Here is a 115343-nt window from a genome sequence, read left to right on the forward strand (position 1 = left end):
TCACGGATCAGGGCTGCAATGCGGGCGGCTACTGCCAGTGAGGCTTCCTGTTGACTGCCATAAACGCTTACCGGTAGCTTCTCGTACCGGGTCTCTTCCAATAAATTTAATCGGGCCATGTATCAGTATTTATAAGTTTATATGCTTGTTTCAAAACAAATATATCAGATATTTAGGTAGTGAGGGCATTAATTTCTCTTACTTTAATTCGCAAACGTTTGTGTAAAGTCCCTGTCCTTTGGATAAGATCTCTTATTCATTTAACTTTTGCAAAGCCCGGCAACAAATTGTAATTTAATGCCATGTTACCGTTCAATCAAAACCTGCAACAGCTGTTTACTATCGCCCAAAAAGATAAAAAAACGGGTATCGGTTTAATGTCTGGAACGTCGCTTGACGGACTCGATATTGCCTTGTGCAGTTTTACCGGTAGCGGTCTGCAAACCCAATTTAAACTGTTGCAATTTATTACCATACCCTATTCGCAAAGTTTTAAGGACGAGGTACAGCAGGTATTTGCCCGAAAAACGGCCGATCTGGAACAGGTAACTTTACTGAATGCTTTCATTGGCAATTATCATGGCGAACTGGTTTTGGAAGCTTTAGCAGGTTGGGGTATAGATACTACCGCCGTTGATTTTATAGCCAGTCACGGACAAACCATCTACCATGCACCGCAGCGGCTGCATCACCGGGCCAATTACCCGAATGCCACCCTGCAAATTGGCGATGGCGACCATCTTGCGGTAAAAACCGGGATATTAACCATCAGCGATTTCAGGCAGAAGCATATCGCGGCCGGTGGTGAGGGGGCGCCATTAGCTTTATATGGAGATGTGCTGCTGGGTAGTAAACCGGGCGAGAGCCGCATATTGCTCAATATTGGCGGTATCGCTAACCTTACTTATCTGCCTGCCGATGGCGATACCAGTCAGATCTTGTGCACCGATATCGGTCCGGGAAATACGCTGATCGATGCTGCATGCCGTAAGTATTTTAATAAGGCCTATGACCAGGATTCGGCTATTGCCTATAGTGGTAAGGTAAATGAGGATCTGCTCAGGGCATTGCTTAACCATGCTTTTTTTGAAGAAGCTCTCCCAAAAACAACCGGTCCGGAATTGTTTGGATTGGCTTATGTGGAACAGGCGCAGTTGCGCACGGGTACGGAGCACATAAAAAATGAGGACCTGGTAAGTACCTTAAGCATGTTTACCGCGGTGGCCATTGAGCATTTTATCCGTACAAATATTGAAGCGAATGACCTGCATATATTTATAAGCGGTGGCGGTGCCAGAAACCCATTTGTAGTAAACTATCTGAAACAGGCGCTGGCCGATACCCTTATTGCCGATACGGGCAGCCTGGGGATTGACCCCGATGCTAAAGAAGCTATCCTATTTGCCCTGCTGGGTAACGAGGCTTTGTGTGGTGAGCCTATGACCATTGGTAATAATCCAGCGGTGCTGATGGGTAAGTTTAGCTTTGCGGGGTAGACTTGTAAATCAAATTATCACTAATGAATTCGTTATATTTGAATTATGGGAGTAAAGGAATTATCGTCAGATGCTTTAAATGAGCAACAAGTGTTGATGTTGAGACTGCTAAAAAAGCCTCTGCCAGAAGCTGACTTTGCGGAGATCAGGCGTTTGGCCGTGAAATTATTGTCAAGGCGATTGGACCAAACTGTGGACGACTGGGAAAATAAAGAGAATATTACAGAGCAAAGTTATGATGAGCTAAGTAAATCACATTTTCGTGGCCCCTCCAAAAAGCATTAATGAAAATTGTGCCGCGCCAAAAAATATTAATGAAAGTTGTACTTGATTCCAATATACTTCTGGTTGCGATTGGAAAAAGAAGTCGCCACAGACCAATTTGGGATACATTTATAGCTGAAAAATATAACCTGATAGTTGCCGAGGAATTAATATACGAATATGAGGAGATATTACAACGATATTCAGCTCCTGGTGTAGCTGAAATTGTAGTGGATATCTTTGTTGAAGCACCCCAGGTAATATATCAACAAGTTTATTATTCCTGGAATTTAATAGAGCAGGACCCTGATGATAACAAATTTTTTGACATTGCTGTAGCTGCTAATGCTGATTATCTCGTAACCAACGACGTACACTTTAATATCGTTAAAAACCTTGATTTTCCTTCTGTGAAAATTATTTCTGCCGATGAGTTTTTGAACATAGTAAAAGGTTTGTAACCCAATCGAATAAGCTATCTGCTTTTACAAAAACAAAACATATTATTCCTTACTTTAGAATAATATGCTACCATTACTAATTGCCGAACAAATACGCCAGGCTGATGCCTACACCATAGCTCATGAGCCTATCTCGTCCGTTGATCTGATGGAGCGAGCCTCCAAGGCCTTTGTGGGCTGGTTTATCAATCATTTTCCGGATAAAAAACAAACCATCAGCTTTTATTGCGGTACCGGTAATAACGGCGGCGATGGGTTGGCCATTGCGCGTATACTGCATCAGCATCAGTATAAAAAACTAACAGTAAGGATTATTCGTTACAGCGATAAAACCACTGCCGATTTTGATATTAACCTGGAGCGCTTAAAACAAATTGATATCCCGGTAAGCGAAATAAATAAGGGTGATGAGCTACCCGATGAAAACAGCTCGATCATTATCGACGCGCTTTTAGGCAGCGGCCTCAACAAACCCCTTACCGGTGACTATGAACGCCTGGTGAAACACCTCAATGCCCTCAAAAAAACTGTTGTAGCGGTTGATGTACCCACAGGACTTTTTTGCGACGGAGAGATACAGTTGGATTCCACAGCTATTGAAGCCGACCTGGTAATCACTTTTCAGCAACCAAGAATCAATTTTTTGTTGCCCGAATCGGCACCCTATATCCATTGCTGGGAGGCGGTAAATATTGGTATCAACGAAAAGTATGTGCAATCCATCAACTCGAGTTACCGGTTTGTGGAAGAAAAGGATGTAAAGATCTGGCTCAAGCCACGCCGGCATTTTAGCAACAAAGGTACTTATGGGCATACGCTCATCATTGCCGGGAAAGCCAAAACCATGGGAGCGGCTTTGCTCAGCGCTTCGGCGGCTGCTCATGCCGGAGCGGGACTTACAACAGCCTGCGTGCCCGAGAGTGGCCTTACCGCGCTGAATAGCTATCAGCCCGAAATCATGGCCATTGTGCGTAATGAGAGTGAGTTGCCCGGAATTGAATGGGATAAATTTAGTTCGATAGCTATCGGCCCAGGCTTGGGTAAGGATGATGATGCTTTTGTGTTATTATCGGCATTGATCAAAAATCATAAAAAGCCCATCGTTGTTGATGCCGATGCCCTTAATTTACTGGCTGAACATCCTGACTTATTAAAAAAATTACCAGCCGGGAGTATTTTAACACCCCACATGAAAGAGTTTGACCGCCTGTTTGGCGAACATAAAAACTGGTGGCAACGCTTGCAAACAGGTATGGAGCAGGCTAAAAAACTAAATATCCACATCATTTTAAAAAACGATTACACCATAACCTTATCTCCCGAGGGCCGGGCTTACTTTAATTCGTCGGGGAATGCAGCTATGGCGTCGGGCGGTATGGGCGATGTGTTGACGGGAATAATTGCCGCATTGCTGGCACAAAAATACACACCGCTGCAAGCTTGTCTTATTGGTATCTATATACACGGCAAAGCCGGTGATGAATTGGCTTTACCCAATAGGTTAAGTGTGGTTTTACCAGGCAAGCTCATAACCCAATTGCCGCTTACCATGGCCAAATTAATGGCATAAAAAAAACGGTTGCAAGTATTGATACAACCGTTTTTGATTAACTATTAACTGATCTTATAAAGAACTAAATACTCAAATTTATAGGGTTAGATTCATGATATTCATCAGGTTTTTTAATCTAACTACACATAAGACGCACTAAGTACCCCAATAGTTACAAAAAAACAAATATTTCGTTTAGAATTCGGTTAAATAATTGTTAAATAACATGATAAGGTACTGGTTTATTTGCAAAAATAACCTAAAATGACTTAAATAGGGTATAAATTATGTTAAAAATTGTTAAAACTAATTGGAATGGGGGATGACTCCCGGAGACTGTAATATGATATAAATAAGAAAATTGAAGAGGATAAGGTGGATCAGAATTTACCCAAAACCACCATCTGATCCATGGTTGGATTAACGCTGCCGCCTTTTGGTTCCAGAGTTATGGCAAAGGCATCTGCAAGTGCTATTGGCTTCATCTCCTTCATACCGGTCGAATCATTTTTGGCGTCAAAAACACCAAGGTCAACAGGTTTTCCGCCAACTAATGCCCAAAGTTGATATTGGTGATCTTTATCATTCTCGGGCAGTTTGATATTACCCATATCAATCATTACTTTTTTCCTGGCTGCGCTAAAGGCAACCGTTACAACCGAGGCCGGAGTTTTAGCAGTTCCCTGTAATTTTAATAATTTGAACGACGGGTCGCGGAATATCCCCAACTCCCTGTCCATTAAGTTTACACGATTACTAAAGTGTTGATTTTGCAATTGTATAGCTTCCAGTTGGTTGTTGGATTGCTGTAGGCGCGAGTAAACACGTACCAAAGCAACGGTGCTGGCTATTAACAAGGCTAAGCTGGCCGCGAAGGCATATTTATAAAAATTAGTTTCCTTACGGGCAGTTAACTCAACTACTTTGTGATTAACCGGGTGTGGCTTTTCGGGAAAATTGTTATCGTCGCCAAAATTGGTGAGAATGCTGCCCATTACACGGTCGCGTAAGTTTTCTGATGGTTCAACGGCGTTTTTCAGAGCATATGCTTCCAGGGAGCGCTCAATTTCATCCAGTTCCGCTTTCACGGCAGGATGCTTTTGTGCCATCTCTTCTACTTGTAACCTTTCGTCGGGGCTTACATCCCCCAGAACGTAAAGTTCAAGTATTCCTGATTCAATATATGCTCTTATATCTTCCACTACTTCAATTAAAATGTTTTCTGAGTTGCTGGATACCCATTCGCAACCGTGTTTTTATGGTACCCAGCGGAACGCCTAATTCATCGGCAGCTTCCACATGTGTGTAACCTTTAAAATACACCAGATCGATTATTGATTTTTGTTCAGGCCTTAATGTCTCAACCAAATCTTTAACACCCATCAACTCAGGCTTATAAACTGTATTGTTTTGTTCGTCAATAGAATTTACGGTATTTTCAAGTTCCTGGTTTTTGTTCTGATTCTTAAAATCTTTTGATCTGATCTTATCTATAGCCAAATTGCGCGCAATATTTACCATCCAGGTAAATAAGCGGCCTTTTTCTGTGCTATAACTGGAGAAGGAGTGCCAGATTTTTACAAAAGTTTCCTGTAAAACATCTTCGGCAATGGCGGTATCAATAACGATACGTGAAATTACACCGAACAGTGAAGCAGAATACATATCATACAAAGCCTCAATAGCAATTTTTTCATGATTTCTCAATGAAAAAACTAATTGCTCTTCGGTTAGTGATATTTTATGTTTCTTACTCAACAGCGTGAATATATAAAGGAATTATCATATATCAAACAGATGTTTTTCTGCATGATAAGATGAGCGTACCAATGGGCCACTCTCTACGTATTTAAAACCTTTATCTAATCCAAATTGTTTTAACCGGGCAAACTGATCCGGATGGATCCAGTCAATTACCGGGTGGTGGTTACGGGTAGGCTGCAAGTATTGGCCTAAAGTAAGTATATGTACACCTGCGGCCAGCAAATCGTCCATAGCTTCTAAAATATCATCCTCGGTTTCGCCTAAACCCAGCATAATGCCCGATTTGGTGCGTAAACCAGCTTCTGATACATGTTTTAAAGCTTCAAGGCTACGATCATACTTAGCCTGGATGCGTACCTCTTTGGTCAAACGGCGCACGGTTTCCAGATTATGAGATACTACCTCCGGACGAGTTTCCAGCACACGTGCCAGATTATCCCAGTTACCCCTGAAATCGGGCAATAAAGTTTCTAATGTAGTATCAGGGCTTTCGCGGCGTATGGCGTTAATGGTTTCGGCCCAGATAATGGATCCACCATCTTTCAGATCGTCACGGTCAACAGAAGTGATTACACAGTGTTTTACCTGCATCAGTTTTACCGAAGTAGCTACACGGTTAGGCTCATCTATATCAACAGCCAGCGGCCTGCCAGTGGCTACCGCGCAAAACGAGCAAGAGCGGGTGCAAATATTACCCAGTATCATGAAGGTGGCTGTACCAGCTCCCCAGCACTCGCCCATATTGGGGCAATTGCCACTTTCGCAAATGGTATGCAGCTTATGTTCATCAACCAAACTGCGTACATGCGTATACTCTTTTCCAATAGGAAGTTTAACCCTCAGCCAATCAGGCTTACGTTGAGGTTGTTGGTTAACAGCTGGAACTACCGGTAATTCAATCATGGTACAAATGTAGTTAAAAACCAAATAACCCATTGTGGGCTACAATGCAAGTTTTACGAATAAATTATAATAGATATGCAGAAGCAAGGGGCAAGAATAGGGAAACAAGATAAAATACGCCTCATTATTATCATCACGTCATTGCGAGCGTAGCGTGGCAATCCCCAACTATACAGAGTGGCTCTGCTTATCGGGGATTATTAATTTTTTGATTGTTTTTTTATCGGTATTAATGAGCTCCCTCTGGTCGGTTGTCCACGTCGTTCCTCCTCGCAATGACGCGTGGCTGTGTATACTAAGAAAATGCTAATTTAAAACCGATAGTGCTTCGTCAACCGAGATCTGACCGTGTGATTGATCAAGCACGCATTCGCCATCTTTGATCAGCAATAACTGAGGCGATTCGTGATGTACCTGAAAAATGTCGGCTACCTGTTTTGACAGGTCGCGGTAAGTAATCAGATCTAAGAAATAAAGGGGCATATCTTCGGGAAGATCTTCCCAATCCAATTCAAAACGTTTTTTTGCCATCATGCTGATCGAACAGCGGGTGCTATGTTTAAATATCAGGCTGTAACCCTGGTGTTGTTTAATGCTATTCAATTGATCTGCCGACTCCAACGAAATCCAATTCATAAAGATAATGATATAGTGTACAGTGCTATAAGTAAAACTAACTTACAAAATAACACAAAAAACTCCCTGTAGCTTTAAGCGAAAATAAAAAATGACAATTACCTGTTAACGACCGCTTTTTGGATACGAACCATAAGCCGGGCATAATTTGTTGGAGCATGATGAGATTGTGCAACCAACCACCAGGGCTATAAACGCTATGTAAATAATTTTTTTCATCGTATTAATTGATATCGGTTTTACGTTGATCAGCCTTTTAAGGTTTCAGCAAGGTGCGCCATTTTTATAGCGGTAATGGCAGCCTCGTCGCCTTTGTTACCATGTTTACCACCGGCACGGTCAATAGCCTGTTGCTGGTTATCGGTGGTTAGTACACCAAATATAACAGGTTTTGAATATTTTATGGCAACATTACTTACCCCATTTGCCACAGCATCGCAAATAAAATCAAAATGGCGGGTTTCGCCCTGTATCACACAACCCAGGCATATTACTGCTTCCAGGCCACCTTTTTTCAACAACAGATCTGCACCCGAAGTAAGCTCAAAACTGCCGGGTACCGGGTATACAACAATGTTTTCGGGCAGGGCGCCATTATTTACCAGGCTTTGATAAGCGCCCTGGTAAAGTGCATTGGTGATCTCGGCATTCCATTCAGCTACAACAATGCCAAAGCGGTATGGTTGTGCTGATGGTATTTCGGTATTTGAAAAATCTGATAGGTTTTTAAGCTGTGTAGCCATTTTGTTGTAAAGTTAAAATGTTGAAATGTTTTAAAGTTGAGGTGTTACCCTTTTAAACGATTAAAGGTTGTAAAATTACAGAGATTTAGTTCCCATAACCTTACAACCTTTAAGCCTTACAACTTTTAACAAATTAAAGTTTCGCTTCGGCGCGAGCTATATACTCGTCAATATTTTGTGCTTCCGCGCTTTCAGGATATTCTGATTTTATTCTTTTGTAAGCCTCAGTTGCTGATTTATTGTCTTTTTGTTCTTCATAAACCAAGCCCAGTTTCTTTAAGTAAAGTGGCGATAAGAACTTGTTTTTAGCTTTATCAACAGCTTTATTAAATGACGAAGCCGCTTTATCATAGTCTTTCAACTCTACATAAGCATCGCCTGTACTACCCAAAGCTTCGGCAGCTACCATGCTGTCGTCGCCGCGATAGTTGTTCAGGTTATCAATAGCTTTGCGGTATTCGCCTTTGTTCAAATAAGCGGTACCTAAGTAAAAATAAGCCAGGTTAGCAGCTTTGGTGTTGCTGTAATCGGTAATGATTTTTTCAAAACCCGGGTAGCTGGCATCGCCTTTAATAGCTTTGTCCCAATCTTTTTTAGCCCAAAAATCCTGCGCAACATGCATCTGATCGGCGGCCTGAATCTCGCGAGGGCCCAAATATAATTTCAGATATAAAAGATAAATAGCAATAAGGGCAATGATGGCCCCACCTATAAATAATAGGCTTTTTTGATTCTCGCGCACGAAATTTCCGCTTTGCCCTAAATTACTTTCTGGTGCTGCAGCTTTGGTGTTCGCCTGGGTTTTTGACATTGTTGTTCTAAAATTAAGTGTGCAAAGTTACAGTTTTCAAAATTTCTGGCAATAGCTTTTGTATTAAATCTTTATGGGAGTGGTTTATTAGTTCACTTGTTCATCAATTCATTGGTTTTGATGGTATAAAAAGACATGGATTTGTATTAACCGGCTATGAAAATAAAATCCAATTTAGGCAAACTAATGAACTCATGATACAAGTGAACTAATGAACTAATTCCCTAACTTTGCCTCCCCATTATGTATTTGCAGCAACTGTCAGTTATCAATTTTAAAAATTACCAGGAGGCCGAGCTTGTGTTTAGCGCGGGGGTGAATGCCTTTACCGGTAACAACGGTGCCGGCAAAACCAACCTGTTGGATGCTATTCATTACCTGTCGTTATGTAAAAGTTATTTTAACCCTATCGACAGTCAGCAAATAAAACAGGACGAGGACTTTTTTATCATTACGGGAATATTCAACAAAAACGAGCGAGCCGAAGCAGTGGCCTGTTCTGTTAAACGGAATCAAAAAAAGCAGTTTAAACGCAACAAAAAAGATTATCAGCGACTGGCCGATCATATCGGATTGCTGCCCTTGGTCATGATCTCGCCCTATGATACCAGCATTATTACCGAAGGCAGCGAGGAACGCCGTAAGTTTATTGATAACGTGATATCCCAAACCGATAATCATTACCTGGATGAGCTGATCACTTATAATAAGGTATTGGTTAACCGTAACGCGCTGCTGAAATTGATTGCCGATACCGGCCGGTATGACCCCAGCTTATTAGAGGTGCTTGATGAACAGCTGGCGAATTCAGGCAACCGTATATTTGAAAGGCGTAAAGCTTTTATGGAAAGCTTTACCGCTATTTTTAACAGTCATTACGGTTTTTTAAGTGACGGAGCCGAGCATGTTGACCTGGTTTATGAATCACAACTGTTGCAGGACGATTTTACGGCTTTGCTAAAAAAGAATGTGGAACGCGACCGGGCACTTGAACGTACCACTACAGGCATACATAAAGACGATCTGCAATTCGGCATACATGGTATGTCAATGAAAAAATTTGGATCGCAGGGACAGCAAAAATCATTTTTAATAGCGCTTAAACTGGCGCAGTATACATTTTTGTATCAGCAAAAAGGATTTAAACCCTTATTGTTGCTGGATGATATTTTTGATAAGCTGGATGATGAGCGCGTTACCAAGCTGATGAAAATGGTATCCAATAATGATTTTGGGCAAGTGTTTATTACTGACACCAGCGTAAACAGGGTGCAGGATATTTTCAATAAAATAAACGTCGAGGTAAAACTATTTAAAGTAACAGGAGGGGCAATTGATGCGTAAAGCTAATGATAAATCGTTAAAAGAGGCCATAGACCAAATGCTGAACGTTTATAAAATTAAACGACGCTTTGACGAAACTGCTGTTGTGGCCGCCTGGCCCGAATTGGTGGGTAAGCCTGTGGCTAATCGTACCAAAGAATTATTTATCCGCGATAAAAAATTGTTTTTGCGCATCGAATCGTCGGTGATCAAAAATGAGCTCATGATGATGCGTGCCCAGATCATGGATAAGATAAATGAAAAAGCGAACGGGATATTGGTTGAAGAAGTTATTTTTCTTTAGAAAAACGAAATTTGTGTTTTACACCAATATCATCATTGATCATGGAGTAAGCAAAAATGAATATACCCGGAATGATAAAAGCCAGCTGAACCTCGGGGTGGGCTTTATATAACAAAATAGAAGCTGCTGCCAGGCACACAACGAGCAACAGGTATATGATACATTTCAGAAATAGTTTCATACAGTATAGCTTTAAAAATTACCAGGGTTAATAATTAAGGGTAAAGAAAATAATAACCCTGTAAGGTAAATCTACAAAACATATACCAAAAGCAAACAAAAAAATAACATTTACCGGCGTAATTAACCGAATTACACCGGTAAGTTACCTAAAAGTTAAAATCTTTCGAAAGCCGAAAAGAAAAAGTTGCCTTCTATATCGGCATTCTCATCAGAGTCAGACCCGTGAACAGCATTCGCGTCGATTGATTTGGCGAACAGGTTGCGGATAGTTCCTTCTTCTGCTTTAGCCGGATCGGTGACACCAATCAATTTACGGAAATCTTCGATAGCGTTATCTTTTTCTAAAATAGCAGCTACGATAGGGCCAGATGACATGAAGTTAACCAGTGCGCTATAAAAAGGACGTTCTTTATGCACTTCATAAAACTGACCAGCTTTCTCCGGGCTCAGTGAGGTATATTTAAGAGCGATGATCTTAAAGCCGCTCTTCGTGATCTTGTCTATAATCGCACCAATGTGGCCGTTTGCTACCGCATCAGGCTTAATCATGGTAAAAGTTCTGTTGGTTTTCATTGAAATTATTTGTTTTAATTAATTAGTATCAAGTAGTTAGTATCAAGTATCAAGATTTTCTGCAAACTATTAATGCCGCTTTTAGAAACTGTCTTGATACTTGATACTAATTACTTGATACCATGAGTTGCATTTTTGCTTTTTAAAATTGGCGCAAAAATAGGTTTTTACATCTGTAACATAAAGTGTTTTGAATTAAATTAGATGGTTTGTATTTAATTTATTTATTTAGCTTTGCAACTCTTTTTTAAAATTGATGTTAGACTTAGCTTCGCTTAAAAAACTTTTAGCACAGCCTCAAAAAATAGTGATCACTACCCATCATAAACCTGATGGTGATGCGATGGGCTCGTCGTTAGGGCTATATAATTATCTGATACAACAAGGCCACCATGCCAAAGTGATCACGCCTACCGATTACCCTAATTTTTTGAGCTGGATGCCTGGTAACGAAGAGGTTATTATTTATACCGAACAGTTGGAGCAGTCTGCGACACTCATTGCAGATGCTGATATCATATTTTGCCTTGATTTTAATGCATTAAGCAGGATTAATCAAATGGGCGAACTGGTAGGTGCAAGCAGTGCTTACAAAATCATGATCGACCATCACCTGGAACCCGAGGATTTTGACGACTACCGCCACTGGAACATCAATGCCTGTGCTACTGCTCAGCTTATTTATGATTTTATTGTAAATGAACTGCAGCATCCCGGACTGGTTAATAAAGATGTAGCTACCTGTTTATATACAGGTATCATGACCGATTCGGCATCGTTCAGGTTACCAAATACCACCTCAACTGTACACCGTATAGTAGCCGACCTAATTGACGCGGGCGCGGTTAACTGGCGTATACATGAGTTGGTTTATAACAGCGCATCCGAAAACAGACTCCGGTTCCTGGGGCATTGCCTGGCCAATTGCCTGGAAGTACTGCCAGAGTACAATACTGCTATTATCGCGGTAAACAAAGCCGATCTGGAAAAATACGAAGTAGATACCGGCGATACCGAGGGTATAGTAAACTATGCCTTATCCATGGCCAGCATACGCCTGGCTGCGTTTATTGTAGAGCGGCGCGACAGGGTTAAACTTTCTTTACGCTCCAAGGGCGAATTTCCTGCAAATGAAATATGTAAAAAGTATTTTAGCGGCGGCGGACACCGCAACGCGGCAGGTGGGCATTCTGAACACAGCCTGGAGCAGGTTATACAAGAATTCAAACAAATATTACCAGAATATAAAAAACTATTAATACAGTAAAAAACTAAACATGAAAAGAAAATTGATGTTATTGTCTCTTGCGGCTATAGGTTTAGCGAGTTGCAACGGTGGATTTAAGCAGGGCGATGGTGGCTTGCTTTATAATATTCACACTTCTAAGGGTGGTGCCAAAATTAAAGATGGAGACTTTATAAGTCTTAACATGGTACAGAAAACCGACGGCGACTCTATACTGAACAGCACTTATGAAAACGGCCAAACAATAAAAACCCCTATGCCTACCAAAGAACAGGCAAAAGGCGACTTGCTTATTGCAGGCGTAAGGATGTTAGGTGAAGGAGATAGTGCAACATTTAAAATAGCAGCCGATTCCATATTTAAAAAAGGTCAGCCGCGCCCTCAGAATTTTAAAAGCAAATACCTGGTGTTTGTAGTGAAAATTGAAAAAGTAATAGCCAAAGGCAATCTTAATCAACAGGTTTTTGAAGGCCGTGTAAGAGATTATATTAAATCTTTGAGCGAGGCCGTGAAAAATCAGGAACCAGCCAAGATTAAAAAATATATTGCCGATCATCACCTTACCGTGAGCAAAACTGCATCAGGCTTGCAATACGTGATCACTACTCCGGGTACTGGTGATAAACCAGCAGTTGGTGATACCGCTGTAGTAAACTATACCGGCAAATTAACTACCGGTAAAGTATTTGATACCAGTATTAAAGAAGAGGCTACCAAAGCAAAAATACCTGTTGACCCTATGCGTCAGTTTGCACCTATCCGTATTCCGGTTGGCCAGGCCAAAGTAATACCAGGTTGGGACGAAGGCTTGCAATTGTTAAACAAAGGTGCTAAGGCGATATTCATCGTTCCATCTGATTTGGCTTATAAAGATCAGGGAGTCGGCCCAATTGGCCCGTACTCTCCGCTGGTGTTTGAAATAGAGATGGTTAACGTAGTTAAACCAAATCCAAATGCACCAAAACCAGTTGTACCGCAGTTAACTCCGCCACCAGCTAAATAATTTAAAGAAATTGAATATGGCCTTTTTGCCCGCGGGCAAAAAGGCTTTTTTTTGTTGCTTATGAAACGTACTATTTATATCCTGCTGCCTTTACTGGCCTTATTTACCATAAGCGCGAGTGCTCAGCAAACAACCGATCTGAAGAAAACAGCCAATGGCGCGCTGTATAAAATATTTACCAACAATGCCGGTCCAAAGGCAAAGCTAAATGATGTAATCACTTTTAACTTTGTTCAAACTACAGATAAGGATTCGGTATTATACAGCACTTATAAATCGGGCAAGCCGGTACAGGCCCAGATACAGGCTTCACAAAACGTAGGCGACCTGATGGATATTTTTCCGTTGCTGGCCGCTAAAGACAGCGCCCTGGTTAAAGTACCTACCGATTCTGTTTTTAAAGGACATGAAGAGGCCCGCCCGCCGTTTTTTCCGAAAGGCAGTTATTTAACCTTTGTGCTTAAGATTGAGAAAATACAATCATTGAATGAAGCTATTGTGGAGCGGAATGCCGAAGGACAGAAACGAAAAGATAAAGAACTAACCGATGCCAACAACTATTTAGCTGCTAATAAGATAAATGCCATTCCAACTGGCTCTGGCTTAAGATATGTGATTACCAAACCCTCTGTAAAGCGTAAACCCTTATCTGGCGATACAGTTATGGTAAATTACACCGGCCGTATATTGAATGGCAAAGTATTTGACTCCAGCATCGAGGCCGAGGCTAAAAGTGCCGGTTTGGATCAGCCGGGACGCAAATATGAGCCAATAAGTGTAGTGCTTGGCCAGCAGCAGGTAATACCTGGTTGGGACGAGGCTCTGCTTTTACTCAACGAGGGTTCAAAAGCAAAACTGATCATCCCATCGAGCCTGGCTTATGGTGATAGAGGTGCAGGTCAGGATATACCCCCATACACTACATTGATATTTGATGTGGAACTGGTACGGGTTAAACCAGGTAAACATGCCCCGGCTAAAACTGGTGTAGTTAGCCCTGCCAAAAAACGCGTTTACAAAAAACCGCTCACTAAAAAGACAAATTAGTGAGTTGTGAATGGTGAGTAGTGAGTTGGGAAAAATAGCAGGTAAGTTAGATAAATCCTGAAAATTCACCACTCACTTCTCACCATTCTCCTGTTTACTATATTTGCACTATGGTATTAACAGACACGCATACCCATTTATATTACGAAACCATTGCCGATAAGCGCGCGGCACTCATGGAGCGTTGTATCGATAACAACATCAGCCGCTTGTTTCTACCCAATGTCGATAGGGAATCCGTGGCGATGGTGTTTGACCTGGTAAAAGCGTATCCCGATCAATGTTTCCCCATGCTGGGCCTGCACCCCTGCTCGGTAAAAGAAAACTGGCAGCAGGAACTTCAGGATATCCGCGATGCCCATCAACAGCATAAAATTTTTGCCATCGGCGAAATCGGTATTGATCTGTATTGGGATAAAACTACGCTGAATGATCAGATAGAAGCCTTTCGCCAGCAGATCAATTGGGCAAAAAGCCTTAAACTGCCTATTGTTATTCACTGCCGTGATGCCTTTAATGAAGTATATGAAGTACTGCAGCAGGAGCAGGACGAGGATTTGCGCGGGGTGTTCCACTGCTTTACCGGTACGCTGGAGCAGGCTCAAAAAGTAACGGCCCTGGGCTTTTACCTGGGTATAGGCGGAGTGGTTACTTATAAAAATTCGGGTTTAGATAAAGTTGTGGCCGAAATTGACCTTCAACATGTAGTTTTAGAAACAGATTCTCCGTACCTTACGCCCGTTCCGTTCCGCGGCAAGCCTAATGAAAGTTCATACCTGATCTACATTGCACAAAAAGTGGCGGAGCTGCACCAAATAGCTATAGATACGGTGGCCGAAATAACCACCGAAAATTCGAAAAAGCTGTTTGGTATTTAACAACATTTATTTATTGAATTTTATACAGCATACACATATTTCATGAGCCAGATACTGATCATCTATACCGGAGGGACAATTGGAATGATGACCGATCCTGTGACCAAAGTACTTAAACCTATTAATTTTGAACAGATCATGGACAATGTTCCGGAGCTGGAAAAATTAAATTGCCGCATTAAAGTTCACTCTTTTGATGAGATCATTGATTCATCAAACATGAACCCAGCTATCTGGAGCGAGCTGGCCGGACTTATCCAGTCAAACTATCATGATAACGATGGCTTTGTGATATTACATGGCTCTGATACCATGGCTTATACCGCATCGGCCTTAAGCTTTATGCTCGAAAACCTGGGCAAACCCATCATATTTACCGGTTCGCAATTACCTATAAGTGCTATACGTACTGATGCTAAGGAAAATCTGATGACAGCGATTGAAATTGCCAAATCAAAAAAAGGCGACCGTGCGCGCGTACCCGAAGTTTGTATCTACTTTGATTATAAATTGTTCCGCGGTAACCGGGCATTTAAATATAATTCTTCCAAATTCGAGGCATTCCGTTCGCCTAATTACCCTATACTGGCCGAGTCTGGAGTTCACCTGCGTTTTAGCGCCAACGATATCAGGCACCCGCAGGAGGGTACCGAGCTCATTATCCACAACAACCTGGTAAGCGATGTTGCCGTGTTAAAATTATACCCGGGCATCGGCACTAAGGTGGTTGAAACCATTTTGAATTCTGAAGTACGCGGTATTGTGATGGAAACATTCGGCGCCGGGAATACGACTACGGATGAATGGTTCATCAGCCTGCTCAAAGGCGCTATTGATAGCGGCAAAGTGATTGTTGATATTTCTCAGTGTAAGGTGGGCACAGTTGAACTGGGGCGTTACGAAACCAGCCGTGCATTGAAAGATATTGGTGTGGCCAATGGCTATGACATGACCTTTGAATCGGCCGTAACCAAAATGATGTACCTGCTGGGCATGTTTGATGACCCGGCACAGGTGAAATATTATATGGAGCTTGATTTAAGAGGAGAGATCACGGTATCGTAAGGGGTGAGTAGTAAGTAGTGAGTTCTGAGTAAAGAAGAATTACCATCACGTTATTGCGAGCGCAGCGTGGCAATCCCTAACTATACAGAGTAAATCTGCGAAGCCGTCCTGTTAATCGGGGATTGCCACGCTCGCAATGACGTGCTGGAGAACAAATTCCTCATCTCAAAATATCCTTTGATTAATAACCGCCATAAAGCCATCTTTAAACTTTTCGCTTACGGGGATATGCTTATCGCCAATGTAGATATGGTTGTCCTGGATCTTGTTAAGTTGTTTGGTATTAACGATGTAGGAGTTATGTACCCGAACAAACGGAACGGTAAGCTGCTCTTCGATATCTTTTAACCGACGATAGATCAACAGTTGATCGGTATGGGTAACCACCCTAACGTATTCCTTTTCGCCTTCAAAATACAGGATATGCTCCAATAGGATTTTGCGCAGCACTTTGCCCGATTTTACAAAAAAATACTCCTGGTCGGTTTGTGCAGGCAGTGGCGCAGCCACGGGAGCTTTGCCGAAACTGGCTTCTATTTTTTGCTGGGCAGCCAAAAAACGTTTCAGTGTAATGGGTTTCAGCAGATAATCAATTGTTTTAAACGTGTAGCTTTCGGCGGCAAATTCGGAGTAGGCTGTAGTGAAAACAATTTTGGTGTCGGATGGTAATAAACCGGCAAGCTCCATCCCGCTCAAATGGGGCATGTTAATATCTAAAAATATAAAATCAACCTTGTGTTTGTTCTCCTTTAAAAAGGCAAGCGCCTCCAGGCCATTATAGCATTTGGTTAAAAGCTGCCACTGCGTAGTTTGCCCAATCAGCATTTCCAGCAGTTTTACCGCGTTGGGTTCATCATCAATAATAATACAACTTAAATTCACGCTAAAGGAATCTTTAAAAAAGCGGTAAATGATTGTTCGTTCTTATGCGTATCCAACTCAAAATTGTTTTGGTAAAGCAAGGTAAGTCTTTTACGCAAATTAGTTATACCAAAACCATTGCTGCCATTTTGCTTCGGTTTGTCATATATCCGGTTTACGGTTTCAAACATCAGGTAATTATCCTCCTGAACCAGCGAAATTTTGATGCAATTATCAAGGCTCGATTTATCAATACCATGTTTAAAAATGTTCTCTACAAAAGTCATCAGCAACATAGGCGGGATGCGGAGATCGGGATTAAACTGCTTCACAAAAGTAAGCTGCACCTCATGGCGGATGCGTATCTTTTCCAGCTCCAGATAATTCTCCAAAAATTTAACCTCGGTATTGATAGAAACCTCATCCAGTGGGCTTTCATCTAAAAAATACCGCATAATGTCCGATAGACGCTCTATCAGGGCCGCCGTGCGGGGGGCTTCCCGGTAAGCTTCGTAATAAATATTGTTCAACGTATTGAACAAAAAATGAGGTTGTACCTGCGATTTGAGCAGGTTAAGTTCGGCCTGGCTTTTTTGCACCAGAATCTCTTCGGTTTGCTGCTTTAATTTAAAGTACGCGATGGCAATACGGAATATAAAACTAAGCGCGAATATCAATCCTCCGCTCAAAACAAATTTTAATAAAGCTGGCAGTGTCAGCGGTTCGGCTTGTCCGGCCTTGGCAAAGTAAGTATTATAAACAAGGGTGCTTACATAGCCGCGCCCTACCCCGGTAAGCACCAATAATACCAGCGCCAGTAGGCCATACAAAACATACCTGCGGGTTTCATAGAAACGGGGGTATAAAAAACGGATGTTTCCGTATATAATGATCACATAATAAACAATATATATGTTGGTATAAAACGCCCCTTCTTTAAAACCATCCATAGACGAGAAAGACAGGAAGAGTATAATATAAACAGAGATCCAGACCAACCACTGGAGCTGGGTAATAGTAGCCTTACCCTTAAACACTTGCATCATGCCTAAAATTACAAAGGTTTTTTGGTGTTCTGCTTTTTTTTCAACGGTTATGCGGCTTTATTCAACTAACCTGGAGCGATGCTCAATAGATTGATCAGTAGCGGTTTGGTTGAAAGTATGCCATGCTTGGTTAAAAATAGGCCAAGGGCAGTTGAAATGATTTTTGTCGCTAGTTTATAAACAACAGCTTTGATCATTACATAGTAATAAACTTTTTCCTTAACAATTGAATCATGAGAACTGATTGCTCCGTCTTTAAATTTATAATTACCACTTTGGCGCTGTTATGGGCTTTAATGGGCAATTTAAAACCGGTATGGGCACAAGCAGATACCATACGGGTAGCCGACAAAAGACTCCTGACACAGGTACTGAAACCAGGTAACCGGCAATACCTGGTGTATTTTCAAATGCTGAACAACAAAAAGAGCCTGCGCTTCTGGTATTGGATGCGTAATACGGCTAGCGAAAACCGCAATGGCGAAAAGGTGTTCACCATAAACCAACATTGGTTTGGCAGCGATACGTTAGCTTACCGGTCCGTATATTCGGTTAACAGAACTGCCGATTTCGCACCGATTTACCACGCGGAAACCATTAACAATAAGACAAAAGCCTATAACTGGGCGCCTGATAAAATTACCGGAGCTGATAGTGTAAAAGATAATACGGCCAAAAACTTTTCACTGGCTTTTAAGCGCCCCAATTTTAACTGGAACCTGGATATCGAAACCTTTGAAATGCTCCCTTTGGCCGCGGGCAAAACTTTTGTTATCAATTTTTATGATGCAGGTTTAGCACCACCCGAATATGTAACTTACAAAGTAACAGGGAGTGAAATATTAAGTACCTTAAATAACGACAAGGTTGATTGCTGGAAGCTTTTTACCGAAAGCGAATACCAGGGTAAGCACTATACCGAAACCTATTGGATAAGCAAAAAAGGACACGAGTTTTTACGGGAGGAGGACACTTTTGACGGGGGATATCGTTACAAGATCAAACTCCCTTTAATGACACCCGACCTGATGAAAAGGTTTAGATGATAAACAACAAAGCCCTCTCTGTTGGAAAGGGCTTTTAAGTAAGGTTTAGGATAAATAATTCTAAAGGCCGTATGCCACACGGATCGTCGCGGTACCAAAATTAAAACCCTGCTGGATGAAATGCTCATACCCGATGCCTGTATCCCATGATTTGGATGCGAAACCGATGCTTGGTGACAGGATTAGTTTAACAGGGCCACCAGGAGTTTCAAAACCGGCACCGGCTTCAGCGGCCCAGTAAAAGCCTGAACTCATAAATGACTTAATGCCGACTTTAACCGGAATAATACCCATATCATCGGGTTGGGTAAAACCAAAGCCGGGGATCTCCTGTTTTTTGCAGAGAAGTTATAGTAACCTGATGTAAAGGTGAGTGCCAATGAATTGCTCAAACCATATTGAGCACGTAATGTGCCGCCCAGTTCAAAGTTGCTGTACTTTTTAATGGTACCGGTGGGTAAACCGGCCTCAGCGCCAAGGCTCCAGCGCCATTTACCTTTTTCTGTTGTTTGGGCGTAACTGTGTGAAGCAAAGAAAGCTCCTGCAATTAATAATGCGCTTAAAAAATAACCGAATTTGTGTTTCATAATGATGGTGTTTAGTTCAGCTTAAAATGGTATCCTAATTTAAGTGTAAGGGTATTGGGTATCCGGTCACTGCTGTAATGGTCATATCTGGTGCCAATATCCAATCCGTTTTTAAATCGCAAACCTAATGAGGGAGTGTATACAAAAGAGGTTACACGGGATGTAATACCCACACCAGCTTCACCACCAATGTAAAACTGATCGCCTAAAAATAAACGCAACCCCGCTTTAATCGGTACCACATTCTTTATTGCCGGGTCCAATGTGAAATTATAAGTGCCAGGTGCTGTAAAGCTGCTGTAGTAACCGTAGGGGTAGGTTTTAAAAAAATGCATGTAACCAACCGAGGCTGTAGCTTCGAGGTTATCTATCAGGTGCCTGTTTAAGCTAACCTCGGTACCCATAACAAATTCAGATGAACCGGCCACTAAACCCGGATTAAGGGCTAAGCCTAAGTCCCAACCCTCCAGGCTGTTTGTTTTTTTGTGTGGGGCAAGTTTGCGGGTGCCAAAGCCATAGCCCAATCTGAGCCCGATGCTTTTGGTGGATTTGTCTTTGGTATAATCTTCATATTTTACGCTTAGGTCTATACCATTTTTAAAAGCCAGGCCAACAGAGGGTGACCAGAGGAATGAAGTACCCCATTGTTCAAAAGCGAGGCCGGCCCCGGCTTCGCCGCCCAGATAAAAGTTATTTGTTACAAAATACTTAACACCTGCTTTAACCGGGATCACGTTGTAGGGGCTGCCGTACTGCGGGAAGCCATCAAAATGGTCCTTTTCAAAAAAATGGGTAAAGCCGGTGGTAAGCGTCGCGGCAAAATGTTTATCAATATCTTTCTCCAGTCTGATATCGCCGCCGAGCGTGTATTTAAATGCATCTGTAGGCGCTAAACCAGCATCGATGCCAAAGCTTAAACGCCAGCTGTTGTCTGTTTGCGCCCTTGCTATGGGGCCGCATAACATCAATAGCAAAAAAAGTGATGATAAGCAAAATTTAATCTTCATGTGATATAATTATAATTTGTGTGTGTGCAGAAAGGTTAGTCGGCCGGTAAAAAATCAAGGGCTTTTTTTATAGTCAGCAGGCTTGTACCAAAGGCCAGTTCGGCCGCCTGTTGCTGGCTTTTAAGCAGGTATGATATAAATATCACTATGCAAAAAACGCTCAGGAGGCTCAATAAAAAGAATTTAAGGGTTCGGGTATCGGTATAAGTTAGCTCTTGTGGTTTTTGATCGTGGCGCAGTCGGTTGATATTGCTTTTAAGCAATACCAGTGAAAAAAGCAAAACCAGGGTTAATACTTTTGGTAATTCCTGCCATATCAATAAACTGTAGATGATGATCAGTGTGCCTATCAGTAAAAAGATCATCAGTAAAGCAATAATTGTTTCGCGCACTCTTTCCATATTGTTGTTTGAGATTGTGACAACAACTATGGTATTTACCCCTACGCTGATGGCTGAATATTTTTATTTACTTAGTTTAAGGCGATACCCCAGGCGCAGGGCAAATTGTTTGTAATTAGATTGCAGGCCATAATCTTCAAATGTAAAGCTGGTCTCCAATCCCCTCCGGAAACTGAACCCTGCAGATACAGCATACATGAGCGACCGGTAGGGTTTAGTGGCCGCCTCATAAGGATAGATGCCACTATAAGCGGTTTGGTTAAACAGGCCGAATGCTTCGCCCACCTCGCCGCCTATAAAAAACGAACTGCCGGTTTTTAGCCTCACGCCAGCTTTAACAGGGATGAGCCTGATAGGTTGCGGGCCAAGGTAGCTTTCCTGGCCAAAAGAAGTATAACCCACCGTAAAAGTACCGGCAATATGCTCGCCAAGATCGCGCATGGTAAACAATTCGGTGCCATATACCGCTTTTTGCGGGTCCCAGCCTATGCCGGCGGTAGCGCCACCTCCCAGATACCAGGCATCGGAATTATCTACCTCCTTAAGGGAACGTTTAAAAACCGAATTAAACGCGATACCAACCTCCCAGCCAACCCAGTTTTTACTTGTGTGATCTGGAGGGATGCCAACAACATCTTCGGCTTTGGGAAGATGATTGATGTTTTTATATCCGGACACATGAAAAGCGATACTATTGATGTAACGGTTAAAAGTTGGTCCGGCAACCAGGCTGATGTTTTTTGAAAGCTGCACATTGAATAATAGTTTACCCTGTAGTAAATGGCTATCCCAGGTGCCATTGTCATTAACAAAATGAAAGGCGGCTTCTGTAGAAACGTATACTTTATTGTTCAGCATAAAATCATGACCTAAGCCAAAGCCACCCATATATAGTTTACTAGCAGGAGCCAAGTTAACACCTATCAACACGTCAGTATAAAAATTATGCGTACCTGTTTTAAGGGATATATTGGTGTTGGTTAAATCATTGGCTGATAAAGTAACTCTGTAGAAACCATTGCCGATAACGTTAACCAGTCCAATGCTGGCCCCGTAAGAAGTATCGACACGGTTAACCAGGCCTATCTGTATCCCTTTAAGTTTGTGGGCTTCATTATCAAGGGCTGCTATCTGCAGGCCCGATACCTGGCTTTCGGCTTTGTTGATAAAACCGGCAAACTGTACGCCTTTAACGGTATCGAGCGCACGGTTATGTACGCCTGCGGCTTGTAAACCGGTAACCGTACCGCCTACCAGGTTAAAAACACCGGCCAGCTGCAGATACCTGGAGTTCATTCGGTTGATGTTGAACAACCCTCCAAATTCCAGTCCGTTAACCCCGGCAGTATAACCGCCCACCAGGTTAAGGGAAAATTTGTTAACCACCTGTGGACTAAACAAACCATGTGAGCTCAAACCGGGTGTAAGTGATACCTGGAAGGGACGTTTGGCAAAAAAATCGGGTATGTTGAGGCTCTGGATCCGCTGTTTGGCCGAGATGAAAAAGCGGGCTGCTCCGGTTCTTTCTACGTTACGGCTGTTATTGGCGGCCCGATCATGGTCGGATGGTTGTTGCCTGCTGCTTACAGATACACTTTGTAGGAAATTGATGGAAGTATCTTTATAATCCAGTTTACTCGCTGTCAGGCTGATCTGCCCGGGGTTATCGGCCCTAAACCGGAGCTGAAAATAGCCATGTTCATCGGTAAGGGTTGAGGCTAGTTGTTGCTTGGCGTATACACTTACATTGGCCAGGCGGGCGCCGCTCCGTTCATCGACCACCAGGCCGCTGATGGAATAGCTATTGTTTTCGTTGGTAATATCGGTATTGTTGAACGAGAGATTTGGTCGGGGTGGAGCGATAACGATATGATATTTGAGTTCTGTGATTTCATACCTGTTGTGAAACAGCAAGATAAGGATGCCGGCCACCGTTTGGTTGGTTACAGTAAAGGTTACCAGGCTGTCTTTGGGGAGCAGTTTATCATTGTATGCAAAGTAAAAGCCACCTTTTTTGCCTACCTCCTGTAATACATCGGCTATACGAGCGTGATCAAAACTGGCTGATATCCTTTTTACCAACAAACTTTGCGCCTGCGCAAACATACTGCCGGTTATCAGTAAAATAACCGGCAGTATTAATTTGACGAATTTAGGTAGCGACGTATACGTTATTATCATTAGCCGAAGCCGGTTTATTTAAGGATAATCTGGTCCTGTTTTTTTTCAATAGTTACCTGTAGTGTTTTGGTAAGTAATTCTAAAACATAATCCAGGCTAATATCGGTATTAAAAGTGGCCGTTATTTGTTGGTTAGCCAATTGCTTTCTGCCGATGACGATATGACAATTGTAAGCTTCGTTCAGTACCTGTACCAAACGATAAAGCGGTACACCTTTAGCCACAAACTCATGCCTGCGGTAATAAGTGTATAATTTGTCGGGTGTTTTTAGCTTGCTGATCTTACCTGTTTGTGGATTTACCAATGCCATTTCGTGGGGTTTAAGCACTATCATAACATGACTAAAGTTATTTGTAACCTGCACTATGCCAGTCTCTACAATTACTTCTATCAAACCATTGCGGTTTTTTACGTTGAATGATGTACCCACCACTCTTATGGTAGCACCACCTGTTGAAATAATGAAAGGTTTGGCTTTGTTGGGAGCTATGCTAAAAAAGGCTTCGCCCTTAACCAGGGCAACGTTACGCTGCTCTCCCTGGAATTTTTTAGGATAACTTAGCAAAGCATACTTGTTCAGTGTGATCATGGAACCGTCAGACAGCGTATCTGTTTTAACGATATCTTGGGTTTCGAAATGTACCTGTGGGTTCATAAATGTGGTCATGAATAACCAGCTGCCGCCTGCTATAAATAATATAGCTGCGGCTATTTTGAGCCAAAAGTACCCGTGCACGGGTATAATTATTGCCTGTGTTTTTTGCTCCGCCGCCCTTTGTTTTACTTTTTGCAGGGAAGCATGGGCATCAATATCCGGGTCGGCTGTAAAGTTTTTGCTGCTGTCCCAGATAAGTTTAAACTGCTCAAAACGGCGCTCATTGGCCATAGCGAGGGCGCGCCATTCTTCCACCTGCTTTGCCTGCTCCTCTGAAACCTCTTTAAGCAGATAACTGATCAGGAGATCATCGTTTATATGTAAAGGTTTCTTCATCGTACCAAATTCATTAATATCCATAATAGCAGTGGCAGGTAATCTGCCAGTTGTAGCCTGAGTCGCTTAAGCGCCTTGCCCATCTGGTTATCTACCGTTTTGATAGAAATACCCAGCCGAGCGGCTATCTCCGAATATTTAAGCTCTTCAAACCGGCTCATCTGGAAAACCGTGCGGCATTGCTCGGGTAAGGAATTGATTGACCGGTACAGGCGCTTTTCAAACTCCCGGTATTGCAGTTTATCAAGCGGGTGCTCTGTTTCTTGTTCCATTTTGTAAAATGTGTGTGTTTGATATTTCTGTTTTACCTTATGATGTTTAAAATAATTCATACACTCGTTATGCACCGAGCGGTACAGGTAGGCCTTTAATGAAGTATGGATGGTGACAGGGTCGCGCTTTTCCAGAATCTTTAAGAATACATCCTGTACCATTTCGTCGGCTACGGTGCTATCATTAACCAGTGTGAGGGCATAATGGTGCAGGGCCGCATAATGATCAAGATAGATCCTGTCAAAATCCTGCTCAGCTGCATCCAGCTGCAGTAAATAAGGTGTTTTATGGGTGTTTTCTGTTTGCAAAGCCTGGGTTTAAAAGTACTGTTTTAAACTTTTATTACGCAGCAGACAACAGTGCGTACCAAAACCCCTATGCCCCGGTGAAATTTTTTTTATTTTAGGTTTATAGATTAAACCTGGCAGTGTTCCCAAGGTCATACATAAACCTGTTCACCAATTGTTGGCTTACCTAAACTTAAACGGATATGAAAAAGATAATCCTGCTCCTGCTGTTATTGATGGTAACCGGCTATGCCATAGCCCAAAAAAGAACCCAGCCCCATACTTATGTCAAATCCTATACGCTTAAAAAAACGCATAGGATTGACACTCATGCAAACAATGGAATAATTTTGCAGACAAAAACTGTAAGGCAAGGAAATTTATCGGCAGCTACTGGTACCAACTATGCGCCGGTAGCTCAGTTCGATAACGGCGGTACATCAACCATAGTTAATGCCGATGGTTCTCATAGTGTTTTAATCAATGGCGGCGGCAATGTATCAACACTGGTCAATTCAGATGGTTCACATTCCACTATTATCAACAACGGAGCCACCTCAACTATCGTTAATCCCGACGGCTCGCACTCGGTATTGATCAATAGTGGGGGTAATGTATCAACACTGGTCAACTCCGATGGTTCACATTCTACCATTATCAATAATGGGGCAACCTCGGTTATTGTTAATCCCGATGGTTCCCATTCGGTAGTTCTCAACCAGTAATATAGTCAGACGTTATCCGAAATAAATAACTCCCCATCATTAGGCACATGGCAGTGCCCGCTAATATTATGCGCTGCTAAAGCGCTCTTCACATCGGCACGGCTCTCGCCGCAATGATTGGCTGTTTCAAGGTGTACTACATAAACATGGGCTTTAGGCGCGTGATTACAAACGGTTATGATATCGTTAATATCCATTACAATAGGATCGCCGGTTAAAAACCTGCCCGCACCGCCATTCAATACTATATGGGCAGGCTGATATTTGTCTAAGGCCTCTTGTACTTCGGAGCACCATACGGTATCACCGGCAATATAAATGCTGTCGCCACTATAGTTAATTATATAGCCCGAAACCGTACCCATGCGTTCACCTATTTCACCTGTTCCGTGATGGCCGCCAGTGCGATTGATCCGGATACCCTCCCAAACCAGTTCCTCATTAACAGGGGTAACATTGGTAAAACCAGCTTCGCATATCGTTTCCGTGTCAGCAGGCTGGCAAAACAGGGTGATGTTTTTGGGCAGCAGTTCACGGGCAGCAGCGTCCCAGTGGTCAAGGTGTTGTACATGGGTAACCAGCACAGCATCTGTACAGGCAATTAATTGTTCCAGTTCATCGTTGCTAATAGGAAGATCCACCAGCGGATTTCTTAACGTATTTGCTGTATTGGGGATGGGATCATAGCTGCCTTTGGGGCCCAGCATAGGATCAATAAGGATAGTTTTGCCATTGGCAGATAATATCTGGGTTGCATGGCGCAGTAATTGCAAGTTCATGTTAAAGCATTTAAATTTGATGGGGTCAAAGATCGGGCTATCGTGAGGCAAGCCCAAGAAGGTTACATTTTAGTAACCAGTTCACCATTTGGTTACCATGAATTACAACCAGTTCAGACATTGCGGACTTAATGTTACCTTAAACATACTTTCGGGTAAATGGAAGCCTATTATCCTGTACCACCTGTTCCACAACGCCGAAATGCGTTTTACCGAGCTCTGGCGCATTATTCCTAAGGTGGCTAAAAAGGTACTGCTTGATCATCTGAAACAAATGGAGGCAGATGGCCTTATCATCCGCGAAGAGAAACACAGCTTCCCGCCAGAGGTATGCTACCGTATCTCAGAAAAAGGCAAAGCCTTGGGGCCCGCGCTATCCGCGCTGGAAACCTGGGCCAATGAACATGCCGTTGATGAGGTGGAAGAGTTTAAGAAAACTGCTCTGGGGAAGTTGAGAAATTCTAGCCCTTAATTTCTAAAAAATGTCCTCTCGAATGAGTCATTCGTATAATCGACTCACCCCGTCTGCGCTTCGCTGGACGACCCTCTCTTTGCCTGCAGCGGAAAGAGGGGATTTTCCGTCCACGCGTCATTGCGAGGAGGAACGACGTGGCAATCCCCGATATACAGAGCGGACCTGTAAGTCGGGGATTGCCACGCTACGCTCGCAATGACGTATGGATTAGAATAGGGTGTTGATTTATTAACCAAAAATCCCCTCAAATGTCCTATTAACAAAAGCCAACTCCTCCGCCGAAAGCGTAAAGTCAACGGCTTTGGCATTGTCAATGGCTTGGGTGGCGTTGCGGGCGCCTGCCAGTACCACGGTGATACCGGGCTGTAACGTTGTCCAGCGCAATACGAGTTGCGACAAGCTCGCGCCTTTTTCATTTGCCAGTGGACGAATGGCTTCTAAAAACAGGTTTACTTTACCAATCGAAAACTGGTTAAAATAGCCATTGCGGTGGTCGCTATCACTCAGTTTAAAATCGGGTTTATATTTACCGGTGAGCAGGCCACGTTCCAGCGGACTGTAAGCGATAATGCCGATATGATTTTGTATAGCGTAAGGTACCACATCCTGTTCAATAGCGCGGTTAAGCATGCTGTACGGTAACTGGTTTGATGCCAGCTGGATGCTTTGCTGCGCGGTTTGCATTTGCTGCAGGCTGTAATTGCTTACGCCAGCCGCCCTGATCTTACCTTGTTTGATCAGCAATTCCAGCGTTTCCATAGTTTCGGCAATTGGGGTAGTGTCATCGGGCCAGTGAATTTGCAACAGATCGATGTATTCGGTACCCAGGCGTTTCAGGCTGGCTTCTACCTCGCGGATAATGCTATCCTTTGCCGCGTATTTATATATAGGCAGTTTGTTGCCATGATCATCGGCGGCATCAAAAAAGAACTCGCCTTTTCCATGGCTGCTTTGGTCCCATACCAGGCCAAATTTGGTGAGCAATTGTATCTTGCTGCGATCGTACCCGGCCACTGCTTTACCTATCAGTTCTTCGCTTAAACCAAAGCCGTAAAACGGCGCGGTATCAATAGTGGTAACGCCATGGTCGATTGATGCCTGTACGGCTTTTATCGATTCTTGTTTCTCATTACCACCCCACATATTACCGCCAATGGCAAACGCGCCGTAAGTAATGGTCGATAACTGCAGTTCTGTATTTCCTAATTTTCTGTATTCCATTTTTTGTGTTGCCGGTTATTATTTTACCGGCTGTGTTTTGTAAATAATGATATCGCCATTGCGCAAATGGGCAGTGTTGTTAATAAATTGCTGGATGTGCGGCTGTGTATTGTGCAGATCCAGTCCGGCTGCATCGGCCCATTCTTCGTGGAAGATGAAAGTGTTCTCATCATCGGCCTGGTGCAGATCATACTGCAGGCAGGCGGCTTCCTGGGTAGAATGGCTTACCAGTTCCAGTAAATGCTTTTTTAGCGCTTCGGCCTGGCCGGGTTTGCTTTTAATTAGCGCAGTTAAGTAAATGCTCATGTTGTTCTGTTTTTGAATTGGTGATGAAATTTTCGGTCAGGTGATCGATATACATAGGCAGGTCGCGCTCAATATTGGCATTTTTTTCAACATCGTGAAAATGCAGGCTTTTTATAGGCGTCATCCCGGTGAAGGCATTCATGCGATGAAAACCGAAGAGTACACCGTCATCCACGCTGGTTTCGTTAAAAAATTCATTGGGCAGAGTAAAAGCCTCGCGCGGGGCGTTCCATGATGAAGTTAACATGTACTGCCTGCCGTGCAGCATACCGCCTGTGCCGTAATTGATGGCCGGATTGGCTGATGAACGGCCATCACTGTGGTAAATGCCTTTGGCATGACCTTCGGTAAACACCACATCGATATATTGTTTTAGTGCATGCGGCACCTGGAACCACCAGATAGGAATATGGTAGATCACCACATCGGCCCAAACGTATTTTTCAACTTCTTCGGCCGGATCGTAATTATCATTAACATCGGTATATTTTACCTCATAACCTAGCTGGTTGCTGAAAAATTCAACAGTGGCATCGCTTATGGTTTTGTTGAATTGACCGCCGGAATGACCAAATTTTTGTCCTCCGTTTATTACAAATATTTTTTTCATGTTCTTATCTTAAATTTTGATAAGACAAAATTAGGGCGGATTTATCTACTATTTAAATAATTTAAATCATACATTTGTATCATAATTATAATAGTATAGGTTATGGTAAATTTAGAGTGGTACCGAACTTTTAAAGCGATATATGAAACAGGCACGCTTACCGGCGCGGCCGAAGCACTGTATGTATCGCAGCCAGGTGTGAGTTTGCACCTTGGTTCGTTAGAGGCGTATGTGGGTTATAAACTGTTTGATCGCACGTCAAGAAAAATGGTTTCGACTGAGCGGGGGAAGATCCTGTATAACTATATCCAGGAAGCACTGGAGAAACTGGAGTCGGCAGAGAAACATTTCCACCGTAGTACCGAAAAGGATACGCCCACCATCAGCATAGGCATGTGTTTCGAAACGTTCCAGATCACGCTGGAGCCTTACCTGGCTACGTTGCCTTTTAACGTGATCATTAAGTTTGGCGAATACCCGCAGATGCTGGCCGATCTGGATAACGGCATTCTCGACCTGATCATCACCCCGGAAAAAGGCAGTAATAAAAGCATTGAATACACTCCTTTTTCAAAGGAAACCATTGTGCTGGTTGCCGGGAAAAATATTGACTGTGGTGAGTTTGACAGGTTGCTGGCGCTGGATGATATGACCGGTTTAGAGGAATGGCTTAGTGCGCAACGCTGGTATGGCACCACCGGCGATATGGAACACTGGCTGCGTTTTTGGTATAACAACTTTAACAAGCGTCCTAATTTTAAGCCCAATTTTATTGTGCCGAATTTAAATTCGATAGTGAGATGTCTGAGCAGTGGAACAGGCCTGGCAGTGATACCCGATTTTTTATGTAAACAGGAGTTAGAGACCGGTGATGTAAAATTGATATGGGAAGGCCGCAAAAAGGTAGAGAACACGCTGTATTTTTCTATGCGTAAGAAAACCATCTATGCCAAGGAGATAGAGCGTATCAAGGAGATTTTTATAAAGGAAATGGCGTAAGATAAGATAGGGGTGCGCATGCAATGCGTCTCTGGTAGCTTATAAAAAGCATGTCATTTCGAACGAGGAACCAGGAGAAATCTTTTACGCTGTATAGGCTAATCGTAAAAAATTTCTCCTCAGGCCTCTGTTTTATCCATCGCTGTTCGTTCGAAATGACATTTTGAGAAAATGGGCTAATCAAGCTCTGTCAGCAGTCGCCTGGCTCCAGTTTACAAGTATTGGGAAGATCAAAATATTATGAAATTGATTCATGTAAACCCAACTAATTATGGGTTAACATGAAAACGCCAATAATCGTGTAAAATTATAATTAATTTGTTGATTGTAAATTAGTTATATAAATGTTAACCATGAAAAGTGTAAACCATGTAAACCCACTTTTTTAACAAAATAGAGGAGTTTTATTTCTTCCACACATTATCCACCATACGCCAAATACCCAACGGATTGGCATTCTGCAAAGCTTGCGGCAGCTGGCTATCGGGCCAGTTTTGGTAACACACCGGGCGAACCCAGCGTTTTACCGCGTTAATACCCACGGCTGTAAAGCGGCTATCCGTGGTGGCAGGCGAAGGACCTCCATGTACCATACTGGCGCAAACTTCAACACCCGTAGGTACGCCATTAAACAATATCCGGCCTGCGATGGATGGCAGCAGATCGATCAGCTCGGGATGATCGGTCAGGTCCTTTTCGGTACCCATGATAGTGGTAGTAAGCTGGCCCGATACCGATTTTAAAACGGCTATCAGTTCCTGCTCGTCGCGGCAACTTACCAGGAGCGAATAGGGACCGAAAACTTCCTCGTGCAGTAAAGGATTCTGTAAAAACGTTTCGCCGCTTACTTTGGCAATAATGGGCAATGCTTCTATATCATGTGCTGTAGCTTCGGCCTGTTCAACCAGGCTTACTCCGTCTTGTTTAAGTGCCGCATTGCTTTTCTTTTGGTAGGCGGTATGGATACCGGCGTGCAGCATTTTGGCAGGCTGTACCGCTTTGATGCCAGCGCTTAAATGCTCCAGAAACTCATGCAGGGCCGGGCTCTCAACCGCCAGCATCAGGCCAGGATTAGTGCAGAATTGCCCCATACCTAAGGTTATAGAGCCTGCATATTGCACGGCCAGTTCGGCTGTATTTTTTTGCAGGGCATCCTGTAAAAATATCACCGGGTTAATGCTGCCCATTTCAGAGAATACAGGTATCGGATTTTCTCGTTGTGCCGAGTATTCAAACAAGGCCTTGCCGCCCGCGGTTGAGCCGGTAAAACCCACCGCCGCGGTATGAGGAGCCTGTACCAGCGCCTTGCCACTTTCAAAAGAAGTACCATGGACATGCTGAAAAACATCGGCAGGCATATGGCAAATGGCTATAGCTTTTTTTATGGCCTCATACACCATTTCAGATGTTTTGGCATGGGCCGGATGGGCTTTTACGACCACCGGGCAGCCTCCGGCGAGGGCACTAGCGGTATCGCCTCCGGCTGTAGAGTAGGCAAATGGGAAATTACTGGCTCCAAAAACAACCACCGGCCCCAAGGGGATCAGCATTTTACGGAGATCGGGTTTGGGCAGTGGAGCGCGATCGGGTTGTGCGGTATCAATGGTGGCCTCTATCCAACTGCCTTCGCGCAGCATAGTGGCAAACATGCGCAGTTGACCGGTGGTGCGGGCCCGCTCGCCGGTAAGGCGGCCTATGGGCAAGTTTGTTTCTTCGGATGCTTTTTGCAGCAGTGCATCACCCAGGGCTTCAATTTCCTGGGCTATCGCGTCCAGAAAGGTGCTCTTTTCTTCGATGCTCTTTTTCCTGTAGATTCCGAACGCGGCGTACGATCGCTGCATTACCTGGTTTATTTCTTCGACACTTGCTTCTTTGAATGAGTTAGCCATAACAGATGTTTATAATAATAGAGATATGGTCGGCATGTACGCCGCCGGTATTTTAACAAAGATATTTAAACAAGGTTCAATAAAGTTCATCGAAACTATCCTTTAATGTTATGATTTTGGCCTCTTGATAAAAGGAGGGATTGAAGCCCATAGGGGAACTGAATTTTACTTGCTGCTAAGCAGGCTCCACCGGAGCATTTGGAACACTTTTTTTACTTTATAATTAAAGGTAAGTGCATTTTTTTGAAACAGATAAAACAGCAGGTTTTGCCAGGCAAACAGGATGTCAGTTTTATTCATTGCTAAATATAAACAGCAATACACAGAGTCGTCAAGGCATTTTTGATAGGCTGGGGTTTGTTTTACCGCATTACTTTTTGATAAAAATTTGTAGTGATAGCTGTAAAATTTATAATCATAGTTTCGGGAACTAAAACCACTTTCGCCATAGTTGCAAATATTAATATCTACATACCTTGTTTGGTATAATTTACTGGTAAATACTTTTAATGTGAAATGATAATCGGCTGCTATTTTAAATGAGTTATCGTAGATGCCTAACTCGTTAAAAAGGCTTCTTTTGTAAAAAACACTCTGATGATGCAGGCCTCCTGTTAAAACCTTCTCCACCGTATTATAAGCATATTTTGTGTTTGACAATTGGCCGATAACATTGCCATATATCAGGTCGCAGAACTCGTTGTTTAACTGCTGATGTATAATCTGTAATACTCCTTTATCAAACAACATATCATCACCGCCCATAAAATATAGCCAATTGCCTTCAGCTAACCGTATACCCTTGTTCATGGCATCATAAATACCGTTATCTGGCCCAGATAAATATTGAATGGGTAATCTTTTGGCATAATCGCTGATGATAGACGAGGTATCATCTGTAGATAAACCATCAATAATAATTACTTCGTAACTGCCGAACGTTTGATTCAGAATGCTATCTAAAGCAGCCGATAGTGTGGCCGCACTATTGAAAACTGGTATTATAATGGAAAAGAAGGGCTTATCTGGCATAGATTTAATAGCGAACTAATGTATAAAATTATTTACTTTAGTTCGCTATCACCGGCTCAACTATGATTGATAAATTGCCTGTTTCTGCTATTGTTGTAGGGTATAATGAAGCCCGGTTGCTGGAGCAAGCATTAAAACCCTTGTCTTTTTGTGATGAGATCTTATATTTTGACCTGGGCTCTGAAGATGACTCGAAAGAAATAGCTTCAGGGTTCGGGGCCAAAGTGATCGACCATCCCCGGGTTGATAGCTGCGAGTGGATACATGCCAAATATTCCAGGTCAACAAAACATGAATGGGTATTGATTACCGACCCGGATGAGGTGTTGAGTGAGGAATTGGTGAATGAAATTCATTATATATTTAATGGTGGAGTGTCGTTGGATAATGTTGGGGCCATTAGTTCGCCCTGGATCTTTTACTTTAAAGGAAAAAGGCTTTATGGTACCAATTGGGGAGGTATAAACCGGCGGATATTGTTGGTGAATAATAATCGTTTTGAATTTCGGGAACTTATCCACCTCGGGCGAAAGGTGAAGGATGGCTATACTACCTATGATATTGCTTTTAAAGGCAAAAACTTTATTCACCATTACTGGATGATAGGTTTCAGGAAACTTTTTGAAAAACACTCACGTTATCTGCGTAACGAAGGTGAGGCCCGTTTTAAAAACGGGATCCGGAGTACACCCCGTGAAATAGTATTGCAACCATTCCGGTCGTTTCGCAACAGTTTTATTTCTGCAAGGGGATATAAAGATGGTTTTACCGGTTTCTTTCTTTCCTGTTTCTGGGCTTGGTATGAAACCAGTGCAAAAATCCGCAATTATACTTATCAGAAACAAACAGGTAACTAACTATCCTTCTTCAGTTATTAGTTTCCTTAATTTATAGTTACAGCAGATGGGCTTTACTATTGCTAATAGCACAGCTAAAGTAAATTTTTTCGGAAAATATACTGATTATGATGGAATACGTGTTAATTTTACACCTGTAAAAACCATTAAGCCGGTATCTGCGTAGTTATACTAAATTGGTTAAAGATTTTCCACTATAAGCGGTTATAGTTTTTGGAAAGCAAGTGTGTTCCGGGGTAAAACCCGGAGCGCATTTTGTTTTTAAGGGGAATAAATTAAACCCCGCGGATGCAATATAATATGCTTACCTTTAAACCATTCCTTTCTACTACTGAAAAAAATTCTTAGGCATTGCCATTTTCTGACACGGTGATAATTAAGTTTTAGCTAATAAAACAATACCAATACCATCATGAAAATGAGCAAGGCAATTATTTACCTTCTTATTGAGAATAGGGTTATTTTACCCTGCATTGCTGGTGTTGCTGTAACAAGCAAAGCAAATAAACAATGATAATAGACAAGCAAGCAATAGAAAAACAAACCCGTATGTATATGTTCGATTTGTTGAATACCGCCAAAGAACATGGTTTTAAAGGAGAAGATAATTGGGAATTAAGTATGGTTACCGATACTGAACGGATAAAAATTCAGAAGGATTATTATCCAACTATTGCGGCCAGGATATTCCCGGAGATATTATTGCAAGTTTTTCATACGATTAAGTCAAGGCTTAATCAGTCAGGTTACCCAGAAGATCATAAAGTAGTAACGCGTACTGTTTTGAATGAAGAATTAACATATCTGGTGGCATTTAACCCTAAGCGGCCTCGCACCTAGTAAAATGATAATGTAGCCGGTTTCACCAGATGCAGCAGGTTTAAAAGATAAAGGGATGGATGGTATGGAAATTTAACTTGATGAGTCGGGCATCAAATTAAATGGAATGATGGTCAGGTGGTTACCGTGTGCTTTCAATAGTATATACAAAGCTATCCGCTTTATAGTATCCCAAATTATATTCAATTGGCCGTTCTCCCTGATCAAAAACAAATCTTTTTCTAAATAACACAGGGCTGCCAACGGCTACCCGCAATTTTTCGGCAATAAAAGTATTAGCTGATTTTGCGCTGATCTCCTCTTTTGATAAAGTGGCTATAACGGAATGGTCCTGTTCCAACATTTCGTATAAGGGTCTCTTAAAATCTTCATCGCCAGTAAGACCAACGCGCGGGTGAAAATAGGAGGCAAAATAAACAAAGGGCTCATCAGTACGACCTCTAACCCGTTCCATTTTTAATATTTTGCGATCAGTTTTTATTTCAAAAAATTTTGCCAGCGCTTCATCTGGGAATACCCAGGTAACGTGCAATTCAAAATTCTTGATAGGGATTCCTCTTAATGCCATTTCCTGCGAAAAGCTCAACCAGTTGTTTGATTTTGAGCTCACCGCTGCCTGGGCTACTTTAGTGCCGAATCTTTTTTTGCGCACTAATAATCCTTCAAAAACCAGTTTGTTGATAGCTTGTCTTAAGGTTGTACGTGATATGGCCAGTTTTTTGGCAAGATCCACTTCATTTGGCAAAAGTTTACCTTCCTGGTACTCTTCCTCTGCTATCAAAGTTCTTAAAAGAGCTTCAGCCTGTACGTGTAAAGGAATAGGGCTTTTATGATCTATAGTGTATTTCATTTATTAGCGTAAATTACAATAATAACCATTTTATTCAACAAGTTTATTTGTTGCTACATAAAGACGGGCTGAAACTGTTTTTAGTATTTGGCGGCTATTATTTTCAAGTATAAAAATAAATTAATTAGAAATTACTTCTATAATCAATTTATTTATATGTTTGTACATAATAAATGGTAAGCCCACTGATTATTAATAATTTTTATGAAAAAGCTCTTTTAGGTTTTTTTGTTGGCATAAACTAATATGTATGTACATTATTACAAATAAATGAATAGCAATTCCAGCCATCCAAATACACTCGTTCCAAAGAAGACTATATACAAAGAGTTTCGAAAAACCTCACAATTTTTGATGCCTGTAAGGTTAGTTGCTAAGGACATTGCACAGGATGAGTATGATGTTTATCCGATATGTTCATTAGAAGCAGGTAAAGTTTTTAATGGATATCATTCATTAGCCAGATATATCATCAAAAAAAGAACAGTGATCATTGATGGTTACGTCGGCGTATTTTGGAATACAATAAAAACAGCCTTAAATGAATATTTTACAGAAAATGGTTTAACCGTTAATTGGGTTGAAACTTCAACGTATTTAAAGCCACAACAGGAAATTGCGACTTTAATTGAACCATTTTTAGGTACCCCCGAGGCTGTTTGGGGAACCAAATGTACTCTGTTGCTTCATGATCTGTATCAGTTGGATAACTTTACGGGACAATTACCCAATAAGGCCACGGATATTAATATTGTGATAGGTTCTGGAGCTGCGTTGAGTGGTTGGGATGCCCCCGTGATTTATGTTGACCTTCCAAAGAACGAATTACAATTCAGGATGCGGGCGGGTGCCATAACTAATTTAGGCGCATACGAAGTTAGCGAGCCTTTTTCAATGTATAAACGCTTTTACTTTGTTGATTGGGTTTTGCTAAACAACCATAAAAAACAAATACTTAGTAAAATAAGCGTTATAGCCGATGGCCAATGGCCCGAGGATATTAACTGGATATACAAAGCCGATCTTGCAGATGGTCTGAACCGTCTCAGCCAATCTGTTATCAGAGTTAGGCCGTGGTTTGAACCCGGCGCCTGGGGTGGGCATTGGATACGCGAACGTATTAAAAATATCAATAAGGATGTAGTAAACTATGCCTGGTCTTTTGAATTGATTGTGCCGGAGAATGGCCTGGTGTTTGAAAGTGACGGTTATTTGCTCGAAGTATCTTTTGATTTCCTGATGTTCAATAATCAGCAAGAGGTGTTAGGTATTCACGCGCAAAAATTCGGCGACGAGTTCCCTATCCGGTTTGATTTTCTGGATACATATGATGGCGGCAATTTATCTATCCAATGCCATCCTTCATTAAAGTATATACAGGATAATTTTGGTGAAACCATAACCCAGGACGAGACTTATTACATATTGGATTGTAAGGATAAAGCCCAGGTTTACCTTGGTTTTCAGGACAGCATTCAGCCTGTAGAATTCAGATCGGTGCTGGAAGCCAGTCAATGCGATAACAATGAAGTGGAGATCACCAATTATGTTCAGGCCCATACAGCAAAAAAACATGACCTGTTCCTGATCCCGAACGGTACCGTTCATAGCGCCGGAGCCAATAACCTGGTACTCGAGATCAGCGCTACACCGTATATATTCACATTCAAGATGTACGATTGGCTTAGGCTTGATCTTGATGGTAACCCGCGCCCGATTAATATTGAGCATGCCTTTAACAACCTCAATTTTGAGCGTAAAGGTGAAAAAGTACAGGCAGAACTTATTTCTAAACAAGAAATTATCGGGCAAGGCGCAGACTGGGAACTGGTACATGTACCAACCCATCAGGAGCATTTTTACGATGTACACCGAATAGAATTTGATAAAGATATTACCGTTGAAACCCATAATCAATGTCATGTAATGATGCTGGTTGAAGGATCTGCCATTACCATAAAAACAGCCAACGGGACAGAACAAACTTTTGCTTACGCCGAAACCTTTGTAGTTCCGGCAGCTGCGGAATCATATACATTAACTAACCTGGGTAAAAGCCGTGCAAAAGTTATTAAAGCCTTTTTAAAATGAGCAAAGTGATTGTTTCTGAAAATAATACGGTCGAAAGATCAAGCAAGATTTATCTTTATCTGGTATGCCTTGTGGCTGCTCTTGGCGGATTTTTATTTGGTTTCGATACGGCGGTAATTTCGGGGACGATAAGCCTTGTTAAGCATGATTTTAACTTGAACGCGGTTAGCGAAGGCTGGTTTGTAAGTTGCGCGCTATTAGGTTGTATCATGGGCGTTAGTCTTTCAGGTAAATTGAGCGATAAATATGGCCGCAAGATTGTACTGATCATTTCTGCAATGCTTTTCCTGGCATCGGCTTTGGGTTGCATGTTATCAAATTCATTTACTACCTTAATTGTGTTTAGGCTAATCGGTGGTTTAGGCATTGGTGTAGCCTCGATGGTATCACCACTATATATTTCTGAGTTTTCACCATCGCGGTTGCGGGGGATGATGGTTTCATTGTATCAGCTTGCCTTAACCATTGGTATTGTGCTCGCTTACTTTTCAAATGCTTATCTGGCCCGCCACACAACCGATGCATTTAATAGTGCGGATATCAACAAAATATTTTCGGCTGAGGTTTGGCGCGGTATGCTGGGCATCGGGGCATTGCCCGCTGGTATATTTCTGATCTGTTTGTTTTTTGTGCCCGAATCACCACGGTGGTTGTTGTTAAAAGGTCAGGAACAAAAAGCAAAAGAGGTGCTCATAAAAATTGATGGTATCGAGGCTGCTGAGAAGGAAATGGATGCTTTCAAAGCACTGGATAAGCATAATGAAGATGGTTCTATTAAAGAATTATTCACCCCGGTTTATCGCCGGGCCTTGTGGGTTGGTTTATTGCTGCCTTTCCTTTCACAGGTATGTGGTATAAATGCGGTTATTTATTATGGCCCCAGGATTCTGGAGCAGGCTGGTTTTACGTTAAACAGCGCGCTTGGTGGCCAGGTAACTATTGGCCTGGTGAATGTGATATTTACTTTTGTAGCCATTTTTACCATTGATAAATGGGGGCGGCGGCCTTTATTGTTCGCCGGTATTGGTGGGGCGGTTATTTCATTGCTTGTTATAGGCGCCTTGTTCGCCCTCGGGGAAACAACCGGGCCATGGATACTAATCTTTATACTAACATTTATATCTTGTTTCGCATTCTCTTTCGGCCCGGTTTGCTGGGTGGTTGTTGGCGAAATATTTCCTAATGCCATCAGGGGTAAGGCGATGGCTTTGGCCACACTATCATTGTGGGTAGGAAATTTTTTGGTAGGGCAGCTAACACCTCTTATGTTAGAAGCCCTGGGATCATCCTGGACATTTTGGCTATTCGCGCTCTGTTGCTCACCGGCCCTTTGGCTTACTTTTAAACTTATCCCGGAAACCAAGGGCCGTTCATTAGAGAGTATCGAAGCTTATTGGAAGCAAGTTTATAGCCAGGGCAAATCAGGTAATTAATACCATTCATTTTTTCATATTTAATAAATACGCTAACGCTTAAAAGTCTGGCTATTTCTATTATTTATTATTTCTTTATAACAACATAAATGCAATAAAGTTGCATTTATGTTTATTCTTCATTAACTTTCATCCCGGAATAATAAGATGAAAGTGATGAATAGTATTGAAACAGATTTTGAAGTGATAATTATCGGGGGTAGTTACGCGGGGTTGTCTGCGGCCACCTCTTTGGGCCGGGCTCTTCGCAAGGTCTTAGTGATCGACTCTGGTAAACCCTGCAACCAGCAAACCCCACATTCACATAACTTTTTAACCCGTGACGGGGAAACTCCTGCAGCTATCACCCAAATAGCCCTCGAACAACTTATGATGTATGATACAGTTAAACTAATTGCCGATACAGCAATAGAAGCTACCATAAAAGAAGTTGGTTTTCGCATACAAACGTCGTGGGGTAAAAGATATCTTGCCGAAAAACTGCTTTTTGCAACAGGCGTAAAAGATACTATGCCGGATATCCCCGGTTTTGCTGAATGCTGGGGGATTTCTGTAATACATTGTCCGTATTGTCATGGCTACGAAGTACGCCAGCAAGCAACAGGGATTTTAGGGAATGGGGACATCGCTTATGAATATGGTAAACTCATCAATAATTGGACAAAAGATATCACCTTGTTTACAAACGGTGTATCAACATTGGGTATGGAACAGGTTATACAATTGAGGGCCCGCAATATTAATATAGAAGAAACCAGGATCAGGGAGATTGTACATGAAAATGGCCGGCTCAAAGGCATAGCCCTGGAAAACGATGAGCTTTATCACTTAAATGCTTTGTATAATCGTCCGGCTTTTGTACAACATTGCGATCTGCCTATAAAACTGGGCTGCGACCTCACAGATGCGGGTTATATTAATGTTGATAGTTTTGGTCGAACCAATATATCTGGAGTTTATGCGGCAGGTGATAACACTACTCCAATGCGTGCTGTATCGATGTCGGTTGCTTTGGGGGCAGCGGTTGGTGCATTTATTAATAAGGATTTGATAGACAATAGCTATATTTAAAATTTTAGACCAATTGTATGAATAGACTTAAATTAATGATTGTTGTGATGGTGCTTCCGCTGATTTTAGTGGATGTGGTCAAAGCGGATGAGGGGATGTGGATACCTATGCTAATAGGTAAAAATTATGACCAGATGAAAAAACAGGGTTTTAAACTAACTCCTGAAGATCTGTACAATATTAACAAAGCCAGTATAAAAGATGCCATTGTTTCATTGGGTGGCGGTTTTTGCACCGGCGAAGTGGTATCCAACAAAGGTTTGGTTTTTACTAACCATCATTGTGGTTATGAGGCTATATCTGCCAATTCAACACCGCAAAACGATATCCTGGACAACGGCTTTTATGCTAGAAATTACACCGAAGAAAAGCCTATACCTGGGTTATTTGTACAGTTTTTGGTACGGATGGAAGATGTAACTCCGCAAATAACGGCCGCTTTACAAGGTGCTACAGAGGCTAATCGTGCAGCAAAACTCGAAGAGGTTAAAAACCAACTCATTGTTGACGCCACCCGAAATACTGGTTATGAAGGTGCTATAAACGATTTCTACGATGGAAACCAATATTTTTTGTACCTGTATGAAACCTATAACGATGTCCGTTTGGTAGGAGCCCCGCCTCAATCAATAGGTAAATTTGGTGGCGATACCGACAATTGGGAATGGCCAAGACATACCGGAGATTTTTCCATTTTCAGAATTTACAGCGGCAAAGATGGTAAGCCGGCTGCTTATTCGGCAGATAATGTGCCGTTGGTGCCCAAGAAATTCCTGCCGGTATCTATCAAAGGTGTTAAGAATGGCGATTTTGCCATGGTTTATGGATATCCCGGCCATACAGATAGGTTTTTAACTTCAAATGGTGTTCGGTTAGCTACCGAAGAGACCAATCCAGTAATTGTAAAATTACGTGATATCCGCCTCAAAGCCTGGAAAGAGGAGATGAATAAGAGTGTGGATACCCGCCTTAAGCTATCATCAAAATATGCCGAAATAGCCAATTATTGGAAGTACTTTATTGGTCAAACTGAACAGTTGAAACAACTGGATATTTATGACCAAAAGCTAAAAGAAGAGGCTGAGTTTACAAAATGGGCTGCTGATAAACCAGCCTATGCTGGTTTAATGGATAGCTATAAAAAAATGTATGCCGCCTATGAGCCATATGCCATACATCGTACCTTTGTAGAAGAGGGTTTGTTAGCTCCCGGCTTTGTTTATAATACGCTGGTTACCTATAATATCTTAAAAGGTCTTGATGCCCGTAAGGATGATGCCAAAGCTGTAGAAGACCTTAAAAAGGACCTGAAGGAAGTGAACGATGGCTATGTGAGCAACTATAATGAAATTGCTGATAAAAAGATCTTTGCGCAGATCATGACCACTTATTATGCCGGTGTTCCGAAAGAACAACATCCACAGTTTATTGAGGACATTGTTAAGAAATACAAGGGAGCTACCGTTGAAGAATCATTTACAAAATTCGCTAATGAGCTCTGGAGCAAGAGTGTTGTGATTAACCCGGATAAATTTAAGGCGTTTATGCAAAATCCATCTATCGAAGTGTTAGGTAACGATCTGGCTTATCAATACGCCAGTCAGGTAAGTCCCCGCACTTATGCCCGTAATACTTTTGGTTCAAAGGTTGGCGATTTTGAGGCGCAGAAAGAAAAGTTGGATAAGCTGTATCTCCAGGCTTTGCTTGAAAAAAATCAAGGTAGGCTTATGTATCCGGATGCCAATTCAACTATGCGTATCAGCTATGGTAATGTGCAGGATTATGCCTCAAAGGATGGCAAACAGTATAATATCACTACTAATTTAGATGAGGTGATGAAAAAGTATAAACCTGGCGATAGTGAATTTGATTTACCAGCCTCATTAATTGATGCTTATAAGAAAAAAGATTTTGGCCAGTATGCTATTGATGGTACGGTACCCGTATGTTTTATCACCAATGATGATATTACAGGCGGAAACTCTGGTTCGCCGGTTATAAATGGTAATGGTGAATTGATTGGTTTAGCGTTTGATGGTAACTGGGAAGCCATGAGTGGGGATATTGCTTTCGACAAAAAATATAAAAGAACTATTTGTGTAGATATTCGCTATGTGTTGTGGTGTATGGATAAATTAGGCCATGCCGATAACCTGATCAGTGAATTGGATATTCATAAAAATTAATATCAATTTAATTAAAAAAGGGTTACTTGTATATACAGGTAACCCTTTTTTGTTTATGCCGTTTTTATTTCATCAGGTATTTTGGTACGCTTTCCGCTTTTAACAATCATTAGGATAATGCCGGCCACAACAAAAGGAATGCTTAATAATTGGCCCATGTTTAATGACATATGAGCTTCAAAGGCTGCCTGGTCTTCCTTAAGCCCTTCTAACAAGAACCTCGCGGTAAATACCAATGTCAAAAATAAACCGAGCAGAAAGCCATTTTTTGATGGCCTATATTTGGCCAGTAAGTTCAAAATAATAAAAATACCAACGTATGCCAAGGCTTCATAAAGCTGCGCCGGATGCCTGGGAATGCCATCATCCCGCACAAAAATGAATGCCCAGTTGAGCTCTGTTGGCCGACCGATAATTTCCGAGTTCATGAGATTGCCCAGTCTGATAAAACACCCGGCCAGTGGAACAACTAAAGCCAGTTGATCCATAACCCACAATAAATTAATATGCTTGTGGTATTGATGATGATAAAGCCATAATGCTATAAATATACCAATGCCACCACCATGGCTGGCCAGTCCCTGATAGCCTGTGATTTTAAAATGAGGCGTGAACTGAAAAGGTAAGATTATCTCTATGAGATGTGAATGGTAGTAATCCCAATCATAAAATATGCAATGCCCCAGCCGGGCGCCAACAAGCGTACCTGTTACTATATAGATAGCAAGCTGCTCAAGCAGGCGCGGGTTAATACAGGCGATCTTAAAGCGATGTTTAATGATCAGATAACTCAGTATAAAGCCACCTAAAAATAAAAAAGAATACCAGCGTAAGGCATAAAAGCCTAAATCAAAAATGTTGGGATCTGGATTCCAGGTAATGTACCCGTATGTATTTAAATGTGTCGGTATAAGCATTGTCTCAACATTTTCTCGAACCCGTTAGGGTTCAGTTTTTTACCAATAAATACAATACGGCTGTTTCTCTCGGCTTCAGTAGTCCAGGTATCCCCGGTTGCAACTGCCAGATCATTCATGACCGATTGTATGATGACTTTTTGTGTTTGGTTGTGAATACTAAAAATACCTTTTACCCGGTAAACATCCTTGGCTTGAAAATTCAGAAAAACGGTTAACCGGTGCGATAGCAGTTGCAGATCAAAAGGTTCGACGAAGTTAAAACTTAATGAAACCAGGTCTTCATGTTGATGGCGTTGCAGTGTAAAGGTGCGGTTGGTGGGTTTGGACGATTTAGCCTCGGCCACAGTTCCGCGTGTTACCTCGTAAATTTGGGTAAAAGGGTAGCAATCACGATAGCCAGACAATACAACAGCCAACGGGTTAATGCCTTTTAAAAGTTTTTCGATATGGGCCAGTTGTTCGATATCTACCATGTCTGTTTTAGTGATGAGTAAAATATCACTAAAGCTGATCTGATTGCGTGCTTCGTCGGTTTCATGTAGTTGCTGCTCAATATTATGGGCGTCTACCAGGCATATCACCCGGTTAAGCTTGTAATAATAAGGTACATTAGCATTGGTAAGAAATGGTGCCGCTACCGATGCGGGATTGGCTATTCCCGTGGTTTCTATCACCAGTTCATCAAATTCTTCGCGTCCTTCCCATAAAACTTCCAGCAGCGAGTAAAAATCTTCATTCAACGTACAGCATAAACACCCATTGCTGAGTTCAAATAGCTTGTCATCCGCGCAGATAACCAATTGGCCATCTATTCCTTCCTGACCAAACTCGTTTTCGATCACGGCCAGTTTTTCGGTGTTTTTGTAGGCTATCAACCCATTCAGAAAAGTGGTTTTACCTGCCCCCAAAAATCCTGTAATTATGGTAACGGGTTTTGGTCGTATGGTGCTCATCTTTCAGTCTGTTTGGTGTGGCAAATGTAGTAATTAAAAGCAATTTTGTTGCTTTTAATTATTGTTAGCTATATAAATAATAATGTAGTTGCAAGTCCGTTTCTATACAGCAAAGTGTTTTAATGACACTTTGTAAACTTTTAATAGCTAAAATGTTACGAGGAGAAATGAAAATTAAACGAAACTATTACAATCCAGGCTTGGTTGGTTGTTATTTTTTTTTCAGTTTTGTTGATTGGTTAATGTTTTAATTACATCCTATTAACCTACTGTTACCTGGTTTATGATTGATTTCACAGAAGAGCTGTCCGAAGAGGAACTGATACGATTGCTGAAGCAAGACAGGCTTGGTGCGTTCCGCGAGATATACTCCCGGTACTGGAAAAAGTTGTTTGATGAGGCATATAAAAGATTAAGAAGCAGGGAGTTGGCCGAGGAAGTTGTGCAAGAACTATTTACTAACCTCTGGACGAAAAGGCAAGTACTCCAGATCAACACTACTATTGGTGCATACTTGCATTCGGCCATAGCTAACCATGTAATTGACATTTATCGGAAAGAATTAGTGCGTTCAAGGTATAAAGAAGCTTTTAAAGTTGTGCATACTGAAGTTGATAATTCAACCGAAGATTCGATCATGTTGAAAGATCTTGTATATACCATTGACGAAGAAATAAGTCACCTGCCAGATAAATGCCGCTCCGTATTTGAACTAAGCCGTAAAGAACATAAAAGCAATAAGGAAATAGCCAGCTATTTAGGCATATCTGAAAAAACGGTGGAACAGCATCTGACGAGGGCCCTCAAGCAGATACGCTTAACCCTAACGCATTACCTGATATTTGTGTTGGTTTTGCAAGCTACGGTTATGTATTCAATCGGTTTTCGTATGCCTCAGATAAACAACCCGTTCATCAATCTTTTTAAATCTATCAGTCCGGGTAGCGTAATCAGGCGTTAATTCCCTCCCTTTTGTATTTAATCTGTCAGAACAAGATCATATCTTAATTCCATAAGAGCTTTGTCAAACGAATGAGAAATTTTTTCTTCAACAAGACGAAATCCATATTTTGTATATAAAGCAATGGCTGGTTGTTGTTCGTTGGTAGTCCACAAGTAGGCTTCTTTATATCCCATCTCTCGCATATAGGCCATGAACTCATCCATTAATTTTTTACCAAGACCTATGCCACGATATTCGGGCAAAAAAATAAAGTACCGTAACTGAACGGTCTCTCCACGATGAAAACCGATAAGGAAACCAATGATTTTGTCATTATGTTCACATATCCAAACCCTGTCTTTTGCCGGATTATAGTGCCGGGCAAATTCTTGTAATCCTTCCAATACATAAACTTCGAAGTTTAAGCCATAGCCCAGCTCTTGTGCATATTGTTTGCCATGTATATAAGCAATATAGCCGAGGTCGCCCGGAAGTAAGCGGGTCCTTAGCTTAATGTCGTTTAATGTTAATGGGGTATCCATCTGGATTAAATTATAGCGGTTTTTGTTAAAATGTTCATAATGGCGTTCATGTGGTTAACTAATTGCTGCTGATCTGAGGCTTTCAAGCCCGTGGTCATTGCGCTGATCTGTTCATCCGAGGCTTTATTAAGGATGTTAAATTCCCTTAATCCCTTTGCGGTTAACGAAATGAACATGGCCCTTGCATCTTGCTCCGACGGTTTTTTAATGATGAGGCCTTCTTTTTCCAATTTTTTTAACAGTCGGCTTAAATAACTCTTGTCAATATGCATAGCCGTCATGATCTGTGATGCCTGCAAATTTTCGCCTACGGATATTTCATAAATGATCCGTGCTTCGGCCAGGGAGTACCTGCTATGTAGTAAATGCCTATCGAGCAGACCAATAATATCGGTATAAAATCGGTTAAAGGCCCGGATGTTAGCTATGGGATTTGTGAATGTAGCCATGAAACAAACATAGATAAATATAGTTGACTTTGTCAACTGTATTTTAAAATTTCTTTTATAAATAAGGTCACCAATGAATTTTTTTAATTTTTTTTTATCCAGACTAAGGGATGTGCCTTTCTCAAACGTCAATGATAGTATAAACCGAATTTTTTCTTTTCATGAAAGAACATCTATCTATTGAATTACTGGAAAGGTATATTAATGGCGAATGCACAGACGCTGAGGCTGCCTTGGTAAAACAATGGTACCAATCATTTGATCATGACGCGGGCTATACTTCGACTCTGAATGCCGCTCAGCAAAAAGTGTTGGAAGAAAAGATATATAACAGTATTCTGGATCATATAGATGCTGTAGATGACGAAGAAATACCAGTAGTAAATAAGAGAAATACCTGGTTATGGATCGGTTCGGTGGCTGCAGTGCTTTTGGTAGCCATAATATTAGGCTTATATCGCAGAGCAAGTAAAGACAACAAAGATACATTTACAGATAACCAGCAGGAAATAGTTGTAATTACCAATAATTCCCACCGTATTTATAAATCAAGACTTCCGGATAGCACAACGGTTTGGTTAAATCCAAATGCGCAGTTAAAATATCCAAAGGTATTTGCAGCATCGGCACGCATGGTATCCATGTCGGGCGAATGCTTTTTTGAGGTTACCAAAAATCCGGCGCGTCCATTTATTATCAGCAGTCATTCTATCATTACCAAAGTATGGGGAACAAGTTTCCGTGTGCGTGATAATGATAAAAGCAGTGAAGCTGATGTGGCAGTTGTAACTGGTAAAGTGTCGGTAAGTATTAAAACCAAACAAAGCATAAATAACACGCAGTTAAATATAGTAAGTGGAGATGTGATGCTTTATCCACATCAAAAGGCGGTGTACTCTGCGTATGATCATACCTTAAAGCCTATCATCAAATCTGATGAAAGGGCGCTTAAAATATGGAATCATGAGAACCTTTTATTTGATAATAAGCTGATGAAAGATATTGTACCGGCACTAAATGCCAGGTATAAAACACACATTATTGTGGTTAACGAAAAATTAAACCATTACATGCTTAACGCCGATTTTACCGGTTTTAACCTGCCCGATGTTTTGGAGGCGCTTAATAAGTCGTTAAGTATTGATTACGAAATAAAAAATAACACCATCGAACTTAAATAAACCAACTATTAACCAAACCCATGATTGAATGAAAGAGAGAACAAAATCCTAAAAATCAGTTATAAATCCAGCCGAACACTGGTAAAATAAAAAAACTTAGAAGTGTTGCGACCACTCCTAAGTTCTAGATGAGCCCAAATCAAGTGACACCATTTTAGATGGTGGAGGGGCGTTAATTGTCTCATTTTTAAAAAGAAACATAACAAATATATGAAATTTCGTTTACGAACTCCTATTCCCTGGTATCAAATCATGAGGATAACATTTATTCAAATTCTGATATCAACCATGTTAAGTGGTATGGCCTACTCAAATACTTTGAGTGCCCAGGGTATACTTGATAAAAAGATAAGTATATCATTAAACAATACCACCCTGGTTGATGTATTGAGTCATTTACAAAAAAATGATAAAATTAAATTTATATACAGCAGTACAGCGATCAATGGCAATCAAAGGGTTTCCGTTAATATGGAAAATGAATCGCTAAAAAACGTACTTGATGAAGTATTAAAAAGTAAGGGCATCAGTTACGAGGTACTTCAGGACAGAATTGTACTGGGTAAAGCTGGCGCGATTACTGAAACAGCTCCGGCTGCCGAAATTGCTCCGGTAAATGCAGTAGCAGATGTTGCTGCAACACCAGTAAGCGGTAAGGTTGTTGACAAAAGTGGAGAGCCCATCATCGGAGCCAGCATTTTAGAAAAGGGCACCACTAATGGGGTATCAACTGATTTGAATGGTAATTTTAAGCTAAACGTGGCCGGCCCTAACGCTATATTGGTAATAGCCTATATTGGTTACAATAACAAGGAGGTAACTGTTGGAAACCAAACCAGTATCACCATAACCCTTGAAGAAAACGTTAAAAACCTGAATGAGGTTGTAGTAGTTGGTTACGGTACCCAAAAGAAAGCTACCGTTACCGGTGCTATCAGCAGCGTTAAAGCAGCCGATATACAAGATCAACAGGTAACTCGCGTTGATGATGCTTTAAGAGGGCGTGTTACAGGTGTAAGCGTTGTACAAAGCTCAGGCCAGCCGGGAGCAGCTCCGCAAATACGTGTGAGGGGTGTTACTTCGAGGCAAAACAGCGATCCGTTATATGTTGTTGACGGTGTTGTTGTTGATGACATAACGTTATTGAATCCAAATGATATTGAATCGATGGAGGTATTAAAGGATGCGTCTGCAGCCATCTACGGTTCACGGTCATCAAATGGTGTTATCCTCATTACTACTAAAAAGGGTAAAAAAGGTGATGCTGTAATTAGCTATAATGGCTATATTGGTTTTCAGGGCCCGGTGAGCAAAGTAAAACTGCCTGATGCTTCACAATACGCTACATTAAGAAACCAGGCACAGATCAATGATGGTAAAGCTCCTATATTCAGCAATCCCGGATCATTAGGTGCAGGTACCAACTGGCAGAATGAGATCTTTAGCAACAATGCTTTGATTCAAAACCACAACTTGAACATCAGTGGTGCTACCGATAAAGCTACCTACTATACTTCTTTTGGCTACCTGGATCAAAAAGGTATTGTAATGCCTGATATTTCTGATTACAAGAAATTTAACTTTACAACCAATACCTCCTATAAAGTAAAAAAATGGTTTACGATAGGAGAAAACTTTACTTATTCTTACAATCGTAATAAAAGTGTAGGTAATACTAATAGTGTATTTGGCGGCCCGCTTAGTTCTGCTTTAAATCTTGACCCGCTTACCCCGGTAACCGTAAGTGACATTAATGCACAACCAAACGCGTCTGTCTATACCAACCAGGCCAACTATATTGTAAGAAATGCCCAAGGCTTACCTTATGGTATATCCAATTACGTATCACAGGAAATCACAAATCCTTTTGCATATGCACAAACCCGTTTAGGTAATTATTCCTATGCTACCAATCTTTTGGGTAATGCATTTGCCGAGATTGAGCCGATTGCAGGTTTAAAGATCCGTACACAGATAGGTGCTAAACAGGCTTATTATGGCCAGGATGGTTTTACACCTCTTTACTATTTAAATTCAAGCACAAGCAATCTTTCAAATACATCCCAGTATCAGGAAAACGACCGGAACCTGACATGGAACTGGGATAACACGGCCACCTATACCCGCTCATTCGGAAAGCATAACCTAAGTGCTTTAGTGGGTACCAGTGCTCAAAAATATTCAGCATCAGTTTTAGGTGGTACATTTATAGGCGAACCCGTAAATTCATTTGCTGACGCTTCTACTGGTTTTGCTTTACCGGCTACTAACAGAATAGCTACCGGTATTGATCCAACTAAAATTCAACCGCATACACTGGCATCTTATTTTGGAAGGGTAACTTATGATTACGATCAGAAATACTTGTTTACTGGTATTATCCGCCGTGACGGATCATCAAGATTTGGTACCAACAATATATACGGTACCTTCCCATCAGCAGAAGCGGGTTATGTAATCACCCGCGAAGATTGGTTCCCTAAAAATACCTTCGTTGACTTTATTAAAGTGCGTGGTTCATACGGTATAGTAGGTAACGAAATGGCCCTGGGCGATTTTGCCTATGCCGCAACTATTGGCAGCGGTCGTAACTATGTATTTGGTAACGATAACCTGATTATAGGTTACAGCCCAAATGCTCCGGCTAACCCGGCCCTGAAATGGGAAGAAACCCGTACTGCCGATCTTGGCTTCGATGCAACGTTATTTAATAACCTGAGCGTAACTTTTGATGTTTACAGAAAGTTAACCAAAGGCATGCTGCAGCAAATACAATTGCCAGCCTATGCCGGTTTTGTTGGCCAGCCTTATGCTAACGTTGGTGACATGGAAAATAAAGGTGTGGAGTTAAGTTTGGGATATACCGGTAATGTGGGTGATTTTAAATATAACTTAGGTGGTAACATCTCCTATAACCACAACGAGGTAACCAGCCTGGGTAACCAGATTAACTACTTTACGGTAGGTACCGTGCAAAGTTCAACCTATGAAATTGGCCGTACAGCCGTAGGCCAGCCGGTTGGCGCGTTCTATGGCTTCCAAGAGCTGGGCGTGTTCCACTCACAAGCAGAAATTAACGCCTATACCAAAAATGGGCAGTTAATTCAGCCTAATGCCAAACCTGGCGATTTTAAATGGGCAGATGTTGATGGTGATGGCAAGATAACGGCAAATGATCGTAAATTCCTGGGTAATCCGTTGCCAACCTTTACTTATGGGGTGAATTTTAACGCCAGCTACAAAAATTTTGACATCAGAATATTTGGCCAGGGTGTTTGGGGTAATAAAATTTACCAGGCTTACCGCAGGTTAGATATTGCTTCGGCTAATTACCCGATAGCGGCCTTAAACGCATGGACACCTGATAATACAGGCAGCAACTATCCACGTTTAACTGATGCCGACCCTAATAATAACTTTAAAAATCCGTCGAACTTTTACCTGCAAAATGGTGCTTACTTCCGCATCAAAACCTTGCAGTTAGGTTACAATTTGCCACAAAGCTGGTTAAAGTCGGCAGATGTTAAAAAGGTTAGGGTATTCCTGAGCAGCAACAACCTGGTAACCATTACTGGTTATAAAGGTTATGATCCTGAAATAAGCGGTGGTATCGATATGGGTATTTATCCTCAGGCACGCACATTTATGGCTGGTTTAGACATTACTTTATAATAACAAATAACAAGATTGATCATGAAATCAAAATATATTTTATATACAGGAGCAGTTTTGCTGGGTGTTGGTGCTTTAGCTTCTTGTAAAAAATCATTCCTGGAGTTACAGCCACAAGGACAGTTTCTTCAGTCAAACTATTATGCTAACCCTGCGGAGGCGCTTACCGCAGTAGTGGCAGCTTATGACCCTTTGGTTACTGAAACAGGCGGTATTGATAATACGTACTCATCACCCCTGGGAGCTTTGAATGCAGCCTCAGACGATTGTTATGCAGGTGGTGGTAGTTCGTCAGATGTACCGGCATGGCAGGCCATTAATAATTATACCCTATCACCAACTATTGGTCCGCAGAATCAATTCTGGGCTATCAACTTTCAGGGTGTAAACCGTACCGACGTATTGTTGGAACAATTACCTAAAGTGCCCGGGTTGAGTGCCGACCTGTTAAAAAGATATACCGCTGAAGGCCAATTCCTGCGTGCGCATTATTACTTTGACCTGGTTAGATTATTTAAAAATGTGCCTTTGATATTATCTACGTTAACACTTAATAATGTATATCAACAGCCACAAGTACCAGCCGAGACTACCTATGCGCAGATAGAAAAAGACCTGTTAGCCGCTATTGACGGCTTACCGGTAACTATTGCCCCTGCCGAAAATGGCCGTGTATCTCAAGGTGCTGCTAAGGCCCTTCTAGGTAAAGTTTACCTGTATGAGAAAAAATGGTCAGATGCCGCCCGTTTATTAAATGATGTAAACACTAATTACAATTATAAGCTACTGGCTAACTACGTTGATATATTCAGCATTAAAAATAAGTTCAATAGCGAATCGATCTTTGAGTTAGTACACTCTGGCACGCAAAGCTATACCTGGAGCAACTGGGATCAGTTTAAATCAAACGTGTACGTGCAAATGGTTGGTCCAAGAAGCTACACCGGTCCAATTTACTACAGCGGTGGTTATGGTTTTAGCCCTGTTACTACACAGTTAGCTACTGCGATGAAAGGTGATCCACGTTATGGTTACACTATTGTAAATATCGACAGTTTAACCAAGGCTACTAAAACAAGCTATTCGCCAAGCTATCAGAACACCGGTTACTTTATACAAAAATACGCGCCTATAAACGCCAATAAGGTAACAACTGGTATTACTGAACTTAACTGGCCTAACGACTACATCGAGATCCGTTTGGCTGATACTTACCTGATGGAAGCTGAGGCCGATCTGAACGGTGGTGGCAGCACCGCTCGTGCACAAACTTTGCTTGATGCCGTGCGCAGCCGTGTAGGTTTACCATCGGTACCGGCAACTCTGCAAAATGTTTATAACGAAAGACGTTTAGAGCTAGCTACCGAAGGCCACCGTTGGTTTGACCTGGTACGTTGGGGGCAAGCACCTACTGCTTTAGCATTTAAAGGCTTTAAAGCAGGTGTAAATGAAATTTTACCTATTCCATTGAACGAGACAACCAATGGCAGCCAGGTAAAACAAAACCCGGGCTATAATTAATATAACCGCTTATATAGAGGGGCTGCCGCGTAATGTGGCGGCCCTTTGTTTTTTTATTTGTTTTATATAATTATTGAGGTAAATTGTTGTTGATTTTACCGGTTAACCCCGGCCAATAAAATCAGAATTAAACCACCGTATCCAATTTGTGAATTAAGGACATGCTTAAAAAAAAGACCTTCTTTTTTGTTTTAATTTCCCTTATCCCATTAAGCTTTATTTTAACACAGTGTTATAATGCCGGCGCTCCCGAAAACGATCCCCGGGGGCAGTTATTTGCCGGTTCAGAGAGTTGTGTTAAATGCCATAGTGATGTTTATAATTCCTATATGCATACTGCCCATTTTCAAACTACGCGCCCTGCCTCGGCCGATAATATCAAAGGTAGTTTTGCCAAAGGTTTTAACATCCTGGATTATGGTAATGGCTTACATGTAGCTATGGAAAAGCGAGGAGATAGCCTTTACCAGGCTGGATACATGAACAACAAGCAAACAGAAGCCGAGAAGTTTGAAATAACAGTAGGGTTGGTTAACGCGCAAACCTATCTGTATTGGAAAGATAGTCAACTGTTTGAGTTGCCGGTATCTTACTTTACGGCTTTGCATGGCTGGGCCAATAGTCCGGGGTATGATCCGACACGGGTGAATTTTCAACGGCCTATATTGCGTAAATGCCTGGAGTGCCATACGTCTTATATCGGCGATCTGCCACAAGCGCATATGCAGGTTGGATTTGATAAAGCATCATTGATATATGGTATTGATTGCGAGCGATGCCATGGCCCTGCTGCTAATCATGTTAATTACCATACCGCTTATCCGGATGAAAAGAAGCCAAAATACATTACCACCTATGCCTCTTTAACAAGAGGCCAAAAGATGGATGCCTGCGCCGTTTGCCATTCCGGGACTAAAGGTGGTTTTCTGCGTACATCATACGGTTTTCATATGGGCGATACCTTGTCGAAATTTAAAGAGATGACTTTTTTGCCTGATGATCCTAATCACCCAAGTCCTGATGTGCATGGTAATCAGAGCTCGCTATTGCCTGCCAGCAAGTGCTTTATCATGAGTAAGATGGATTGTAATACCTGTCATGATCCGCATGTTAACCAGGAAAAAAATATAGGCATGTTTACCCAAAAATGTCTGAGCTGCCATAGCGAAGCCAAGCACAATTTTTGCAAAATGGCTCCGCAAATAGGTGCGATGATTAATAACTATTGTATCAACTGCCATATGCCGCAGCAATCATCGCATGTGATCATGGTAGGAGGAGGCTCCCAAGGTAAAACCAGTGCGCCTTACCTGTTACGTAATCACCACATCGCGGTTTATCCGGAAGAAACTCAAAAGGTATTGGATTTTATTAAGACAAAGAAAATATAAACAAGGGGTAAAAAAAAGACGTATGTAATACGTCTTTTTAATAGGTTAACGAGCCGTTCTGGATAAAGCGATGTGTTTGCCGAACTTAAGTATGACCATTCAACCTTATGCAAAAAGTGGGTTTACATGGTTTACACTTTTTTCATATAAATTTAATTTAACTAATTGATTATTAGATATATAAACAAATGTTAACACCAAAAAGTGTAAACCCACTTTTTGGGTAATCTAAGACCTTAGAATATCCAGGTAAATCAAATAAAAAGAGGCTGATCATGATTGATGATACAGCCTCTTTTTTAACTAGTTAATAGGTAAGCGTTAAACCTCCGCCCCAACCCATATCACTGTCATAATGGGTAGACAGCGCAAAGTTACGGGTGAATATATACCTGAATCCGGCCGCATATTCCTTATCCGTATTACCCATAATGGTAAAACGCAGGCGGCTGGTAACCGGTATGTCATCACGGCTTAACTGAAACCTGAGCTTGCCATTGCCATCAATGCGGGCATCGGCTACCACCAGCATCGGCAGTGTGTAGGCCAAACCGGCAACTACCGTTTTGCGGTTATTCTTATTACTTATCTGACCAAATAAGTTCTTTTCGGGCTCGCCAGTTTCTTTCTTGTAGTGATAATCAAAGCCACCATAAGCATACAACCATTGCATACGGCCAAAATAACGGCCCAGCATAGTTTCGCTTTCATAACCATCATGGTCATGTAAACCAAGATGCCATAAGGTCGAAAACTTCCAGCGGGTGTTAGCCAACGCGGCTGTACCATCGCTGCCATTGCTTTCCAGCCCTATTTTGGCCGATGCGTAAAAATGCTGATCATCCGCATAGATCTTTTTGATGGCTGCGGCTGGATCAGGAATCTCGGGATTCGGCGGCGAATTTTCATAGCTGAAGATGCGCCCCATACCGCTCATCATATGGTAAAGGATGTGGCAGTGGAAAAACCAGTCGCCGCTTTCGCTTGCCCTGAACTCAATGGTATCTCTTTCCATCGGCATAATATCCAATGTGTTTTTTAAGGGGGAATGATCGCCCTGCCCATTCAATACTCTGAAGTAATGCCCATGCAGGTGCATAGGATGGCGCATCATGGTGTTGTTATACAGAATGATGCGCACATTCTCACCCTTTTTGATCAGGATTTTGTCTGATTCCGACACGGTTTTATTGTTGATCGTCCACACGTAACGGTTCATGTTACCTGTAAGGTCAAACCGGAGCAATTTGGTTGGCCCCTCGGGCAGGGTGGTTACTTTGGTCGACCGTAACATGCCGTAATTCAGGGTGACAATGTCTGAGGAGCTGCTGCTCATGTCCATGTCACCCATATTCATGCTGCCTATCTCTTTATCACCGGCTTTTTTATCGCCCATGTCCATGCCACCCATTTTGTCGGTTTTCTTGTTCTTTTGGCCAGCAGGCTTTTCGGCTTCCCCGGTTATTTCGGGATACATCACCGTGTTCATATCCATTACCTGGTTGGTCATGGTCATGCCGTCCATCTCCTTCATGTTGCCTTGCATATCCATCATCCCATTCATCATTTTCATGCCTTCAAAATATTTAAGGCGAGATAGATGTTTGGCTTTATGCTGGGTACCTGAACCCAGCCAAAGTGAGGTGTATTTGGTTCTGTCCTCAGGAGTAGCTAAAAACTCGTAGCTGCCATCTTTAGGAATAGTGACCACCACATCGTAGGTTTCGGCGGTGGCGATGATCAGGCGGTCAACTTTAACGGGTTCTACATCCTCACCGTCATTGGCTACTACGGTTAGTTTACCGCCTGCATAATTGAGCCAGAAATAGGTTGAGGAACTGCCGTTAACCACATGCAGCCTTACCTGGTCGCCGGCTTTAAATTGTGGTGCGGTGTTCTCCGCTTTGCCATTGCTGAAGAAGCGATCATAGAAAACATCGCTCACATCCATAGCTGTCATCCGTTTCCATTCGTTGGTAAGCTTTGTTTTAAGCTGTCCATCTTTAATAGCTTCGGAATAGCTCTGCATGCTGCCTTTACGTATGGCATACCAATCGGTAGCATTATGCAGCAGACGCTGTACCTGCTCGGGGTTATCATCTGTCCAGTCGCTCAGCAATAAGGTATAATCTTTAATAGGTGATGCTTCCTTTTCATGGATGATGAAAGCGCCATACATGCCGCTTTGCTGCTGTGTCATGGTGTGCGAATGATACCAGTAGGTGCCATGCTGTACCAGTGGAAATTTATAATGATGTGTTTCGCCAGCCTTTACCGGTGATGTGGTGAGATAAGACACACCATCGTACCGGTTAGGCAGTATAAGCCCATGCCAGTGGATGGATGTTTCCATCATCATGTTGTTATGTACGTAAATCTCGGCGGTATCACCCTCGGTAAAGGTAAGGGTAGGTGCCGGTATCGATCCGTTAATGGCCATGGCGGGTCTGGCTTTACCGGTATAGTTTACTGTAGTATCGCCTATATATAAATGGTAAATCTCCCTGTTGCCTATTTTGGTATAAAAAGGCTCCCGCTTACCGCCGGCACTCTGATCCATTTTCATAGACATATGATGCTGACCGAAAGCAGTAGCCGCCAGGAACAGATTTACCCAAATTAAAAGGTAAGTCTTCATAAAAAAGCCTGTTTGTTATTTGGCAGCCGGTGCCAGTGTTTCGGTTGTTTTACCGCAGGTTAGCATTTGCTTGCCGTAGTATGGATTTTTAATAGCATTGGTTTCGCTCAGCCAGGTAGCCTTTTTCATGGGGCAATACTGCTCATAAATGGTGCTGGTGTTCAGTTTGAGACCTTTGGTTACCTCATACATGTTTTTGGATAAACTGGTGAAATGTTCACGCTGATGATCAATGGCATCGCTCTGGCTAATATGGCGGCTGTCAAATTCCAGTTTTTCGGCATAGGTCATCCATAATTTATGCTGATCGGCAGTTAACTTATCCATGGGTACGGCGGCAATGGCAGTTAAAAGATCTTTAGCCTTTGCTTTGGTTTGCGCGTTGTTATCGGCAGTAAGCGCATTCTTAACATCCAGGTAAGCACTCAGTACATTGTTTACAGCAGTATTGGCTGTTTTATCCTGAGCTTTAACGGTTGAATAAGTAATGAATGCGGTGAAAAGTATAATGAATGATTTTAACGTTCTCATGATTTTTTATTATTAAAAGTAATTAATTTTTAGTTGATAATCATTACCCGGCAATTACGAATAATAGCCTGATAAAATAAGTAGCAGACATAATAGGGCCACTTTAAAATAGGATTACTTTAATTGATCAGATCTGAAGAGAACGTTGTTGTATAGCTATCGCTTTGCCCGATAATCCCGGCGGGGCCTTACCGGAGCTTAGCCTAAATGTATTTAAAACGATGTAATGTGCAGCAGCGGGGATAGATTGAAATGGCCGGGTAATGATAGCTATCACCGGAGCCTGCGAATCAACACTGGCTGGTTTTATATTTTCTTTGATCACATAGTTGCCATGCTTTTTGCAGCAATCACAATCATCGCTTTTGGAACTGTGTTTATGATGATGGTGAGTTGTCGTATTATCCACGGCCTGCATAGCCATTTTGTTACCCATTAAGCTTTGGCCGGTACAATGTACCAGGCACACAAACATCCCTGTGGTGAGTAACAGGTAAAATGCTGCTATGCTTAAAACGGCGACTCTTTTCATCTAACAACAAAGTTAAAGCATTATAACGGATATGTTTTATAAAATTTCATACGCTATTTATAAAATTTTGGTCAATAAAAAACCCTTAGCTAAAAGCTAAGGGCTGTGATAAGGTTTGGGGGGTATTAATTAATAGCCAGGGTTTTGCTGCAGTTTCGAGTTCAGGATAATTTCGGCAGAAGGAATCGGGAACAGACGTTTGTTTACGTTATTGTCTGTTTTGTAACCCCATGACTCTTCGTATTTACCAAAACGGATCAGGTCATTCCTTCTCCAGGTTTCCCAGTTCAGTTCGCGTGCACGTTCCTGTAACAGGTTTGGCAGATCAACGCTTGTCCAGGTAGCGGCTTTACGTTTTGCCCTTAACTGGTTAATCAATGATAATGGACTATCGCCATTAGTTGCTGTTGCTCCGCGTAAAATGGCTTCAGCTTTCATTAGCAATATATCCGCGTAGCGAAATACCGGTACGTCATTACTTTGGTTGCGGTCTGTAGCGGTCACATCCGGATAGTATTTGTTATTACGGATACCCTTTGCTTTGCCCAACTCATCACCACCAACCTCAAAGGTAGGTACATCAACCAGAGTAAGGTCAGGTGTAAAAGTTAGCTGGAAATCAACCGGTGCAGTTGGATCCGGGCCGCTGTAGGAGGCATCCAACCCTTTTTTAGTGGTTTTGATGATGATAGGGTTGCCGGCAAAATCATACTGTTTACCAATAAGCCAGATGCTGGTACGGATATCGTTAGGATCATTAAATTGAGCGTAATAAGAAGGAATAGTGCTGCATGGATTACTCAGACGATATAGCAAACCATATTTGGCTTGTAAGGCCGGGTGCAGGTTGTACCAGGTAAATTGCTCACCCTGGGCTTGTGCGTGGTCATAAGGAATAGCAAAGATAAATTCCTTGTCTTTAGGACCGTTATCAGGATAGAACATTTTGATGTAATCATCTTCCAGGCTGTATTTGCCCGATGCAATGATGTTATCGCACATCTTAACGGCATCGTCATAGCGGCTGGTGCCGGTGTAAACCTGGGCATTCAGATACATTTTGGCCAGTATGGCATAGGCAGTGTATTGCGTTGGCCTGCCATAGGTAGTTTGGTCAACAACCTGGCTCAATTGAGGGATCACCGCGTTCAATTCTTTTTCTATAAATGCAAAAACATCTTTACGAGCAGTGGTCGCTGGTTTATCGGCCGAACCAAAAGTGGTTACTACGGGGATATTGCCATATAGGTCCATCATAAAGAAGAACACCAGGGCGCGGGTGGCTCTCAACTCAGCAATAGTAGTAGTTTTGGCTGGGCTATCAGGGGCAGTGGCAAAGCTCGCAATAACCCGGTTACAGGTACTAATGGTGCCAAAGCCCCATGTCCAGGCGTCCTGAACCTCCGGAAGATCGGCATTCCAGCTATGATGGTGCAATTGCTGATAACGGCCTCCATCGCGCCAGCCACCGGCTCTTGCAGGCATAATGGCCTCATCTGTACTTAACGATTGCATTTGCCAGTAAGCCTGTGCAAAAGAGCCTCTTAATTGAGCATAGGCAGCTCCTGATGCCAGGATAAACTGTTGCTGCGTTACAGGAAAATTATTAGGGGTTAACTCGGTTTCAACCGGTACATCAACCTTGGTGCATGATGATATGGTAAGCGCGGTTAAAAATATGGCGCAGTATTTATGAATGGAAGTTTTCATGTTGATCTGTTAATGAGATGATTTAAAATGAAGCACTTAAACCGAACAGGAAAGCCCTGGTACGCGGGTAGTAGTTCTTATTATCAATACCTGGCGTAAGGCCGCCCAACGAAACTTCAGGATCAATACCTTTATAACCGGTTATAACGGCCAGATTATTGCCAGATACATACAAACGCAGGTTACGAATTCCCGGGGTGAACTTAGGGAAGGTATAACCCAGGGTAGCATTATCAAGTCTTAAGTAAGAGCTGCTTTCGATATAGCGATCGGAATACAAATAGGCGTTAACATCCTTTGGTGATTCATTGGCTGATGACACCGGCAGGTTATAGCTCCGCACATCGCTGGTACGGTTCAGGTCGGCCAGGGTAGCGTTCAATACCTTGCCGCCCAATGAGCCGCGGATAAATACATTCAGATCAAAATTGCCATAGGTAAAGCTGTTGTTAAACCCAAACAGTAATTTAGGCTGCGCATTACCAGCATAGTAATAGTCTTTTGAAGTTGGGGTAGTGGTAACACCGCCACTACGGCTGTAAAACTGTGATACACCGGCGGCATTTTTACCGGCATATTTATATAACAGGAACTGGCCAACCGGGTAGCCTGTTTTCAAGATCTGTACTTTGTAGCCGGTTTCGCCCTGGCCACCTGGTTCTGCCTGTGGGATTGAATCCAGCTTAAAGCTGCTGTTTGATAAGGATACCAGTTTATTGTTGTTATGCGCTATGTTGATAGATGTATTCCAGCGGAATTTGCTCGATTGAACAGGTATCGCGTCAATAGTAACCTCATAACCTTTATTGGAGATCGAACCTACGTTGGCGGTTAAAGTACCCACAAAGTATTGAGTAGTTGATACCGGGTAGAAATAGATCAGATCGTTGGTTTTTTTATTATAAGCTTCAATGGTACCGCTTAACCTGCCTTTGAATAAAGAAAAGTCCAGACCCAGATTGTACATGGTGGTTTTTTCCCATTTCAAATCAGGATTGGCATTTTGTGATGGACCTATGGAATTGGTGAAGGTGCCATTGTAATAAAATGCACCCGATGTGCCGTATTTGATCTGAGATATCAGCGGATCAAAACCCAGGGAGTTACCGGTGATACCGTAGCTGGCGCGCAGTTTCAGATCGTTGAACAGATGCTGATTCTGCATAAATGATTCTTCGGTGATCCTCCAACCCAATGAAGCCGATGGGAAAGTGCCCCATTTGTTGTTGGCGCCAAAAGCTGATGAACCGTCACGTCTTAATGATAACTGTAACAGGTATTTATTATCATAGCTATACTTGGCCCTGCTGTAAAAAGATATTAAACGCAGTTTTTGATACAGGTTGGGTCCCCAGTCGGTCACAAACCCAGCTTGTGGCGAACCCAAACCAATGTTCAGGTAACCAATATCATCTGTCGGGAAATTTCGGTTATTGGCCTGGAAACCGTCGCCGTTAACATCTTGTTGTAAGCTGTAACCAGCCAATACATTGATGTCATGCTTGCCGGTAGCTTTAGCATAGGTCAAAAAAGTTTCAGCTACTTTACGGGTGTTTTCAAATGAGGAGCGGTAAGCTTCGCCATTTACGCCTTGGTCAAGCGTGTATTTACTGTTATAAAAAGCACCACCATTTACCTGTTCGCTTTGTGACGACAGGCTGATGTTGTAGGTAAAGTTAAAAGGTAATTTCAGCTCGGCAGTAGCATTGATCAAATTCAGCTTACTTTTGGTTTTTTGATAAGCATCGGCCAATAGGGCTGCCGGATTATAATATTGTACCCTTTGCAAATTTTCGGTATAAGCGCCGTTTTGCATCACCGGAACAGTTGGCAGGTAACGCAGCATATTGTATAGCACAATATTTTGGTTAGGGATAATGTCCGAATTACTGGTCGCATTATTTACCGATAAACCCAATTTTAAACGATCATTAAAAGCCTTTTGCTCCACGGCAATTTTGGTAGTTAAACGGTTTAAGGCGCTACCTTTCAATATACCTTTATCGTCAAAATAATTAACAGAGGCGCTATAGGCAGTTTGGTTAAAGCCACCGCTAAGGGCTACGTTATGATTTTGAGAGTAACCTGTACGACTTACTTCCTTTTGCCAATCGGTATTGGCACCTTTTTGGTCGGATGGGTCGAGCGAAAGGTTGTTTTTGGTCAGATAATCGTTCAATTGAGTAGCATTCATCATTTTGATGCTATTGGCTATTTTCTCAAAACCGGCGTAGGCATTGTAAGCTATTACTGCCTGACCACTTTTGCCCTTTTTAGTAGTGATGATAATTACACCATTGGCAGCACGGGTACCATATATAGCGGTTGCAGAGGCATCCTTCAATACGTCCAGCGTTTCAATGTCATCAGGAGCAACCAGGCGGAAATCGGCTCCTGGCACACCATCAATTACATAAAATGGTTCCTGTGCCTGGCCTGAGCGTAGGGTTGAAGGGCCACGTAAGCTAATAGAAGGTGTTTCGTTAGGGTCGCCGGAACGGGTAATGTTCAGGCCGGCTACTTTACCTTGCAGTAATTGTGCAGGGTTGCTGAACGCGCCTTTGTTAAAGTCTTTATTTTGAACAGAAACGATGGAACTGGTTAATAATTTACGCGATTGTTTACCGTAACCCACTACTACCACTTCTTTTAACGCAGCCTGATCTGGTTTCAATGATACGTTTACGGTACTGCCAGATACCGGAAGTTCCTGAGATACATAACCGATAAATGAAAATACCAGTGTATTTTTTTCGGCAGCCTCGATATGGTAACTGCCTGAAATATCAGTTACGGTACCATCTGTGCTGCCTTTGAGCTTTACCGATACGCCGGGCAAGGTTTCGCCGGTTTGGGCATCGATAACCTTGCCAGATACGCGCATCAGCCTGGCGGTGGTTTGTACGTATATGGTTTGATCAACCCTTTTAAATGATAAGCCCGATTGTTTGGCTATCTTTTTTAATACATCATCAATAGGCTGGTTATTTTCAGACAGACTGATCTTTTTGCTGAGCTGTGCCTCAGTGGCATTATGTATAAAGCGTAAACCGGTTTGTTTTTCTATCAGAGAAAACACCTCCTTGATAGATTTTTCGGAAACCTGGATAGTGCAATTTATGGAGTCTGATGTGCGGTTTACAGTGGCTGCGCCAGCTTGCATTACCGTGCACATCAAATAAATAGCACTTAAAAGCGAGAATATATATTTTTTCATATTTTTGAGATTGTTTTACTAAAATGAATTGGGTCCTTTGGCGAGAACCTGATTACGGGCAGGTGGTATGATCTGATCATACTGCCTGTTGTTGTTTTATGCTTTCCTTATTTCATTAAACTTTACCTTTCTTGTGTTTAGTTACATTTACCGGATATGATCATTTTATTGCCCTGCATCTGCCATGATACATCTGCTACCATTTTAATTTGCTCCATTACTTTGGCCAGCGGGATGTTATCAAAAGTACCTTTCAGCTTGCAACGCAGCAGGGTACTGTCTCTCAGTTGCACAGGTATGCCATACCATCTGCTTAATTTTTTGGCGGCGTCGGGCCAGCTGTCATAGTTAAATACCAGTTTGTTTTCTTTCCAGCCGGTGATGTCTTCGGCTATAAAATCGGTAACATGGGCCTGATGATTTGCTTTGGAATAGGTCATTTGTTTGCCCGGGTCAAGGATGATGCGTTTAGATGGATCATTATTCATATCCACCTGAACCTTACCTTGCACCAGCGATACGGTAATATTGCTGTCGTTTTGATACGCCCAAACGTTGAAGTGGGTGCCCAGTACCTGTGTGGCTATTTTGCCCGTATGAACAATAAATGGTTTTTGCGGATCGCGCTTTACATCAAAAAATGCCTCGCCATCCAGGTACACCTCTCGTTTATCATCGCCAAAAGTATTAGCGATATGCAGGCTGCTTGACGCGTTAAGGGTAACAACAGTACCATCTGGCAGATCGATCTTCTTCTTTTCGCCAGGAGCGGTATGCTTTTCGGTCATGGTCAGCGTACCCGCAGGTTTATTGCTAAGTTTGGCCTTATACAACCAAAAGGCGCCTGCAAGAACCAGTATGGATGCAGCTACGGTCAGTATAGGTCTTAATTTCCGGATGATGGTAATTGGGTGCCTGGTTTCTACCAATCCATTTTTGGAAGCGGATCCTGATGCCTCCAGGCTATCTATCTTTTTATTTAAACGGGCTAATGCATCATTGGCCTTGCTGCTATTATTGGGTATAGCCTTTCTGGCCGACCAGATCTCGGCGATATCCTCAAAAGCATCGGAGAACTCCTTGTCCGTTTGAACTTTCTGTAATAAATACTGGGTCTCCTCTTCGGTTATTTTTCCTTCCAGGTAACCTATAATCAGCAGGTAGTGATGTTCATCCATGTATGCCATTTTGAAGTAAGTATTCAAATCAGCATAATTCGATTACATGATTTTACGATTTAATATAATGTTAACATTGGGGCTGATTATTTAACAAAAAGCAAACGTTTCCTGAAATAATTTACAGATCGGTAAATATGTGTCTTTACTGTGTTTGGGGAAATATTTAAAATTTCGGCAATTTCCTGGTAGTCAAGCTGGTGTTGCCAGTTCATCATAAAAATTAGCCGGCCTTGCTCTGGTAATTCATCAACAAAGCGCTCGATCATGAGCCGGCGATCTTTCCGGAAAAGCATTTCATCGGGCCTGAGATGGTCGCTGATGGCTTTATCCGATGCAAACTCTTCGGGCAGCAATTGCATCTTTTGATTTTTACCTTTGAGCGTGTAAACCCTGTTTTTTACTGCACCATAGAGGTATGATTTTAGGGATGAATGGATAAGCACACGCTCCCGTTTTACCCACAGATCCAGAAAAACGTCAGCAATAACATCTTCACCGTCATCACTGTTTATACCCAAAAAACGGCAAAAATCTGATAGTAAGGGATGATATTTTAGAAATAAGGAGTTGAAGGCTTCCCTGTCATCTGCTTTTACTTGCGACAGTAATTCTATATCATCCATTATAAATAATCAATAGGGGCAATTATATAACTAAGGTATTACTATGCTTAATTTTACAAGTTAAGTTATTGTTAAGCTTTAAATGCTCAAACCAGTATACACAAAGAGTGTCAAGGCACTTTGAAGTACACTGAAAGGCTTTGCCAACAATACTTATCCTTTAAATTAATGCTCAAATTGGTTTGTTGCCGGTACACGCTGCATACCTGCTTAAGGGCCTCTGTTTTAATCAGGATAACTCATTGAACCCTTGTTCAAAAGAAGATAAAATTAATGAGATTCCAAATATCAACACTTAATTATTTGACAGCTATTACTGGGCGCCATACTTTGTTTTTACGTAGCTCATGGAAGAACTGATCATTTCCCGGAGCACTTTTTCATTGATATCCTGCAGTTTTTTGATATAGGTGCAGCCTTTTCCGGTTTTGTGCTTGCCGAACTTTGCAAGCAGTTTTTCTTTTTCTGCAGGGTCCAGCATCAGGTAAAGGGAAATTTCAGCTTTGCGTGGAGAAAAAGCAACCAATGGCATATCACCTTCACGACCGCTTTCATATTTATAATGACAGGTGCCAAAGCCCACAATGGCGGGGCCCCACAGTTTGGCTTTCAGACCGGTTTGTTCTTCCATAATCTGCACCAGTTTGAAACTATCTGTGCGTTTGGTTTCATCGGGTACCGAATTCAAAAATTCGGCTACACTGGCTGTGGTTTCTTTGGTTTTGTTTTCGGCCATGGTATGATAAGTTGATGGTGACAGGTTCCTGAAGTTGGGACTACCCAATTAAAGATAATTATAAAATTCAAACAGCTCCCCGCTGATCAAAAACTTTTTAAACCTCTATTTTAACACTTTTCTCATCAAAAACGGGGCGAAATAGATCGAAAACTGCTCAAAACTTATTCAAAATCATCCATTTTAACACTTTTTAACAAATTTTCGACACGATTTTTAGGATTTAAAAAGATTAATGTGATTGATAGTTAGTTAACTATATGCCGAACGGTCGGTTTTTGAGTGCTTTTTTCTCTTTAACCAAACAGCCCTGCTTACAATATTCAAGTAAGCAGGGCTGGGCTTTGGATGTACTTAAAGATACAAAAAATGTTTGGGATATGCAATAACGGATGGAGAAACGAAGTGTAGATCCAGTGAGTTGTTTACCGCAATGATGAATAATTATAAAACTGCAACCTGCCGGTACCATTTACTTTGATGGTTTTTACTTCATCGGCGCCGTGGCTGTTTTTTAGGGTTAGGCTGATCTGGTTTTCGCCTTTTTGCAGCGGGATACGCGCGTACGAAATGTACGAGGGCAGGGTTTGCCAGTTACGCGTATCAGCCTTTTCTGATAGCAGGCTGTACAGCTGTATGCCATAGCCTATGCCCTGCAATAAGGAATTGTTATTGCCATTGTTATCTTTAGCAGCTGCCCGCACAGAATATTCGGCAATCTTTTTTACAGCCAGCCTGGAGAGGGTTTTACCGATCTCCTTTAAGGTACGTTCCTGCAAGGTTTTAAAGGCCAGCTGATTGATGTCTTCGGCTTTTTCAAGTGGTATTTGCTGCTGATTATTGGTGATCACCGCGCCCGAATAATAGGGGGGTTGCGCAACGTATTTTGGCCAGGCTACCCGCAAGCTTTCTACCGATTTGGTATTTACTTTATATCTGTCGCCGCTATAATTAAAAGGAACCACTATGCCCCCAGCTGCGTCGGTAAAGAAAAGATCTCCGTTATTGTTCCTGATCAGGCTGAAAAACAAGTCGACCTGGGTTTTAACCGGGGCCAGACCATTTTCCCAAAAAAGGATCAGTTCGCCGCCATCACTGGGTTTGGGTAGGGTGTATTTGAAACCGAATGCTTGTTCAAATTCGTCGGCCTCGGTGGTGAAGCCATTCAGTTTGGCGGTGCGGATCACGTCCTGCTGCAAGCCTAATGGCATTGGGGTACCGTAATAAGTTTTGTCGGAGCTTTTGAGGTAGATCTCGGCCGCGTTACGATAGGAGATAAAAGCGTTGTTCACATCGTTGTTGCTTTCATATAACATGCCCTGCAGCATCAGCGAAAACGCGTCGTTTGAGTAACGGTTATCTTTATTATTGAATTTGTCGCCCTGTTGCTGTGCCTGCAGACTGATCCGGCGGGCCTCTACCACAGCTTCATCAATATTGTGCAGGTACATATAATTGAGCGCCTTGTAATAGTGGATCATGAATTTTTCAAAATCCTCGCCCTTATACCGTTGCTCCATGGGGTTCACCAATGCACCAACAGCCTCATCGGCAGCGCTTGTGAGCCCATGTTCCAGCATCGAATCGGCCTCATTAAAGTAACGGTTACTGCTTTCGTATTCGCCGTTCAGCTGGCTGATTCTCCCTTTTTCCATCAGGAAAAGGAGTTTGTTACGAGGTTTTTGGATCAGGCTGTTCTTATCAAGCTCAACCTCGGCCGCTTTGTAATTCCCGGCCGAAACATTTTTATAATACGGAAGAATACGGTCATTATAAGATGCGCAGCCTGACAAAAAAAGCATCAATCCTATAACAGACGATGCCTGGAGAATATACTTGCGGAGGTTTATCATTGTGAAGGTATCAGTATCAAGTAGTTAGTATCAAGTATCAAGACAGCTTCGTAAATCTGAATAAATAGTATTCAAAAATCTTGATACTTGATACTAACTACTTGATACCGATTTAATTTTTTACGTATTTGGCTATTTTCTTTTCGCCTATCCAAACTACTTCGTTGGTTTGGATGTTGGTCAGTTCCAGATTAACCTGGTAATAAACTACTTTCTGACGTTTGTGCGCGTCGACAATAGAGTTGATAGAGCCTTGCAATATATAGTCGGCACCATTTTCCAAACCGAATTTTTTCATGCTCGAAACGGTGGCATTGGTTTGCTGATCTTCTTTTTCGGCACGCAGTTCTTCACGTTTTTTACCGCCTTGTACCAAACGTACTTTTTGGGTTTGTATAAACGCGCTTTCCACATCTTTTACAAAGGTTTCGGCGTCAATATGTTCATGGCTTTTGTTTTGGATAAAGCCAACAATAACAACAGGGCGTTTACCCTGATGTTCTTCCTGGTGTGTATTGATCCAGGGAGCGTTCAATATTTTATCTGTAAGGTCGGCTGCAACTAATCTGGAGTCGCTGTTGTTCCAGTTACCGCTGATGTCGATAGTTTCGTCTGTACTAACACGTGTTACTTGTCTGGAGCATGATGAAGCTATAAGCATTCCTGAAACTGCAATGGCAGCAACTGCTATAATTTTGTTGAATTTCATGTGTATTGTTCGGGGTTTTATATAGTAAGATAGTATTTTGTGTAAATTGTTACCAGCGCCAGCCTACGCCAACACCAATATTAGTGCCCCAGCCTCCGCGGTTTCCGTAACGACCGCCCCAGCCGCCTCCCCAGCCACTGTTCCAACCCCAGTTACTGTAGGGATAAGAGTAGCCGCCATACAGGCTCCATGACGGGCTGTAATCATAATAACCATTCATCCGTTCCTCGTGGCGCCATTCGCGGTTTTGACGACGGCGTTCCAGTTTTGCCTCGTACCAGTCGTAAGCTTTGTACGTGTTTTGAATAGTAGTACCGTGCAGGCTGTTCAGGCTGTCGGCCCCACGCATATATTTATACTGACTTTCCAAATATCTTGGATTTTGATCAGGTTCTAAAGCGGTTGTTTGCTGGGCGTGTACAACGCCGCTGTAAAAACTACCTATCAGTAAGCTCGCAATGATAATTAATTTCCTTTGCATGACTTTAAATTTGATGTAGCAAAAATAAGTAAAAACAAATCGTATGTACCTACAGAAAGTTGACGTACAGTCATTTATTTAACGTTTTTTAACTATAACGATCATATATAAACAAATAAAAAAGCCGCTTTGCCATTTTATCGGTAAAGCGCTTTTTTATCAGACTGGATTTTTGGGGAAAGGATTAATACAGGAAATATTTATTTGTCGGTATTTAAGGAGGTATAGGTTTTAATAATATCAAAGGTGTAACATACTTTAAAGCCAATGGTTGGTATTATCCTGGATCTGAAGATATTACTATCATTTAGGTCAAATGATTGCTGAACATTGGTGGTGCCACCGGTACCAGGCACAGAAAAATTCTTATCATTTGATTTATATTTTTCAATAAACCAGTCGCGGGGTTGATTAACTGAAAAAAACTCAATAGTTCCCAGGATCATCAGGCTGCCAACAAACTTATACCCAATTCCAACACCAAAATCGGTGGCGCTGAAGAACGATTGCGCGTCAGAGGCTTTGGTTAAATTTACCGGATTTATAAATGTAGCCAATGACAGGCCCTTGGCAACAATTTCGCCCTGCGGATGATCGGCATCAATAAATTTGTATAAAAAAGGCGTGTATACAATGCCAAACGAAAGATTTGTTTTAATATGCTGCCCTTTTTCAATAATTACATTGTTATTGAGCGATTTATCAACTGCAGGATTTTGATATAACTGATAGGGAAACACACTGGAACCAACGCCAAGTACAAACGAGATCCTTTTGGCCTGAAAGCTGTTCAGCTCTGTTTTGGCTTTATCAGCGGATTTGCTTTTGTCGGCATCCAGGCTTAACTCAAATACGCTAAGTGTTGTGTCGGCTGCTTGTTTGTTATATTTTAAGTGTGATGCTTTGCCCGTGAACTTATCGGCTGTTTTTTGGGTTATTTGAATGGTATCCTTGCCGGCGGTATCAAGCCATACATAGTTTTTTTTATTTTTAACTATATACATAGCAGATAATTTAATTCCGGTGTTAACATGTATGAATTTTAATACGGTGTCGATATTGTTTCGGATCAGTGGTTTTTTTAGGCCATCTGCATCAAATTTGTATTGACCATCAACTGAACCTAATACCTTATATCCGGAGTTGATGTTTGTATTATCGGTACTTACAACTGAAAATTCGTAAGTAAAATCGTTGTTCAGTAATTCCCATAATGCCGATTCATGATCAAGGGGCATGCTACGCGTTTTATCGCCTATTTTTTTATTTATCCGGCTTGCAATCAGATCAGGTAATTTTTCCAATAGCTCCTGGTATCGTCTAATAATATCTGAGGAGTTATTGCATGATGAGATGTCTATCTTTTGTTTGAGTTTGTTAACAATGCGGGTTTTCAGATCAGGGTCCGAGGCCTTTTTTTCTGCAAAAATTGGAAGACCTCCATAAGTTATAATCAGTGAATCATTTGCAGGATAAAAAGAGGCTTTTATTTTTTGGGGCTGCTCACTGCAATCTTTAAAAGTTAGGTTTTCCGGAATTAACTGGCGTTGTGCCTGGGCGGTATAACTAATAGTGATAAGAGCCCATAGGGCAGTGATAGTCAGGAGAGGTTTCATGTCAATAGCGATAAAGTTTAAGGTATCACTAATATAACTAAATAGTTTTATCTGGCAAGAGCTAAATTTTTCTCAAAAGATGGGGATAACATCTTCGCTCCCCTCTTTTATTTCTTCCGCAGAATGGGGAATTCTAACATATTCAATTCGCTAGTATACCAAAGGATACTACTATCCTTTGGTATACTAGTATCTTTTGTATAGTTATACTGGATACCTTTGACTAAACAAAAAATAAAAAACAATGAAAAAGATATTGAATATCATTTCGAGTGTGAAAAGGGATGAATCCTACAGCAACAAATTATCCGGAGCTATATTGGAAAAACTATCCGCCGTTTATCCCGGTAGTACCGTGCAAACACGTGATTTGACCCAAAAACCGTTCCCGCACCTGGAAGAATCGCAGTTTACCGCATTTTATACCCCCGAGGAGGCACGGACGCCTGAGCACCGCGAGGCTGTTAAACACTCGGACGAGGCTATCCGCGAGCTTCAGGATGCCGACATTATTGTAATTGGTGTGCCGATGTATAATTTTAGTATCCCATCTACACTAAAATCATGGATAGATCATGTTGTTAGAGGTGGTGTTACTTTTAGTTATGCTGAAGGCGGTATGCCGGAAGGACTTGTAAAAAATAAAAAGGTTTATTTGAGTATCGCTTCGGGCGGGGTATTTTCTGAAGGGGCCTTGAAAAGTTATGATTTTACAGAACCATACCTCAGAACTGTTCTTGGTTTGATTGGGTTGACAGACATAACCGTTTTCCGTGTGGAGGGGCATTTCAGGGGCGAAACCAAAGAAACCGCGCTGCCCAAAGCTTTGAGTGCTGTTGAAGAGTACGCTTATTGAGGATATGAGATTCTAAAAAAGAAATAAAAGGATGTCATTTCGATAGAGCATGGGCGGGGTACGTGCATGGTGCGAAAGAGAAATCTTCTACGTGATGCTAAGTTTCAATAGCCAATCGTAAAAGATTTCTCCTCGTTCCTCGTTCGAAATGACAGTAGTTTTACCCTCCTGCGCACACCCTTCGACAGGGTGACAGCCTTTTTAGGCATAACAATCACTCCTTAGCGGGCGCTGTTAACGCTGCTGGTGCGTTCCCCCAGGTATCATGATAATATACGGAGTTGGATACCTGTATGTTTTGCGCTTTTTTTGTGCCTATTACTATGGCATTATCCTGTGCCTGTACCGCTTTGATATGGCTGATGCCGGCGCCAATCACATCGTCAAAAAACAGGACATACCTACTATCGCGTTTCTCGTAATTAAACGTGCAGTTATTAACCGAAATATTTTTCACATGCCTGGCCCAGAGCCCGTAGGAGGGTTGTATCTTAAGATCGGCGGCATTGTATTGCCCCACACCAAGCTCGGCCGGAACGGCAGTGGTATCGGTTATCGGGTTGCCTCCTTTAACCAGGAAGTTGATATCATCAAAAGCAACATTTTTTATATAGCCTGTATGCAGGCCATTGGGCAGTTTAAAATCCAATCCGCCCGTAACGTCGGCATTATTGGGCAGCTTGTAGCCCGCAATAATGGGCGAGGCTCTGCGCTGGGTGCCATCATAAGGCTTCCAGCGTTTACCATTGTATGAACTGCCGCCATAAACTTCATATACATCCAGTGCTTTAAGGTTAATATTTTCTACCTGGCCAATGTTTACGTTCTTAATCAGCAGCTCATCGTGTTTTTTGCCGTTTTCGGTAAATGTGTATCTGCCAGCCTCGGCACCGATAACGCGACCGCGGTTGGATATGGATATAAAAAAGGGTGTGGTGGCCCGGTACATTTTGGATCGCTCACGGATAGGGCCGGTACGACCACTGTTGAGGTAAATATCTTTTACGTGGCCGCCATCGTTGGTTGATATGGAGAAACCGGCCTTGTTGGCGCCCAGTACGTAAATATTATCTACATAAACCTGGGTAATATCGTCGGCGGTTTCGGAACCTAACTGGATAAGGTTGCAATTGGTATCGCCAATAATGTTGCGCACCAGGTAATTGCTGGCCGGCCGGGTAAAGCCCAGTGAGCAGTCGGACCCCGGTTTTATCACATCATCAGAGCTTACCCGCGAGAATATATTGGTGACTTTTACCTTATTGCACTCCATAAAATCATACACATCGCGCACATTGGTTTGGTTGTTTTTGCAGATGTAGGTATCGTGTATGTTGATGTCATCGGTACCGGTAGCCAGTAAAGCAAAATGCCCGGAGCGATCAAGTTTGAGCATGTTATCGCTGTCGAAATTTTTAGTACCGTTAGCGCCGATGTAATAAGGTTCATCTTTGGTTTCGTCGTACCACAGATCTTCGGGGTGATAGATGCCTCCAATCTCTACGCGGGTACACAGTTTGAGCGAAAACATCTTATCGCAACGATTATCGGGTGGGTTTTTCATCACACCATCGCCATTAACCAGGTTGGCGTTCCCGTTGATCTGGCCATTGCCTATGATTTTCACGTTATCCAGCCGCTCGCCAAAGAACATGGCGTTTTTAAAATAATGATGACCCACATCCTGCTTGGTCATATAGTTTTCAGGATCGGCATAAGGGCCGGCGTCGGTAGGGGAAAGGCCCGAGCGGTATTTACGATCGCTAAACCAGGTTGATTCTGGCGCATCGCCACCCTTGATGGCTTTGATGATGGCATCTTTTTCCAGGTACAGGAAAACATTGCTCAGGAGGTGAACAGTGCGAACCATATAAGTGCCCTGGGTAAATAACAGGGTGCCGCCGCCCAACTGGTGAAGATAGGCGATAGCTTTGTTGATGTTCTCGGTATCGTCGGTGCCGCTGCCGGTAACGCCAAAGGATTTGATATCCATTTTGCCCGAGTAAAACGAAACCGTGTTGGAATAGCCTTTTTGCGCACCATCCTTCACGTTGAGCTTAAAGGTGTAAAGCTTGTTGGGAACCAGACCCGAAACCGAAGCTATGGCTTTTTTAAGATCGATTTTGGCCGATGCTGCCGACCATGTTTTGCCTTGGTCTGTTGATTGCATCAATTGCGCACCGGATGCTTTTCCACCCTTTCCCCATTTAAAATGGGTAGTGGTATATAGGTCAGGTTTTTCGCGGTAGCTCATAGCGGTATCAGGTGTCCGTTCCAGATCGGAGATGGTTCGGGTAGCGGTGAGCACAGCTGTTTCGGGGCCCGTGCCGGGACTTGTCAATACCTCGGGCTTGGAGGTACCGTATGATGCCCTGAATAGGTATTTTCCTGTTTTTTTGAGATTGACGTCGCTGATGCGGAGTTGGAGATCGGCGCCGTTTGCAGGCCTCAGGTCGAGATGATGGAAGGTAATGACCGAGCCTAAAGCGGTGGAACCGGAAATACGGACATCCCCAACCCGGGAGTAAGAATACTTGGTGCCAACCCGTCCGATGGATTGGGTAGCCAGGCGGCTTAGTTTTACCTCGCCCCGCCCAATAACATTTACCGTGGTATTATCCAAGGTGACGGTGATACCGGCGGGAATAAAGATCTTTAAGGTAGCGTCCGGACTGCGTTGCCCTGCGGTAAAATACAACACCAAATCGCGGCTGGCTTTTGTGGTAATAGTTGCATTATCCAACCTCAGACGGCCGCTAAGGGCCATCGGTTTAACGGCAATATGATAGGTTTTTGACGCTCCTTTTGATGTTACTATCAATTTATCGCCGGTGTTGATATCGCCATCGGTTTTTGTTTTGTCATTTTGATCAATGACCGTATATTTTTGAGCGTTGCCATTGGTCGAAGCCAATTGTCCGGGCAAATCGCCTACGCTTACTTTGGTGGAGACGAGACCCTGGTCTTCGGGGGTATCCACGGTAAACAAATAGGTAGTGCCGCTAATGAGTACCAGGGAATCATTGGCTATGCGGGCGATGTTGCGGGCGTTTTTGCCGAAGGTTATGCGGGGGGCCGTACGTCGCGTTTGAGCAGTCACCATAGCCGGTATCGCGAAGCATAAAAGAAGTGCAAGTTTTATTACAGATGGCCTGGTCATATCATGATATCCAATAATCGTGGAGAAAGGGAGGCTGACCGGCAAAGATCAACCTGTACAAATAAATAAGAAATAGCGACGCCTGGCTCATGAAATATTGCCTATTTATTAATCTATTTTGACAACGGCTGTTTTTTATCCATCCTGCCTGAAGTCTGATTAAACTCGTCATAAATAAAATAACATATATCGAAACTATAGGTGAGTTCATCGAAAAAATTAAGCGGTGGATTTTCTTTAAACTAAATTAGGAAGAAATGATACTTTACCATAATGCCCCATAAAATACCATCTATGAACAAACAGTTAACCAGGTTGCTCACATTATTATTTATTGTACTATTTGAGTTTGTTTCGCCAGCCCTGAAAGCTCAGGGTAATTTAACATTAACCGGGGCCGTGGTTGATAATTCCAATAACACCCCCGTTGAACTGGCTACCGTAAAACTGATCAGTGCCGAAGATCCTAATAATATCAAATCGCTCCAGACAGATTCTGCGGGTAAATTTACTATCAAGGGGCTTAAAAAAGGCACTTACAGTATCAATGTATCCTACCTGGGCTATAAAATGCTCGACAAGGCGGGTATTGAACTTACCGGCGCCACACCGGTACAGAATATAGGTATATTAAAACTTATCCCTAATTTAAATCAGCTTGGCGAGGTACAGGTGAAAGCCGAGCGACAACTGGTATCCAATAAGCCCGGGAAAACCGAGATCAACGCGCAGAGTAAGATCTTCGCATCTTCAAATACGGCGTTTGATGTTTTGCAAAAAGCGCCGGGTGTAGCTTTGCTCAATGGATCATTCAAAATAAACGGCAACGTGGAACCCGACATTTTATTGAATGGCCGCAGAACCCCTTTAAGTCTCGAGGAGCTAAAATCCATCCCTTATGATAACATCGAAAAAATTGAGATCATCAGCAATCCCAATTCGTCATACGAGGGAGATAGAAAAGCGATCATCAATATTGTGCTTAAAAACAAAGTAAAGGAAACAGGCTATAATACCTCGCTGTATACAGAATACGCCCGCAACAAATACAACCAGTTTAACTTTGGCGGCGACTTTAGCTTTAAGCAAAAAAAGTTTACCATTACCGCCTCTGCTGGCCGGATATGGACCCCGGCGTTTACCGATATCACCGGTAACCGTTATTATGAGCAGGACGGGCAAAACTATTTACTAAACACCAAATCGTTCATTAAAAATAAACCCACGCTGGTATACTATAATGCCGGACTGGAATATTATATCGATACCGCGAACACCTTTGGTGTGTTTTACCGGGGCAATACCCTCAAAACAACGCAGGAGCCTAACAGCGCTTCCAAAACATTTTTGGGTAATACCGCTGATGACAGCCAGTTGGTAAGTCTCATCAATACCACGGGTTTAACTAAAACCGATGCCACCAACTCCACCTATACGGTTAATTATGAACATCTTTTTAACAAAGGAACTAAGTTTACTCTGGAGTCAAACCTGGGGCGTTATGATCTTACCCAAAATCAAAATACCATCAGTTCAAATGTAAATACACCAAGCAATACTACGGGCATTATCAATGATGCCCGGTCGACCATTGACCTGTTTAATGTTAACGCCGATTTCTCGACGGCCCTGTCAAAAGCCGTAACCCTGCAAATAGGTGGTAAATTTAACAACAGCACAACCAAAGATGGCCTGGTAAGCGACTCGTTGCGAAACAACTCCGTTGTTACCACTGCCCGCCAAACCAACAACTTTAAGTACGACGAAAAAATATACGCCTACTACTTTAATTTAGATTATGATTTTGGCTTTGCCACGTTAGAGGTTGGTACCCGTGTAGAGAGTACCCGTTCAACAGGTACAGCGGCTGTAGCATCGCAGGATTTTACAAAAAACTATACCAATGTTTTGCCTGGCGCGCAGTTGTATAAAAAATGGGGTTCGAGCCAAACGCTTACCCTTTCATACGCCAAAAAAATAAGCAGGCCCAGCTACCGAGATCTGAACCCCTTTGTATTTATTATTGATCCTTATACCTATGTGAGCGGTAACCCATTTTTAAACCCGAGTACCTATAATAACTATAAGCTGGAGTATTCTATCCACTCCGTTAATATGTCATTAAGTTATCGCACTCAGAAAAATATCATTACCCAATTGCCGGTGCTCAATTCCGAAACCAATGTGTTAACCTACTCGCCGCTTAACCTGGATAATAAAAGGAACATCTCGTTCGATCTGAATTTTCCGTTAAAAGTAGCCAGCTGGTGGACGCTCGAAAACTCAAGCACGGTACTGCATGATCATTATGAATCGCAGCTGTCAGGAAGCTCATTCACCCGGAATAAAATAAACTTTACCAATAATTTTGTGAGCACGTTTACCATCAGCACGGGTTTTTATTTTAATACCAGCTTCTTTTATACCTCGCCATCGGTATTTAACTTTTACCAGGTTAATGCCATCAGCGCGCTTGATCTGGGTTTGAAAAAAGAACTCCTGAAAAAGAAACTGACCATTGATGTAAACTACTACGACGTTTATCGCGGCCGCAAGGATGTTTTAACGGTTAACTATTTAAATCTGCATAATTCGTTGTCGCAGTTTACCAATACCCGTTATTTTAATTTCAGGCTTACCTATTCATTCGGCAACCAGTCTATCAACGGTAACATGAAAAATGAACCAAAAGCTACTGAAGAAGGCGACCGGGTTAAGAATGGGTTGAATCAATAAATTTCTTGTTACTCATCTCCACGCGTCATTGCGAGAAGCCTCACCCAACCCTCTCCAAAGGAGAGGGCTATAAAATGCTCTTTTTGAAGTCTCCTCTTTGGGGGGAGATTATTACATGAGGGCTCCGCCGTTTAGAGGGGGCTTCTGTTTCGTGCAATGACGTGTGTATTAAAATGCGTAGACCAGGGGGAGCCATCCGGCCATTTGCCGCTTACCTGTAGTGTAAAAGTCATCTATTTAAAGCAATTAAACATTTTTTGTTAAATTGTCTAAAATAACTATTTTTGCATCATTAACATTTTTTCCATGTCAGCTAGTATCACCAAAGAAGATTTAATACAGCAGCAGATCCTGGAGGCGGCCAAGCGCCTGTTCCAGGTGTATGGCCTGGCTAAGGTGACAATGGATGATGTAGCCAAAGCCATAGGCAAGGGCCGGAGCTCGCTTTATTATTACTATAAAAGTAAGGATGAGATCTTTGACGCGGTTGTTAATATAGAGATTAAAGAAATGCTGGCGGCAATGACTCATGCTGTTAACCAGGCATCCGGTACTGAGCAAAAACTTCGCGCCTTCTTTATCACCAAAATCGATGTACTTCGCGAAAAAAGAGCATTTTTTAAAACGCTCGAAGCAGGCATGGATGCCGATGCCTTGTCTCATTTCAATAAAACCAGGATTGTTTTGCACAAGCGGATAGTTGCACAGGAAAGCGCTTTGTTGGAAACCTTACTTACAGAGGGTATAAATAAAGGTGAGCTGCACAAAATGTCGGCTCCTGAATTGGAGATGCTCATTATGGTGTTGCTAAGCAGCCTGCGCGGAATAAAGCGCGAACTGGAATTGGAAGATGATACGGTAAAAGCTGTGCCCGCGGTGGATATGTTTATCCGCATGGCTATGCATGGATTAAACAAATAATTTTTTTTGATTGATTTTCGACAAAATGACAAAAAATGTCTAAAAGAAGATATGAAGAATAGACAAGCCACGAATACCTTTCGCGCATTCCGCAACCGAAATTATACTTTATTTTTTGCCGGTCAGTCTGTTTCCCAGATCGGTACCTGGATGCAGCGGACGGCTGTTATCTGGGTTATCTACTCGCTTACACACTCCGCCGCCATGATTGGTTTTGCTGTTTTCGCGCAGCAATTTCCCGCGTTTTTATTTTCGTTGTTGGGCGGCGTTACCGCCGACAGGTATGCCCGATATAAAATACTGCTGGTTACCCAAACTGCATCTATGCTGCAAGCCATATTGCTGGCGGTATTAATTTTAACCAACCATTATGTAATTTGGGAAATACTCACCCTTAGTGCCATATTGGGTACGATCAACGCCTTTGATGTGCCCGCCCGGCAGCCCATGGTACATGAAATGGTAGATGATAAGGCCGATTTGGCCAATGCCATCTCGCTCAATTCGGCTATGGTTAATATGGCCCGGCTCATTGGTCCGGCTTTATCAGGTATGGTTTTGCAGCAGTTTGGCGCGGGTGTTTGCTTTATTATTAACGCGGTAAGTTTTATAGCAGTAATTGGATCCCTGCTGCTAATGAAGTTTCCGGATTTTAAAAGGCCAGCTGTTAAGAAAAAGGTTAGTTCCGAACTGGCGGAGGGTTTAAGATATCTGAAACAAACACCTGTTATTAGTAAACTGATATTGTTGATGCTCTGTTTAAGTTTGCTCATTTTACCTTACGATACCATGGAGCCGGTTTTTGCCAAGGTTATTTTTAAAGGTAACGCGGCCACCTATGGCTACATCAGTGGTTGTATTGGTTTAGGAGCGCTTATAGGGAGTTTCTTATTGGCCTCGGCAAAAAAAGATATCAATTTACGAATGGTATTGGTGCTAAGCATTACCGTTTTGGGTGCAGGACTCATCTTATTTTCACGAACAAATTATTTTGCCCTGGCCCTGCCATGCGCAGTGGTATTAGGACTCGGGTCAATTACACCTATGTCAACCAGTATTACCATTATCCAGATGGAAGCAGCTGCCCATATGCGGGGCAGGGTAATGAGTTTTGTGGCCATGGCCTACTTCGGGATGCTGCCGCTGGGCAGTTTGCTTATCGGTACTGTTTCCCAAAAATTAGGCGCCCCATTAACGATGCTTTGCCAGGGAATTGCTGCTCTTTTGATAGCGGCTGGCTTTTCCGGGTTTTTAAAAGTGAGCGAGAAAACTAAAGAAGAACATTTAATCATTTAACCACTTAAAATATTTTTATTATGCAATGGCATCATTATTTCGGCGGCTTTTGGGCAGGCATGTTCCTGGCCAACTTTGTTCCGCATTTTATTAAGGGCATCGCCGGCGATGCTTTTCCTACACCTTTTGCCAAACCGTCGGGTAAAGGTTTATCTACTCCCTTGGTAAATGTAGTTTGGGCCTTGTTCAATTTGGTAGTGGGTTACCTGCTTTTCAGGTTTGGCAAAGTATCTGTTGATGATAGCTTGTCCATCCTCATATGCTTTATTGGCTTTGCCTGTATGAGCATTTTTGGAGCCGTAAACTTTGTACATAAACATAAGGCATAACCAGAGAAAAATTAATTGATCATCATAAAAAAACAAAAATGGAACAGCATAAAATAAATACAGCTCTTTTAGTTATGGATATGCAGGTTGGTATAAAAGCCATGCTGCCCGATGCAACAGCTATCCTGAATAATACAGCCAAAGCTATCGCGAAAGCACGTGAACAAAAAATTCCGGTTATTTATGTGGTAGTTGGTTTTAGACCAGGCTCACCAGAGATTAGTCCGAATAATAAAAGTTTTACTGCCAGTAAGGAACGGTTTGCAAGTGTTAACATGACCGAATTTATGCAGGTACTTGATGAGTTAAAACCCCGGGCTGATGAAATTGTGGTTACCAAACGCCGTTTCAGCGCGTTTACCGGCAGCGATCTGGAAGTTATCCTCAGTGCTTATGGCGCCCAGCATTTGGTACTTACCGGGGTATCTACCAGTGGGGTGGTTTTATCAACCTTGCGTGAGGCTGCCGATAAAGATTACCGCTTAACCGTACTGGCCGATTGCTGTGCCGACGGCGACGAGGAAGTGCATCGTGTACTCACCAACAAAGTTTTTCCGCGGCAGGCCGATGTACTGACTGTTGAAGAATGGTAGGTAGTATAAATAATATCAAAGAAAAGGGCTGCTGTGCGGCTTTCTATGATAAAAGCAAAGGTTTTGATATGGGCCGGTGTAATGGCAGGGAGGGGTTTCTACGCGCGGTAATTAGCCTAATACATAAACGCCTTCCTCCCCTTCCCGAGGGAAGGAATCGCACAGGGCTTTGGCTTTTTGATTGAGTGCCATACGCTCCGAAGCAAATTCTTCTTGAAATAAGATCAATAAACAAAACTCCCCGGATATAAGTACCCGGGGAGTTTTTGTATAAAATAGGTTTTAATGGGGCTTAGTAAAGGCCGGAGTTTTAGTTAAATACCAATTGTTTTACAGCGTCTTTATAATTTACGCCGATAGGTAACGAATTGTTTAAGCTTGTTTCGATAGTGTTGCCTTTAACACAAATAATAAAAGCCTTATTGATAATAAATGATCTGTTTACCCGTATAAAGCTGCTGTTGCCCAGGAGCTCCTCGGTTTTGGTCATGGTTAAATTAACTATATAGTTAATTTTAGCTAAATGAATTTTTACGTAATCCCTAAGCCCTTCTACGTATACAATTTCGGAGGTGTTCAGGTTCATCATTTTCTTATCAACCTTAACCCAAATAAATCGTTGCTCCTTGGCTAAACTCTTGGTAACAACCTTGGTGTTAAGGTCATCCAGCAGGGTGTTGCGTTTGGCGGGCACCAATTCTTTGCTGTTGAATTCGCTGTTTAAATTATAATGCCTTTGTTTAATCTTACAAATGGCCTTAATGAAACGCTGATAATCAAACGGCTTTAACAAAAAGTCGGTTACATCAAGTTCAAAGCCATTAAAGGCGTATTGCTGATGGGCTGCTGTAAGGATGATCTGCGGTTTTTGTGAAGTCAGTCCGCTGACCAATTCCAGCCCTGACATCATCGGCAGATCAACATCTACAATAACAATATCTGGTTTTTTCGTATAGATCAGATCCAGCGCTTCAATAGCGGTGCGGCAAACCATTAACAATTTCAGGAATGGTATGCGTGAAATATATTGTTTTAATGTAGACGCATCTGTCTGGTCATTTTCAACAATAATAATGGATAGTGGGCAAAAATTATTCATAACGTCAATATTATGATATCAAATAATTAATAATTTGTTAAAACCAACGGTTTGTTTTCATTGAAATAAAACTTTTAGCTCTATCTTATTTTATTTTTTAATACGTGAATTGTTATTATTTATGGAGATATTAACCCATAAATTATAAATTCAATTTATGATTGATATATTTGTTATAGTAGCGGCAAATAAGCGGGTTGTACTTAAACGTTTTTTATAATTACTATTAAAATATTTTTAATAGTGAAAAATTATGACAACCTGTAAAAACTGTCACTATTTAAATATCCCTTTAATCAACGTAATAATATATTAAAGTAACAATGAATAACAGGTGGCAGACAAATGGCTTTAGCAATTATTAATCTGGACTGGCTTTTCATTGATCATTGTATTATTAGTTAAGTATATGTTATATCATATATCGTTCTTTTCCTTTTAAATTTTAACGGTTCAACCAATTCATCAACTGGCAATGATTTAAGAAAGCTACATTCTTAAATCGGCAGGGAACTTTTTAAAACCTGTAGTTTGAAAAGAGGTTATTGTAGCCGTTGATGAGGTGTCTGTGTAGGTTTGGGTTGGAAATAGATGTAGGGCTTTCGGGTCTGATTGGAATTTGAAAACTGTTTCTATTTCAATCAATGTTTTTAAAGAATGGGACTTTTTCATAGGTTCTTTTTTTATTTAAATTAGAGCATACTCTAAATAATATGAAATTTATTGTGCAAACAGTTTTAAATGGATGGTAAACAAGTTTAAACGCATGGTGAATAATACCCATGGCATTCATGTTTTTTGGCATTTGGTTTTTTGGGGGTCGTTCATCATATATGAACTCTCCGTATTAATCATATTATCGTCGGGCGGATTATCATTAATTGATCAGATTGTGCATTATCCGCTTAACATCGCTTTGTTTTATTATAACGCGATGGTGCTGCTCAAAAATTTTTCTGAAAAGAAACATAACTGGTTTGTATCATTCCTGATCTTGCTCCCTTTAGAGATAGTTGTTTATTTAGCGCTTAATTATTGCCTCAACTATATGTTGGAAAATGGGTTCCACATTAAAGTTTTAAGATCAATTCATATTCCCTATATTTTTTTTGTAGCCAGTATATGGCGGGCCATATATTTTATAGGCCTGAGCACATGTTACTGGTTTGCTTTATACAGCGTATATAATAAGCGAAGGATACTGCAGCTCGAAAATGAGCGAATGAAAGCAGAAAGCAGGAAGATACTGCTCGAAAAAGATCTGTTGGCCACGCATAACAATTTGCTCAGGGCTCAAATTAACCCGCACTTGTTATTTAATACACTAAACTATATTTACAATATGGTATATAAAACCTCGGAAGAAGCGGCAGAGGTTATTATGTTGTTATCAGAAATAACGCATTACTCATTTAAATCAACCGGGAGTAATGAAACCGTTAGTCTAAAAGAGGAAATAGTAGCGATAGAAAACCTCATCAAGCTAAATCAAATAAGATTTAATAATAAACTTTGTATTGAACTGATATTAAAAGGCGATTTTGAAGGTATTAAAGTGATTCCGCTGGTGCTGTTAACTTTTGTTGAAAATATATTTAAATACGCTAATTTATCCGATCACGATTTTCCGGTACAGATTTACATAGGGCTGGATAATGGCAGCCTGAGCTTTTATACCATCAATAAAATAGGGAAAACACAGGCAATCCCTCATAGTAATAAATTGGGCCTTGTGAACGTAAAAAGCCGGTTGGAGAACCAGTATAAACGTCAATATGATTTAACGATAAACAACAGGGATGGCATATTTTCGATTGACTTAAACATAAACTTACATGAACACAATAAAGTGATGTATAATTGATGATAAATCGCTCCCCTTGATTTACTCACCAATTATATATCTTATATTACACCTAACCTTTGATTTAAATATTGATTTACATGAACACGATAAAGTGCTTTATAATTGACGATGAATCGCACGCCATTGATTTGCTCAAAGATTATATCGCTAACACACCTGATCTGGTTTTATTAGGAACTGCTAACAGTCCGATGGAAGGTTTGGCCGCTGTGAGAAACCAGAAGCCAGACATCCTTTTTCTGGATATAGATATGCCCATGCTTAACGGGTTGGAGCTATCAACCCTGCTTGATCCGCAGATCAAGATCATATTTGTTACCGGGTACGCCAATCATGCTGTGGAGGCCTTTGAAAAAAATGCTCTCGACTTTTTGCTTAAGCCAATTTCATACCCCAGGTTTTTAACCTGTATTAAAAAAGTAATGGGGAGCATGGCCGAAAAAGACAGTTCAAAAGCAGGTGAACCGGAACAAGGCTTTTTTTACATAAAAAGTGATTTTGGTAAAATAGTCAAGATAGATCATGATAGCATTGTTTACATAGAAGCCAGCAATAATTTTATTACCATATACTTAAACGATACCGACTACAAAGCCTATATTACCTTAAAAGATATAGAATTACACCTGCCCGAAAATAGCTTTAGCCGTATCCATAAATCGTTTATTGTAAACACCAATAAGATCAAATTTATAAATGGTAACCAGATCTTTTTAACCAACAAAAAATTATTGCAGTTAGGGGCCACCTACCGCGATCTGTTTTTTAAGAAACTTGATCTGAGTATTTTGAAAAAACGTTAATGCCGGGTTTTCTAAAATCGTGCTTTTACTGATAGTTTATACTTTAGCATACAATGGTAAACAATATATTCCTGTTCACGTTCATCCTCGGTAAATAATCGGTTAAAATGCATATGGATCATATCGGCAAGCAGCGCGATCTTCCGTTCTGCACCAAATCGGGCAGCTTTTTTAGCTAACAGGTTTGCCTGCTGTAAAAAATCATGATGATGTTTATCAAGCTTTAATGTTTTAAAGCAATAAGGATCATGGAGCCGCGATTGAATTTCGTTTTTTAACTCCCGGTATTTCAGATCCAGGTCAACTTTCAAGGCTTTGGTACCCGAAAATTCCTGATAAAAGCTGTCAGACACTAATTCTAAAAATGATATTTGATCAACTATGGATGGCATGAACAAAGCCAGTAACTCATCCATATTAATGATAGCCAGGCTATGGTGGGAATAAAACGGCATCCGGGCCTTTATAAAATGAATGATAAGTTTGCTGCTGTCGCAAAAAAAATCTTCAATTAACTCTATGATATCAGCGCCGTACCGTTCTATTTCCCTGGCATAGGTATCGGTCTGTAACTTTTTAATCTCATGCGCTTGCAGACTTGCATTTAGCTGATCATTTAATTTTATCATCACCGGGCCAACATCTGCAGGGTTTACCTTTAACCGGAGCCGCAGATGATACCCTGATTCCTGGTAACGGATAAAAAACCAGGAGCTTACCTCTCGTTTTTCTATAGTGGTTATAAGAGGTAAAATTTCATCACATAGTAAATGATCGGCTACCTGCGGACTACAATAAATTTTAAAATAAAGCCACTCACTTCCTGGCGCAAATTCCCTTTTTATCTTTTTGCTTATCGTAGGCTGGGGGCTAAATTTTACCGGGTAAACATTATCGGTTTGATACAAAAAGGTTATAAACTGGCTAACCATAGGTTGCCCGGTTATGGATACTTTCGGTTGGCCTTGCTTGGGTAAAAAATATTCCTGTAGTTTAACCTGTTCGGCACCCGCTATGCTGTTTAATAACAACAAAACTTCTTGTTTTTGGGTAAGATTAAAAACAAGTTGCTGATCGGCCCTGGTTAAACAGATCAGATCGGGTAGATTGTTCCGTTGTTTTATCTCCAGTATTTTATTTAAGCCTTCTTTTTCCGTTGCTTTGTTTAGGTAGTTGATGTCATCGGTTGCCAGGTACCACTTCGCGGCGCTCAAAATAACGTTGCCCATGCTTACCCTTGGATAAAACCTTAAACCGGGAAAGTAATGTTCCAGATCGAAATTGAGATTATTCTGAGTGCCCTGGTATTGAAGATCGCACAGAAATTTAAAAATGCTTAAATGATTATGCGCATAATTATACGCCGAAGTTAACCTGGGCAGTACCATCTTTTGCAGTGATACGGATTGCAATACAACCTCGTCGTTTACAACAGATACCAAAAGATCAGATAAGGCTATCTGGTGAGCTATCGGTTGAACCGGGGCGGAATTGACAGATATTTCATAAGCATAAACCGGGTACCGCCGGTTAATATTATCGGTGTGGGTATCTGAGAGTATGCCAATATCCGCAAAAACCACGTCGGGGTTTGCCCGTTCCTCAATTTGGGTTATCTGTTTACTTAATTCTAATACTTCATCATTAAATAAGGTAAAACGACCAATAATGGCCGTACCCGAACAGCCACCGGCATTTTCTATAAAGATATGATCGCCGGTTTCCCTGAACATTACCATCATTGATGGTGGTAATGGTGGTGCGGCTATATCAAGACCGCTTAAATGCGATGGATTTAGTTCAATAGGTTCAAAGGTGCTTCGGTTGGGGTTGTTTGTCCAAAGCTGCAACAGTAACTGGTGAACCTTAGTCCACTCCATAACAGTTGAACTTTTGGCGGACGGGTTAAATTTAACCTGGTTAAGGAGGGGGCTTCTGTCAGCTCCCGAAGTACTTCCGTAGGTTATGCCGGCATCAGGGTCAAGAGCCAGAAGCAGGGGGATTTTTTGCCTGTCGAACCGGGCCTTAAATTCGGTTATAAAATCTTTAAGTTGTTGTGGCGGGGTATAGGGAACCAATCTCCTCAAGGCATCTATAGCCGCCGAAATTTGTTGCTGGTGCTTTATATTCAGGCTTCCTATTAGTTTTTTTCGACCCAGATTGGAATAAAAATTAAGATTGGTTTTTTTTATACTGCCGGTTGTCAATTGTTTTATCTCATCATCAAGCTCTGTGAGGTGTTTTTGCGCAAACGGCTTTGCGGTGTTTAATTTTTTATATAAGCCCTGTAATTGAAGGGAGAGCTGATTATGTGTTGTCTGTGGCGTATTCACCAGGCGGTATAAATAATCTTCACCAACTAAATTGGGTTCGAGCTGTGTTATTAAAATTTGGCTGGCCAGCAGCATATGCAAAAACTCAGTGGCTTCAGTTTGGCTAAACTCCCAATTGTTTTCAATAACAGATAATAGCTGAGTTTCGGGCAGCGGACCTTTTTTAAATAGGTTAACAATACCATCAATATGCCTGTTGGCCTTAATAGAATCAAGCGTAAAGGATAGCGCCGAAACCCCTTCCTGACGGGTGGTTTTTACAAATCTGTAGCTTTTTTTAAAACTATAGATAGTTGGGTTTAAAAATAATTGTCTTGGATAGGGCACCTCCTGAAGTAGTTTTTTGGCCAGCAGCAAGGCAACCTCCTGATCTAAAAGCAGCTGAAGGTGGTCATGGGTTTTATCCTTCAAAAGGAGTTCATCATCGGTACCCCAATTAATAACTATAGATGATGCAAAGCAGCCAAAAGGCGTGGGCCTGAAACATACGCGATTGATATACTTTTGTATGCTTAACAGTTCCTTGTCGTTAAAAGAACTGATGTCAAAGTTTTTATGGAGCAATAGCTGATGCAATACCGGGTTGGCCAGGTAAATGGCATATTGAAATTGCGGGTCGCTGGCTATCTCCTGTATCTTATCCAACGAATAACGTTCAAAACTAAACAGCGGCACCCGTAATAAAAGTTCGGGGATAAATTTATAATCGGCCATGTTTGGTTCGGGGTTATTGTTACAGGGTTTGTTTGAACCAGTTAGTCAGGTCGGTTACCAGTGCAGGTATGTGATCAATGGCAGGACCGGTATCGTTATGCTCTTTAAAGCCATGGTCGGCCCCGTCATAAATTTGATGGTGTAAATTTTGCTTTTTGTTGAACAGAAATTCGCTGATGATCAGATCGAAAGTCTCGGTGTGCACCACTGGATCCATAGAGCCCATAGCCATAAAAATGGGTATGTTAAGCTGTAATAGATTTTTTAGCGCCGGTTCGGCAAAGGTAGCCCAGCGCTGATAGGTGTGCCCCTGCCAGAATTTGGTGGTTGATGCCGGGTTTTGCATGATCTCGTTAAACTGCCGGGTGAGCGCGTCGATCTCCTGCTGGCCTTCCTTAAATGATAACTCCCCGCGTGTAATGCGTTTGCGGACGTAAAGAAAGTACTCCAGAAATTGCGATGCCCCGCCGCCGCTTAAAAACGCGAGATGGCTGATGTTTTTATTGACGGTGGCCAGTTTAGCGGCCACATCCGATCCTTCGGAATGGCCGCAAACCAGGATGTTTTTATTGATAATTAATTGGTTTGATTGCATATACTGCAATACCGCATCGGCCTGGAAAACCCGGTAAGCCAGGCTTGTTTTCTGATGATAATCGCCCGGAACCTCCGCATCCTGGTGGCGGCTGAAAGTAAAGCCGACCTTTGAAATAATGACGAAGTTGAAATTTTGGATAACCTCGGGCCTGGTATGCAGCGAAAAGGTTAGCCTATGCCCCTGGTCATTCTCCATACATAAGGGTATCGCTCCAGAGCCTTGAAGAAAAAGAAACGTGGTTTTTTCGGGAGAAAACCCGGGTGTATGGACATAGAAACGGATAGTTTCCTGCTCGTGCTTTATTTCATACTCTTTAAAGCGGTACTCGTGCGGAGACACTGGCATAATAGGCTTATCGTTAATAGTTAAATTGGCTTAGGAGCCGGATATTTTATTACCTATAAATATTATAAAATAAAATGGTAATATCTTGCTAAATTATTATCTTGAAGATAATATAGTTTATAGTTCAAGACCGGCTTATGCTATATATATAATCCAATTATCAATGACCATGTTAGAGGCCACTTTTGAGCAACAGTTAAACCGTTATTTTACAAACTGCAAATGGACACAGGAAGGCAGAGAATTTAAATTGCAAGGCCCTGGGTTAAGTTACCTGGGGCTTGATCAAAACTTATCCTCTAATTTGGGCCGATTTTCGGCAAGAGACCTGTCAGTATCAGATGTGGCTGATTTTCATGAAGCTAAAGATGGCTATAACCTTTGTTTTGAAGACACCTGGTCGCTTTTGTTTTGGCTAAGATATTTGAAAGCGAATCCGGATGTAAAAAAGATCAATATCATTCACCTGGATGACCATACCGATCTGATGCCGCCTTTGGTATATAAAGAGCAGGGCGAATATTTTCAGGTTACGGACGATAAAAAGATAAATTTCGATGATCCGGAAAGTATACCCGGTTTTATACGGGAAGGAAGCATTAATCTGGGATCATTTATTGCCCCGCTTATTTTTTTCCTGGAGAGGGTAAATATTTTTCACCTGCGGAAAGAGCTTTCGCCGGATGGACCTACCAGGCAAAATATGGTAGAATCATATATTAATGATTTTCCATACCTGGATAAGGATCGTATTTCGATAACGGTTACTGATAAAAATGATGAGCCGGCCAAAGGGTTTTATTACCGGGGTAATGATCTGAGATCGTTAATAGGAGAACTCAACGGTGATCCTACTTTTCTGCATATCGACCTGGATTACTTTTTGAACCAATTCAATGGCAATCACAGGAATGATGCCCCGGTTAATATGATTACCCATGTTGAACTGGAAGAGGAGATCAGGCAAATTTGTGAAGAACTGAGCCGCGTGCGGTCGCAGATTGTTGATGTTACTATAGCCACATCACCTGGGTTTTGTCCTTCAACCCATTGGGAGTTCCTGATCGATAATTTTATGAAATACTATAATAAGATTTGAGGTTATCTGCAGGCCTTACATACTGTAATCCAATTGCTGCTTAGCATTGTAACGCAACTTGCAAATGAGCGATACATAGTGTCTGCGCAGCAACGCATATATCAATAACTCGTTCCTGTTTTGCTGGGTTAAAAAGAAACGGTTAAGTGCCATGTGAATAACGCTATTCATTATTTGCGAAGGTTTTTTACTATCGCCGGGATATTCCTTAGCCGATTGTTCAAGTGCTGCAAGTGTAAGCTTGTTTTGTGCAGACCGGGTTTTAAATATTTCTTTAACCGCCTGATAAGATTCGTCATCATCATTGATCAGGTTTTCAATGCCTTTTTTATGAGTTCGGTATAAAGTATCAAAAGAAACCTGGAGTTGTTTTGAACCACCCGTGCGTTTAAAGAAATCAGTCTCCATTTGGTACAACAACTCAATTCTGCCGGCAATATCCAAATCAAAATCATTCAGTAAGGTTTCTACGTTGAGTATACCGACGAGCCAGTTGTTTGATGCCTTAATGCCGCTTTTGAACAGCTGCATGGCGGCCTGGCTGTCGAGGTAAAACAATTGTTCATTGTATTCCATGGTGTTTACCCCATAGCGTTCAACCTCGGGGATATAAGTATCCTCCTCCATGGCCCAGATGTGGTGGTTTTCTATTTGGGCTTGTAATACATTCTTCAGTTCGGCAATAACGCGTTCATATTTAGCCATGGCGTATGAGGCCATTTTTATTCTTAAACGCAGATGATAATAAGGGTCATCATACCTGATAAAAAACCATTGTGAAATAATACCCTCATCGGTCATGAGGTTTAATAAAGAATAAATTGTTTGGAGTGATTGTTGGAGCACCAGTGGCCGCCCATAAATTTTATAGTATATCCATTCCTTTTGCTCCGGGAGGTGTTCATCAGATTCGGGATGTTGTTGGGCTACTTTATTTTCATCATCAGTTATAGCGTGATTAGTTAATACTTTCCGTTTATCCAATACCGGGATGATCATCTCATGATGGAAGCTATCTTTTTGATTTTTAAATAAGGTAGATGCAGGGTCGCCCGTAAATTCAATAAGGTTAATTCCATCTTCGGTTACTGCCTCCAGGAAAAGGGAACAGGAAAATCCCGATTGGATATCGATCAGCATTTCTCTGTCATCATTGGCTATAGTAAATAACGAAGGAAACAGGAATCTCTGCTGCAGTTCATGCAGGGCATCAACAGGATTGGCAAATTGCTCAATTACCGAATTGACCTCCTGCTGGTTGATATGCCACTGCGCCTTGGATAATATCAAGTGTTTGTAGCTAACGCGGGGCAGGAATGGTTCGTTTGACAGATGGCCCCAATGCCAGGCAAATACCTGTTTAGGATTTTGATATTGCAGCTCGCTCAAGAAACGGTAAACCGCCGGGCCTTTATAAAAATTATGATTACACGTTAATACCGGGATGATACGTTTGTTTAACTTTTTAGAATATAAAATGATCTCCTGGTTTTTTACCGAGATGAGCAGATCTGTTAAATGTATATTTTCTCCGGACTGGCCAAATGTACCGGACTGAACATCGATGGTAAACCGCCTGAGTATGGGCCGGTAGATGGAATTGTCAATAACATCGCCGGGAATAAAAACTATTTCGGCCAGGATAGCATCCTCACTTAAAGCATCTTCCTGGTTGATAAAGTCGGAAAGGCGATCGCGTAAACCGGGCAAACCATAGCATGATTTACTGACCAATGCCAAAGCTGATGGAGCCGACTGCTTCTTGATAAAAAACTGGAATGCTCCCTCATCAAGCTCATCCGGTGAAGTGGCAATGAGGTTGCCCTGTAAGTAAAAGTTTTTAACCGCTGCCGATTGATGGCTTTTAAAACTTTGGATATCATCGGCAGTAATTTCGATGGCTGTTTGGTTATGGGTAAGCGCCTCGGTGAATTTTTTGGTCCGTAAGTTTTTTAAAGTATCAGTTTGGCTTGCTACGGTTTCTGACCGGCTTAAGGGCGAGATATAGCCATTAAAGGTACAGCTTTCAGAATTGGAGGACGGGTAAATGATGCCGCTTTGCTGGTCGAGCGCTGTTAATAACGGAATCTGGGCATCACCATAATGATGTGTGAATTCTGTGCTGAAATGGAGCAGATCGTCATTAACATAAGCTGGTCCTAAAACATTCAATTCCTCAATTTCTGTTAGCAGTGTTGATGTTACTTTACTGGGGATATTTAAATCTGCGGCATCTTTTACAAACAGATCGGCTTGCAGGTATTCTGTTGAGGCGGCATCCGGATCATAAGGACTGAACATCGCGGAGATCTGCTCATGTATGCTGACTAAAGATTTATCTGAATGTAACAGATCGTAGATATCTTTTATAAATGAGGTGAGTTGTTCGTTTCCCGGATATTGGCCTATGAGATGGATCAACTCGTTAAAGGGCTCCGCTGATTTTAAGAATACCGCGAATAACTGCTTTTGCAAATGACCCAGGGTATATTCATCTTTAATATCCTCCTCAAAACCTTGAAGTGGGTAATAATTAAATATTAAAGAGTTTTGCTGCTTTTCGGTTTCTGGCTTTTCCTGATATCCGTTTTTGATCAGGAAATCCGCAATCAGTTTTAGCAATATTTTAACCGGGGTGCCCGATAAACGCAGTTGTCTTAAATTTTTACCAGGATTAATGGCCGTGCTGGTAAGCTCAGGGGTAATGGTGCCTGCCGCGTAGCCGGCAAAAAGTCCGAAAGGCAGTGGGCGGATGCAGCACCTGACAAAATATTTATAAAGGGTTTTTAATAGCTTCTCTTTTTTTTTAGCGTTTAACTCTCCGTTTTGCAGCTTGGTAAATTCATGATAAACGGTAGGCGATGCCAGCAAAATACCATCTTTGAAATCAGGTTCATTAAGCAGATCGATGAGAAAATTTTCTTTCTGGCCATTTGCTTCGGCAATGCGAAACTCCTCCATTTTTTGTAAGCTAAAAATGGGGAGCCTTAATGAGAAAAAATCGCATTGATAAGCAAAATCAGGATTAGCCATATAGTAAACCATCTTCGGGTATCAGATAGATGTCTAACAGGTTCAATTCCTTTAAATGGAAAAGAAAATCTTTCACATTATTAACCCTAAACTCATCTAAAACAGGCACGGCAACTTCGCTTACCAGCTCTTCTTTCCAGGTGGTTTGGTTTTCAATAAAGGTATGGCCCGGCAGCATATATATTGATCCTGTTTTGTTCAGATACCGCTGATCAAAAAGCCCGGGGTTGCGCTCCATAATAAATGACCTGTTCTCTACGATTTCTTTACCCACATAGCAGGTTAAATCGCCACCCAGATTGCTCAAAAATGGCGCCGACATGATGGGCGACTTGGTAGCATAAACCCATAGCCTTTTATGTGTTAATGAAAACCTGGGTTCAATAACCGAAAGACCCTGCACCGGGGAGCTGTGAAAAACGTTAAAGCTCATGATCAATATATTAATTTTGTTTACTTACTCGTACATACATACTACCTTACCTAATCTGTTGGCGTCGTTATATGACATCTCTAAAAACTCAGAGCCATTTTTGTAGGACAGGCTTTGGTAATTGCTCAAACTCAGCTTATCATCAAGATAAAGATCGACAGCTTTGCCCAGATCACGGGTTGTACCCAGGCAGTTCCCGGTAAAACTAATGTTGTTCATGATGAAATGAACCAACAGGTTTTCGGGTAATTGCATGGTTTCGGTATCTATATCGGGCGTATTGTATAAAGTGTTATTCTCGATTCCGCAGGTCACATATCTGCCGTTGAACCGAAGCAGGTAATACAATTTTTTAAGGTATATATTACAGAACGGATCAATAATGGCATCAACGTTATTATTCAGGATCTTTACGATCGACAGGTCGATGTCCTCGTCCTTTGATTTGGTATTTACCAGTATAGTGGCATTTTTAATATTCAGTTTTTCCAGCTCGCGTGCCTTTTGCTCAGAGGAGGTTAGCACATAAACATGCTTATACTTAAAGTTGGGGAGCATTTTTAGTACAAACAACGAAGTGTTTGACGAGCCACCTGTAACCAGTAGTGTTGATTTGCTGTTGAGCTTTGCCTTACGCAGCATGCTCATGCCGGTTTGCGCACCAATAGAAAATCCTGCGGCAACCTCCAACGGAAAGGTTTCGGGTATTTTATAAAGCTTCCGGTAGTGCAGTATTTCTTTTTCTTTAGAGGTAGAGTTACTGGCTACGCCGGCTGTTAAACCTGGTTTACGTGTTTTAAGCTTGCGTATTTCTTCGTAATTCCAGTTGGGTATTACCCTGTCGCCTTTTTGCAGGCCGGTAACCAGACGACCGGTTTGTTCCACCTCGCCCACAAACTCCGATCCTATGGGTAAATAAGCTGTTTTGCAGTTATCACTAATAAAGTGCCGTGAAGCTTTCATGATAAAATTGAGGTCGCGGTAGTTGAGCGAAAAGCCCTTTTTCCTGACCAGCACTTCGTGATCGCCCAGTACGACGTTTTCTTTTTCCGGAAAGCAATCATCCAGAACAAAATTTACGCGCTCGCCAAAAAAGTTCACGGCAAATTTACTGGCCGGGTTTGCAACTTCAAATTCGGGATGTACTACCGCTAATTGTTTCATGGCTGATATTAATAAACCGTGCTGTTTAATACAGGATTAAGACAAGTGTTTTTAAATGCACCCCGGTATGACAGGCTTACATCGTAATGAGTAGTACCCTCGGTGCAGCCTTCATGTATCATGTTTTCTGTTGGAGCAATATAGGCTTCATAGGGTTGTATAGGGATCTTTACCACCGGGTACTCGCTAAAATACCGCATAAAATCGTTATACAAATTCCATTGTGAATATTCCTTTACAACCGTTTTTTTGGTTTTCATCCACTCAATCATGGTATTGATGGGCTGATTGATAAAGAGTAAGTGCCTTACTTCGGCGCCCAGGTTGATACACATTCTACGGCCTGCGTGTTCGGTTTGGCCTATATCGAAGCCATCGAAATTATCGATATGCAGACCACCCAGCGCGTTAAATTTGAGGTAAACGGTTACCGTTTCCAGGTTGGGCTGGTTAAACGCGAACGATGGCGGCGGTACCGGCTGGCCTTCGATCAACAATGTTTTCAGATAAGTATTGAGGCCAATGATGCTTTGATCCAGCTTTTCGCCGTAAAGCGCCTTATAATGTTTGAATTTGAATTTGCTGTTGATGTTTTGAAATTTATACTCTTTCAGTTCTTCAATCACATGATCGGGCAGTTTAACAATATTGATAACGCTGTTCAAGTCAGGCTCTTCTTCGCCGTCTTGTGCCAGTAGTATTTCCCTCTCGGTTTCGTTAGCGCTTCTCCAGGGTTTTAATGGTTTAAAAGCATTGTCGCGGTATTGTATCCCGTTTGATGCTGTACCCTTTGCTATCATTGTTCCTTCGCTAAGCCAAATTTTAGACTCCCAGTCTAAATGTGGATAAATTTTGATGCCATCTTGTATAATCATGATTTCAAATATTTTCTGGGTCAAATACTAATTGTTACTAAATCCTTGGGCTGCCTGTCGTTAAATATTTCCAGGTAGTCAAACTTTTTGATTTGGATGTCATCCTCCATATCGGCCGACAGTGTATCTACGATCCTGTTTTGGATGTGGCTGATGAGCCTGGTAAGGTCCATACAATACACCGATGTATTATTGAATGAATTAGATGTGCTGTACCTGTGCGGCAAATAACCGGCACCACAGATGCTCCGTATTTTGCAGGATGAGCACTCACGGCATAAGCTATTATGGCTTTTGAAATAAAGATTGGCTAGGTCGGTGTTCAGGCCTTCATCAATTTCGTGATTATGCACATTGGTATTGGCTTTGGTAAAAGAGGGGCCGCAAATTTTTAGCGAATCGCCGGCCTCGTATGATCCGTCGGTTTCAATCACCATAACCTGGTTATCACCTGCGCCCAGGTCATCTGCCGAAACTTTATGGCCCAGCACCATCTGCACTATCTGGGTAAACTTCCTGATCTTTGGCCGTTTGTTTTGATTAGAGTCATTATACCATTCATCAAACAAAGCGATCAACCAATCACCATAAGCGGTTGGCGAACCGTAAAACCGGGTACCTGGCGAAGGTGTAGGTGGCAGCTTATCCCAGTTAGAATCGGGCAGTAATATATCAAACGACTCGATGCCGATGGATTTGTGATGGTAGTAAAGCTCTTTAGGGTCGGAGTCGATGTTGATCACCGTTAACACTGCCGGTGCTTTTTTACTGAATTCAGAATCGCGGGCCAGCTGGTATTTTTCGATCACGCGATCATATGATCCTTTGCCTTTATGATCAATACGGTATCTGTCGTTGGTTTCCTTATCGCCATCCAGGCTAATGCCCAGTTTAATATCCAGCTCTTCAAACAGCTGCATCCATTCCTCATCAATGAGCAGGGCGTTGGTTTGCACCACGTAAACGATCTTCACATGATCAGCTATATTCTCCCGGAAGATATCCAGGAAACGGCGAAAGAAAGCTTTACCTGCAAGTAAGGGTTCGCCGCCATGCAGGATGATCGAAATGGCCTGCATTTCGTGCTTTTTTGAAAATGAGTCGATCCGCTGCGCGAGCTTTTGGATAGTAAGGTCGCTCATTTTTTTAGGCTGCATCAAATAGCTGTCGTCGCCCATATTGTACATATAGCAATACGTACAATTAAGGTTACACCTGCTGGCTATTTTAACAACAAAAGAAAATGATTTAGCTTGCATAGGATTGAGGATATACTTCGTTGATGATTTCGGTATAGTTTAGTTTTCCAAGCGGATAGATATCCAATATCTCTTTAGGCAGATTGTCAACCACGGTTGATTGGATCTCTGATATCAGTTTGATCAGATCTTTGCAGTAAACAGATGGATTATCAAAGCCATTATCAGGGCTGTAACGGTGTGGCATGTAACCGCCGCCGCACATCTCTACAATGGGGCATCTTTTGCATGTTTCGCTCAGGTATTGCCCGTTGTGTACATAGGTAGCTACCAGTTTTTTATCCAAAGCGTCGTCAAGCGCGTTGGTTTTTACGTTAAGGCCCTGTTTGGTGATGGCGTTGCCGCAGCTTTTAAGCACGTCTGAAGGTTCAATACCTCCATCTGTTTCTATCACCAGCAGGCCGTTATCTTTATTACCAATAGAATCTAAAGATGCGGATGCGCCCAAAACTTGTTTGATCAGCATGTCAAACAACCGGATGTGCGGCCTTGATTCCGATTTATCATTAAACCAAAGATGGAACATGATCAGCATCCAATCGGCATACGGGGTAAGCGATTTGGAAAATGGTCCTTTACTTGGTACATATGGGCCCACACGATGGTTGGCTATCGGGAACAATAGGTCAAATGATTCTACATTAACCACGTTAGCGTAGTGGTAGTATAGTTCGACCGGATCGCAGTTCAGGTTCATCACATTCAACAAACCAACCCTGTATTTACCAGTTACGGGATGCCTGTTATCCTCTAACTTATGTATCCCGGCTACAACCCTTTGATAGCTTCCGCGGCCTTTATGATCAACCCGGAAAGCATCATTGATCTCTTCGGTGCCATCTAAACTTACACCTATCTGTATCTTCAGCTCGTTAAATAATTTACCAATGCTGCGGGTAAGCAAAACGCCATTGGTTTGTATAAAATAGTTTGGCGTAATGTTATGTTTTTCAAAAAGGGCGTTTGTTTTGTTAACAAAGTTTATAAAAAACTGCTTGCCGGCCAACAACGGCTCGCCGCCGTGAAAACCAAACGCAAAAGCGGTTAAATTATGCTTTTTAACATGCTCAATAACACGGGCAAGCATGGTATCTATAACCTCTTCGCTCATGAACTTTGGCTGTTGCATATACGTTTTGTCGCCCAAGTTATACATGTAGCAATAGCTACAATTCAGATTGCACCTGCTGGCTATTTTTAAAACCAAAAAATCAACCTGGCTTGTTGGGTTTGATGGGTTAGGTGAGTGATGCACCACCTCTAAGGTTTCGGGTTTTTCTGCTACTTGGGTTTGCATAATTTTTTAAATAAACTGAGTTGTTATAGCCGCTTGTTAATTAAGTTTATTAGTATTTTCTTTTTTGCCACTTAAGGCTGTGAATGCGATGTTTTAAAGGCCCATGGCATCAATGCCCGGAAACCTTTTCAGAAACAGCCGCGTTGATTTTTCTACTTTGCAGTTACTGCTTCTTTTTACTTTTTCGCGTGGCTCGGTAATGGGTAAACCATAATTTTTTAATTGTAAATTATGTAGCCCCCCGATTAATGCTTTAATTTCTCCTGACATAATTTTTATGATTTGGTTTTTTTATTAAAACTAAAGGGGTGTTGATGGAAACCCAAACTTTTTCGACTAATTGAGCCTACTATAGGACGAATACATAATTCAACGGGGTTTATGATTAATGCCCCATTTGAAGAGGTTGCAAATGGTGAAAAACAAAACGGCCGGTATGGTTTATCAATCATAAACCTTACCGGCCGTTTACAGCTAATGCTGGGAACTACATGCAATCAGCACCTCTGCTGAAAGTACCGCTTACCGAACCGTGGATAACGCTTGACTTTTCGGTAGTAGCGCCACCAGAAATTGATTCACCGGCTTCTTTCAGTGCATCGTTTTCTAATTTTTTCAGTTTAGCATACAATTCTTCTGGAGTTAACTCATCCAGATTCAGGCGGAAGCTGTAAGTTCCTTTGGTGTCTTTGTTTTCTGACATAGCTTTAAAGTTTTAATTTGAGAGTAAAGCTAAATTCCTGATACTTTGGTAGGAAACTTTTTCGACCAACTATGGTTTTTCAATGCAAAAGATATAGCAGCCGGGTGACGAATGAAAGTTGCAGATATTTGGGAGAGGAGATTGATTGCCGAAAGAACCGCCGTTTAAAAAAAGGGGTAATAACCACTTCCTGGTTATTACTTACTAAGAAAAAGATCATGACTGGTGTATGAGCCGCGAAGCTATAAAACAAAACGACCGGCGTAGTTTATCAATCATAAACCACACCGGTCGGTTACAGTTAAAGCTGGAAACTACATGGAATCAGCACCTCTGCTGAAGGTTCCGCTTACAGAGCCATGCACCACGCTTACTGGCGAAGTGGCTGTACCACCAGAAATTGATTCACCGGCATCTTTCAGTGCATCGTTTTCTAATTTTTTTAATTTAGCATACAATTCTTCTGGAGTTAACTCATCCAGATTCAGGCGGAAACTGTAAGTTCCTTTGGTTTCTTTGTTTTCTGACATGGCTTTAAAGTTTTAATTTTTAGTAAAGCTAAGTGACTGATAATTTGAGATGAAACTTTTTCGACTAATGAATGCCTCTTCAAGACGAATCAGTTTTAAAGCATCGCAATTTGATTTATTGACATAAGAACCGGAACCATTACAGAACCCGGACAGGCGCAGTAAAACCAAATATTGATCAATAAAAAAAGCCCGATCTACCAGGCAGATCGGGCTTTTGTTTGAAAGCCTTCAACTTAACTTTCAGTTGGTTTTGAAACAATGCTTTTGCTGAAAGTTCCACTTACAGAACCATGGATAACGCTTACTCTTCCATCGCCGGCGGCACCACCAGAAATTGATTCACCGGCTTCTTTTAAGGCGTCGTTCTGTAGTTTTTTCAATTTGTCGAATAACTGCTCAGGAGTTAATTCGTCCAGGTTCAGTCTGTAGCTGAAAGTTCCTTTTTTGTCTGACATAGCTTTAAGTTTTAATTTATAGTAAAGCTAAATGCCTGATAATTTGAGTGAAAACTTTTTCGACCAATTAAAGTGGCTCCAAGACCAATGTATCGTAATCATAGGGCGATATGAATTTAGTAACAGGATAAAATATAAGGGTCTGTTAAAAACAAAACCCTGCAGACAATTGTCCGCAGGGTTTTGTTTTTGGCCTGTAAATTACAATTACTGTGCAACAGATCTGCTGAAGGTGCCACCTACAGAACCATGGATAACGCTGGCTCTTGCATCACCGGCAGCGCCACCAGAAATAGATTCTCCGGCTTCGGCCAATGCATCATTTTGTAATTTTTTTAATTTGTCAAACAACTCTTCTGGAGTCATTTCGTCAAGGTTCAGCCTATAGCTGTAAGTTCCTTTGGTGTCTTTGTTTTCTGACATAGCTTTAAAGTTTTAATTTATAGTAAAGCTAAAATCAGAATAAGCCGGAGGCGAATTTTTTCGACCAATCAAAGCGGGCCGGAGACTAATGTATAATATTTGGCGGGCGATGATATTTTGATACATGTATTAAAAAACACTACCTGCATAAGGGTTATTAACGCACAAAACCCGATATGTAACTTACATATCGGGTTTTGTGCCGATGGAAAATTACGATTGAGTTGGTGATGCGGCCCTGCTGAAAGTGCCGCTAACGGAACCGTGCACCACACTTACAGAGCTTTGTTTATCGGCTCCGCCAGCGATAGATTCACCTGCATCTATCAGCGCGTCATTTTGTAATTTTTTCAATTTGTCGAATAACTGCTCCGGAGTTAATTCGTCAAGATTCAGCCTGAAGCTGTAAGATCCTTTTTTTTCTGACATGGCTTTAAATTTTAGTTTGTTTATAATTAAAGCTAATTGAGACCTGTTTTAAAGCGAAACTTTTTCGACTAATCAAAGCAACATGCTGACAAATAGTGTATTATGTATGTACGTATGCATAGTCAGCCTAAAACGAATAATAAAAAAGCGGCCGGTCTGCATCTGCAAACCGGGCCGCCTTTTAAAATGAAGTTGTGTTTAGTTAGCAGCTCTGCTAAAGGTACCGCTAACAGAACCGTGAACTACACTTACAGAACTTTGTTTGTCGGCGCCACCGGCAATAGATTCGCCCGCGTCTATCAGCGCGTCATTTTGTAATTTTTTCAATTTGTCGAATAACTGCTCCGGAGTTAATTCGTCAAGATTCAGCCTGAAGCTGTAAGATCCTTTTTTTTCTGACATGGCTTTAAAATTTTAGTTTGTTTATGATAAAACTAACCGGGCTAATAGCCAAAGCGAAACTTTTTCGACTAACTACGCCATCCCGTGGGCCAATGTTCAAATACGGTAGGTTTTATCAATTTATATCCTGAAATAAATAAAGACGAAACCTTCACCAAAAAATCAGATAAGTTTTTCTATAGCTGTAGGATTTGTATTGGAGCCGCCTCTGTTTATTGTGCCACATATATAATGTACCGCCTGACTTTTACATGTGATTTAGATAGCGGGGAAAAACCGTTAACATGCTCATTTTCATAAGCGGAAAGATTAGGTTAATTAGTCATCCAAACGCTCGCATTGGTCGAAAAAATGAAGGTCATAATTACATTCTTCGCTATAATTACATAAACAACAACACAATTAATCGAGTTAAACCTAAAAAGATTAAAGGACATCATGAAAAAGGACTTAAATCATTTTAAACAAACATTGGCAGCCCTGGACGATCAATCTATTTTGGATAGTGAGGCTTTAACAACAATAAACGGTGGTGATAAAGAATATAAACCACTTTATCATGATCCGGAGAAAAAAAACATATGGACTAAGAGTTCAGTAATTTTTGATCAGGACAATAACTATTACTCAAAATGAAAAAGAAAGACAAAAAATCAAATCCGGCTGAACACGACTTGAAGTCATCAGCCATTGAACAATTAAAACTCAAAGGAATTGAGTTAGAAGGCGGTGATACTATCGCCGGCGGGTTCATTGAAACAATGGATACTGGCAATCTCCCGGGTTTTATTGAAGTGCACCTGGATAAAAAAGACTGATGACTAAAAACTAACCTGAGTATGGTTACTGATCCCTAAGCTAATGAATTTAAATACGCTTGTTTTAAAAGTAGCCAGCAGATGTAACCTGAATTGCACTTATTGCTACGTTTATAACCTGGGCGATTTAACTTATCAGGATCAGCCAAAGTTCATGTCGGTAAAAGTGGTTCAGGCTATTTTGCAAAAGGTATCCCGGCATTGCGAAAAGCATAATATCAGCAATTTTCACTTTGTTTTTCATGGGGGCGAGCCTCTATTACAAAGCATGGGTTTTTTTGAGGGGTTTATTAAAAAAGCCCGGGAGATCATTCAGCCTCAAACGCATCTGCATTTCGCAATGCAAACCAATGGGGTGCTTTTGACCAAAGAATGGTGTGATTTTTTTTTATCAGCGGGGATAACCATAGGCATCAGTTTAGATGGTTACGAGGAAATTCATGACAGCAAACGTGTTGATCATGCCGGAAAAGGATCATACCAAAAAGTTATTGAAGCAATTGATCTGGTTAATAGTTATCAGGGCAAGCTAAACCTGGGGATATTAACGGTTATTAATACCCGGGCCGATCCGGATAAGCTTTATCAGCAGATAAAGGAATTAAATATCAGGAGCTTCAATTTGCTTTTACCGTATGCCTCCTGGGATGTTCCACCACCTGACTGGGCTAAAAACCGGACAGTATATGCCGATTGGCTGATCAAAATTTTTGACCGCTGGTACTTTGATGATAAGCCTAAACCATCGATCCCCATATTTGAGCAAATACTGGGTTTGTGCATCGGTTTAAGGCAAAGCTCACAATATTTTGGTGGTGAAAAACTCGACTTTTTGATCATTGAAACCGATGGGAGCATTGAAGTTTCGGGCGCGTTAAAGGTGTGCGGACATGGCATGACCAAAGAGAACATGAATATCCTGGATATGGACCTGGAAAGTGCGTTACAGAACAACCAGCTGAACATGCATTACAACAGTCACCAGGAGTTACCATTTCCCTGTAGTAATTGTAAGGTAGTGGGTATTTGTGGCGGTGGGTTTTTACCAAACCGGTATAGCGCGATAAACGGATTTAACAACCGGTCGGTTTACTGCCATGATTCGCTTAAGTTAATATGTCATATCCACAATATATTGATGGATAGTTTGCCGCAAAAGGTTTTAAGTAAAGCAAAAAAGAATTTGCTTTCGTACGATAATGTTTTTAATGAAATACATTCAATGATAAGCTATTAAATAATAATGATGAAAAGGAAATTTAAATTTCACAAGCAGTTAGACCACATGGATTGCGGCCCCACTTGTTTAAAGATGATCGCATCATATTATGGGAAAGATTATTCATTAGACTTTTTAAGGGCTAATTCATTTATTACCCGCCAGGGTGTAAACCTCCTGGGCCTGGGCGAAGCCGCCGAAAAAATTGGTCTGAAAACATTGGGTGTTAAAATTACGCTGAACCAGCTGGTTGAGGATGTTCCGCTGCCCTGTATCCTCCACTGGAACCAGGAACACTTTGTGGTTTTGTACGATATTCAGTTAGTTAAAGAAGGCATCCTCTCCAAGAAGAAAAAACTGAAATTCCTGATTGCCGATCCCGGACATAATCTGATATCTATTGACCAGGCAACTTTTACCCGGTTCTGGATGAATAGCAGCGATTCAAAAGGTGTAGCCCTGATTGTAGAGCCCACTATCGAGTTTTTCAACCAGGAGGAAACTCACAAAACCAAGTCGAGCGGCTTTAAATTTCTGTATAAGTATATCACGCCCTATAAAAAATATGTTATTCAGGTTATCATCGGTATGTTCCTGAGCAGCCTTATCGCCCTGATCTTCCCATTCCTTACACAAAGTATGGTTGATTTTGGGATACAGCGGCACAACATCGATTTTATTTACCTGGTGCTTTTTTCGCAACTCTTCCTGTTTGTAGGGGGGATGACGGTAGATATGATCAGGAACTGGATGTTGCTGCATATCAACACCCGGGTGAGTGTAACTATTATTTCCAACTTTTTGGTTAAGCTCATGAAGCTGCCCATCAGTTATTTTGAGTCGAAGAACGTTGGTGATATTACACAAAGGATCAATGACCATCACCGGATAGAAACGTTTTTAACGGGTTCAACCTTAAGTACCTTGTTCTCTATCATCAACATATTGATATTCTCCATTGTACTCGGTTCATACAACGTCAAAATCCTGGCTATTTTTGGTATCGGCAGTGCTATTTCTATTGCCTGGGTACTGCTTTTCCTGAAAAAGCGTAAGGATTTGGATTATGTACGTTTTCAACGGATGCGTGAAAACCAGAATACCATATACGAGCTGGTAACCAGCATGCAGGAGATTAAACTGAACAACTGCGAAAGAACCAGAAGATGGGAATGGGAGCGTATACAGGCAAGGCTGTTTAAGGTAAACATCCAGAGTTTGGCTTTGGAGCAATATCAAGAAATAGGCTCATCGTTTGTTACCCAGCTTAAAAATATCCTGATATCATCTACCGCGGCTTTCCTGGTGATCAATAACAGTATCTCATTAGGCGTGATGCTCAGTATATCATACGTGGTAGGCCAGATGAATAACCCGTTAAACCAGATCATTGGTTTTGTGAGGAGTGTGCAGGATGCCAAAATAAGTCTGGAACGCTTAAGCGAGATACATGAACAGAGTAATGAGGAGATCGATCTGTCAACCAAGGCCGGAAAGGTGAACAAGGAGCTTTACGAAACAAGCGAAAGTGCCGATAATGTAATCAATAGCCAGATGATCAACGGTAAAACGTATAATACCAAACGAGGTATACACCTGGATAATGTTTCGTTCCAATACGGTGGTTCACAATCGGTAAAAGTGCTTAAGAATATCAATCTGTTTATTCCGGAAGGCAAGGTAACCGCGATAGTAGGCTCAAGCGGTAGCGGGAAAAGCACGCTGCTGAAACTGTTGTTGAAATTCTATCCGCCAACAGAAGGCCAGATCACCATAAATGAATCAGACATCCTGGATCTGTCTGCACGCGACTGGAGAAAAATTTGCGGAACCGTAATGCAGGAAGGGTACATTTTCTCAGATACCATATCGCGCAACATCGCCGCCAACGAGGATACCCCTAATGAGGAAATTTTACAACATGCCATTAACGTTGCCAATATTCAGGACTATATCAAGAAACTGCCTTTAGGACTTACAACTAAAATTGGCAATACCGGTACCGGCATGAGCGGAGGGCAAAAGCAACGGATATTTATTGCAAGAGCGGTGTATAAACAGCCTAAGTACCTGTTTTTTGACGAGGCCACCAGCGCGCTTGATGCCAACAACGAAACCGTTATAATGCAAAACCTGAATGACTTTTTTAAAGGACGCACGGTATTGGTAATTGCTCACCGGTTAAGCACCGTTAAAAATGCCGACCAGATTGTGGTGATGGAAAACGGAACTATCATTGAAGTGGGTAACCACCTAGAACTGGTGCAAAAAAGAGGTAAATATTATGAGCTTGTTAAAAATCAATTAGAATTGGATGCTGCTTAAATTTTTGGATTATGCCAGATAGATTAGATTTTGTAGAACACAGTTACGAGGTTGAGGAGATTATTGGTAATGTTCCTCCCTGGTTAATAAGATGGGGTATCATGATGTTTTTATTTGTTTTTGGCATCATAATTTTATGCTCAACAATAATAAGCTTCCCGTCGTTGCTACCGTCAACAGTGATCATTGATTCCAAAAACCAGCCCTTTAAGGTTAGCTGGTTAAAAGATGGGGCTGAAATATACAAGTCTGATATAAAAGACGGGGCCACGGTTAAGGCCAACGATACCTTGTTGGTTCAAACCAATTCGGCGGGTAAGGTTACCTCTGTGATCACTACTCCGGTTGAGGGTAAAGCCATCGTACTTAAGGGCACTGAAGATAACGCCCGTAAAAACACCATTATCATTAACCCCACATTAGGAAACTACGAGGTGCGGTTATACATAAAACCAGAGCGAGTTGGCGAAGTTTTGCCTAATCAGAAAGTGATGATCAACCTTGCAGAGTACTCCGCGGCAACTTTTGGCCCGTTGGAAGGAAAGATAACCGAAATTATAAGGATACCTGTACATGATAAGTATATAGCCAAAGTTAAACTGGTAGACGGGCTTAAAACTATCAAGAATAAAACCATACCCCTGGCCAGTACATTAACGGGGGATGGTTATATAGAGTTATCCAAGAAAAATATCTTTCTAAGGATCTTCGGAAGCTTATTTGACAGAAATAGCTAAATCCCTAGTCTATAATAATTGCCTGCGGCCATATAGAGGTGACTGCAGGCTTTTTTTATTGATATAAAATTTCCGCGCCACAAAGGTCGGCAAATACAACAGTTCGAAGTGTTTTGATTGATCTTAGCATTTTGTTATCGTCATCATAGGCATCGTCCTGTTCTTATTCAAGCTTTATCCCGATCCGCTGCAAATTTCACTGCATGTTAGGTTTAAAAATGGCGTTGCCGGGTGTGCCGCTATTGGTGCTCCTATTAATAAAGTTTATTTTATTAATAGGAGTATAATTATAAAGGGTTTATAAAACAATCAATTATTACAATAAATTTGCAGCAAATTTAACGGGGTTTATATTTTGCTTTTTAAATGCGTTTAGCTATCTGGTGTTTCCTGCTTTTATTATGGAGCTGCTCGTCTGTTTTTGCACAGCAGGACTCGGTAATTGCGGGTAATAGTGCCAGGAGGAAAATAAACCTACGTAAAGCCGGTACCTCGGTACTTGATTCTGTAGCGGCAGCTATGCAGGCCCGCAAGGTTTTTGTGTCCGACTCCATAGCCATGCGTTATATACATGCCCCGGATTCGGCAACTACAAAGGAGTTTACCGATAGTTTGCTGGCGCACAGTTCTTATAAATATAAGGGGTACGGCTTTTTAGATATGCCTTCAAAATCAAAAAGCCTGGTGCGCGATGGGCATAGCCGGCCGCTACGTGACCCCTGGATAATCAGTATTATTGTAGGCTTGCTTTTGTACACAGCGGCGCTTAATATCGGCCTGAATAAAGATGTAACTTATGTGTTGCAATCGTTTTATAGTAAACGGGTTCTCTCACAGGCAGGTAAAGAAGAAGGTTTTGTAAGTTCATGGGCTTTTCTAGGGCTTTTTTTATTATTCTGTTTAACCTGTGGCTTATTCTTATTCCAGCTCGCCGCCTACAAAAATGTGTATTACATAGTAAGTGGTACGCGTTTATATGTATCGCTTACGGTTATTATCATTGTTTTATTTGCGTTGAAGTTCCTGGCGCTTAGGTTTTTGGGCTTTGTATTTGATATGAACCGCCTGGTGACCGAATACCTGAATATACTGCATCTTACCTACTTCAATTTAGCGTTCATATTTTTACCGGTGGTGGTTTGTTTTAGCTTATTGGCTAACCGTTATGTTCCGGCTTTGCTTGACGTAACGTTACTCATAACGGTAGTTATATTTATCTGGCAATATCTCAGAAGCAGTGTAAATATTATTTCTGCTTTTCGATTTCATAAATTTTATTTATTTACGTATCTTTGTGCCCTCGAAATTTGCCCCATTTTAATTTTAATAAAGGCATTGAATATTAGAATTTAGGTAGTTTAAACGAATTGATTTGGAAGACAGAAAGAAAAAGGTTAAAAGTATATTAGTTACTTTATCAAAGCCCGAAAACGATAAGAATCCGTATGCAGAACTGGCTAAAAAGCTAAACCTGAAAATTGACTTCAGATCATTCATTCATGTTGAAGGCGTTCCTGCAAAAGATTTCAGAAAGGAAAAAATAAACCTAAGCGATTTTACCGCGGTTATTTTTACCAGCCGTAACTCAGCCGATCATTTTTTTCGTATTTGCGAAGAGATGCGTTTTGAGGTACCGGTCGAAATGAAATATTTCTGTCTGTCAGAAACCATAGCGCTTTACCTGCAAAAGTATATTCAATACCGTAAGCGTAAAATATTTTTTGGTAAACAAACCGCTGCCGACCTGGCAGAAGTGTTAAAGAAACATTCGGCCGAAAAATTCCTTTATCCATGTTCGGATGTTGCGGCAGAAGAAACCCAGCGTTTCCTGCTCGAGAACGGTTATAACTTTACACCAGCTGTATTGTTCCGTACCGTTTGCAGTGATCTTTCTGATCTGGCCGATGTGTTTTATGATGTGATCGCGTTTTTCAGTCCGTCAAGCATCCAGTCGTTATATAAAAACTTTCCCGATTTTAAACAAAACAATACCCGTATAGCCGCCTTTGGTGCAACAACACACAAGGCAGTGCTCGAAGCAGGCCTGATCCTGGATATTCCGGCGCCAACCCCAGCAGCCCCATCCATGACAATGGCTATTGAGCAATATGTTAAACTGGTAAACAAATAAATAATTTAGAAATTTATTGGATCCTGTTGCAACTTTTTGTGAAATGTTAGCGTATTAATGCCAACTAATTCACATGAGTGTGATTAGGTTTTTGCTCCTTCACAATGCAATAATTTGTCGTTAAAATAACGCAAAGGGCATTTATTGACTTTATTTTAGGTTAAAAAAATGTTTTTTGGGTTTGTTAGTGCAAATTTTTGATATATTCGGGGGGCTTATAATGTTATAGTTTATATAACTGAATTTGTTTTAAAATGAAGCATATCTACTTTTTAATAGTTGTTTTAGCGGGCGGGTTTTTGAGCGGTTGCAGCAAAGGGGGCGATAGAGGGGAAGTTACCGGTATCCCGCAGCGTTCATTCAGATCAGAGGTGCCTTACGGTATGGTTTATATACCCGGCGGAACTTTCCTGATGGGGCAAACTGATCAGGATGTAACCTTTGCGCAGATAGCGCAAACCAAACAGGTTACCATCGCGCCTTTCTTCATGGATCAGACAGAAACCACCAATAGCCAGTATAAACAGTTTGTTTACTGGGTTCGTGATTCTATAGCTATTACCAATTACGCCAACGATAATAAATATTACATTCAGCCCAAAGGCGCTGCTAATGCCAATACTAATACCGGCAAAAAATTCATTAACTGGGATTATGTAAAAAAGAACCCGGTTTGGGGAAACAAAAAAGGACAGGCCGGTAATGCTTCTAAGCTGCAGGGTATGTATTACCAAGGCGATGACCGTGTTTTTGATCGTAACGAAATAGACGTACGTATATTAAAATATAACTACTCTATTATGGTTTTACGTGATGCAGCCAATTATAAAAACGATAAAAGCAAAAGACGCTCCGACTTTATCCTGCGCGATACGGTAGCCGTTTATCCGGACACCCTGGTATGGCTGAGCGATTTTTCATACGCTGCCAATGAGCCGATGGTTGAAGGTTATTTTTCACATCCTGCTTTCCGTAATTACCCGGTAGTGGGTGTTACCTGGAGGCAGGCGAGAGCTTATACTGTATGGCGTACCCGTTATAATGATGCTTACAAAGATTCGCGCCGTTTACCGCATCGCTTACCTTATGGCTTACCCACCGAAGCGCAGTTTGAATATGCTGCACGTGGTGGCAGGATAGGTACCGACTATCCATGGGGTGGCCCGTATATTAAAAATGCCAAGGGCTGTTTACTGGCCAATTTTAAACCTGGCCGTGGTAATTATACAGATGATGGCGGTGCTTATACGGTAAATGTACGCTCTTATTTTCCTAATGATTACGGTCTGTATAACATGGCTGGTAACGTAGCTGAGTGGACATCATCAACCTTCGACGAATCAGCCTCATCATTTGTGCATGACCTCGCACCTACATTTAATTACGAAGCAAAATCAACCGATCCGGAAGTACTTAAGCGCAAGGTTGTACGCGGCGGATCATGGAAAGATATCGGATATTTTCTTCAAAACGCTACCCGTACCTATGAATACCAGGACACCGCGAAATCATACATTGGTTTCCGTTGTGTAACTGATTATTTGGGCCGCGATATTAAAGACAAACGATAAACATAAACTAATTAATAAAACATCTACACAAATTATTTCTGAATTATTATGGCAGGGAAGAAAAAACCTTATGGAATAGGAAATGTGATATCATGGGGAGCTACGATAGTGATCATCGGTTTGCTGTTTAAAATACAGCACTGGCCAATGGCATCTACCTTTATAACAGTAGGATTAGGTATGGAAGCTTTCCTGTTCTTATTGTTGGGTTTCCAAAGAGAAGATAAGGATATTGACTGGGTACGTGTTTATCCGGAATTGAGTGAGGATTTTAGCGGCGAATTGCCAAAGGCAACCGCAAGGCCCGTAGTAAGCAACTCATCAAACACACAAGCTCTGGATAAGATGCTGGAGGATGCTAAGATAGGCCCGGACCTGGTACGCAGCCTGGGCGATGGTTTGAGAACTTTTGGCGATAAAGTTGCCGCCATATCAAGAGTAACAGATGCTGGCGAAGCTACTATTGCCTTTACTGATAAAGTAAAAACCGCATCGGCAAGCTATGATAAATTGAGTACTGCTTTTGATAAGGCATCAGCCAATTTATCAGAATTAGCCAATTCAAATGTCGATTCAAAGGTTTATCACGAGCAGGTAACTAAATTAGGCAGAAACCTGTCTGAACTAAATGCTGTTTATGAACTGGAATTGCAGGATTCAAGCGCTCATTTAAAATCAATGAACAACTTTTATAAAAACCTGTCTTTAACCATGAACAACTTTAACGAGTCGTTAGATGATTCTAAACAGTTTAAGGAAGAAGTGGGGCGTTTAGCAAAAAACCTGGCATCGTTAAATTCGGTTTATGGGAATATGCTTACCGCAATGAACCAGCCACGTGTTAATTAATATAATTAATAGATTTTTTACAAGCTAATATTTATATAGATGGCCGGAGGTAAGGAAACCCCAAGACAGCGAATGATAGGCATACTATACCTGGTACTTTTAGGCTTAATAGCCCTTAATGTGCCGGATAGCTTGTTAGACGCGTTTAAAAACATTACAAGTAGTTTAGATCAGTCAACAAAAAACGTTAACGCCAGCTTACAAAGTACTTATTCGGCATTTGAGGCAACCAAGTTAAAAGAGCAGCCAGAAAAGGCGGCACGCCTGGAAGCTCAGGCCAAAGATGCAAGTAAAGCTGCTGATGAACTGAATGGATATATTGAAGAGTTAAAAGCTGAATTAATACAAAAAGGCGGTGGGATCAACTCAGAAACCGGAGATGTAGATGCAAGAGAAAGTTTGGATATATCGCCTGAGGTAATGATAAACGCTAAAAAAGCTGATGTACTAAAAGGGAAAATTGAAGCCACCAGGGCACGTTTGCTGCAAATATTAGGTAAGGATGCGGCTGGTGTTAACTTTTCTTTGAATGCGATCGACCCGGGTAAAAAGTCCTGGCAGCAGGCGTATTTTGGTGACGGTATTCCCCTGGGGGCAGCTTTAACAACACTGGCTAAAATACAGGCTGATAATAAAAATGCGGAGAACGAGGTAGTGAAAAAGTTATTAGGTAAAGTTGATCAGGCGTCAGTGACCTTAAATCAGTTTAAGGCTGTAGCTGTTGCCCCAAGCAGTTATGTTTTGGCAGGCCAGCCATATAAGGCCGAGATCTACCTAACAGCATATGACCAAAAATCAGATCCTGTAATAACTGTTGGTGGATCACAAATTCCAACTGCAAATGGTGTAGGTACTTATACCACCACTGCAAGTGGCGAAGGATTGCATACCTGGACTGGCAGTTTATCGGTGAAACAGGTAGAGGGACCTCCAAAAGTTTATCCTATTTCTGCTACTTACATGGTGGCAAAACCATCAGCGGTAGTATCGCCCGATAAAATGAACGTATTATATATTGGTGTAGCTAACCCACTTTCAGTATCGGCGCCGGGTGTACCCAAAGAAAGCATGAAAGTAAGCATGAGCGGAGGATCGATCAGTGGGAGCGGCGGACACTATACAGCTACAGTGAGTAGTGTAGGTACAGCAAAAGTTACTGTTTTTGGCGATAAAGGTATGGTTTTAGGGACGTCTGATTTTCGTGTTAAGCGTATACCTGATCCTAAACCTCAGTTTGCCGGCAAAAGCGGTGGTAATACCAGTGCTGCAAACTTAAGGGCGCAGGATAGGGTGTTTGCTAAACTGGATAACTTTGATTTTGATGCTAAATTTAATGTAACCCGTTTTACACTGCTTGTTGTAAAACCCCGCCAGGATGCCATTATTATGTCAGGCAGTGGGGGCGAATTAACAGGCGCTATGCGTTCTGTAATGAACACCGTTACACCGGGTACTACTGTTGTATTTAAGGATATTGTTGCAGTTGGCCCTGATGGAACACCAAGAGGACTTGACCCAATTGTATTATCCGCAAATTAAAGGCGTATGAAAAAGAAAATTTTGTGTTTTGTACTTTGCTTAGTGTGTGTTTCGGCTGTATTTGCTCAGAAACGCCCCGCTAAAAAACGTACCCGGAAGCCCGCTACTACAACACAGCAACAGCCAGCACAGCTGCAACCACAGCAATCAAGCCAGCAGGACAACGTAGTAAGTCAGCCGGTTGCTGATACTTCTAAGCGCAAAACATTTGATCCCAATAAGCCTTTTGAAAGACCGCTTGATGGTTATTATAAAAAGAACAACATCCTGAACGCCCGGGTTACGCCTTTGCCAAACCTGCGCGAAAATGATGTGGTTTTTGCTAAACGCGTTTGGCGGGAAATTGATGTTCGCGAAAAAATGAACCAGTATTTGGCTTCGCCAAAAAGCAGGTTGATTGATGTGCTTTTAAATGCCATCGCTGCGGGTGAATTGACTGCTTATGATCCAACACCAACAAAAGACGATCCGGGAGGCGATGCCTTTACGGTTCCGCTTAGTGCGGGCGGAGCCAAATCAAAAATGGCGGATAGTTCGGTAGTTGATAAATTTGATAAAGACGGTAATAAAATAGGATCATCATTACAGGCTGGCGAGTTTAACCCTGATAGTGTTGTTAAATTCCGTATCAAGGAAGATTGGGTTTTTGATAAGCAGCGTTCTGTATTTGAGCCGCGCATTATAGGTATAGCCCCATTGATTAAACCAAAAGCGGGTACTCTTGATCTGGATTATCAACCCGCGTTTTGGGTATATTTTCCGGAAGCAAGACCCATTTTTGCTACCAAAGAAGTAGCCAGTCGTAACAGCGACGCGACGGGTTTAAGCTTCGACGATGTTTTTATGAAGCGCATTTTTACCAGCTATATTGTTAAAGAAAGTAACGATAAGGACGAACGTATAAAAGATTATGCCCAGGGCATTGATAAGCTTTACGAATCAGAGAGGATAAAGAAATCTCTGATGGACTGGGAGCTTAACCTGTGGTCATACTAAAAGAGTTTTTAAGTCAAAATCAAAAAAGGTCAAAATTGTAATAGGTTTGACCTTTTTGTTTTAATAAGGGCCGGCCTGTCATCCTGAGCTTGTCGAAGGATCATGCGGAGAGACCTTTACCCACCATGCTTCGACAGGCTCAGCATGACAGCTTTTTTTACTTTTGACTTGCTTCTTCCTCTTTCCCAAAGTATCCTAAAATAGCTTTCGCCTGTTTCAGATTAACAACTTCCAATAGCGTTTCCTCATTAGCCTCGCGGATCTTCTTAACCGATTTAAAATATTTCAGCAGCTTTTCGGCGGTAGTTTTGCCTATGCCTTCTATCAGTTCCAGTTCGGTGGCCAGGGTGCCTTTATCGCGTATCTTACGGTGGAAGGTAATACCAAACCGGTGGGCCTCATCGCGCAGATGCTGGATCACCTTTAATGTTTCTGATTTTTTATCCAGGTACATTGGGTACTGATCGTTTGGATAGTATAATTCTTCCAGTCGTTTGGCTATGCCTATTACGGTTACCTGTTTATCAATGCCCAATAGCTTTAGGCTGTGCATCGCCGATGACAATTGGCCCTTGCCACCGTCAATAATGATGAGCTGAGGCAGTTCCGTTCCTTCATCCAGCATACGGCGGTAGCGGCGGTGTACGGCTTCTTCCATGGTGGCAAAGTCATTCGGGCCCTCTACCGTTTTTACGTGGAAATGGCGATAATCTTTCTTGGATGGTTTGCCATCTTTAAATACAACGATGGCCGACACCGGATATTTACCCTGGAAGTTGGAGTTATCAAAACACTCAATATGTCGGGGAAGCTGGTTCATGCGAAGGTCCTTCATCATCTGTGTAAGCAAACGTTCGGTCCTGATCTCGGGATTTAGCTTTTCATACTGATCTATCTTCTCCTTTTTAAAGAAGAGCACATTCTTTTGCGAAAGATCGAGCAATTTTTTCTTTTCGCCCAGTTTAGGTACAGTGAATTTGATGCCGGGATGATCTTCCAGATCGATACCAAAAGGTACGATGATCTCTTTGGAATCACTGTTATAACGGCTTCTGAACTCAGATATAGCCAGGGTAAGCAGCTCCTCATCACTTTCGTCCAGGCGTTTCTTTAACTCAATAGTTTGCGTTTGGATGATGGTGCCGTTCATTACTTTTAAGAAGTTAACGAAGGCGATCTTATCTTCTGAAGCGATGCTGAACACGTCCACATCCGTAATCGACGAATTTACCACCGTTGATTTACTCTGGTAGTTTTCCAGTAGTTCGAACTTTCGTTTTAAACGATGGGCAAGCTCATAGTTATATTCTGCAACCGCGGTTTCCATCTCGCTTTTAAGACGACGTAGCACAGCTCCTATTTTACCGTTCAGGATATCCTTGATCTCCTCAATGCTGTTGTCATAATCATCCTCGGTCTGATAGTTTTGGCATGGGCCTTTGCAATTGCCCAGCTGGTATTCCAGGCAAACTTTAAACTTGCCCTTGTCAATGTTTTCGCGGGTGAGCTGCAGGTTACAGGTGCGCAGGGGATATGTTTCCTTAATAAGCCCTAAGATGTTGTGCATCATACTTACCGAAGCATAAGGCCCCAGGTATTTTGAACCATCTTTAACAATACGCCGGGTCCAGAAGATGCGGGGATAGTTCTCATTCTTAATGATGATCCATGGATAGGTTTTATCATCCTTCAGCATCACATTGTAGCGCGGCTGATGCTTTTTGATCATACTGTTTTCCAACAGCCACGCATCCACCTCGGTATCAACAATGGTAAAAGTGATATTGCGTATCTTGGATACCAAAACACGGGTTTTGGCATTTACATGTGTATCCTGGTTAAAGTAGGATCCTACGCGGTTGCGCAGATCTTTGGCTTTGCCAATATATATCAGTTCCTGCTCACTATCCCAGTATTGATAAACACCGGGTTTGTGAGGTATATTTTTTAATGCAACTTTGTAATCAAATTTCTCCATTTTCTTAATCGGTACCCACAGTGCCTTTGTTGTCATCCTGAGGTACGAAGGATCTATTATACTACATGCATGTCGCTTACAGATTCTTCACTATTGTTCAGAATGACAAATTTTGTTTGATTTTATTTCTGAACCAACCTAAAATCCCAGCTTCTTATCAACTTCGGTAGTGCCTTGTTGCTGCTGGTTGTATTGGTTGCAATCCATCACTATGCTTACACCGTTTTTGGGCGCGTCAAAGTCGACATTCTTTTTAATGCCCAGTGCCGCGTTGGCATATACCTTTTTCATATAGAATGCAAATATAGGCAATGCGCTGTTGGCGCCTTCACCTAACCGGGTAGATTGGAATGCGATGTCTCGGTCTTCGCAGCCAGTCCATAAGCCGGTAACCAGTTGCGGGGTGATGCCAATAAACCAGCCATCGGAGTTGTTTTGAGTTGTGCCTGTTTTACCACCTATCGGGTTGCTCAGGCCATATTTATATTGTAAGCGTGAACCTGTACCATCCTGTATTACGCCTTTAAGCATATACGTCATCACATAGGCGGTTTGCGGATTCATGGCCTGCACTACTTTTGGGGTGTGGGTATATAAAACGTTGCCGTTTTTATCTTCAATACGTAATATATAGGTAGGCTCTGTCCACAAACCGTGGTTGGCAAATACCGAATAAGCCGCTGTCATTTCAAATACCGAGGCATCAAATGTGCCCAGGCAAATAGAAGGATATGGCGGTACCGGACTGGTAACTCCCATTTTTTTGATCAGTTCTACAACAGGCTCGGGCTTAACTTCGCCCATTACGTGCGCGGTTACCCAGTTTTGCGAGTGGGCCAAAGCCTGGCGCAGAGTAATAAAGCCCGGTATCGTTTCGGACGGAGAAGAACGTGGGCACCACGGACCGCTGCCATACCCCCTAATGGTATCCGGCACGTTATTGATCTTCATACAAGGGGAGTAGCCATTATCAATAGCTACCGCGTAGGTAAATGGTTTGGCGGTTGAACCTACCTGGCGTGTTCCGTTTTTAACCTGGTCATATTTAAAGTGTTCAAAGTTGGTACCACCCACCCAGGCTTTAACATAGCCTGTGGTTGGGTCCATACTCATCAACGCGTTACGGAGCAGCATTTTGCAATACACAATAGAATCGATAGGTTTCATCAGCGTATCAATATCGCCATGCCAGGTAAACAGGTTGAGTTTATCGGGAGTGTTAAAGTTGGTGGTGATATCTTCGTCGCTCATGCCCTGGGCTTTCAGTTGCTTGTATCGGTCTGATTTAAGCATGCCCTGCTGTATCAGCAATTTATAGTTGTGAATGCTTTTAGCCAGATTTTTCCCGCGCCAGTGATCGTTAAACTGCACTTGCAGATCACGCATGTATTGCTGCTGTGCTTCCTCGGCATATTGCTGCATGGTAGCATCAATGGTGGTATATATTTTTAAACCATCACGATCAAGATCGTATGGACTGCCATCTGAGCGGCTGATGTTTTGCTCTTTAAACAGTTTTTGCAGCTCTTTTTTAAGTACCGACCTGAAATAAGGTGCCGGGCCATCAAAGTGGTTGTTAGGGCGAAAATCGAGTCCAAGCGGTTTTTGTTTGTATTCATCAGCTTGTGCCTGGTTCAGATCGCCTTTTTCTACCATGCGGTTAAGCACCAGGTTACGGCGTCTCAGCGCGTTTTCGGGGTGACGGATAGGTGAGTAGATACCGGGTCCG

General features: G+C 41.8%; 105 protein-coding genes and 1 pseudogene (1 of these 106 running past the window's edge). 46 read left to right on the forward strand and 60 right to left on the reverse strand.

What is annotated here, in order from left to right:
* Positions 1-119 (reverse strand): annotated as a pseudogene (locus ACTJKG_RS23805) (glucosamine-6-phosphate deaminase); the annotation flags it as partial.
* A gap of 183 nt (positions 120-302) precedes the next feature.
* Here ACTJKG_RS23805 and ACTJKG_RS23810 point away from each other — a divergent pair.
* From ACTJKG_RS23810 to ACTJKG_RS23825, 4 genes are all read left to right on the forward strand, one after another.
* Entirely contained in the window at positions 303-1496 is a 1194-nt protein-coding gene (locus tag ACTJKG_RS23810) for an anhydro-N-acetylmuramic acid kinase (protein ID WP_172337848.1), read from the forward strand.
* 45 nt (positions 1497-1541) lie between these two features.
* The gene (locus ACTJKG_RS23815) at positions 1542-1781 is read left to right on the forward strand and encodes a hypothetical protein (RefSeq protein WP_172337847.1); all 240 of its coding nucleotides are present in this window, start codon (positions 1542-1544) and stop codon (positions 1779-1781) included.
* Positions 1781-2221, forward strand: coding sequence for a putative toxin-antitoxin system toxin component, PIN family (locus ACTJKG_RS23820; RefSeq protein ID WP_440740586.1), 441 nt, complete (start codon positions 1781-1783; stop codon positions 2219-2221). The genes ACTJKG_RS23815 and ACTJKG_RS23820 overlap by 1 nt, the downstream gene beginning before the upstream one ends.
* A gap of 64 nt (positions 2222-2285) precedes the next feature.
* The gene (locus tag ACTJKG_RS23825) at positions 2286-3791 is read left to right on the forward strand and encodes an NAD(P)H-hydrate dehydratase (protein ID WP_172337845.1); all 1506 of its coding nucleotides are present in this window, start codon (positions 2286-2288) and stop codon (positions 3789-3791) included.
* A gap of 362 nt (positions 3792-4153) precedes the next feature.
* Here the strand turns inward: ACTJKG_RS23825 and ACTJKG_RS23830 are convergent, their stop codons facing one another.
* The 6 genes from ACTJKG_RS23830 to ACTJKG_RS23855 all read right to left on the reverse strand — a co-directional run bounded on the left by ACTJKG_RS23830 (position 4154) and on the right by ACTJKG_RS23855 (position 8630).
* A complete protein-coding gene (locus tag ACTJKG_RS23830) occupies positions 4154-4975 on the reverse strand; it encodes an anti-sigma factor (RefSeq protein WP_172337844.1) in 822 nt (273 codons plus the stop codon).
* A gap of 4 nt (positions 4976-4979) precedes the next feature.
* Complete coding sequence (locus ACTJKG_RS23835) at positions 4980-5531, reverse strand: RNA polymerase sigma factor (protein WP_172337843.1); 552 nt, start codon at positions 5529-5531, stop codon at positions 4980-4982.
* 24 nt (positions 5532-5555) lie between these two features.
* The gene (lipA, locus tag ACTJKG_RS23840) at positions 5556-6440 is read right to left on the reverse strand and encodes a lipoyl synthase (protein WP_172337842.1); all 885 of its coding nucleotides are present in this window, start codon (positions 6438-6440) and stop codon (positions 5556-5558) included.
* A gap of 306 nt (positions 6441-6746) precedes the next feature.
* Positions 6747-7076 carry a bacillithiol system redox-active protein YtxJ gene (ytxJ, locus tag ACTJKG_RS23845; protein ID WP_172337841.1) on the reverse strand — a complete coding sequence of 110 codons (330 nt, stop codon included), beginning with the start codon at positions 7074-7076 and terminating at the stop codon, positions 6747-6749.
* 248 nt (positions 7077-7324) lie between these two features.
* Complete coding sequence (gene ribH / locus ACTJKG_RS23850) at positions 7325-7819, reverse strand: 6,7-dimethyl-8-ribityllumazine synthase (RefSeq protein WP_172337840.1); 495 nt, start codon at positions 7817-7819, stop codon at positions 7325-7327.
* A 133-nt stretch (positions 7820-7952) separates the two neighbouring features.
* Positions 7953-8630 (reverse strand): tetratricopeptide repeat protein, encoded by a 678-nt coding sequence (locus ACTJKG_RS23855; RefSeq protein WP_172337839.1) that lies wholly within the window; start codon positions 8628-8630, stop codon positions 7953-7955.
* Positions 8631-8873: 243 nt separating this feature from the next.
* Between ACTJKG_RS23855 and recF the strand changes: the two genes are divergently transcribed.
* On the forward strand, positions 8874-9974 hold the full coding sequence (recF, locus tag ACTJKG_RS23860; protein WP_172337838.1) for a DNA replication/repair protein RecF: 1101 nt from the start codon (positions 8874-8876) through the stop codon (positions 9972-9974).
* Entirely contained in the window at positions 9967-10257 is a 291-nt protein-coding gene (locus tag ACTJKG_RS23865; protein WP_172337837.1) for a DUF721 domain-containing protein, read from the forward strand. The genes recF and ACTJKG_RS23865 overlap by 8 nt, the downstream gene beginning before the upstream one ends.
* On the opposite strand, the gene ACTJKG_RS23870 is transcribed toward ACTJKG_RS23865, so the two are convergent.
* Positions 10244-10438, reverse strand: a complete 195-nt coding sequence (locus tag ACTJKG_RS23870; protein ID WP_172337836.1) for a hypothetical protein — start codon at positions 10436-10438, stop codon at positions 10244-10246. The two genes, ACTJKG_RS23865 and ACTJKG_RS23870, sit on opposite strands and share 14 nt — an antisense overlap.
* 155 nt (positions 10439-10593) lie before the next feature.
* Positions 10594-11013, reverse strand: coding sequence for a nucleoside-diphosphate kinase (locus tag ACTJKG_RS23875; protein WP_440740587.1), 420 nt, complete (start codon positions 11011-11013; stop codon positions 10594-10596).
* A gap of 256 nt (positions 11014-11269) precedes the next feature.
* On the opposite strand from ACTJKG_RS23875, the gene ACTJKG_RS23880 reads away from it, so the two are divergent.
* The 5 genes from ACTJKG_RS23880 to ACTJKG_RS23900 all read left to right on the forward strand — a co-directional run bounded on the left by ACTJKG_RS23880 (position 11270) and on the right by ACTJKG_RS23900 (position 16252).
* Positions 11270-12280, forward strand: a complete 1011-nt coding sequence (locus ACTJKG_RS23880) for a DHH family phosphoesterase (RefSeq protein WP_440740588.1) — start codon at positions 11270-11272, stop codon at positions 12278-12280.
* A gap of 10 nt (positions 12281-12290) precedes the next feature.
* A complete protein-coding gene (locus ACTJKG_RS23885) occupies positions 12291-13262 on the forward strand; it encodes an FKBP-type peptidyl-prolyl cis-trans isomerase (RefSeq protein ID WP_440740589.1) in 972 nt (323 codons plus the stop codon).
* A gap of 60 nt (positions 13263-13322) precedes the next feature.
* Positions 13323-14309, forward strand: coding sequence for an FKBP-type peptidyl-prolyl cis-trans isomerase (locus ACTJKG_RS23890; protein ID WP_172337832.1), 987 nt, complete (start codon positions 13323-13325; stop codon positions 14307-14309).
* Between the two features lie 110 nt (positions 14310-14419).
* Positions 14420-15187, forward strand: a complete 768-nt coding sequence (locus tag ACTJKG_RS23895; RefSeq protein ID WP_172337831.1) for a TatD family hydrolase — start codon at positions 14420-14422, stop codon at positions 15185-15187.
* A gap of 42 nt (positions 15188-15229) precedes the next feature.
* A complete protein-coding gene (locus ACTJKG_RS23900) occupies positions 15230-16252 on the forward strand; it encodes an asparaginase (protein WP_172337830.1) in 1023 nt (340 codons plus the stop codon).
* 165 nt (positions 16253-16417) lie between these two features.
* Here the strand turns inward: ACTJKG_RS23900 and ACTJKG_RS23905 are convergent, their stop codons facing one another.
* Complete coding sequence (locus ACTJKG_RS23905; protein WP_172337829.1) at positions 16418-17134, reverse strand: LytR/AlgR family response regulator transcription factor; 717 nt, start codon at positions 17132-17134, stop codon at positions 16418-16420.
* Entirely contained in the window at positions 17131-18159 is a 1029-nt protein-coding gene (locus ACTJKG_RS23910; protein ID WP_172337828.1) for a sensor histidine kinase, read from the reverse strand. Before ACTJKG_RS23910 ends, ACTJKG_RS23905 begins: the two co-directional genes overlap by 4 nt.
* 233 nt (positions 18160-18392) lie before the next feature.
* Here ACTJKG_RS23910 and ACTJKG_RS23915 point away from each other — a divergent pair, with 233 nt between their 5' ends.
* Complete coding sequence (locus tag ACTJKG_RS23915) at positions 18393-19205, forward strand: DUF3108 domain-containing protein (protein ID WP_440740590.1); 813 nt, start codon at positions 18393-18395, stop codon at positions 19203-19205.
* A gap of 60 nt (positions 19206-19265) precedes the next feature.
* On the opposite strand, the gene ACTJKG_RS23920 is transcribed toward ACTJKG_RS23915, so the two are convergent.
* The 7 genes from ACTJKG_RS23920 to ACTJKG_RS23950 form a co-directional block, all read right to left on the reverse strand.
* Positions 19266-19460, reverse strand: a complete 195-nt coding sequence (locus ACTJKG_RS23920; protein ID WP_440740591.1) for a hypothetical protein — start codon at positions 19458-19460, stop codon at positions 19266-19268.
* Positions 19457-19792, reverse strand: coding sequence for a hypothetical protein (locus ACTJKG_RS23925; RefSeq protein WP_440740592.1), 336 nt, complete (start codon positions 19790-19792; stop codon positions 19457-19459). Before ACTJKG_RS23925 ends, ACTJKG_RS23920 begins: the two co-directional genes overlap by 4 nt.
* 11 nt (positions 19793-19803) lie before the next feature.
* Entirely contained in the window at positions 19804-20799 is a 996-nt protein-coding gene (locus ACTJKG_RS23930) for a hypothetical protein (RefSeq protein ID WP_440740593.1), read from the reverse strand.
* A 35-nt stretch (positions 20800-20834) separates the two neighbouring features.
* Entirely contained in the window at positions 20835-21200 is a 366-nt protein-coding gene (locus ACTJKG_RS23935) for a hypothetical protein (protein WP_172337824.1), read from the reverse strand.
* A 63-nt stretch (positions 21201-21263) separates the two neighbouring features.
* Positions 21264-23381: a carboxypeptidase-like regulatory domain-containing protein gene (locus ACTJKG_RS23940; RefSeq protein WP_440740594.1), complete on the reverse strand. Its 2118-nt coding sequence runs from the start codon at positions 23379-23381 to the stop codon at positions 21264-21266.
* Positions 23382-23395: 14 nt separating this feature from the next.
* Positions 23396-24373, reverse strand: coding sequence for a FecR family protein (locus ACTJKG_RS23945; protein WP_440740595.1), 978 nt, complete (start codon positions 24371-24373; stop codon positions 23396-23398).
* Positions 24370-24954, reverse strand: coding sequence for an RNA polymerase sigma-70 factor (locus ACTJKG_RS23950; RefSeq protein WP_172337821.1), 585 nt, complete (start codon positions 24952-24954; stop codon positions 24370-24372). Before ACTJKG_RS23950 ends, ACTJKG_RS23945 begins: the two co-directional genes overlap by 4 nt.
* A gap of 182 nt (positions 24955-25136) precedes the next feature.
* Between ACTJKG_RS23950 and ACTJKG_RS23955 the strand changes: the two genes are divergently transcribed.
* Positions 25137-25658: a hypothetical protein gene (locus ACTJKG_RS23955; protein ID WP_172337820.1), complete on the forward strand. Its 522-nt coding sequence runs from the start codon at positions 25137-25139 to the stop codon at positions 25656-25658.
* 5 nt (positions 25659-25663) lie between these two features.
* Here ACTJKG_RS23955 and ACTJKG_RS23960 read toward each other — a convergent pair whose 3' ends face one another.
* Entirely contained in the window at positions 25664-26437 is a 774-nt protein-coding gene (locus tag ACTJKG_RS23960; protein ID WP_440740596.1) for an MBL fold metallo-hydrolase, read from the reverse strand.
* Between the two features lie 97 nt (positions 26438-26534).
* On the opposite strand from ACTJKG_RS23960, the gene ACTJKG_RS23965 reads away from it, so the two are divergent.
* A complete protein-coding gene (locus ACTJKG_RS23965) occupies positions 26535-26909 on the forward strand; it encodes a winged helix-turn-helix transcriptional regulator (protein ID WP_440740597.1) in 375 nt (124 codons plus the stop codon).
* 231 nt (positions 26910-27140) lie between these two features.
* Here ACTJKG_RS23965 and ACTJKG_RS23970 read toward each other — a convergent pair whose 3' ends face one another.
* The 3 genes from ACTJKG_RS23970 to ACTJKG_RS23980 are packed head-to-tail and all read right to left on the reverse strand — an operon-like array spanning position 27141 to position 29049.
* On the reverse strand, positions 27141-28133 hold the full coding sequence (locus ACTJKG_RS23970; RefSeq protein WP_440740598.1) for an aldo/keto reductase: 993 nt from the start codon (positions 28131-28133) through the stop codon (positions 27141-27143).
* Between the two features lie 18 nt (positions 28134-28151).
* Positions 28152-28439, reverse strand: a complete 288-nt coding sequence (locus ACTJKG_RS23975; RefSeq protein WP_172337816.1) for a putative quinol monooxygenase — start codon at positions 28437-28439, stop codon at positions 28152-28154.
* A complete protein-coding gene (locus tag ACTJKG_RS23980) occupies positions 28411-29049 on the reverse strand; it encodes an NAD(P)H-dependent oxidoreductase (protein ID WP_440740599.1) in 639 nt (212 codons plus the stop codon). The genes ACTJKG_RS23975 and ACTJKG_RS23980 overlap by 29 nt, the downstream gene beginning before the upstream one ends.
* 102 nt (positions 29050-29151) lie before the next feature.
* Here ACTJKG_RS23980 and ACTJKG_RS23985 point away from each other — a divergent pair, with 102 nt between their 5' ends.
* Entirely contained in the window at positions 29152-30048 is an 897-nt protein-coding gene (locus ACTJKG_RS23985; protein ID WP_440740600.1) for a LysR family transcriptional regulator, read from the forward strand.
* 404 nt (positions 30049-30452) lie between these two features.
* Here the strand turns inward: ACTJKG_RS23985 and ACTJKG_RS23990 are convergent, their stop codons facing one another.
* Complete coding sequence (locus ACTJKG_RS23990; RefSeq protein WP_440740601.1) at positions 30453-31937, reverse strand: aldehyde dehydrogenase (NADP(+)); 1485 nt, start codon at positions 31935-31937, stop codon at positions 30453-30455.
* A gap of 165 nt (positions 31938-32102) precedes the next feature.
* Entirely contained in the window at positions 32103-32969 is an 867-nt protein-coding gene (locus ACTJKG_RS23995; protein ID WP_440740602.1) for a glycosyltransferase family 2 protein, read from the reverse strand.
* A 62-nt stretch (positions 32970-33031) separates the two neighbouring features.
* On the opposite strand from ACTJKG_RS23995, the gene ACTJKG_RS24000 reads away from it, so the two are divergent.
* Positions 33032-33826: a hypothetical protein gene (locus ACTJKG_RS24000; protein WP_440740603.1), complete on the forward strand. Its 795-nt coding sequence runs from the start codon at positions 33032-33034 to the stop codon at positions 33824-33826.
* A 510-nt stretch (positions 33827-34336) separates the two neighbouring features.
* Positions 34337-34666: a hypothetical protein gene (locus ACTJKG_RS24005; protein WP_172337810.1), complete on the forward strand. Its 330-nt coding sequence runs from the start codon at positions 34337-34339 to the stop codon at positions 34664-34666.
* Between the two features lie 121 nt (positions 34667-34787).
* On the opposite strand, the gene ACTJKG_RS24010 is transcribed toward ACTJKG_RS24005, so the two are convergent.
* Positions 34788-35516, reverse strand: coding sequence for a GntR family transcriptional regulator (locus tag ACTJKG_RS24010; RefSeq protein WP_440740604.1), 729 nt, complete (start codon positions 35514-35516; stop codon positions 34788-34790).
* Positions 35517-35870: 354 nt separating this feature from the next.
* Between ACTJKG_RS24010 and ACTJKG_RS24015 the strand changes: the two genes are divergently transcribed.
* The 4 genes from ACTJKG_RS24015 (at position 35871) to ACTJKG_RS24030 (ending at position 42297) form a co-directional block, all read left to right on the forward strand.
* A complete protein-coding gene (locus tag ACTJKG_RS24015) occupies positions 35871-37607 on the forward strand; it encodes a class I mannose-6-phosphate isomerase (RefSeq protein WP_440740605.1) in 1737 nt (578 codons plus the stop codon).
* Entirely contained in the window at positions 37604-39040 is a 1437-nt protein-coding gene (locus tag ACTJKG_RS24020) for a sugar porter family MFS transporter (protein WP_440740606.1), read from the forward strand. Before ACTJKG_RS24015 ends, ACTJKG_RS24020 begins: the two co-directional genes overlap by 4 nt.
* Before the next feature lie 156 nt (positions 39041-39196).
* Complete coding sequence (locus tag ACTJKG_RS24025; protein ID WP_440740607.1) at positions 39197-40111, forward strand: NAD(P)/FAD-dependent oxidoreductase; 915 nt, start codon at positions 39197-39199, stop codon at positions 40109-40111.
* Between the two features lie 17 nt (positions 40112-40128).
* On the forward strand, positions 40129-42297 hold the full coding sequence (locus ACTJKG_RS24030; protein ID WP_440740608.1) for a S46 family peptidase: 2169 nt from the start codon (positions 40129-40131) through the stop codon (positions 42295-42297).
* A gap of 53 nt (positions 42298-42350) precedes the next feature.
* Here ACTJKG_RS24030 and lgt read toward each other — a convergent pair whose 3' ends face one another.
* Positions 42351-43214 (reverse strand): prolipoprotein diacylglyceryl transferase, encoded by an 864-nt coding sequence (gene lgt / locus ACTJKG_RS24035; protein ID WP_172337804.1) that lies wholly within the window; start codon positions 43212-43214, stop codon positions 42351-42353.
* Positions 43193-44170, reverse strand: coding sequence for a CobW family GTP-binding protein (locus tag ACTJKG_RS24040; protein WP_440740609.1), 978 nt, complete (start codon positions 44168-44170; stop codon positions 43193-43195). Before ACTJKG_RS24040 ends, lgt begins: the two co-directional genes overlap by 22 nt.
* Positions 44171-44453: 283 nt before the next feature.
* Between ACTJKG_RS24040 and ACTJKG_RS24045 the strand changes: the two genes are divergently transcribed.
* Positions 44454-45131, forward strand: a complete 678-nt coding sequence (locus ACTJKG_RS24045) for an RNA polymerase sigma factor (RefSeq protein ID WP_172337802.1) — start codon at positions 44454-44456, stop codon at positions 45129-45131.
* Between the two features lie 17 nt (positions 45132-45148).
* On the opposite strand, the gene ACTJKG_RS24050 is transcribed toward ACTJKG_RS24045, so the two are convergent.
* Both ACTJKG_RS24050 and ACTJKG_RS24055 read right to left on the reverse strand, forming a co-directional pair.
* Positions 45149-45655 carry a GNAT family N-acetyltransferase gene (locus ACTJKG_RS24050; RefSeq protein WP_172337801.1) on the reverse strand — a complete coding sequence of 169 codons (507 nt, stop codon included), beginning with the start codon at positions 45653-45655 and terminating at the stop codon, positions 45149-45151.
* Positions 45656-45660: 5 nt separating this feature from the next.
* Entirely contained in the window at positions 45661-46104 is a 444-nt protein-coding gene (locus tag ACTJKG_RS24055) for a MarR family winged helix-turn-helix transcriptional regulator (RefSeq protein WP_172337800.1), read from the reverse strand.
* A gap of 161 nt (positions 46105-46265) precedes the next feature.
* On the opposite strand from ACTJKG_RS24055, the gene ACTJKG_RS24060 reads away from it, so the two are divergent.
* From ACTJKG_RS24060 to ACTJKG_RS24075, 4 genes are all read left to right on the forward strand, one after another.
* Positions 46266-47285, forward strand: a complete 1020-nt coding sequence (locus ACTJKG_RS24060; RefSeq protein ID WP_440740610.1) for a FecR family protein — start codon at positions 46266-46268, stop codon at positions 47283-47285.
* A gap of 252 nt (positions 47286-47537) precedes the next feature.
* The gene (locus ACTJKG_RS24065; protein ID WP_440740611.1) at positions 47538-50957 is read left to right on the forward strand and encodes a TonB-dependent receptor; all 3420 of its coding nucleotides are present in this window, start codon (positions 47538-47540) and stop codon (positions 50955-50957) included.
* A 21-nt stretch (positions 50958-50978) separates the two neighbouring features.
* Positions 50979-52478, forward strand: coding sequence for a RagB/SusD family nutrient uptake outer membrane protein (locus ACTJKG_RS24070; protein ID WP_440740612.1), 1500 nt, complete (start codon positions 50979-50981; stop codon positions 52476-52478).
* Between the two features lie 329 nt (positions 52479-52807).
* On the forward strand, positions 52808-53869 hold the full coding sequence (locus tag ACTJKG_RS24075; RefSeq protein WP_440740613.1) for a multiheme c-type cytochrome: 1062 nt from the start codon (positions 52808-52810) through the stop codon (positions 53867-53869).
* Between the two features lie 307 nt (positions 53870-54176).
* Here the strand turns inward: ACTJKG_RS24075 and ACTJKG_RS24080 are convergent, their stop codons facing one another.
* From ACTJKG_RS24080 to ACTJKG_RS24135, 12 genes are all read right to left on the reverse strand, one after another.
* Positions 54177-56507, reverse strand: a complete 2331-nt coding sequence (locus tag ACTJKG_RS24080; protein WP_440740614.1) for a multicopper oxidase domain-containing protein — start codon at positions 56505-56507, stop codon at positions 54177-54179.
* A 15-nt stretch (positions 56508-56522) separates the two neighbouring features.
* Complete coding sequence (locus ACTJKG_RS24085) at positions 56523-57038, reverse strand: DUF3347 domain-containing protein (protein ID WP_440740615.1); 516 nt, start codon at positions 57036-57038, stop codon at positions 56523-56525.
* A gap of 127 nt (positions 57039-57165) precedes the next feature.
* The gene (locus ACTJKG_RS24090; protein ID WP_440740616.1) at positions 57166-57570 is read right to left on the reverse strand and encodes a hypothetical protein; all 405 of its coding nucleotides are present in this window, start codon (positions 57568-57570) and stop codon (positions 57166-57168) included.
* Positions 57571-57699: 129 nt separating this feature from the next.
* Complete coding sequence (locus ACTJKG_RS24095) at positions 57700-59280, reverse strand: RagB/SusD family nutrient uptake outer membrane protein (RefSeq protein WP_440740617.1); 1581 nt, start codon at positions 59278-59280, stop codon at positions 57700-57702.
* Positions 59281-59302: 22 nt separating this feature from the next.
* Positions 59303-62497, reverse strand: coding sequence for a TonB-dependent receptor (locus ACTJKG_RS24100; protein WP_440740618.1), 3195 nt, complete (start codon positions 62495-62497; stop codon positions 59303-59305).
* Positions 62498-62634: 137 nt separating this feature from the next.
* Positions 62635-63675 (reverse strand): FecR family protein, encoded by a 1041-nt coding sequence (locus ACTJKG_RS24105; RefSeq protein WP_440740619.1) that lies wholly within the window; start codon positions 63673-63675, stop codon positions 62635-62637.
* 86 nt (positions 63676-63761) lie between these two features.
* Positions 63762-64301 carry an RNA polymerase sigma factor gene (locus ACTJKG_RS24110; RefSeq protein WP_440740620.1) on the reverse strand — a complete coding sequence of 180 codons (540 nt, stop codon included), beginning with the start codon at positions 64299-64301 and terminating at the stop codon, positions 63762-63764.
* 313 nt (positions 64302-64614) lie between these two features.
* Entirely contained in the window at positions 64615-65085 is a 471-nt protein-coding gene (locus ACTJKG_RS24115) for a DUF1801 domain-containing protein (protein ID WP_440740621.1), read from the reverse strand.
* Between the two features lie 377 nt (positions 65086-65462).
* Positions 65463-66890, reverse strand: coding sequence for a COG3014 family protein (locus tag ACTJKG_RS24120; protein WP_440740622.1), 1428 nt, complete (start codon positions 66888-66890; stop codon positions 65463-65465).
* Between the two features lie 112 nt (positions 66891-67002).
* Positions 67003-67599, reverse strand: a complete 597-nt coding sequence (locus ACTJKG_RS24125) for a penicillin-binding protein activator LpoB (protein WP_440740623.1) — start codon at positions 67597-67599, stop codon at positions 67003-67005.
* A 49-nt stretch (positions 67600-67648) separates the two neighbouring features.
* Positions 67649-68080, reverse strand: coding sequence for a hypothetical protein (locus ACTJKG_RS24130; RefSeq protein ID WP_216650689.1), 432 nt, complete (start codon positions 68078-68080; stop codon positions 67649-67651).
* 200 nt (positions 68081-68280) lie between these two features.
* The gene (locus ACTJKG_RS24135) at positions 68281-69696 is read right to left on the reverse strand and encodes a hypothetical protein (RefSeq protein WP_440740624.1); all 1416 of its coding nucleotides are present in this window, start codon (positions 69694-69696) and stop codon (positions 68281-68283) included.
* A 244-nt stretch (positions 69697-69940) separates the two neighbouring features.
* Between ACTJKG_RS24135 and ACTJKG_RS24140 the strand changes: the two genes are divergently transcribed.
* Positions 69941-70552 carry an FMN-dependent NADH-azoreductase gene (locus tag ACTJKG_RS24140; protein ID WP_172337786.1) on the forward strand — a complete coding sequence of 204 codons (612 nt, stop codon included), beginning with the start codon at positions 69941-69943 and terminating at the stop codon, positions 70550-70552.
* Positions 70553-70766: 214 nt separating this feature from the next.
* Here the strand turns inward: ACTJKG_RS24140 and ACTJKG_RS24145 are convergent, their stop codons facing one another.
* Positions 70767-73712: an endopygalactorunase gene (locus ACTJKG_RS24145; RefSeq protein WP_440740625.1), complete on the reverse strand. Its 2946-nt coding sequence runs from the start codon at positions 73710-73712 to the stop codon at positions 70767-70769.
* Positions 73713-74006: 294 nt separating this feature from the next.
* Here ACTJKG_RS24145 and ACTJKG_RS24150 point away from each other — a divergent pair, with 294 nt between their 5' ends.
* The 5 genes from ACTJKG_RS24150 (at position 74007) to ACTJKG_RS24170 (ending at position 79587) form a co-directional block, all read left to right on the forward strand.
* Positions 74007-76448, forward strand: a complete 2442-nt coding sequence (locus ACTJKG_RS24150; RefSeq protein WP_440740626.1) for an outer membrane beta-barrel protein — start codon at positions 74007-74009, stop codon at positions 76446-76448.
* Positions 76449-76754: 306 nt separating this feature from the next.
* Positions 76755-77369, forward strand: a complete 615-nt coding sequence (locus ACTJKG_RS24155; protein WP_172337783.1) for a TetR/AcrR family transcriptional regulator — start codon at positions 76755-76757, stop codon at positions 77367-77369.
* Positions 77370-77420: 51 nt separating this feature from the next.
* The gene (locus ACTJKG_RS24160) at positions 77421-78665 is read left to right on the forward strand and encodes an MFS transporter (RefSeq protein WP_440740627.1); all 1245 of its coding nucleotides are present in this window, start codon (positions 77421-77423) and stop codon (positions 78663-78665) included.
* Positions 78666-78685: 20 nt separating this feature from the next.
* A complete protein-coding gene (locus tag ACTJKG_RS24165) occupies positions 78686-78994 on the forward strand; it encodes a hypothetical protein (RefSeq protein WP_440740628.1) in 309 nt (102 codons plus the stop codon).
* A 38-nt stretch (positions 78995-79032) separates the two neighbouring features.
* The gene (locus tag ACTJKG_RS24170; RefSeq protein ID WP_440740629.1) at positions 79033-79587 is read left to right on the forward strand and encodes a cysteine hydrolase family protein; all 555 of its coding nucleotides are present in this window, start codon (positions 79033-79035) and stop codon (positions 79585-79587) included.
* A 310-nt stretch (positions 79588-79897) separates the two neighbouring features.
* On the opposite strand, the gene ACTJKG_RS24175 is transcribed toward ACTJKG_RS24170, so the two are convergent.
* Positions 79898-80686 (reverse strand): LytR/AlgR family response regulator transcription factor, encoded by a 789-nt coding sequence (locus ACTJKG_RS24175; protein ID WP_440740630.1) that lies wholly within the window; start codon positions 80684-80686, stop codon positions 79898-79900.
* Between the two features lie 745 nt (positions 80687-81431).
* On the opposite strand from ACTJKG_RS24175, the gene ACTJKG_RS24180 reads away from it, so the two are divergent.
* Positions 81432-82550 (forward strand): sensor histidine kinase, encoded by a 1119-nt coding sequence (locus ACTJKG_RS24180; protein ID WP_172337777.1) that lies wholly within the window; start codon positions 81432-81434, stop codon positions 82548-82550.
* Positions 82551-82630: 80 nt separating this feature from the next.
* Entirely contained in the window at positions 82631-83356 is a 726-nt protein-coding gene (locus ACTJKG_RS24185) for a LytR/AlgR family response regulator transcription factor (RefSeq protein ID WP_172337776.1), read from the forward strand.
* A gap of 11 nt (positions 83357-83367) precedes the next feature.
* Here the strand turns inward: ACTJKG_RS24185 and ACTJKG_RS24190 are convergent, their stop codons facing one another.
* Positions 83368-86403, reverse strand: coding sequence for a lantibiotic dehydratase (locus ACTJKG_RS24190; RefSeq protein WP_172337775.1), 3036 nt, complete (start codon positions 86401-86403; stop codon positions 83368-83370).
* A gap of 19 nt (positions 86404-86422) precedes the next feature.
* Positions 86423-87346 (reverse strand): dienelactone hydrolase family protein, encoded by a 924-nt coding sequence (locus ACTJKG_RS24195; RefSeq protein ID WP_172337774.1) that lies wholly within the window; start codon positions 87344-87346, stop codon positions 86423-86425.
* A gap of 163 nt (positions 87347-87509) precedes the next feature.
* Between ACTJKG_RS24195 and ACTJKG_RS24200 the strand changes: the two genes are divergently transcribed.
* Positions 87510-88445, forward strand: a complete 936-nt coding sequence (locus ACTJKG_RS24200) for a hypothetical protein (protein WP_440740631.1) — start codon at positions 87510-87512, stop codon at positions 88443-88445.
* A gap of 15 nt (positions 88446-88460) precedes the next feature.
* On the opposite strand, the gene ACTJKG_RS24205 is transcribed toward ACTJKG_RS24200, so the two are convergent.
* The 13 genes from ACTJKG_RS24205 to ACTJKG_RS24265 all read right to left on the reverse strand — a co-directional run bounded on the left by ACTJKG_RS24205 (position 88461) and on the right by ACTJKG_RS24265 (position 99451).
* Positions 88461-91406: a lantibiotic dehydratase gene (locus ACTJKG_RS24205; RefSeq protein ID WP_440740632.1), complete on the reverse strand. Its 2946-nt coding sequence runs from the start codon at positions 91404-91406 to the stop codon at positions 88461-88463.
* 64 nt (positions 91407-91470) lie between these two features.
* The gene (locus tag ACTJKG_RS24210) at positions 91471-91911 is read right to left on the reverse strand and encodes a hypothetical protein (protein ID WP_172337771.1); all 441 of its coding nucleotides are present in this window, start codon (positions 91909-91911) and stop codon (positions 91471-91473) included.
* A gap of 24 nt (positions 91912-91935) precedes the next feature.
* Positions 91936-93075: an MDR/zinc-dependent alcohol dehydrogenase-like family protein gene (locus tag ACTJKG_RS24215; protein WP_172337770.1), complete on the reverse strand. Its 1140-nt coding sequence runs from the start codon at positions 93073-93075 to the stop codon at positions 91936-91938.
* Between the two features lie 8 nt (positions 93076-93083).
* Complete coding sequence (locus ACTJKG_RS24220) at positions 93084-93950, reverse strand: hypothetical protein (RefSeq protein WP_172337769.1); 867 nt, start codon at positions 93948-93950, stop codon at positions 93084-93086.
* 20 nt (positions 93951-93970) lie between these two features.
* Positions 93971-95209, reverse strand: coding sequence for a radical SAM protein (locus tag ACTJKG_RS24225; RefSeq protein ID WP_172337768.1), 1239 nt, complete (start codon positions 95207-95209; stop codon positions 93971-93973).
* Entirely contained in the window at positions 95199-96506 is a 1308-nt protein-coding gene (locus ACTJKG_RS24230; RefSeq protein WP_172337767.1) for a radical SAM protein, read from the reverse strand. The genes ACTJKG_RS24225 and ACTJKG_RS24230 overlap by 11 nt, the downstream gene beginning before the upstream one ends.
* 93 nt (positions 96507-96599) lie before the next feature.
* Positions 96600-96776: a hypothetical protein gene (locus ACTJKG_RS24235; RefSeq protein ID WP_172337766.1), complete on the reverse strand. Its 177-nt coding sequence runs from the start codon at positions 96774-96776 to the stop codon at positions 96600-96602.
* A 217-nt stretch (positions 96777-96993) separates the two neighbouring features.
* Positions 96994-97209, reverse strand: a complete 216-nt coding sequence (locus ACTJKG_RS24240) for a hypothetical protein (RefSeq protein ID WP_172337765.1) — start codon at positions 97207-97209, stop codon at positions 96994-96996.
* Between the two features lie 314 nt (positions 97210-97523).
* On the reverse strand, positions 97524-97739 hold the full coding sequence (locus ACTJKG_RS24245) for a hypothetical protein (RefSeq protein ID WP_172337764.1): 216 nt from the start codon (positions 97737-97739) through the stop codon (positions 97524-97526).
* A 236-nt stretch (positions 97740-97975) separates the two neighbouring features.
* A complete protein-coding gene (locus ACTJKG_RS24250) occupies positions 97976-98197 on the reverse strand; it encodes a hypothetical protein (RefSeq protein WP_172337763.1) in 222 nt (73 codons plus the stop codon).
* A gap of 207 nt (positions 98198-98404) precedes the next feature.
* Entirely contained in the window at positions 98405-98620 is a 216-nt protein-coding gene (locus ACTJKG_RS24255) for a hypothetical protein (RefSeq protein WP_172337762.1), read from the reverse strand.
* Between the two features lie 213 nt (positions 98621-98833).
* A complete protein-coding gene (locus tag ACTJKG_RS24260; protein WP_172337761.1) occupies positions 98834-99049 on the reverse strand; it encodes a hypothetical protein in 216 nt (71 codons plus the stop codon).
* A gap of 198 nt (positions 99050-99247) precedes the next feature.
* The gene (locus ACTJKG_RS24265) at positions 99248-99451 is read right to left on the reverse strand and encodes a hypothetical protein (protein WP_166090748.1); all 204 of its coding nucleotides are present in this window, start codon (positions 99449-99451) and stop codon (positions 99248-99250) included.
* 438 nt (positions 99452-99889) lie between these two features.
* Between ACTJKG_RS24265 and ACTJKG_RS24270 the strand changes: the two genes are divergently transcribed.
* The 11 genes from ACTJKG_RS24270 (at position 99890) to gldN (ending at position 111636) form a co-directional block, all read left to right on the forward strand.
* Positions 99890-100087, forward strand: a complete 198-nt coding sequence (locus ACTJKG_RS24270) for a hypothetical protein (RefSeq protein WP_172337760.1) — start codon at positions 99890-99892, stop codon at positions 100085-100087.
* Positions 100084-100269 carry a hypothetical protein gene (locus tag ACTJKG_RS24275; protein ID WP_172337759.1) on the forward strand — a complete coding sequence of 62 codons (186 nt, stop codon included), beginning with the start codon at positions 100084-100086 and terminating at the stop codon, positions 100267-100269. The genes ACTJKG_RS24270 and ACTJKG_RS24275 overlap by 4 nt, the downstream gene beginning before the upstream one ends.
* Positions 100270-100312: 43 nt before the next feature.
* Entirely contained in the window at positions 100313-101506 is a 1194-nt protein-coding gene (locus ACTJKG_RS24280; RefSeq protein WP_440740633.1) for a radical SAM protein, read from the forward strand.
* A gap of 9 nt (positions 101507-101515) precedes the next feature.
* A complete protein-coding gene (locus ACTJKG_RS24285) occupies positions 101516-103813 on the forward strand; it encodes a peptidase domain-containing ABC transporter (RefSeq protein WP_172337853.1) in 2298 nt (765 codons plus the stop codon).
* Between the two features lie 11 nt (positions 103814-103824).
* The gene (locus ACTJKG_RS24290) at positions 103825-104550 is read left to right on the forward strand and encodes a hypothetical protein (protein WP_172337757.1); all 726 of its coding nucleotides are present in this window, start codon (positions 103825-103827) and stop codon (positions 104548-104550) included.
* Positions 104551-104916: 366 nt separating this feature from the next.
* Positions 104917-105903 carry a DUF4271 domain-containing protein gene (locus ACTJKG_RS24295; RefSeq protein ID WP_440740634.1) on the forward strand — a complete coding sequence of 329 codons (987 nt, stop codon included), beginning with the start codon at positions 104917-104919 and terminating at the stop codon, positions 105901-105903.
* Between the two features lie 13 nt (positions 105904-105916).
* On the forward strand, positions 105917-106681 hold the full coding sequence (locus ACTJKG_RS24300; RefSeq protein WP_076376218.1) for a uroporphyrinogen-III synthase: 765 nt from the start codon (positions 105917-105919) through the stop codon (positions 106679-106681).
* 254 nt (positions 106682-106935) lie between these two features.
* Positions 106936-108252, forward strand: coding sequence for an SUMF1/EgtB/PvdO family nonheme iron enzyme (locus ACTJKG_RS24305; protein ID WP_172337755.1), 1317 nt, complete (start codon positions 106936-106938; stop codon positions 108250-108252).
* A 48-nt stretch (positions 108253-108300) separates the two neighbouring features.
* Positions 108301-109101: a gliding motility protein GldL gene (gldL, locus tag ACTJKG_RS24310; protein WP_440740635.1), complete on the forward strand. Its 801-nt coding sequence runs from the start codon at positions 108301-108303 to the stop codon at positions 109099-109101.
* A gap of 39 nt (positions 109102-109140) precedes the next feature.
* A complete protein-coding gene (gldM, locus tag ACTJKG_RS24315; protein WP_172337753.1) occupies positions 109141-110640 on the forward strand; it encodes a gliding motility protein GldM in 1500 nt (499 codons plus the stop codon).
* A gap of 6 nt (positions 110641-110646) precedes the next feature.
* Complete coding sequence (gldN, locus tag ACTJKG_RS24320; protein ID WP_440740636.1) at positions 110647-111636, forward strand: gliding motility protein GldN; 990 nt, start codon at positions 110647-110649, stop codon at positions 111634-111636.
* A gap of 157 nt (positions 111637-111793) precedes the next feature.
* Here gldN and uvrC read toward each other — a convergent pair whose 3' ends face one another.
* Together uvrC and ACTJKG_RS24330 are read right to left on the reverse strand one after the other, a co-directional pair.
* The gene (gene uvrC, locus ACTJKG_RS24325) at positions 111794-113614 is read right to left on the reverse strand and encodes an excinuclease ABC subunit UvrC (RefSeq protein ID WP_440740637.1); all 1821 of its coding nucleotides are present in this window, start codon (positions 113612-113614) and stop codon (positions 111794-111796) included.
* A gap of 138 nt (positions 113615-113752) precedes the next feature.
* On the reverse strand, positions 113753-115343 hold the 3' portion of the coding sequence (locus ACTJKG_RS24330) for a transglycosylase domain-containing protein (protein ID WP_172337750.1). Its footprint extends 659 nt past the window's final position; the window shows 1591 of its 2250 coding nt (coding positions 660-2250); the start codon falls outside the window, past its right edge; it ends in the stop codon at positions 113753-113755.

Source organism: Mucilaginibacter sp. 22184 (assembly GCF_052045695.1).
GTDB lineage: Bacteria > Bacteroidota > Bacteroidia > Sphingobacteriales > Sphingobacteriaceae > Mucilaginibacter.

Bases quoted from the DNA above. Each gene is read 5' to 3' on its own strand.
- ACTJKG_RS24100 (WP_440740618.1), bottom strand. From the start codon at position 62,497: ATGAAAAAATATATATTCTCGCTTTTAAGTGCTATTTATTTGATGTGC.
- ACTJKG_RS24075 (WP_440740613.1), top strand. From the start codon at position 52,808: ATGCATACTGCCCATTTTCAAACTACGCGCCCTGCCTCGGCCGATAAT.
- gldL (WP_440740635.1), top strand. From the start codon at position 108,301: ATGGCAGGGAAGAAAAAACCTTATGGAATAGGAAATGTGATATCATGG.
- ACTJKG_RS24185 (WP_172337776.1), top strand. From the start codon at position 82,631: ATGAACACGATAAAGTGCTTTATAATTGACGATGAATCGCACGCCATT.
- ACTJKG_RS23965 (WP_440740597.1), top strand. From the start codon at position 26,535: ATGAATTACAACCAGTTCAGACATTGCGGACTTAATGTTACCTTAAAC.
- ACTJKG_RS23910 (WP_172337828.1), bottom strand. From the start codon at position 18,159: ATGATGCAAGTGTTTAAGGGTAAGGCTACTATTACCCAGCTCCAGTGG.
- ACTJKG_RS23975 (WP_172337816.1), bottom strand. From the start codon at position 28,439: ATGAGCATTTACTTAACTGCGCTAATTAAAAGCAAACCCGGCCAGGCC.
- ACTJKG_RS24280 (WP_440740633.1), top strand. From the start codon at position 100,313: ATGAATTTAAATACGCTTGTTTTAAAAGTAGCCAGCAGATGTAACCTG.
- ACTJKG_RS24220 (WP_172337769.1), bottom strand. From the start codon at position 93,950: ATGATTATACAAGATGGCATCAAAATTTATCCACATTTAGACTGGGAG.
- lgt (WP_172337804.1), bottom strand. From the start codon at position 43,214: ATGCTTATACCGACACATTTAAATACATACGGGTACATTACCTGGAAT.
- ACTJKG_RS24005 (WP_172337810.1), top strand. From the start codon at position 34,337: ATGATAATAGACAAGCAAGCAATAGAAAAACAAACCCGTATGTATATG.
- ACTJKG_RS23980 (WP_440740599.1), bottom strand. From the start codon at position 29,049: ATGAAAAAAATATTTGTAATAAACGGAGGACAAAAATTTGGTCATTCC.
- ACTJKG_RS24050 (WP_172337801.1), bottom strand. From the start codon at position 45,655: ATGGATACCCCATTAACATTAAACGACATTAAGCTAAGGACCCGCTTA.
- ACTJKG_RS23880 (WP_440740588.1), top strand. From the start codon at position 11,270: ATGTTAGACTTAGCTTCGCTTAAAAAACTTTTAGCACAGCCTCAAAAA.
- ACTJKG_RS24215 (WP_172337770.1), bottom strand. From the start codon at position 93,075: ATGAAACAATTAGCGGTAGTACATCCCGAATTTGAAGTTGCAAACCCG.
- gldM (WP_172337753.1), top strand. From the start codon at position 109,141: ATGGCCGGAGGTAAGGAAACCCCAAGACAGCGAATGATAGGCATACTA.
- ACTJKG_RS23990 (WP_440740601.1), bottom strand. From the start codon at position 31,937: ATGGCTAACTCATTCAAAGAAGCAAGTGTCGAAGAAATAAACCAGGTA.
- ACTJKG_RS24135 (WP_440740624.1), bottom strand. From the start codon at position 69,696: ATGAAACCTCTCCTGACTATCACTGCCCTATGGGCTCTTATCACTATT.
- ACTJKG_RS24070 (WP_440740612.1), top strand. From the start codon at position 50,979: ATGAAATCAAAATATATTTTATATACAGGAGCAGTTTTGCTGGGTGTT.
- ACTJKG_RS24090 (WP_440740616.1), bottom strand. From the start codon at position 57,570: ATGAAAAGAGTCGCCGTTTTAAGCATAGCAGCATTTTACCTGTTACTC.
- ACTJKG_RS23920 (WP_440740591.1), bottom strand. From the start codon at position 19,460: ATGAGTTCAGGCTTTTACTGGGCCGCTGAAGCCGGTGCCGGTTTTGAA.
- ACTJKG_RS23865 (WP_172337837.1), top strand. From the start codon at position 9,967: ATGCGTAAAGCTAATGATAAATCGTTAAAAGAGGCCATAGACCAAATG.
- lipA (WP_172337842.1), bottom strand. From the start codon at position 6,440: ATGATTGAATTACCGGTAGTTCCAGCTGTTAACCAACAACCTCAACGT.
- ACTJKG_RS24200 (WP_440740631.1), top strand. From the start codon at position 87,510: ATGACCATGTTAGAGGCCACTTTTGAGCAACAGTTAAACCGTTATTTT.
- ACTJKG_RS24030 (WP_440740608.1), top strand. From the start codon at position 40,129: ATGAATAGACTTAAATTAATGATTGTTGTGATGGTGCTTCCGCTGATT.
- ACTJKG_RS24080 (WP_440740614.1), bottom strand. From the start codon at position 56,507: ATGAAGACTTACCTTTTAATTTGGGTAAATCTGTTCCTGGCGGCTACT.
- ACTJKG_RS24025 (WP_440740607.1), top strand. From the start codon at position 39,197: ATGAATAGTATTGAAACAGATTTTGAAGTGATAATTATCGGGGGTAGT.
- ACTJKG_RS23935 (WP_172337824.1), bottom strand. From the start codon at position 21,200: ATGGAAAGAGTGCGCGAAACAATTATTGCTTTACTGATGATCTTTTTA.
- ACTJKG_RS24110 (WP_440740620.1), bottom strand. From the start codon at position 64,301: ATGGATGATATAGAATTACTGTCGCAAGTAAAAGCAGATGACAGGGAA.
- ACTJKG_RS23945 (WP_440740595.1), bottom strand. From the start codon at position 24,373: ATGAAGAAACCTTTACATATAAACGATGATCTCCTGATCAGTTATCTG.
- ACTJKG_RS23995 (WP_440740602.1), bottom strand. From the start codon at position 32,969: ATGCCAGATAAGCCCTTCTTTTCCATTATAATACCAGTTTTCAATAGT.
- ACTJKG_RS24155 (WP_172337783.1), top strand. From the start codon at position 76,755: ATGTCAGCTAGTATCACCAAAGAAGATTTAATACAGCAGCAGATCCTG.
- ACTJKG_RS24265 (WP_166090748.1), bottom strand. From the start codon at position 99,451: ATGTCAGAAAAAAAAGGATCTTACAGCTTCAGGCTGAATCTTGACGAA.
- ACTJKG_RS24020 (WP_440740606.1), top strand. From the start codon at position 37,604: ATGAGCAAAGTGATTGTTTCTGAAAATAATACGGTCGAAAGATCAAGC.
- ACTJKG_RS24170 (WP_440740629.1), top strand. From the start codon at position 79,033: ATGGAACAGCATAAAATAAATACAGCTCTTTTAGTTATGGATATGCAG.
- ACTJKG_RS23875 (WP_440740587.1), bottom strand. From the start codon at position 11,013: ATGAAAACCAACAGAACTTTTACCATGATTAAGCCTGATGCGGTAGCA.
- ACTJKG_RS24240 (WP_172337765.1), bottom strand. From the start codon at position 97,209: ATGTCAGAAAACAAAGACACCAAAGGAACTTACAGCTTCCGCCTGAAT.
- ACTJKG_RS24125 (WP_440740623.1), bottom strand. From the start codon at position 67,599: ATGAAATTCAACAAAATTATAGCAGTTGCTGCCATTGCAGTTTCAGGA.
- ACTJKG_RS24290 (WP_172337757.1), top strand. From the start codon at position 103,825: ATGCCAGATAGATTAGATTTTGTAGAACACAGTTACGAGGTTGAGGAG.
- uvrC (WP_440740637.1), bottom strand. From the start codon at position 113,614: ATGGAGAAATTTGATTACAAAGTTGCATTAAAAAATATACCTCACAAA.
- ACTJKG_RS23895 (WP_172337831.1), top strand. From the start codon at position 14,420: ATGGTATTAACAGACACGCATACCCATTTATATTACGAAACCATTGCC.
- ACTJKG_RS24255 (WP_172337762.1), bottom strand. From the start codon at position 98,620: ATGTCAGAAAACAAAGACACCAAAGGAACTTACAGCTATAGGCTGAAC.
- ACTJKG_RS23870 (WP_172337836.1), bottom strand. From the start codon at position 10,438: ATGAAACTATTTCTGAAATGTATCATATACCTGTTGCTCGTTGTGTGC.
- ACTJKG_RS23940 (WP_440740594.1), bottom strand. From the start codon at position 23,381: ATGATAATAACGTATACGTCGCTACCTAAATTCGTCAAATTAATACTG.
- ytxJ (WP_172337841.1), bottom strand. From the start codon at position 7,076: ATGAATTGGATTTCGTTGGAGTCGGCAGATCAATTGAATAGCATTAAA.
- ACTJKG_RS24245 (WP_172337764.1), bottom strand. From the start codon at position 97,739: ATGTCAGAAAACAAAGAAACCAAAGGAACTTACAGTTTCCGCCTGAAT.
- ACTJKG_RS24000 (WP_440740603.1), top strand. From the start codon at position 33,032: ATGATTGATAAATTGCCTGTTTCTGCTATTGTTGTAGGGTATAATGAA.
- ACTJKG_RS24285 (WP_172337853.1), top strand. From the start codon at position 101,516: ATGAAAAGGAAATTTAAATTTCACAAGCAGTTAGACCACATGGATTGC.
- ACTJKG_RS24145 (WP_440740625.1), bottom strand. From the start codon at position 73,712: ATGACCAGGCCATCTGTAATAAAACTTGCACTTCTTTTATGCTTCGCG.
- ACTJKG_RS24160 (WP_440740627.1), top strand. From the start codon at position 77,421: ATGAAGAATAGACAAGCCACGAATACCTTTCGCGCATTCCGCAACCGA.
- ACTJKG_RS23810 (WP_172337848.1), top strand. From the start codon at position 303: ATGTTACCGTTCAATCAAAACCTGCAACAGCTGTTTACTATCGCCCAA.
- ACTJKG_RS24190 (WP_172337775.1), bottom strand. From the start codon at position 86,403: ATGGCCGATTATAAATTTATCCCCGAACTTTTATTACGGGTGCCGCTG.
- ACTJKG_RS23960 (WP_440740596.1), bottom strand. From the start codon at position 26,437: ATGAACTTGCAATTACTGCGCCATGCAACCCAGATATTATCTGCCAAT.
- ACTJKG_RS24210 (WP_172337771.1), bottom strand. From the start codon at position 91,911: ATGAGCTTTAACGTTTTTCACAGCTCCCCGGTGCAGGGTCTTTCGGTT.
- ACTJKG_RS23885 (WP_440740589.1), top strand. From the start codon at position 12,291: ATGAAAAGAAAATTGATGTTATTGTCTCTTGCGGCTATAGGTTTAGCG.
- ACTJKG_RS23925 (WP_440740592.1), bottom strand. From the start codon at position 19,792: ATGAAACACAAATTCGGTTATTTTTTAAGCGCATTATTAATTGCAGGA.
- ACTJKG_RS24120 (WP_440740622.1), bottom strand. From the start codon at position 66,890: ATGATAAACCTCCGCAAGTATATTCTCCAGGCATCGTCTGTTATAGGA.
- ACTJKG_RS23825 (WP_172337845.1), top strand. From the start codon at position 2,286: ATGCTACCATTACTAATTGCCGAACAAATACGCCAGGCTGATGCCTAC.
- ACTJKG_RS23820 (WP_440740586.1), top strand. From the start codon at position 1,781: ATGAAAATTGTGCCGCGCCAAAAAATATTAATGAAAGTTGTACTTGAT.
- ACTJKG_RS24045 (WP_172337802.1), top strand. From the start codon at position 44,454: ATGATTGATTTCACAGAAGAGCTGTCCGAAGAGGAACTGATACGATTG.
- recF (WP_172337838.1), top strand. From the start codon at position 8,874: ATGTATTTGCAGCAACTGTCAGTTATCAATTTTAAAAATTACCAGGAG.
- ACTJKG_RS23970 (WP_440740598.1), bottom strand. From the start codon at position 28,133: ATGGAATACAGAAAATTAGGAAATACAGAACTGCAGTTATCGACCATT.
- ACTJKG_RS24205 (WP_440740632.1), bottom strand. From the start codon at position 91,406: ATGGAGGAGTTTCGCATTGCCGAAGCAAATGGCCAGAAAGAAAATTTT.
- ACTJKG_RS24235 (WP_172337766.1), bottom strand. From the start codon at position 96,776: ATGTCAGGAGAAATTAAAGCATTAATCGGGGGGCTACATAATTTACAA.
- ACTJKG_RS24225 (WP_172337768.1), bottom strand. From the start codon at position 95,209: ATGCAAGCTAAATCATTTTCTTTTGTTGTTAAAATAGCCAGCAGGTGT.
- ACTJKG_RS24195 (WP_172337774.1), bottom strand. From the start codon at position 87,346: ATGCCAGTGTCTCCGCACGAGTACCGCTTTAAAGAGTATGAAATAAAG.
- ACTJKG_RS24260 (WP_172337761.1), bottom strand. From the start codon at position 99,049: ATGTCAGAAAAAAAAGGATCTTACAGCTTCAGGCTGAATCTTGACGAA.
- ACTJKG_RS23985 (WP_440740600.1), top strand. From the start codon at position 29,152: ATGGTAAATTTAGAGTGGTACCGAACTTTTAAAGCGATATATGAAACA.
- ACTJKG_RS24180 (WP_172337777.1), top strand. From the start codon at position 81,432: ATGGTAAACAAGTTTAAACGCATGGTGAATAATACCCATGGCATTCAT.
- ACTJKG_RS24010 (WP_440740604.1), bottom strand. From the start codon at position 35,516: ATGAAATACACTATAGATCATAAAAGCCCTATTCCTTTACACGTACAG.
- ACTJKG_RS23915 (WP_440740590.1), top strand. From the start codon at position 18,393: ATGAGAACTGATTGCTCCGTCTTTAAATTTATAATTACCACTTTGGCG.
- ACTJKG_RS24085 (WP_440740615.1), bottom strand. From the start codon at position 57,038: ATGAGAACGTTAAAATCATTCATTATACTTTTCACCGCATTCATTACT.
- ACTJKG_RS23890 (WP_172337832.1), top strand. From the start codon at position 13,323: ATGAAACGTACTATTTATATCCTGCTGCCTTTACTGGCCTTATTTACC.
- ACTJKG_RS24305 (WP_172337755.1), top strand. From the start codon at position 106,936: ATGAAGCATATCTACTTTTTAATAGTTGTTTTAGCGGGCGGGTTTTTG.
- ACTJKG_RS23955 (WP_172337820.1), top strand. From the start codon at position 25,137: ATGAAAAAGATAATCCTGCTCCTGCTGTTATTGATGGTAACCGGCTAT.
- ACTJKG_RS24150 (WP_440740626.1), top strand. From the start codon at position 74,007: ATGAACAAACAGTTAACCAGGTTGCTCACATTATTATTTATTGTACTA.
- ACTJKG_RS24095 (WP_440740617.1), bottom strand. From the start codon at position 59,280: ATGAAAACTTCCATTCATAAATACTGCGCCATATTTTTAACCGCGCTT.
- ACTJKG_RS24295 (WP_440740634.1), top strand. From the start codon at position 104,917: ATGCGTTTAGCTATCTGGTGTTTCCTGCTTTTATTATGGAGCTGCTCG.
- ACTJKG_RS23930 (WP_440740593.1), bottom strand. From the start codon at position 20,799: ATGAAGATTAAATTTTGCTTATCATCACTTTTTTTGCTATTGATGTTA.
- ACTJKG_RS24175 (WP_440740630.1), bottom strand. From the start codon at position 80,686: ATGAATAATTTTTGCCCACTATCCATTATTATTGTTGAAAATGACCAG.
- ACTJKG_RS24270 (WP_172337760.1), top strand. From the start codon at position 99,890: ATGAAAAAGGACTTAAATCATTTTAAACAAACATTGGCAGCCCTGGAC.
- ribH (WP_172337840.1), bottom strand. From the start codon at position 7,819: ATGGCTACACAGCTTAAAAACCTATCAGATTTTTCAAATACCGAAATA.
- ACTJKG_RS24055 (WP_172337800.1), bottom strand. From the start codon at position 46,104: ATGGCTACATTCACAAATCCCATAGCTAACATCCGGGCCTTTAACCGA.
- ACTJKG_RS24040 (WP_440740609.1), bottom strand. From the start codon at position 44,170: ATGAGCACCATACGACCAAAACCCGTTACCATAATTACAGGATTTTTG.
- ACTJKG_RS24230 (WP_172337767.1), bottom strand. From the start codon at position 96,506: ATGCAAACCCAAGTAGCAGAAAAACCCGAAACCTTAGAGGTGGTGCAT.
- ACTJKG_RS23855 (WP_172337839.1), bottom strand. From the start codon at position 8,630: ATGTCAAAAACCCAGGCGAACACCAAAGCTGCAGCACCAGAAAGTAAT.
- ACTJKG_RS24130 (WP_216650689.1), bottom strand. From the start codon at position 68,080: ATGCAAAGGAAATTAATTATCATTGCGAGCTTACTGATAGGTAGTTTT.
- gldN (WP_440740636.1), top strand. From the start codon at position 110,647: ATGAAAAAGAAAATTTTGTGTTTTGTACTTTGCTTAGTGTGTGTTTCG.
- ACTJKG_RS24065 (WP_440740611.1), top strand. From the start codon at position 47,538: ATGAGGATAACATTTATTCAAATTCTGATATCAACCATGTTAAGTGGT.
- ACTJKG_RS24060 (WP_440740610.1), top strand. From the start codon at position 46,266: ATGAAAGAACATCTATCTATTGAATTACTGGAAAGGTATATTAATGGC.
- ACTJKG_RS24105 (WP_440740619.1), bottom strand. From the start codon at position 63,675: ATGGATGAACATCACTACCTGCTGATTATAGGTTACCTGGAAGGAAAA.
- ACTJKG_RS23815 (WP_172337847.1), top strand. From the start codon at position 1,542: ATGGGAGTAAAGGAATTATCGTCAGATGCTTTAAATGAGCAACAAGTG.
- ACTJKG_RS24015 (WP_440740605.1), top strand. From the start codon at position 35,871: ATGCCTGTAAGGTTAGTTGCTAAGGACATTGCACAGGATGAGTATGAT.
- ACTJKG_RS24165 (WP_440740628.1), top strand. From the start codon at position 78,686: ATGCAATGGCATCATTATTTCGGCGGCTTTTGGGCAGGCATGTTCCTG.
- ACTJKG_RS24250 (WP_172337763.1), bottom strand. From the start codon at position 98,197: ATGTCAGACAAAAAAGGAACTTTCAGCTACAGACTGAACCTGGACGAA.
- ACTJKG_RS24275 (WP_172337759.1), top strand. From the start codon at position 100,084: ATGAAAAAGAAAGACAAAAAATCAAATCCGGCTGAACACGACTTGAAG.
- ACTJKG_RS23900 (WP_172337830.1), top strand. From the start codon at position 15,230: ATGAGCCAGATACTGATCATCTATACCGGAGGGACAATTGGAATGATG.
- ACTJKG_RS24140 (WP_172337786.1), top strand. From the start codon at position 69,941: ATGAAAAAGATATTGAATATCATTTCGAGTGTGAAAAGGGATGAATCC.